This window comes from Mesobacillus stamsii, from assembly GCF_030814065.1.
Classification (GTDB): Bacteria; Bacillota; Bacilli; order Bacillales; family Cytobacillaceae; genus Mesobacillus; species Mesobacillus stamsii.
The window spans coordinates 1-83,919 of sequence record NZ_JAUSUN010000014.1; the positions used below are offsets into that span (position 1 = coordinate 1).

The following is an 83,919-nucleotide window of genomic DNA, read 5'->3' on the forward strand; positions in this document are numbered from 1 at the left end:
GGAGGATTTTCATTATTTGTCCGCCTTCCCATAGGTTTTATTTACCTATAATAATTGGACGAATATTCCTAAAATCCTTTAATTCCATTTATATAGTTAGTACCTTAATGGCCATAATCAAACCGGCTTCATCATCAATATATCCTTTAGACTGTATTTCCTCTTCCCAAAGTAACAGTTGTTCCTCTAAAGCTATTTGTTTTTTGTGTTGTTCCATCCGCTCACTTCTTTATCAAAAAATTTAACAGAATATCTTTATACTTCGTATAATATCATATTTTCCTGTAAACGAAAAAAAGCGCCGCCTTTACGACGGAGCTTTTTCATTAATGTTGTTTATGCGCTTCATCCTTAATTTCTGCTCTGAAAGCATCAATACTTTCGCGGCGGCGTTCATTTTTTTCCTGGATCCTTTGCTGGTCCTCAGGACTCGAATTATTCATTGCAGCCTCCGCATCTTCCATATTGGCAATGGTATGATGGACCATGGACTGCAGCTTTTCTACATTATCACTACGATCGTCAGGCTTTGGTGTATGGTTTGTCATTTATGTCCCTCCCTTACTACCAATAGTATGTGAGGAAAGCAAAAGCAATATTCATTGCGGTCTGAATGCATTTATGGCATTAAAAAGTGTTTAGAAACCTCCTCCAGCCCATTGGAAAATGAAAAGCCCACCATCGGATTGGCGGGCATGATTCTATCATTTATTCCCCTTTTGTCTGGATTACCTGTGCATGTTTTCCTGATTTATCGTTCATCTTCTTGCCATTGTTGCCGCTGAAACCGCGCGGCTGGGTTCCAAGATGGCTCGGAACATAGTGTTTGCTGTCCCTTTTTGGATTGCTCATGATCATCCCTCCTCTAGTTTAGTTTTACCAAATCATCGGGAAATCATGAGTGGGGACTGTATTACTCTGCTTTGCCTAAGTGTTTTTGCTCCAATTTTGCCTCGATTTTTTCAATCGCTTCACGATCATTCAGAAGTTGAAGTTTATTTTCCGTTACAAGCTCTTGAAAGGAACGTTTTCTAGGTTTCCTCATCCTGCTCACCATCCTTTATTATCATTCTAACAGTTAGAATGCCCGAAAACGGTTGCAATTATTACAACTTTTCGAAATTTTACTTTTATTTTATTCTGACATGAAATTTTTGTGTTTGTCGACAGGATGGCAGCCGAAAAACCCCCCATTCCACTTATGGATCAGGGGGGTCTGTTTTAATTATGCTTTCAATTTGTCGCGAAGCACCATTTGCAGAATGCCGCCGTGACGATAGTAGTCAATTTCAACCTCAGAATCAAAGCGTACAAGAGCTTCGAAGGTTTTCCTGTTGCCGTCTTCGTCAGTAGCTGTGACAGTTATCATGTCACGCGGACAGACTTTTTCATCAATTTGGACATCAAATGATTCTTTTCCTGTCAAACCAAGAGTTTCAGCATTTTCACCAGCTTTGAATTGAAGTGGCAGTACGCCCATCAATACAAGGTTAGAACGGTGGATACGCTCGAAGCTTTCTGCGATAACAGTCTTGATTCCTAATAGATTTGTACCCTTTGCAGCCCAGTCACGGGATGAACCCATGCCATAATCCTTGCCTGCAATAACCATTAGGCCAGTGCCCTGCTCTTTGTACTTCATGCAAGCATCAAAGATGGACATGACTTCGTTTGTTGGCCAGTAAGTGGTAAAGCCGCCTTCTGTGCCAGGAGCGACCTGGTTGCGGATACGGATGTTTGCGAATGTTCCGCGCATCATGACTTCGTGGTTGCCACGACGTGAACCGTACGAGTTGAAGTCGCGTGGTTCCACACCCTTTTCGCGAAGGTATTTTCCAGCTGGTGTATCTTTTCCAATTGCACCTGCAGGAGAAATATGGTCCGTAGTGACAGAATCCCCGAACTTGCCAACAACACGAAGGCTGATCAATGGAACAACTTCTCCGGCTTCTGGAGTCAACCCTTCAAAGAAAGGAGGATTTGCAATATAAGTTGAATCCTGATCAAAAGTATATAGCGGATCGCTATTTGTTTGAATTTCATTCCACTTTTCGTTATCTGTGAAGACAGTCTCATATTCTCTGCGGAATAGTTCTGGTGTTATAACGCGGTGAACAACTTCGTTTACCTCTGCTGTTGATGGCCAGATATCCTTGAAGTATATATTATTGCCATCTTTATCTTTTCCAATAGGATCATTTTGAAGATCGATGTCCACTGTACCAGCAAGTGCGTAAGCGACTACTAGCGGCGGTGAAGCTAGGTAGTTTGCTTTTACCAGCGGGTGGATTCGACCCTCGAAATTACGGTTTCCGGAAAGAACGGAAGTCACCAGCAGATCGTTTTCAGCTACAGCTTTTTCAATCTCCGGTTTTAATGGACCAGAGTTCCCGATACAAGTTGTACAACCATACCCAACAAGGTTAAAGCCAAGCGTTTCAAGGTAAGGGAGCAATGCTGAATCACGAAGGTAACCAGTAACAACCTTAGATCCAGGAGCCAATGAAGTTTTAACAAACTTAGGAACTTCCATTCCGAGTTCCACTGCTTTCTTGGCAACAAGCCCTGCTCCTACCATTACGTAAGGGTTCGATGTATTCGTACAGCTAGTGATCGCTGCAATGGCGATAGCACCAGTCTTCATAGTTGTTGTGTCTCCATTAGCAAATTCAACAACTGCTTCTTTTTCGATTTCCTTCTTGCCCAACCCAAATCCCTGGTTTCCTGCAGGTGAAGTAAGAGCTTCTTTAAAGGACTTTTGCATAGCTGAAAGCGGGATCAAGTCCTGTGGACGCTTAGGACCAGAAAGATTCGCTTCGATTTCGGATAAGTTGATTTCTACAATATCAGTATAAACTGGTTCTAAGGAAGGATCGAAGAACAATCCGTTTTCCTTGCAGTATGCTTCCACCACTTTAATATGTTCTTCTGAACGTCCAGTTAAGCGCATGTAGCTCAAAGCTTCATTATCTACCGGAAAAAATCCGCATGTAGCACCGTATTCTGGTGCCATGTTGGCAACCGTTGCACGGTCAGCAAGTGGCAGTGTTACAACTCCTGGTCCGAAGAACTCGACAAATTTTCCAACAACGCCTTTGTTTCGAAGTACCTGTGTTACTTTAAGCGCAAGGTCGGTTGCAGTAGCGCCGTTCGGCATATCCCCTATTAATTTCACGCCTACTACTTCTGGTACTGGGAAGTAGGATGGCTGGCCAAGCATTCCTGCTTCTGCTTCGATCCCGCCGACGCCCCACCCAAGAACGCCAATTCCGTTGATCATTGTAGTATGTGAGTCGGTACCTACCAATGAATCAGGGAATGTTTCGAATTCACCATCTTCATTTTCCACAGCATGGACAACGCTTGCAAGAAACTCCAGATTCACCTGGTGAACGATACCTGTTGCCGGCGGAACAGCGCGGTAATTGTCAAATGCCTTTTGTGCCCAGCTCAAAAATTGGTAACGTTCCGCATTACGTTCGAATTCAAGCTCCATATTGACATTAAGTGAGTCAGGTGTTCCATACTTATCAACCTGGACCGAGTGGTCAATGACAAGATCAACAGGCTTTTCTGGATTGATTTTCTGTGGGTCTCCCCCCATGTCAGCCATTGCCTTCCTAAGGGAAGCAAGGTCAACTACTGCCGGTACACCAGTGAAATCCTGAAGAATGACGCGTGATGGCTTAAAAGGAACATCCACTTCCTTCACTTCGCTGGTTCCCCATTTTGCTAAGTTTTCCACATGCTCTTTTGTGATCACAAAGCCATCATGCTGACGAAGCACGGATTCAAGCAACACCTTAACAGAGTAAGGCAGTTTAGAAATATTGCCGATTCCATCCTTTTCCAAGGCGGCTAAGCTATAATAATGATAGCGTTTCCCGTCCACCTCAAATGATTTTCGGGCGTTAAAAATATCTTGGTTTGACATATGTTTACCTCCTTCTTCTACGTAAACATCATAAACAAAATAAAAGAAATTGTCGAAAAGTTTGAATCTTGTATTCCAACATAACTTTTCTCATAATTTCATATTAATATAACCTTGTATATAAGTAAATAACAAGTATGTTATTGCGATTGATAAGTTTCACTTATATTAAAAACAGTACACCTGTTAAAATAAAGCGAATCGCTCCTATTCTCAGGATAAAAAATGATCTTATTAGGAAACAAGATCAATCAAAAGCTATTTCACAAAAGAAAAAAGCGGAATGCCCTTCCGCTTTTTTCTTATTCCATATTTACTTCATTTACGATGCTCCTGAGATCTTGTTGGAATTTTTCTAACTGTCCTCTTTGATGCTCAGAAGCGTTTTCGAGAGCGTTTTCAATTTGTTGAAAGGCTTCATTCACTTCGTTTTTAAGATGCTTTAATTGGTGTCCATAGCTTTCTGAATCGCGAATGATTTCCGTATATAGCCCTTGTGCATCTTCAAACCCTTGCTGTGCTGCTTGAAACGCTTGTTGTTTGTTTTTATTGTAAGGCATATGTTTTCCTCCTGATGTAGTAAAATCTATACCGTTAAATTGCGCATTTAAAAGTTATTTATTCAGTATAAATTCAAGCGCAAATCAAATCCTAAAATCAGGAGGGATGAGCAAATGAACAAAAACGATTCCAAGGATATGCGCAAAAATGCTCCCAAGGGTGACCAAACCAGCCAGCCTGCTCCACTAAGCGGCTCAAAAAAGGTTAAAAACCGCAACCATACTCGCCAAAAGCACAATTCTGGTCACGATATGTAAGAAAAACAGCGGTGAAGTCGCGCTTTGACTCATTGAAAAAAACGGCTGCCAAATCATTTGGCAGCCAAGTTATTTCCTATATTAATTTGAGTGCCTCTAAAAGTTGCTGTTCTTGTTCCACAGCTACTGTTCGAAGATCGATGTGCACCTCTTCTTTCTGTATTCTTACGATGATAGCTGGTGAATATTCTGTCCGAAGCTTTTTGGCAATATGTTCGGCACTCACTTCGGGGTGGCTGATAGTAGCTAGGTAAGTAGGCAGATCGACATCAGGCATTGTTCCCCCGCCAACCTTGCTAGTTCCTTCCGTGATTCTTACAGTTAATTTACCGCCAAAAGAACGGATAGATTGGACGAATTTCTCCGTTCTTTCCTTTAGTTCACTTATTGGTACTAGTAAATCCCGAAGAGTTGGAATTTGTACCAATCCCTTTTCCCCTTTAAGATAATCCATCAAGGTTGCTTCCAGTGCTGCCAAAGTCATTTTATCAACTCTAACTACTCTAGCGAGCTGATGCTTCTTCAATTGATCGATGAGCTCTTTTCTTCCAGCAATAATCCCTGCCTGAGGACCGCCAAGCAATTTATCCCCGCTAAACGATACGATATCTGTGCCCAGCTTAAGTACTTCACTTACAACAGGCTCTTCTCCAATCCCATGTTTTTGAAAGTCATATAAAACGCCACTTCCAAGATCTTCGTAAAAGATAATCTGATCGTGCTTATTTGACAGTTGCACTAACTCTTTGGTCTCTACAGTTTTTGAAAAACCATATATTTTAAAATTACTTGTATGTACCTTCATGATCATCGATGTTTCAGCTGAAATCGCATTTTCATAATCGAGTAAGTGGGTTTTATTTGTTGTCCCTACTTCCACTAACCTTGCACCGCTTTCTTCCATTATCGAAGAAATTCGGAATGAACCACCAATTTCGACAAGTTGGCCGCGAGAAACGATGACATCTTTCCCTCTGGCAAGCGCACTAAGGATGATATAGACAGCAGCAGCATTATTGTTGACTACCATCGCCGCTTCTGCTCCTGTCATTTCTTTGACCAAATCTTCCACATGACTGTGACGAGAACCGCGTTTGCCTTCATCCAGCTTATATTCAAGATTCGAATAATTCATCGCTGTTTCAACTACATGCTTGATCGCATTTTCGCTCAACCTAGCCCTCCCTAAATTCGTATGCAAAATCGTTCCGGTAGCATTGATTACTGTTGTGAGTGTATATTGCCTTTTTTTTGCTACCAATCGACCAACAGACATAAATAATTCATCCATAAATTCTTCCGTTCCTGGTTCGTGCCCTTTCCAATTTCCTGTAAGCAGCTCTTTCCTTATCCTATCTATTTCAAATTTCAATGAATCAGTCAGAAAGCTTTCACTTAGATCAACCTGTTCTATCAATTCCATAAACCTTATATCCTTTTGCAGTTCATGAACTGCAGGCAAGGCTCTTACTAAATCTTTCATGCTTGCATGCCCCCATAACCAAATCTCATTGTTCTATTATATATCATTAATGTCCAACCGACGATTTTTTCAAATCCTGATCAAGCAAAAAATTCAAACTAATTCTATATATAATAAATTCCATCAGCGTGTAAAGTCTAAAAAACAGTAGCTGAAGGATGATTTTAAAAACAAGAAAGAGTATACTTGCTTTTGAGGTGATAAGGTTGAGTGAACATGAAAAAATCCGTTTAACTTCGTTGTCAACAAAAGCTGGTTGAGGCTGTAAAATCAGTCCTGAGGACTTGACGCAGGTTCTGCGTCTATTACCCAAACAGGAACCCGTTCCTGAATTGCTAGTCGGACATGAAACATCCGATGATGCAGGAGTATATAAACTAACAGATGATATCGCTCTGATTCAGACGATTGATTACTTCACGCCGATTGTCGATGATCCATATATGTTCGGCCAGATTGCTGCAGCAAATGCACTTAGCGATGTGTATGCAATGGGCGGAGAGCCAAAGACAGTCCTTAATATTGTCGGCTATCCAATCAAAAAACTTGGTCCTGATATCTTGGCCGATATATTAAGAGGTTCAAGTGACAAGGTGAGGGAATCTGGTGCTATTTTGATTGGCGGGCATTCAATTGATGACCAGGAGCCAAAATTCGGCTTATCCGTTACAGGTCTCGCACACCCTAAATCCATTTGGAAAAATGTCGGCGCAAAACCAGGTGACGTGCTCGTCATTTCGAAACCAATCGGGGTTGGGATTCTGACGACCGGAATTAAACGCGGGGTTGTAACGGCCGAACAAGAACAGGCTGTGACCGAAAATATGGCATTATTGAACAAATCCGCTGCAGAAGCGCTAAAAAAATTCACTCCTCATGCTGTAACCGATGTAACTGGATTTGGCTTGCTCGGTCACGGCAGTGAAATTGCACGGGGAAGCAATGTCAGCTTTGAAATTGAATTATCAAAGGTGCCAGTCCTTGAAGGTACATTTGATTTGGCAGCAAAAGGCGTTGTGCCTGGCGGTTCAAGATCAAACCATAAGTGGCTGGAAAACGATGTTCTATATAGGGATATTTCCCCAGATGAACAAATCGTCCTGTGTGATGCAATCACCTCAGGCGGCCTTCTCGTCTCCCTGTCTGAGGATGAGGCGATTCCATATGTAAAAGCACTGAAGGATCAAGGATTGAATCATGCTGCGATCATCGGAAAAGTAACAGAACAACAGGATAAACTGATTTACGTAAAAAGGTGAAATCAAATTTGATTTCACCTTTTTTTCATTTTTCTATGATAGTCTAATTTCCGATGGTATTAATGATGAAAGTAGCACAAAGCATGCGTAAGCCAGGCTAGGAGTAAACAGGGCAGGTATGATATAATCAGAGCAGTAAATACACAACAACAGAAGGCGGTAATATGGGGAGAATGGCTAAAAGGGAACATAAAAGAAGTAGCAAATGGAAAAAATACGCCCTTGTTATTATGGGGGTTTTTATCATTGGAATAGGAGCATATTTTTATTCCATATACGCAGATATCAAAAACACAATTAATGGAAATGTTCATGAGACGGTAACGTCCATCGATAACAATGTAACCAAACAGAAAATCGATAATAAAAAACCGCTAAACATTCTTCTGCTAGGTGTCGATGAGCGTGAAAATGATAATGGTCGTTCCGATACGATGATCGTCATGACACTTGACCCCAATAATGACAGAATGCAAATGGTCAGTATCCCCCGCGATACGCGTACAGATATTGTTGGTCATGGTACAGTTGATAAAATTAACCACGCCTATGCCTTTGGTGGAAGTAATATGGCAGTTGATACGGTTGAACATTTTTTAGACATCGAATTGGATTACTATGTGAAAGTTAATATGGAAGGATTCCAACAGGTTGTTGATGCAGTAGGTGGGGTGACAGTTGAGAACAACCTAGCTTTTAAAAGTGGGAATTTTGACTTCCCACAAGGAAAATTGGAGTTAGATGGAAGAGAAGCCCTGGCTTTTGTTCGAATGAGAAAAGAGGATCCACAAGGAGATCTTGGCCGTAATGAAAGGCAGCGCCAAGTCATTGAAGGGATTATCCAAAAGGGAGCCAGTTTCAGCGGAGTCAATAAAGTCAGTGAAGTGCTCGATGTCTTAGGAAAGAATGTAAGTACCAATATGGATTTTGCCCACATGGCAACATTAATGACTGATTATAGAACGGCGAGAAATAATACGAGTACGTATCAAATACAAGGAGAAGGAAGCTTTATCGGCGATATCTGGTACCTTATCGTGTCAGAAAATGAGGTTCAAAAAGTACATGAGCTGATTACCAGTTTCAAATCCTAAATTTCCACACGCCTCTTAAAAAGCACCCTAATTCATAAATTAGGGTGCTTAAAAATTATTTCATCTTATCCTTTACCTTTTCCAGCATATCGCAAGTCATACTGGCGAGGTCATACTTTGCCTTGAATCCCCATTCGTCAGCGGCAGCAGAAGCATCTATTGAATTTGGCCAACTATCTGCAATTGCTTGTCTGACAGGATCCACTTCATATGATAGTTCAAAACTAGGAATGTGCTTCCTGATTTCAGCCGCCAACTGTTCTGGGTCAAAACTCATCGCTGTTACGTTGAAAGCATTTCGATGGATAAGCTTAGAGGGGTCTGCTTCCATTAAATCAATAATCGCTTCAAGCGCGTCCGGCATATACATCATATCCATGAACGTTCCCTTTTGGATATAGGAACTGTATTTGTTATTTTTGATGGCTTGATAATAAATTTCCACTGCATAATCAGTAGTTCCGCCTCCAGGAGGGGTGACATAGGAAATCAATCCCGGGAACCTTACTCCTCTTGTATCGACTCCGAAACGGTGGAAATAATAATCCGCAAGCAATTCTCCAGCCACTTTATTTACACCATACATTGTCGTAGGTCGTTGAATAGTATCCTGAGGTGTATTGACTTTAGGAGTGTTAGGGCCAAAAGCACCAATTGAGCTGGGTGTAAAAAACTTCAAATTCAATTCCCTGGCCGTTTCTAGCGCGTTCATTAAACCACCCATATTCAAGTTCCATGCAAAAACCGGCTTCGTCTCCGCTGTTGCCGAAAGCAGAGCTGCCATATGTATAATGGTATCTACCTTGTATTTCTTGGCCAATTCGAACATTCTTTTGGCATCCACGACATCAAGAATCTCGAACGGGCCGTTGACCGCAACCTCTGTATTCGTTTGTCTGATGTCCGTTGCAATGACATTGGCATTGCCATAAATGTCTCGCAATTTATTTGTCAATTCTGAACCAATCTGGCCAAGTGCACCAGTAATTAACATTTTTTTCATCCTATGTATTCCTCCTGGATATCCTATGCTCTTTTCGTAAAAATTGCCCCATTTAAACCCATTTTGGTTTTTCATTCCATAGCATCTTAAAAACCAAATAAATAAATGATTCAAACAGCAACATTTTATGCGAAGTGAGTCTTTTCTAAAAAGTGAGCCGGCTCACTAAGGAACCGGCATCCACCATTAAATAATCCCTAGTTCTTTTCCGGCTTTTTCATAAATGGATAATGCCTGATCAAGCATTTCCTTCGTATGCGCAGCAGAAGGCATATTCCTTACCCGTCCTGTTCCCTGTGGGACTGTTGGGAATACGATTGATTTTGCGTATACCCCTTCTTCATACAAACGCTTGCTGAATTCCTGAGTTTTCACTTCATCTCCAATGATGCATGGAGTAATCGGCGTCTCAGAATGGCCAATGTCAAAACCAAGCCTTTCCAGTCCAGCCTTCAGATAATTTGCATTTTCCCACAGTCGCTCATTCAATTCGGTGCTATCCATCAGGATTTCAATCGCTTTTGTGCTGGCAGCAACGTCAGCAGGAGGGAGGGATGTTGAGAATAGAAATGGACGGCTTCTCACTTTCAGCCAATCAATCAGGTTTTGCTTTCCAGCGACATAACCTCCGACAACCCCAATAGCCTTCGATAAAGTACCGATTTGGAAATCGATTTTATCTGAAAGTCCGAAATGCTTGACAGTGCCAGCACCTCCCCCAAGAACTCCAGAACCGTGAGCATCATCCACATAAGTAAATAAGTCAAATTCTTCGGCAATTTTAACGATTTCTGGCAATTTTGCAATATCCCCATCCATGGAGAATACACCATCCGTAATAACCATGATTTTATTGAATTGTCCGGATTCCTTCGCTTTTTTAGCTTTTGCCCGCAGATCTTCCATGTCCGAATGGTTGAAACGGATGATTTTTGCCCGAGACAGACGGCAGCCGTCAATAATCGAAGCGTGGTTCAATTCGTCAGAAAGAATAGCATCCTTGTTATCCATGACTGCTGAAATTGCTGCCATATTGCACATGAAACCCGATTGATAAGCAATTGCAGCTTCTGTCTGCTTAAACTCAGCTAACTTTTCTTCCAGTTCAACATGAAGTTTCAGTGTGCCATTAATGGTCCTGACAGCACCTGCCCCCACTCCAAATTGAGAAATTGCTTCTTCGGCAGCCTTTTTCAATCTGTCATCTGTAGCAAGTCCTAAATAGTTATTAGAAGAAAGATTGATCAATTCTTTTCCATTGATTTTGATAACTGGTCCATTAGCGCTTTCTAACGGGTCAATTATATTGTATAGGCCCTTCCCCTTTAATTCCTCCAGATTCACATTCAAAAATTGATCCAATGTTTTGCTAGACATCAAAATCTCCTTTCTGCTGAACAGTCAGCATGTCATTATTACGAAAACAATTGTATTTTTGGAGAGGACAGTATTTCGGTCCATCATACCAGATTATATCCGTATTTATACAATATACTTTATCACATTTCTTTTAGATGTACATCTATGAAGGACAGAAAAAGCTCCCTATTTCTTTTAGCCGAGAAAAAGGAAGCAGTCCTTGATTTTAGGACTGCTTTTACAAGACAATTTTAGGAGGTAGCAAGGTAGTCTTGCAATTCTTTCACCAATTGTTCGGCTCCTTCTTTACTTAAGATAATCTTCCCGCCAGCAAGCAACATATTGTCATTGCTGATGATGCCCGTTACAACGCATGTCATGTCCGGCTGATATTGTTTTAGGATGATCTTATCTTCATCGACAAAGATCTCCAGCGGATCATTTTCTCCAATGCTCATCTTCTTTCTAATCTCCATCGGAATGACCACCCTGCCCAGCTGATCTGTCTTCCTTACAATTCCCGTAGCCTTCATAATGCATCCTCCCTTTCTTTGTGGGATTTTGGATGACTGTACTGTGAAATAATTCTACCCAATACAATTATAGCAAAACAAGGCATAATTTTACATAGTATAATAATTCTTTTAAAGAAAAAACTCTGGTGGAAACCAATAGATTTTAGTATGATTAGGGAATGTGATTGTTAATTTATTGTCTTAAAATTGCTTAAAGCGAGGATTTTAACATGAGTTTATTAAATGTAGAAAACTTGAGCCATACATTTGGGGGTCGGACACTTTTTAAAGATGTATCATTCCGCTTGCTAGCAGAAGACCATGTCGGCCTGGTTGGCGCAAACGGTGTCGGGAAGTCTACCATCATGAACATCATTACCGGGCAGCTGATCCACGATTCCGGAAAAGTAGAATGGACTCCTGGATTGGAATACGGATATTTGGACCAACATACGGTTTTAACTCCTGGAAAAACGATTCGCGATGTATTACGCGATGCCTTCCTTCCGCTCTTTAAAAAGGAAGAAATGCTTAACGAAGTCACTAGTAAAATGGCGGAAGCTACACCGGAAGAACTTGAAAAACTGCTCGAAGAAATGGCGGAAATCCAGGATGCGCTTGATGCTGGCGGTTTTTACTCTCTAGATATAGAAGTGGAGGAGTCAGCAAGGGGGCTTGGCCTTGATGCAATTGGCATAGACCGCGATGTATCTGCCTTAAGCGGCGGACAGCGCACGAAGGTATTACTAGCAAAACTATTGCTCGAAAAACCAAAGGTGCTTCTGCTTGATGAGCCAACAAATTATCTTGATGTGGAGCATATTCAGTGGTTGACCAGATATTTGAAAGAGTATCCTTACGCTTTCATTTTAATTTCGCATGACACTGAGTTCATGAACCAGGTTTCCAATGTCATTTTTCAGTTGGAATTTTCAAAGCTGACTCGATACACTGCTACGTATGAAAAGTTTCTGGAATTAGCTGAAATCAATAAAAATCAGCATCTAAATGCATATGAGAAACAACAAGAATTCATTAAGAAACAAGAAGATTTCATCGCAAAAAATAAAGCACGCTATTCGACAACCGGCCGTGCGAAAAGCCGTCAAAAACAATTGGATCGCATAGAACGGATCGATAGACCTGAGACCGCTTTAAAGCCTTCATTTGAGTTCAAGGAATCACGAGCAAGTAGCAGATATGTATTCGAAGGCATTGATTTCGAAATTGGCTACACCCACGCCCTGCTTCCAAAACTGTCTGTGACAATCGAACGTGGGGAAAAGATTGCGCTCGTCGGTATGAATGGAGTCGGGAAATCAACATTGCTTAAAACCATGCTTGGAAAAATACCGCCATTGAGCGGCAAAATCGAGCGAGGGGACTTCCTCTTCCCTTCTTATTTTGAACAGGAAGTTAAAGTGGGGAACATCACCCCCATTGATGATCTATGGAGTGAATTCCCTGGAATGGACCAGCATCAAGTAAGGGCTGCGTTGGCAAGAAGCGGGCTGAAGAACGAACATATTTCACGTCCTCTCAATCAACTAAGCGGTGGCGAACAGGCCAAGGTGCGCCTGACCAAACTGCTTATGAATGAAAGCAACTGGCTGTTATTTGACGAGCCGACAAACCACTTGGATATCACCGCAAAAGAAGAATTAAAACGGGCGTTAAAAGCCTATAAAGGAACCATCGTTTTAGTCAGCCATGAACCTGATTTCTATGAAGATTGGGTTACGAAAGTTTGGAACGTGGAAGAATGGGCTGAAAATACAACTAACTAAGGAAGAAAAACCGGGTAAACTAGCCCGGTCCTTTTTTGGTTTGGCTGATATTCAGCGCTGTTGATTGGAACGTATGACACTCTCTTTCCGCTCTATACCTCCAAACCTGTCAAAATAACGAGGGTTTCTTGACAACTTTCTGCTCTACACACTCAAACCTGTCAAAATAAATAACTCGGTTTCTTGTCCAGCACCAGTACATAGGCAAACGCAAAGGAAAGTCGATTGCCAATAACATGGCGGGTCTAGCATGTCCTGGCATCGCCCACCTAGAGCGTCACGTCCTGTGGCTGGCGGGTCTAGCACGTCCTGTGCATCGGAGGGCCGACCGGTGAAGGAGTTCTTTGACTTCGCTGGCGGGAGCCGACGTGTCTCAAGTGGCTAGAAGTCTGTCCAATAAAAATTTTTTAGTGTATAATTATTCATACATACTTCATATTCATCCGTTTTATTGTATAAAAACATTCATTTTGAATAAAAATACGTGGATTTCACTCCGTCGGACAGACTCCTAGGCGCTGCAGCTTTGCAATTTTCAAAGAATTTATATTCTTTAAACAAGAAACCCGCTGAATTTTTTTGTTTTAATAAAGTTACGAAAATGTATTGAGTTATCCTCTTATTATTGATAAATTTTATAGTGGTTATAAAATTTATTTATAAAAAGGGTGAGAAAATGAACAAAATGCTTGGTGCAACAATTCTGCTACTGCTTTCTCTTCTTACTGGCTGTACAGGAGATAATGGAGATGCAGCTAAAAAAGAAACAATCAAAATTGGCGCGATTCCTGACCAAAATGTCGCAGATTTGAACAGGAGCATGGAAGATTTCGCAAACAATCTTGGCAAAAAAACTGGAATGAATATTGAGTATGTCCCTTCGGTGGATTATGCAGCTTTGGTCACCGCTTTTCAACGCGGAGAGATTCAGCTTGCATGGTTCGGAGGTTTAACGGGTGTCCAGGCGAGAAATTTAGTACCAGAGGCCGAAGCATTTGCTCAAAGGCCAATTGATGAAAAATTTAAATCTGTTTTTATAGCTCATGAAAATAGCGAGATAAATAGTCTTGAAGATTTACAAGGGAAATCTTTTACCTTTGGCAGTGAAAGTTCCACTTCGGGGCACCTCATGCCGCGCTATTTCATGATGCAGGCAGGTATCGACGCTGACCAAGCTCTTGATGGGAAGCCTAACTACTCGGGCTCCCACGATAAAACCTACAAGCTAGTTGAATCAGGCGCTTACGAGGCAGGAGCATTGAATATTTCTGTTTGGGAAGCAGCGGTAAAAGAAGGCAAGGTGGACGATTCAAAGGTGAAGGTTTTCTACACAACACCTGAGTATTTTGACTATAACTGGACTGTCAACATCGCTGATGAAGAATCAAAAAAGAAAATCAAAGATGCGATCCTAACAATGTCAAAAGAAGACAGCGAGATTATGGATTTACTACAAACCGATCGATTCATCGAAACAAATAATCAGAATTACCAAGCAATAGAAGAAGTCGCCAAACAACTAAAGATCATCAAGTAGGGGAAATCTCATGAGCGAATTCATCGATATAAAAAAGATAGGAAAAGTTTACGAGCGGAAGATAGCCTTATCTTCCCTTTCTTTGTCGGTAAAAAAAGGGGAATTCATCGCGTTGATTGGTCCCAGTGGCGCAGGAAAGACTACTTTGCTAAATCTGCTTGCCGCTACCTTACCACCCGATCAAGGAGAAATTACGATTGACGGCCAGCTGTTGGCTGAAATGACCGACCAGAAGAAACGGGCCAAAAAGATCGGAATCATCCGTCAACAATTTGACCTTATCGGAGAATTACCTGTGATTCATAATGTACTTGCTGGAAAATTATCAGAATGGGGAATTATGAAATCTCTCCTATCTATGTTTTTTCCTCAGGATAAGCAAGATGCCATACTAGCTCTTACTCGCGTGGGTCTTAGAGATAAATTATATGAACGAACGTCCGCACTTTCAGGCGGAGAGCAGCAGCGCGTTGCCCTTGCCCGCCTGCTTATTCAGAACCCTGAAATTGTTTTGGCGGATGAGCCTGTCGCTTCCCTTGATCCTGCACGTGCTGAAGACATCCTGGCACTTCTCGTTAAAATTGCATCGGAGGGAAATCAAACTTTGATTGCCAGTCTGCATTCTGTTGAGTACGCAAAAAAATATTTTGATCGCTTGATTGCATTAAAGGATGGTTATCTATTCTTCGACCTGCCTGCCTCATCAGTCACTGACGCCCATATTGCGAGCTTGTACAAACTGAAGGAGCAAGCGTAGCATGGAGAGAAGCTGGTGGAATTATGAACTTCATAAAAGAAAAATCGTGAGTTTTTCCCTCCTCCTTGTCTTTTTATGGAGTCTTACATCGATAAATTGGAATAAGGACTTGTTTCATAGCGGGGGACTGAACACCGCCAAACAGATAGGAGCAGCAATTTTTAGTCCAGATTTATCGAACGACATACTTTTGCTTGCTCTGGAATCAAGCTTGACTACACTAAGCTATGCAGTAGCAGGAATGAGTTTAGCTCTTGTTATCGCTTTTTTCTGGGGAATTCTTGCTTCCGGAGTTCTATTCTCTATTTCAAAAAATAACCGTTATGTAAAAAGATTCTTCCGAGGTCATCTAGGTTTTATGCGAGCAATTCATGAGTTAGTTTGGGCATGGCTGTTCGTTGCCTCTATCGGTCTTTCCCCGTTTGCCGCTATTTTTGCACTGGCCATTCCATATGGAGGGATTTTAGGCAAGATCTTTGCAGACATGCTTGAAGACGTGCGAACTGAACCAATCAAGGCTTTGGAAGCTGCTGGGGCTGGCAAATGGCAGACGTTGATGTACGGATACCTTCCTATGGTCAGAGCGAGTATAGTCAGCTATGCCATGTATCGCTTTGAATGTGCAGTTCGTTCATCAGCCATCATGAGTTTCGTAGGAATCGGCGGTCTTGGCTACCAAATTCAATTAAGCCTGGATGATTTACAGTATAATCAGGTCTGGACCTTTGTGTTCTTCCTGATATTTCTTGTCTTACTCATCGATATGTGGAGCAATTTTTTAAGGAATCAGCTTACTTCAGTGAACAGAGCAATAAAACAGCTGAAGACATCTGTCTTTTTGATGATTCTTCTCCTCATTGGATCCTGGTTATCCATTTTCACGATAGAAAACGCAAATCTGTCAGCAGTATTTACAAAAGAAAATCTCCATTACACCATTCAGTTTTTCAAAGGACTGATTGGGATCGGAGAAGATCAACCTGCATTTCTGAGTAGCGAAAGCTGGGCTAATGCTTTAAGCCTTACCTGGGAAACTTTATTGATGAGCATAATCGCCACAGGCTTCGCAACCATTGCCGCCATTTTCACCATGGTTCCTGCAGCCCGGAATGTCGCAGACGGGTCACTCACCCTTGCAAAAAAATGGCATGGATGGCTGTCATTCGGAATGGTGAGGAGTGGCTATATTTTTACAAGGGCCGTTCCTGAATTAATTTGGGCAATGATTATCATCTTTGTGTTTAAACCTGGGATTTTGCCTGGGGCAATTGCCCTTGCCCTTCATAACTATGGGATTCTAGGAAAGCTATTAGCTGAGGTAATCGAGGATTTAGATTCGCGCCCAATAAGGAATCTGGCATCCTGCGGGGCAAATAAGATCCAAATTTTATTGCTAGGGGTCCTTCCGGCAACACTTCCCCGCTTCCTTACGTATATCCTTTATCGCTGGGAGGTCATCATGCGGACCACTATAGTTGTCGGCTTTGTTGGAGCTGGAGGACTTGGACAGCAATTCAAACTGAGCATGAGCTTCTTCCATTATACAGATATCACACTTTTCTTGTTTTTCTATCTTGTTCTAGTCTATGCTGCCGACTTCATTTCCGAAAAAGTAAGATTAGTCATCAAATAAACCCGGCCTGTAAAAGGCCGGGTTTTATCTTGTCATAATCGCTTCCCCTATTAACTGGATGTCTTTATAAATCTCTTTTTTTAGTTCTCTGTCTTCACAAAGTGCATATTCATCAAACAATCGACCCAATTCCTTCATAAACAAAAGCTGTTCTTCCACAGCAACCATTCCTAGACCCCTTTACACATAAGATGACCATTGGCAAATGCTGTCAAACAATTTTCATAGATCTGAATATTTACCCGTAATATAAACAACCAAACTGGCAATTTTTTATAAAGATATGTTGCAGCTGTCCTATATATGACAACCTTTGTTTAACAAATCGTCCTTTAAGGTATGTAAATAGGAGATAACCGATAACAGGGGGTAAAGAAATGTGGGTTCAACGGCCTTTTTTTAAGCATGCGACAGGGATAATTCTGATTCTTCTTATCATCTTTCTTTTTGGTAAAATTGATTACTTTGTCTCCCCTCTGCAAAATTTTATCATCGCTATATTCTTTCCGGTGCTGATCTCAGGCCTAATGTATTATTTATTTCGCAAGCCGATTCAATGGATTAGCCGCTATGTGCCTAAAATCATCAGTATCTTCATTGTGTTCGCTCTAGTGGCAGGATTAATGTCAGGATTGGCTTATTTTGCGGGCTCCTTATTGGGAGATGAAATCAGCGACTTGAGTAAAAATTTTCCTGAAAAAATGGATGAGATCACCGATGAATCTCAAAAAGTCATCGATGATAACAACATAGGTATTATTAAAACAGAGGAAATCAAACAGAGGGCTCTGAATTATTTAAGCAAGATTTCTCAAAATCTAGGGGAAAATCTGATGACATTATTCTCCTTGATTACAAGTATTGCAACCGTACTTGTAGTAGTCCCTTTTCTGGCATTCTTTTTCTTGAAGGATGATGAAAAGCTCCGACCTTACATTTTAAAGCATTTACCTCGTGAACATGTACAGGAAGGAAACAAAATTTTAACGGATATCGATAAAACGTTGTTCACCTATGTAACAGGGCAATTTATCATCGCAGTTGTTGACGGAATTTTAATGTTCATTGGTTATTTGATCATCGGTTTAGACTACGCTCTGTTGCTTGCGATCTTCGCAATGTTTTTAACAATCGTTCCCTTTTTAGGCCCGCTTTTGGGGATTATCCCTGCACTGTTCATTGGTTTAACGAACAGTCCGCTTATGGCATTGAAGGTATTGCTTGTACTGGTAATCGTGCAGCAGTTGGAGGGCAATCTAGTCACCCCGCAGGTCATGGGGAAGAAGCTAAGCATCCATCCGATTTCCGTCATCCTGATTTTGATTGCAGCCGGCTCATTGTATGGTTTCATTGGAATCCTGATCGCCATACCGCTTTATTCAGTGGTAAAAATCATTATCAAGGATGTTTGGAGGTTTTATAAGCTTCGGAAACCCTCTGCTTTATAATTAAATGAAAGGGCATCGGAGCAGATCCGGTGCCCTTCCCTATTTTTAATTAGACGGGTTGGTGTTCCCTTCGTCCGCCCGTTTCGATAATTCCTCGTCAATCATTTTGTCAAGCCGGATTATACTTTTTTGTGCCCGGTTATGATCTATTATACGGTAATGATGTGTACCCCCTTCTTCTTCATCTTTTTCATCCGCCCATTTTACAACTTTTTGCAGTGGTGTACGGACTATGTCATTTGAAGGCAAAAAAGAATCTGTGTGGAAAAGGATAGCAAGTGAAGTGGCTTTCGCTTGTACGGGGTTTTCACCCAGTCTAATCAGGAGCTTATGGGCTCGTTCTGCCCCCTTTATCGGATGGATATCATTCTTACGGTATAATTCGTAGTCCCACTTTCCGTTCCTGTACCAGGTGAAATGGCCAATATCGTGGAGAAATCCGGCTTTGGCAGCAATATCAACATCCACTTTATGCTCCTTTGCAAGCTGGAATGCATGATAGGCAACCGCGATCGCATGCGCCATTCCAGAACGTTTCAAATACTTTTGGGCAATATGGTGTTCATATATATCCAAAAGAGTGACATCTCTCATAAGCTGACCTCCTTCTTATGTGATTTGTTTATTTTTATGAATGGTAACAGAATTCATGAAAAAATGCACATGTTAAATCTTCTGTGGCAATGTAACCAAAAAACCGCCGGCAAAGAGGTCCCTTTGCCGGCAGCTGTCCTTAATTCCAGTTCTTCCACTTCTTTTGAATACTCTCTTTCATTTTCACAAATATCGTTTACATGATTTTTCGACAAACTCTGTTCCTTTCATAACGAAGTCCATTTATAATAGCTAAGTGGCATAGGATAATTAAATTAAAATCACAAAAAACTAGTAAATTGGATTAAATGGCTTCCGAGTTATCTCAAGGCTTATTTGCCGATTTCACTTTGCGAGTTTAGATTCTACTACATAAAGAGGGATAATATGTTCAATACTTTAAAAACAGAAAAGGGGTATCGAAAGCTTTTCCTTGCCGGGGTTATAAATGGTATTGGAGACCGCTTCAGCCAGGTTGCCCTGCTGACATTAATACTTCAGATGACAGGGTCAGGTCTCGCTGTCGGGATAACGATGGCCCTCAGAATGATTCCTTTTTTGCTGTTCAGTCCAATCAGCAGCAGCCTCTCAAGAAAAATGGGCCGAAAAAGCGTGATGGTCATAACAGATATCGCAAGAGCATTTATTGCTTTATCTTTTCTGGCAATCAACAGTGCAGATGATATGTGGATTGTGTATACAGCGTCCTTCTTCCTCGCTTCCGGGGAGGCTATCTATTCACCGATCAGGAAATCTAGTATTCCGGTCCTCGTGTCCGCTAAAAACTTAAAGGAAGTGAATGCATGGGAACAGGTATTGATAGGATTAGTATTAGTAATCGGAGCTTTCAGCGGCGGGATTGTTTCATATTTCCTCGGGGCAAAAGCTGCCTTTCTTATCAACATTGCATCATTTCTAGGCGCCGGCTGGATTATTTCGACTTTGCCTAAAACAGGGCAGGAGACAATGCCACAGTTTATTAAGACAGAAAAACGGGAAAGTTACCTGGACCTGTTACCGGTTATCGCCACTTCTTCTTTCCTTATCATGCTTATGCTGTTTGAAATGATCATACCACTGATTAACGGCATAGAAAACGTATTGTTAAGCGTATATGCTGTAGAAACATTTGGCATGCAAGATTTAGGAGTCGGCATTTTGTATAGTATTCTTGGATTAGGCCTGATTATCAGTCCAATGTTAACCAGGTTAATAAAAACCCGTTATTTGCTTTTTGTATTCCTGTGCATGATCGGTGAAGGATTCATTCTTTCTGCCATAAGCCAGAGCAAATTTTTCTGGGTAGCAGCTTTGCTTTTTGGAATCACAGCTATATTCAGCGGAATTGGAAACACACTCGTTGATACGGTAGCAATGGAAACTATACCTTCAAAGTGGCACGGAATGTATTTTGGGTTAACGTCCATGATCTCGAACACTTTCATAAGGATCTCCATGCTTCTTACTGGAACAGCATTAGAATGGTACAGCCCTCGATTGGTTGGTTTTTTTGGCGGAATGCTATATATTTTCGCCGGAATAATTTTCATATTGTGGGCCATTAAATACAGCTTGCAAGAAGAAAAAGCAAAATTACTTCAAAAGGCTACATGACTAAGAAAGGATAAGAAGTCATGAAAAAAAGAACGGGAGTGAATCCTCGTTCTTTTTTCATCTCGAGAGAATTTTATTCTCCTTGGTTAAACCCAGTGCGGTACCATATCCATTACATCTGCTTGTGCTTTCTAACTCACACGCATTTCTGTAACAATCATAGCCATATCAAAAAGCTAGCAGTTTCTATCATATCAATATCCAGTGCTATCAATATGTGGAGTTTCCTGTCATAACACATGATATACATGCTTTGATAAGCTTTCCAACTTATCGGATCATCGTTTTTCCTGTCTTATTATCTTCTAGACCATCAATCAAGACAGCCGGCTGTCTCTATATGTAATGACAGCAAAATCGTGTTCCATACCAACCCATTCTCCAGTCTTGTTTCCAATGCGATTGATTCATAAAAGCAGGCTAAACCCTTACCTGAAATTTATTAGCATTTCCTTATTCCCATCATTGGTTACTTCCACATTATATAAATGACAAGCTACAAAATGATCCTTATCGATTTCCTGCCAGACCGGTTTTTTCACGGCGCAGACTTCCATTGCGTGTTTGCATCTTGTCCTAAAAACACATCCGCTTGGCGGGTCCATCGGACTAGGCAGCTCTCCCTCAAGAATGATGCGTTCTCTCTGGTCTTCCACATCAGGGTCCGGAATTGGGATGGCTGATAATAATGCCTGGGTATATGGGTGAAGCGGTTTTTTATACAACTGGCTACTCGCGGTTAGTTCAACGATATGGCCAAGATACATGACACCAATCCTGTTGCTTATTTGCTTAACCATAGAAAGGTCGTGAGCAATGAATAAATAGGTCAACCCTTTTTCCTCTTGCAATCGTTTCAGAAGATTCACTACTTGCGCTTGTACAGATACATCCAGGGCGGAAATCGGTTCATCAGCAATGATAAACTCTGGGTCGAGCGCAAGTGCTCTTGCGATTCCTATCCTTTGACGCTGTCCGCCACTGAACTCATGAGGATAACGATTGGCATGATCCCGATTCAAGCCAACATCCTCGAGCAGTTGATAGATACGTTCAAGACGTTCCTTTCTATTTGGAAATAATCCATGGACTTCCATTGGTTCAGCTATAATTTCTTTGACTGTGGCTCTCGGGTTTAAAGAAGCGTACGGATCCTGAAAAATCATTTGCATCTGCTTGTAAAAATGGAATTTCTCTTTTTCAAATAATGAATGGACATTCTTTCCATTAAAAATGACTTCTCCATCTGTGCGGTCATACAGGCCAATCATGGTCCTTCCAGCAGTGGATTTGCCACAGCCGGATTCTCCAACAAGCCCAAATGTCTCCCCTTTATAAATATCAAAGGATATACCATCCACAGCTTTCAGAACTCCACTTTTCTCCATGGCAAAATACTTTTTTAAATTTCTGACACTTAATAGAATTTCTTTATTCATCATTATGCCTCCGTATTCATCCAGTAGCGTCTAGCTGCACAGAGTTCTTTTTCATAGATTGTACCTTCGAGTGGAATAATTTCAATTTTTTTGCCGGTTTTTGGAGAATGTAGAAGTTTTCCATCTCCATAATAAATGCCTACATGATGAATTTGTCCTTTCCCTTCTTCATATGCGAAGAAAAGCAAGTCCCCTGGCAGGATATCCTGAATTTCGATGTTTACGCCGGATGCTGCCTGTTCATGCGCGTCCCTTGGAATACTATATCCATTGGCCCGGCACATATTGTAGCTGAATCCGGAGCAATCATATCCATAGCTGCTCATGCCTCCCCATAGATACGGCAGTCCAAGAAATTGTTGACCTGCCGCTACGATCGAATCGCCATTCTTTTTTGGAATTTCCTTTTCAGATGGATGGATTTCAACATCCTCTGTACGCAAAATCCCAATTCCTGTCGGCGTCTTGACTCGGATGCGGTTGGCAACATCCTCCACGACAGGCAGCATTGTCTGATAGCTTAATTCCAATAATTTTTCATTTTGTTCTGAATATAGCAAGGCTTTCTTGGATGTAACGACAGCGATTTGCCCTTTTTTACTATACCAATCAGACTGTTGAATCAACTGAGTCTTTGGGATCCAGCCTGGATAACCTCTTTTGTCTTTGTTTGAAGGCTGGTCCGGGATAACGACATAAGCCCAATCTTCCTTTTCATCAAGGATCAATACCTCTTGGCCAAATAAAACTTGAGATTGAACGAGATGATTATCACATAACTGCAGCCTCGATTCATACGTGAGTTTTTCTAGCCACTCTTCAAGATTAACTGTAGCTGATATTGCATTTTCATCCATGTCCCTTGGAGAATCATACGAAGTCCAAAGAGTTGCTACCGGGACATTGACGAGCCAAATTTTATTGCTTTCCATTGATCATTCCTCCTTCAAAAGGACTTGTTCAATCCCGAGACCTGTTCGTTCGGGTAGTGTTATCTCTCTGCCGTTATACTGAATGCCGCCAAATATTGATTCTTTTGCTAGCATTAACGGTGCATCAAAATCAAAGCGGGTGATGTTTTTCTTGCTAGCAGCAAAATGGGCAGCAGCCGTAATACCAAGCTTGGTTTCGATCATGCTTCCTACCATGCATTCCATCCCGGCCGTTTCAGCCATCTGGTTGATGATTTGAGCCTGATAAATTCCGCCTGATTTCATTAACTTTATGTTAATCAGATCAGCACTTCTCCTTCTGATCACCTCAAATGCCTGTTTGGGTGAGAAGACACTTTCGTCGGCCATAATCAATGTATCAACTGAATCGGTGACCTGTTTCAGGCCGTCGAGGTCCTCGGCTTTTACGGGTTGTTCTACCAGTTCGATGTCCAGGCCTGCATCCTCCATCCTTCGAATTGCCCTGACTGCATCTTTTGGTTTCCACCCCTGGTTCGCATCAAGTCGAATTTTGATCTCTTTGCCGACCCTGCTGCGGATTTCCTTGATCCTCGCAATGTCTGTAGCTATTTCGCCAATACCTACCTTAACCTTAAGGACATTGAACCCATTTTTTACGTATTCAACTGCATCCTCACCCATCTCTACAGGACTATTCACGCTGACAGTGAAATCCGTTTCAATTTTATTCCTGAAGCCGCCAAGAAATTGATAGAGCGGAAGTCCGCTATGTTGAGATAGGCAGTCGTACAATGCCATATCTACAGCTGCCTTCGCACTAGTGTTATTAACAAGAATCGTTTTTAATCCCTGAAAAATAGCTTCATAGTCAAGGAGATTTTGTTTTACTAAGAAAGGGCGGATTGCATCATTGATTCCCGCCTCAATGCCAGCAAGACTGTCTCCTGTAATCACCAGGGTCGGTGGTGCCTCACCCCAGCCGACAATCCCATTATCGCAGGTGATTTTTACAAAAATTGCTTCAGCAACCGTAACTGTACGAAGAGCTGTTTTGAAGGGCTTATTCAGAGGGACCGTTGTTCGGAATGTTTCCATTTTTTCCATAATCATTTTCTTGTCTCCTTCGGTACTAGTTGATGCCACTCTCGACAATTAACCTTTTTTCAACAGTATCCATTTTCGCAATCGTTCCGAACGGAACTCCGATATGCGGCGAACAATGCCCCATTTTAAATCCCTTTAGTGTAGGTCTGCCCGCGAGTTTTACATAGTGTTCAATGACTTCCTCAAGGGATAACGACAGCTCTCTTTCCGGAACACAATCATGAAAGTCACCTACAATAATTCCCGATGTCTCTTGAAGTTTCCCTGCCATATGCAACTGATTAAGCATCTGGTCAACAGCCCTTGGTTCTTCATTAATTTCTTCGATCAACAGAATCTTGCCTTTTGTATCAATTTCAAACGGCGTTCCCATCGAGCTTGAAAGGAGTGACAAATTGCCGCCGACTAATGGGCCTTCTGCAGAACCCTTTACTAGCTCTTCTATTTGCGAAAAATCTTGATCATATTGCAATTCTGTCGGCTGGAATAACTGTCGGAATGTCTCTTTGGACAGTGGATGGGCACCTTCTTTTCCAATATCGGAGGCAAGCATGGGACCATGGAAGGTGACAAGACCTGTCTGCTGCCGAATGGCTGTGTGTAAAAAAGTAATATCGCTGTAACCCCAGAATATCTTTGGATGGTTTTCCATTAGTTTATAATCAATAGCTGAGGCGATTCGAGCCGTGCCATAACCGCCTCCTGCACAGATAATCGCTTTTACCTCGTCATCAAGGAACATTTCATGCAAATCTTCCAACCTCGCATGATCATTACCTGCAAGATAACCGTATACTTCATACAAGGACTTACCTAATTTATAGTTCAGACCTAGATCTTCAAGAAAGTCCAGGCCCCGCTTTAAATTTCCCTTATTAGGTGGGCTTGCTGGCGCAATGACTGCAACAGTATCCCCTTTCTTTAGGCGCTCGGGTTTAATTGCCATGTCCATCAACTCCCTTTGATCATTGAATTATTTTGGACAAATCTGGTGAAAACACTCTTTTTTTCCTGGAAAACAGAGAGTCATATGTTAAGTATGTACAAGTAAAAAAGAGAGGTGTTCCAAGACGAACACCCCTTTCTTAGAAAAGTTACTTCTTATCGGCCCACTTCAATTCCAGATATCCTACCGGGTGACGAACAACATCTGTTACAGCTTCATTCTGAAGATATACCTGATTATAGAAGTGAACAGTGAAGAAAGGTGCTTCTTCAAAAAGAATCTTTTCAGCTTCGTACATTAATTCAAATCGTTTCGTTTCATCCGATTCGTTTTTCGCTTTTTGAATCAGATCATCATACTTCGGATTTCCCCAGCCTGTACGGTTCATGGAATGTCCCGTCTGGAAGTTTTCTAGGAAGTTTATTGGATCTGCGTAATCAGCAAGGAAAGAACTTCGAGAAAGTTGATGCTTTAATGCCTTCTGTTCTTCTGCGAATACATTCCATTCCATGTTCGCTAGCTTGACTTCTACTCCAAGGTTTTCTTTGAACATTTGCTGCAATGCTTCTGCGATCTTCTTATGCACATCACTTGTGCTGTAAGTCAGGGTAACTTCAGGGAGCTCGGTATATCCTTCTTCTTTCATTCCCTTTTCTAGCAATGCTTTAGCTTCTTCAACGTTTGTTTTGTTAAAGTCCCCATTTACTTCACGGAAATCTTTACCAGATGGATCTTTGAATCCCGGCGATACAAATCCATAAGCAGCTTTTTCTTTGTTCTTTGTGACAAAGTCAACGATCTTTTGCTGGTCAACAGCAAGAGCAAACGCTTTCCGGATATTAACGTTTTGGAATGGTTCCTTCGTAACGTTAAAACGGTAAAAGTAATCTCCTGCCTGGTCTTCAACCTGCACTTTTCCTTCTTTAAACAGCTTTTCACTCAGTTCTGCAGGAACGTCTGAAACGTCAAGATCCCCTGCCTGATACATTTGATATTCCGTATTGGTATCATCCACAATCGCCCATTCAATGCGGTCAAGTTTAACATTTTTCGCATCCCAGTACTGGTCGTTCTTTTTCATGACGAATTTTGTGTCATGCTCCCAGCTTGCCAGATTGAAAGGCCCGTTTCCTACAAATGAATCCGCTTCGGCGAACCATTTTGGATTTTCCTTCGCAACTTTTTCATTGATCGGGAAGAAAGCCGGATTGGCAATCACACTGAGAAAGTATGCTTGTGGACTTGTTAAAGTAACTTCGAACGTTTTATCATCAACAGCCTTTACTTTAACATCTTCAGCAGAACCCTTTTCACTGTTAAATTCCTCTCCGCCTTCGATAAAATAGCCGAGGAAAGCAGCTGCTGATCCAGTTGCAGGATCCAATAGTCGCTTCCATGCAAATACGAAATCATTTGCTGTTACATCATCACCATTAGACCACTTTGCATCTTTACGAATATGGAATGTGTAAGTCTTACCATCTTCAGATACATCCCACTTTTCTGCAGTTGCAGCTTCCGGCTGATGATCTTTGCCAAGTCTCGTCAAGCCTTCCATCAAGTTGTTCAAAGAATTCCATGATGCGGAATCAAAACCGATTGGCGGGTCAAAAGATGTAGGCTCCTGGCCGTTATTCAGGTAAAGTACCTTTTCTTCGCCTTTGTCCCCACTGTCTTTTCCATCCGTCTCTTTGCCAGCGTCATTATTTGCCGTACATGCGGCCATCGTGAACACAAGAAATGCTGCCATTAACATCGTTAAAATTTTCTTCACTCTGTTTCCCCCTCGTATGTTACTTTTTTATCAAAAGGCATAAGCCTATTTGACCACTATTTGGTTGCCAGCAACTTCTTGGCCCGCACGTCCTGAAGCCAGCAATCTACTCCGTGGCTATCCGATAGGCAGGTCTGATCCGGATATACTCTGTCACATACCGCCATCGCATACGGGCATCTTGCTGTAAACGGACATCCCACAGGCGGAGAAAACAAATCTGGCGGCGTGCCTCCAATTGGAATCAATTCCTCTTCTTCTATATCTAAACGCGGCACAGAATTCAATAATCCTTTTGTATATGGGTGCTGCGGATTATAAAAGATTTCTCTTCTCGTACCTGTTTCGACGATCTTGCCGGCATACATAACGGCAATCCGATCAGCAACTTGGGCAACTACTCCGAGATCATGGGTAATTAAAATAATCGATACGCCTGTCTTTTTCTGAATATCTCTGAATAGTTCCAGAATTTGTGCTTGGATGGTCACATCAAGTGCAGTTGTCGGCTCATCGGCAAGCAAAACTTCCGGCTGGCACACTAGCGCCATCGCAATAACGATTCTTTGCCTCATACCTCCACTGAACTGATGCGGATATTGTTTTAGCCGGACATGAGGACTGGAGATCCCGACAAGGGACAGCATATCAACCGCTACTTTTTTCGCCTGCTCTTTGGTCAGCTTCATATGCTGCAGGATTCCTTCAGTAAGCTGGTCACCGATCGTCAAAGTTGGATTCAGTGCGGTCATCGGATCTTGAAAAATCATTGAAATAGCGGACCCGCGAATTTTTCGCATTTCTGGATCTTTCAATTTTGTCAGGTCTTTCCCTTTATAAAGAATCGAGCCTCCGTCAAACTTCCCTGGCGGTTCTGGAATCAGTCTCATGATGCTTTGCGAAGTTACACTTTTTCCGCATCCAGATTCTCCAACGATAGCCAAGGTTTCTCCTTTATGTAAATCAAAAGTGACACCGCGGACGGCTTTTACTTCGCCGCCGTATGTCTTGAATGAAACATGAAGATCTTTTACTTCGAGTACTTTTTCCATGGTGCTTACCTCCTTAGCTTCGGATCAAGCGCATCCTGAAGCCCATCACCTAACACATTAAATGAGAACATCGTCAAAGAGATGAAGAATGCCGGAAAAAACAGCCTCCACCAATCACCCGATAATATTACTGGCAAAGCATCGCTAGCCATTGAACCCCAGCTCGCAAGTGGGGCCTGGATTCCAAGACCAAGGAAGCTAAGGAATGCTTCAGCAAAGATTGCTGATGGAACGGAAAGGGTAATTTGTACGATGATCGGGCCCATCGTATTGGGAAGAAGATTTTTACGGATAATCCTCCCTGTTTTAGTACCGAATGTCTTAGACGCCAACACATATTCATAATTTTTGATTTGCAGGACCTGTCCGCGGACAATCCTAGCCATTCCTATCCACCCTGTTATCGTCAACGCAAATATGATCGTTGCGAGACTCGGTCCCATCACGACGCTGATTAGAATGACCACAAGCAAATACGGCAGTCCATAAAGAACCTCAATGACCCTCATCATGTAATGGTCTGTCCTGCCACCCTTGTAGCCTGCAATACCGCCATAAATGACGCCAATGAGAAAATCAATCAAGGCCGCTGCAATCCCCACGAACAAGGATATCCGTGCTCCGTACCACGTACGCGTGAATACATCGCGCCCAAGTTCATCGGTCCCAAACCAATTTTTACTTGATGGCGAGAGGTTCTGGTTGATTAAATCCTGATGGTCGACTGTATGTGGTGAAATGAGTGGTCCGAAAACAGCCATGAATGTCAAACCGGACAAGAAAAACAATCCCATCATGGCCAGTTTATTTTTCAGGAGGCGTCTCCAGGCATCCTGCCAATAAGACAGACTGGGCCTGACAATGGCTTCTGCTTCTGAGTCACTCTTTTCAATAGGAACAAACCAGTCATCGGGAATCGACGAATTTGCCTGATGTTCCTGATGTTTTCGCAGAGCCATCATTTTTCCTCCTTTTTATGCAGTTTGATTCTTGGATCCAGGATTCCATACGCCAGGTCAACCAGGAACAGCATTACGACCAGTACTGTACTGTAAAAAATCGTGGTTCCCATAATGACAGGATAGTCCCGCTGGTTGATGCTCTCGACAAAATACTTGCCCATGCCCGGAATTGCAAAAATTTTTTCGATTACGAAGGTTCCTGTCAAAATGCTTGCCGCCAGAGATCCCAAAATCGTCACTACTGGAAGCAAAGCATTTTTCAATGCATGCTTGAAGACAATTTTTACAGGAGAAAGCCCTTTTGCTTTCGCTGTCCTGATATAATCCTGGGTCAAAACCTCCAGCATACTCGCCCTCGTTAAACGGGCAATGATCGCCATGGGTCCGGTCGCAAGTGCCAGTGTAGGCAGGACCATATGCTTCGGACTTGTCCAGGTGGCAACGGGCAAGATCTGCCAGGTCACAGCAAGCTGCTGAATCAAAAGCGTGGCCATGACAAAGTTAGGAACGGAAATCCCGACCACCGCAATGGTCATAGCAAGATAATCAATAATGCCGTTATGCCGCAGGGCAGCGATGATCCCCAACAAAATACCTGAGAAGATGGCCACCATGAGCGTGACCATTCCCAGTTCAAACGAAACCGGAAACCCTCTGCCCAGCATTTCATTCACGGTTTGAGAAGATTTTTTAATAGATGGTCCAAAATCGAATGCAACAACCGATTGTAAATACAAGAAATATTGGACATAAAGCGGTTCATCCAAATGATAAAAACTTTCGAGGTTTTTTTGTACAGCTTCGCTTGTCGCCCGCTCCTCATTAAAGGGTGAACCAGGTATGGAATGCATCAAGAAAAAGGTCAATGTAATGATAACCAATAGAGTCAACGCCATCGAGCCTAGCCGTTTGATTATGTATGGCAGCATTATCTCACTTCCTTATTATGTTTTCATGTCAGCAGAAGACTTTGACGGTCTAAGCAAATGCTCAACCAGCACGGATAGCGAAAATACTGCTTACGAAAAAGTTGTTCTCATGGCTAATTCTGTCATCACAAGCATAGCTTGATAAGCTTCTAGAATATCCTTCGCCTGGAATCGGACAATGGTCGTACCGACTTCTATTTCGGTTCCTGGCATCAAATTAGCCCACTCTGCTTGCCCATAGTTAGCGAATTCGATGCGCAAAATCGGATTTTTCGGCGGAGTGAGCGGTTTCATATTGTCGATATTTTGAATAGCTTCTTCTGTCTTCTTGGCAAGCAGTTCCCCTGCTTTTAGAGGTGTCAACGATATTGCCGCCGATCTCGAAATCGATTCCTTTACAACGGCAGTGGTAATATTAGGAATCAAAGCTTCCGCTTCCCTTGCTGCTCCATCATCACCCGCAACCATAATAACCGGAACCCCAAAATAACCTGCTACATACGCATTAAATCCCAGTTCCCCAATTTGAACATCGTTGATCCACATATGGCGGACACCAAATATCATGGAATGTGACATTACACCGCTCATGGAAGCTCTGGCGTGATAGCCGACAAACATCGCTCCATTAAAACTGTCATTCAACCCCTGAACCATCGAGAACGGTTTCACATCACCAGTAATCAATTGGGTTTCAGGGTGAAGGTCCTCAATCAATAAATTATTCATTTTGGAATGACTATCATTGACGATGACTTCCTCGCATCCGGTTTCAAAAGCCTTTGTGATCACATAGTTCGCTTCCTGTGTCATGATTTTTCGGCCGCGTTCATAATTAAGTTTAGATGAATCCACATGAGTATGGTCAACCAATCCAGTGATCCCTTCCATGTCCACAGATATGTATATTTTCATTTTCAACCAACCTTCTAAAATATTTAATTATCTTAAAATTATAAATAATAAATCTATTAATCGCAACCTTTTCTCCCATTAATTGCTCGAATAGTATTTTTATAAATCTTGAATATGGTTGCTGAACTGCTTTTTCAAAATAATGGTATTTTAAAAAAAGAAGCACCAGAAATTGGCACTCCTCCATTCAAATATCTTCTTGTTCCACCAATTCAATGAAATGAGTCAGCACCCGTGCTGTCAATCCCCAGATTACCTTGCCATTTGCCCGATAAAAGTATTCGTCCATTGACCTGTTCTGCCAGTTGTAATTTTCTCCTCCGATAATCAAGTCAAATGGAAAGCCATCTTCAGGTTTGACCTGGTAATGAATCTTATAAGTAGCTGGCTGATTCTTTTTAAAAAAAGCTAGGGGAACTGTGAAGACCTCTCCTACCTCGGCTTGATTCGGCCTAATCGCTTCTGCGTTTTTAATCGTACCAACAAATGGGTAGATGATGGTACCAAAAGCTGACACCATAAAATCCAATGGAATCATATTGGTAATTTCGCTCTCTTTGATGCCCAGTTCCTCTGAAGTTTCCCTAGTAGCAGCTTTTTCAGGTTCCTCTCCTTTTTCAATCCTGCCACCTGGAAAACAAACCTCACCAGGCTGCCTTCTAAGTGTAAGTGCCCGTACTTCAAATAGGATATGAACCTCATTATTGATCTCCACCAACGGAAGCAGCACGGCGAATTTCATAAATTGTTCATGTCCCAATATGGAGGGTGTACGCCCCAATAAAGCATCTGAAATTTGTTGAATTTTCATTATTGGACAGCCTCTCTCCCCGAATAAGTATGTGCCTTTATTGTATTATGAAGAACCATTGAAAATAAAGGAAACGGCTCTTGTTATTTTGCATAGTAGGATCATGATTAGAAATTTGTACATTGGTTCGGTGAGTTTGAAAAATTCGGAAGCTGGTTAGCAAGATAGGTGAACTGGATTTTTAAAACTAGAAAAACAGGTAACAAATAACTCTGATAGGTGACCTTGGTGACCAAATACTGAAAAAATGCGGCCGCAATAACCCCTATTTTTTGAATAAATTTCCACATAATTGAAAAACAGGCTCCAAGAAGCCTCATTGGTGACCTCTATCTCCACACACTGGTAAAATGGTGCTCCAATAAGCTCTATTGGTGCTCTGAATCTCCACATACTGGTAAATCATAGTCCCAATAAGCCCTATTGGTGTTCCTAATCTCCACATATTGGATAATCGTAGTCCCAATAAGCTCTTTTGGTGCTCTGAATCTCCACATACTGGTAAATCTTAGTCCCAATCAGCCCTATTGGTGTTACGAATCTCCACATATTGGATAATCGTAGTCCCAATCAGCTCTTTTGGTGCTCCGAATCTCCATATACTGGTAAATCATAGTCCCAATAAGCCCTATTGGTGCTCCGAATCTCCACATATTGGATAATCGCAGTCCCAATAAGCTCTATTGGTGCTCCGAATCTCCACATACTGGTAAATCGTAGTCCCAATCAGCTCTTTTGGTGCTCCAAACTCTACATACTGGTAAATCCCAGCTCCATTAAGCCCTATTGGTGCTCCGAATCTCCACATATTGGATAATCGCAGTCCCAATAAGCTCTATTGGTGCTCCAAATCTCCACATACTGGAAAATCTTAGTCTCAATCAGCCCTATTGGTGCTCCGAATCTCCACATACTGGTAAATCGTAGTCCCAATCAGCCCTATTGGTGCTCTGAATCTCCACATACTGGAAAATCATAGTCCCAATCAGCCCTATTGGTGCTCAAAATCTCCATATATTGGATAATCGTTGTCCCAATCAGCTCTTTTGGTGTTCCTAATCTCCACATACTGGAAAAACAAGTTCCCAATAATCCAAATCCACCATATCCCCATGCAAATGAAAAGACAGCGACAATTTGCCGCTGCCCTTTAGTCGATGATCAACCTGTCGATCTTCCTTTGATTGCTTTATATGCAATCAGTATGATGCCGATTACGAGAAGGATGTGAATGATTCCTCCGGCTACTTTGAAAATCAGTCCCAGCACCCAGAGAACAAGTAAAATTCCGGCAATTGTCCATAACATTGGCAAGCATCTCCTTCCAAACTAATGTCTTTGTTAAAGTTTACCCACCTCGTATTTTTATTAAACTTTGACAAATATTTGCTAACACCGGTGTCCTTGTGTAAAACTTAAACTATTCATTTTAAAGATAGGAGAAATTCACATGGGACCATACAAAATTTTATTTCTAGACATAGACGGAACTGTTTTAAGGCCTGATCACACCATTGAGGAGACTACCAGGGTTGCCATTAAGGAAATGAAGAAACAAAATATGGAGGTTGTGTTGGCCACAGGACGTCCGCTCCATGAACTATCGGACCTTGCAGAGGAGCTTCAAATTACCTCTTTTATCGGATATAACGGTGCACTAGGCATCTATGAAGGCGATATTATTTTTGCCGAACCTATGAAACCCGAGGATGTAAGTTACATCTTAAACGTTTCCAGTGCTTATGGCCATGAAGTAGTGTGTTATACGAATTCAAAAAATTACTTTACTAGCCTGGAACCGGAAGCGGTACAAGCATTTCAAAAACAATTCCATTTGCGCCAGAACGATCTTTTAACAGAGGATGTCATGGAAGAAGTTCTTGGAATGACAATCATCACTGCCGGAAACAACGGTGACTCACTTTACCAGATCAATGGAGGAATCCATTTATCACAAGTGAACGTGGAGGGTATGCAACATTGTTTCGACGTCATACGTGATCATGTGAACAAGGGCATTGGTGTGAAATTTCTTCTTAACAAGCTCGGGATAAAAAGCGAGGAATCCATTGCTTTTGGAGACGGGATGAATGACAAGGAAATGCTGTCCTATGTAGGAGAGGGATTTGCGATGGGCAACGCACATCCGGACCTGTTTCCACATGCAAAACATAAAACGACTTCAGTTACCAATTCTGGAATATATAATGGTTTAAAATCCCTTGGGTTGATTGAATCTTAACCTAAAAACAAAACGGAACCTCTAGGTTAGAGGTTCCGTTTTGTTTACCTTACAGCCTTTTTCTTCGCGCTTGCTTTTGAAAATTGATCTTCGCTCTGTTCCGCTTGCTTTATAATGGCATCTTTATAGCTTATCCAATAAATCAAAGCCACAAAAACGCCTCCACCTACTGCGTTGCCTAAGTACACCGGGACAAAGTTGGTGAAGTATTCACTCCAGCTATAATAACCAGCAAAAATGGCTGCCGGAATGACGAACATGTTTGCAACCACATGCTGAAATCCTATGGCAACGAAGCCCATAATTGGGAACCAAATCGCCAAAATCTTTCCTGTCATGTCGGATGCACCATAGGATAGCCATACCGCCAGACCAACAAGCCAGTTACAACCAATTCCTGAAATAAATGCCACCCAAAAACTCGAATCCAGTTTTGCACCTGCTACAGCGACCGTCTTATCAAGATAAGCACCTGTTTCGGTCAAACCGACAATATGACCAAAAAAATAGGCTACAAACAGGGCCCCTACGAAATTGCTTAACGTAATCCAGAACCAATTTTTCAAAAGCATCTTTACCTTTACTTTCTTCGCGAGACTGGCCATTGAAACAGCTGTCATATTTCCCGTTAACAATTCTCCCCCGGCAAGAAGGATCAAGATCAACCCTAAGGGGAAAACCGAAGCACCTAGAAATGTACCGAATGACCCCCATTCATGCGGAAGGTTCGCAATCACCCTGATGTCCAAAAGATAGCCAATTGCGATAAACGCTCCTCCGAGAAATCCTAATGCAAGCATGTTCTTTACCGGCATTGCAGCCTTAAATATGCCAGAGTCAATAGTCACTTGTGCAATTTCCTGTGGTTTACGAAATGCCAATTTCATTCCTCCTGTTCTTTAGATGCATTCATTGAACATTCTTTTAATCGATTAATTCCCCTTTATCCAACAAAAAAACAGTGATTCCTTATTTTTTGACATTTTTTATAATTAAACATATCATATTGATATATCATATTGATACATTTAATAATAAAGGAGCGTGGAACATGTCCATTGAACATTCCATCCTTGCAGTCATCAGCTTCCGTCCAAGTACCGGTTATGACATCAAGTCTGAATTTGAGCATAAAGCAGCAGGTCTATTCTGGGGCATAAGTTACGGCAGTCTTTATCCTAAACTAAAAAAGCTTGAAAAAGAGGGATTCATCACCACGATCGAATTAGAGACAGGAGGGCGAAAGAAAAAGCTATATGAACTTACTGGCAAAGGCTGGGTTGAATTGGAAGGCTGGCTTGCCAGAAAGCCTGAACCTCCTGCAATAAGGGATGAGTTATTCATGAAGATGGCTGCCTGGCACAATGAAATGGATGTCAAAATCTTGGCTGAACATCTGAAAGACAGGGCAAAGGAGTCACAGGAGATCCTGAATTTCGTTAATGAATGGAAGCAAAACAACACATCGTATATTAATAGTGTCGGAATGCTTGCAATGAGGTTTGCCGAGTTAAAACTAGAGGCTGAGCTTACTTGGATAAAAGAATCCCTCTTCCTCCTGGAGCATAATGAGCTTCCTGAAGGCCAGGATCCGAAGAAGCTTGGAGAGAAACAAATGGCACGTAGAAAAGCCGCACTTAAAAGCGACAGTTAGGAGGCTGGAATATGGAGACTGGTATCTTTAAACCTCTGAAGAACAAAGCATATCGTTCACTTTTTGGGGCACAGGTGTTTTCTGATTTAGGAAACTGGCTTGATTTTATTGCGGTCCAAGTGATCATTGCCTATCATTGGGAACTTGGAGAAGCAGCAATCGCTTCAGTAATCATCATCACGGGAATTCCCTGGGTGGTTATCGGTCCTCTAGCTAGTGTTTTTGTTGACAGACTTCCTCAGAAGACATTGATGATCACCTGCTTATTATTTAGAATCTTGTTTGTTGCTGGTATGTTTTTCGCGCCAAATCTTTATGTAATGCTGTTGTTTGTATTTCTTAAGGCCACGGTCGCAGCACTCTATGATCCTGCGAGACAGAGTGCGATCAGGCATACAGTCACTGATGATGAACTGTCCGAAGCTGTGACTTTAAGCCAGCTTTCAGTCAATACGATGAAAATTATCGGCCCAGCCATGGGTGGTGGATTGATCGCGCTTTTCGGGGTCAGAAGCCCCTTTATCTTTGAAGCGGCAGGCTTTCTGATTGCCGTTCTTATATTGATGGCCATGCCAAAAATCGAAACAGAACCTTCCGAAAAAAAACAAGAAAAATCTTATTTGGAAGATTTCAAAGAAGGCATCAGTCACATCTTCTCTGCAAGGATTTTAAAGGCAGCAATCACCCTCTCCTCCCTTGGTTTCTTTCTTATTTTTCTCTATGATGGTTTGTTTGTTTTTGTCGCACAAAATCTTGGTTTTGCTGGTGAGGAATTCGGCTTGCTGATCAGTTCTGTTGGTTTCGGAAGTGTAGTGGGCGCCCTTCTCCTTGGCCGATTTACAAGCTGGAAAAAACAGCCCATCCAGCTGATGGCTTTAGCTTCTGTGATAAGTGGCCTTCTCATCCTCCTTATTGGAGTAAGTGTGTACGGTGTTTTCGAACTTCCGAAGATTTTATGGATTGCTGGTGTATTTCTGCTTGGAATCCTGGCTTCTGCAGAAGGTGTTCCATTTGGATATGTCCTGCAATCAGAAACGCCAAAGAATATCATGGGCAGGGTTTCTTCTGCAGCAGCTTCCCTGCAAACATTCTCCATGCTCGTCGCTCCTGCTGCAGGTGCAATGCTTGCTAAATGGATTGGTGTTTCAGGGGTACTAATAGGTGCTGGCATAGCAACCTTTTTCCTTGGTACAATTGCATTAGCAATCAATATGAAAAAAAATGTTGAAGCAAAGAGTATAGGAGCATAGACAAACCAAGCCGTTGGAAACATACCAACGGCTTATTAAAAATCAATCTTTATTCAGCAGCTCTTCTCCAGCTATGCCAGGATTGGTCATTTCATATGGATTAAGAATAAGATCGAGTTCTTCCTCTGTCAAAACATCGTATGCCAGGCATAGCTCTCTTACCGATTTTCCGGTGAGGATGGCTTCCCTGGCGATTCGTGAAACTGCTTCATACCCGAGATGGGGATTAACAGCAGTGATTATCCCTACGCTTCTTTCTACATCCTTTTCCAGTTTTTCCTTATTTGCTTCGATTCCGACAAGGCAATGGTCTGTAAATACCTTAAAACCGTTGTTCATGATGCTGATCGATTGAATGAGATTGAAAACGAGAACCGGTTCCATGACATTCAGTTCAAGCTGGCCTGCTTCTGAAGCTAGGCAGATGGTATGGTCATTCCCAATAACCTGGAATGCGACTTGATTAATGACTTCTGGGATGACCGGGTTCACTTTACCCGGCATGATAGAAGAACCCGGCTGCCTGGAGGGCAAGGAAATTTCATTAAAACCAACCCTAGGTCCGGAAGCCATCAATCGTAAATCATTGGCAATTTTCGACATATTCATCATACATACCTTCAATGCCGCCGATACCGTAGTATATGCATCTGTATTCTGAGTGGCATCGACGAGGTGATCTGCACTTTTCAATGGATAGCCGCTGATTGCAGAGAGGTGGCGGACAACATTTTTGATATAATTCGGATTGGCATTAAGGCCTGTTCCAACCGCTGTCGCACCCATGTTTACCTCGAATAGGTGACCGCGGGTATGTTTGATTCTTTCAATATCCCTTTCCACAACTCGGGTATAAGCTTCGAATTCCTGACCGAGACGAATTGGTACAGCATCCTGCAGATGGGTCCTTCCCATCTTGATTATTCCATCAAATTCCCTTGATTTCTGCGAAAAAACTTCGCGCATGATGATCATCGTTTCCAAAAGCTTGTCCAACAGGGACAAAACAGATAAATGAATAGCCGTAGGAAATGCATCATTTGTGGATTGCGCCATGTTAACATGAGAGTTCGGACTCAGGGTAAAATAGTCTCCTTTTTTCTCGCCCAGCAATTCCAGGGCTCGATTTGCGATGACTTCATTCGTATTCATATTGATAGAAGTTCCTGCTCCCCCCTGAATTGGATCAACGATGAACTGGTCATGCCATTGACCCTGGATGATTTCATCGGCGGCTTTTATGATTACCTCACCTAATCCTCCATACAGCCTGCCTGTTTCCATATTGGCTAACGCCGCTGCTTTTTTTACCATTGCCATCGCTTTTATTAATTCACTATGTATCCTATACCCGGTAATCGGAAAATTTTCAACTGCCCTTAATGTCTGGATGCCATAATACGCCTCCGCTAATACTTCCTTTGTTCCCAGGAAATCTTTTTCTATCCGGACTTTTACTTGACTCATTTCCTACCCCTCCAAAAAATGCTTCAATTTTAAATTAAGTATCGAGGTAACATCAGATTCCTTTCCTGAATTGTGAGCTTACATAAGTATTGTAAATCAAATTCAGAAAATCATCAGCACAAACCAAAATTTTTCTAAAAAAGCAATGGCGAACTTTGTACCTGTTCAGGAAATTATGCTGAAATGCCACTAGTTTTGATAGCTTTTGTCATCAGGCAGGAAAATAGGAATCTGTATGCTGAATTATATGTATGAATTCGTTTTTTTATAAAACAAAACAGAAAGGAATGTGCGTGATGATTGATGCTCCATTCATAAAAGCATATACCATTAAAGAAGTCTCCAAGAAAATTAATGTTCCGACTGGTACCATCAGACAGTGGGAAAAGGACCTGTCTGGACTGCTTGTAGTACCGAGAACAAAGCAGGGAGCAAGATTTTATACGGATTTTGAAATAGATCAGCTGGTGAAAATTAAACAGATGAGGGATAAAAACCTCAGCAAAGATATGATTAAAGACCTATTGCAGCATCATATGAAATCAAACCAGGCTGCTGACGAGGAATACAATCCCACCAACACCAGCCTTTCCCTTCCATCTGAATCGTCTGGGACCTCCCTCGCAGACAGTCAAAATGAATATGAAGCCTTCCTGAAGGCTATGGATCAATATAAAGATATCTTAATCGACGAAGTCAAAGCAGAAATCAGAAATAGCATTAGAAAAGAAGTTCTGGAAGAGGTGAAAAAGGAAATCTCCAAAGGATCTCTCACAACAGTAAAATCGCTGTCGGACTCCATTTATAAGACTGGCGAACGAACCAATGAGCATATTATGGAGCTTTCAGAAATAGTGAACAGGAATTCCAAAGAAAATTCCAATATGACTAAAACGTATAAGGGAGCGAATGAGAAAATTATAAAGTTGACGAGTAAGGTAGATCAGCTTTCCTCTGGAACAAATAGGGATTTATCCATTCTAGCGAAACGTTTGGATGAAACAACTGAAACGGTTTCCGAGGAATTTAAGATACTTGCTGATTATGTTTCCAACAGTCGGGAAACGACAAATCAGGAGTTGACGAATCTGAATCAAGTTATTAGTCAAGAGCGTGAATATTTTGTTCATACCCTTCAAAATGAACGAGAAGAATTAACACGAGAAATCAGACGACGCGAGGAAATGTTCAAGGATATGGTAGATAACTTCAGGGAAACTGCCGTTTCCAAACAGGCAAAGCGAAATTGGTGGAAGATTTGGAAATAGATTCAGCAAATGATTGGTAGATTTTCATGGATTCTCTTTCAAACAAAAGGGTATAGTAAGGAATAGTTGGAGGTGTAAACATGAACCGTTTTTTTGAAAAAGCAAAAGAGACTTTGAATCAAGCGTATGGCCAGGCAAAGACAGCCTTCTATTCCATTACTTCTACGCCATCAGCTTCTGTAGAGCAGATTGCACAATACGTGATGGAACATCCTGACAATAAAGTGACAAGGAAGAACTATTTGGGGGTTACGTTATCATTCTATGAGCTTGTACAAGGACAAATGAAATACTACCTAGAAACAAATGGTTCTAAAATATTACAGCTGGATGTTCATTCAAACTATCACAGTGTTATTGCTTACCGCTCCTATAAGGACCATCTGTCTTTAAATACACCAGTCAAATTTCCGGATCTGAACCAAACTCAATAATTCAAAGATTCTGTATTAAGTAATTGCCTGGTGAGTTTGTCCTCCCTTTAAACGGGTATAAAAGAATAGACAACATGAAAGGAGGCCAAAATCATGAATAATGATCAATCAAAAGGTGCTTTCGATCAGGTAAAGGGGGAAGCGAAAAAGCAATTTGGCAAACTGACCAATAATGAATCCATGGAATCAGAAGGCCGTCTTGATAAAGGGAAAGGCAAATTAAAAGAAACTGCCGGGGATTTAAAAGAAGATGTATCCCGTGCATTTAACCATTCATCAAGAGACTAATGAACAGGAAAAAGCCTTCCAACTAGCGAAGGCTTTTTCCTGTTCTATTCTATATGGTTCTTATTTTTCCCTTTTACAAATCGGTATGCAAGATACGCTATATATAATGGGGTGGCGATATAAATGAGATATGGAAATTGATCATAAGTTCCTTTCCAGATGACAAACAGCAATGACCCGAGAAAAATGGTTACAATGGTTCCATACTTTGGAAGAGGCACTTCTTTAAAGCTTGGAATCCTCACCCTGCTGACCATGAGGAAGCTAAGAGCAGTGAAGACAAACGTCGTTACAATATTGGGAATCAAGTTCCCGAATAATGTTAGGATTGCCATGATTCCGCCTGCAGCAGTGATTGGAACGCCAATAAAGTAATTAAGTGAGGATTTATCCGTGCTAATATTGAACCTTGCCAAGCGGAAAGCACCGAAAAGCGGAAATAGACCGGCAACCATCATCCCCAATATGCCGAATTGATAGAAATAAGTATAATAGACAAGGAATGACGGTGCTACCCCGAAGGTAACAATGTCTGCGAGAGAATCGAGCTCTTTGCCGAGCTGGCTGTCCACCTTGAGCATTCGTGCAAGTCTTCCGTCCATACTATCGAGCATCATGCCGATCAATATTAAAATAGCTGCATTATTAAATTGGCCATTAGCCGCAAATCCAATCGAAAGAAAACCACTATACAGATTCCCAAGCGTAAACATATTGGGAATCATTTTTGTAAACCGCATTCATTGTCACCACTCTCAGAACATTGTAGGCTTCAGCATTTCAACTCGAAAGCCTACCTAGTTAATGATCTTTTTATTTGCTGAATAGATAGTTTCACTATATTACCTCATATCCAAAAGATATACAATCGCTTCATATGGTCTCAATTGGATGGTTGACGAGTATTCTTGTGCTGGTTCATAATTTGATATCAAAACTTTGCTTTTCATTTCATGAAGATCTGGTGGCACAGGGAAGCTTTGCTCATCTTCGGTAAAATTTAAGATAACAAGAAGCTTTTGTGCATCCAATGTTCTAGTATAAACATAGATGTTTTCATCTTCTGGAAGCAGAATATCATAGCGGCCATGAACAATAATCGGCTGCTCTTTCCTTAATTTGATTAACTTTCGATAATAATGAAAAATAGAACCCTCATCCAAAACTGCCTGACTAGCATTAATCTCTGGATAATTTGAATTCACTTGAATCCAAGGAGTACCAGTAGTAAAACCACCGTGCTCGCTATCATCCCATTGAAAAGGTGTACGCGCATTGTCGCGCCCTTTTACGTAAATGGATTCCATTACTTTTTTAGGATCTTCTCCATTCTGATTGACTTTTTCATCGTACATATTCAAGGTCTCAATATCCTTATAATCCTCGATCGAATCAAAGCGGACATTGGTCATCCCAATTTCCTCCCCTTGATAAATATAAGGGGTTCCTTTTAGCATATGGAGGAAGGTGGCAAGCATCTTCGCGGATTCCACACGATATTGTTTGTCATTACCAAATCTTGAAACCATGCGCGGCTGGTCATGATTATTCAGGTAGAGGCTGTTCCATCCGATTTCCTGAAGGCCTGTTTGCCATTTAGTAAAGTTTTGCTTTAAGTCTGTCAGCTTTAGTGGTTTAAGGTCCCACTTTCCACCTGGTCCTGAATCGAGGTCAACATGCTCAAATTGAAAGACCATATTGACTTCGTCCCGGGTCTCATCCGTGTAAAGCTTGGCTTGTTCCACATTGACACCTGGCATCTCGCCGACAGTCATTACATTATATTCAGCAAGTGCTTCTTTATGCATTTCCTGGAGGTAGTCATGAATTCTCGGTCCATTCATGAAAAATCTGCTGCCAGAAACATATTTTTTTTCGTCAGGATTTGGAGCATCAGGAAGTCCATCTACTTTAGAAATGAAATTGATCACATCCATTCGGAAGCCGTCGATCCCTTTCTCCAGCCAGAATTTCATCATGTCATACACTTCTTGGCGAAGTTTTGGGTTTTCCCAATTTAAATCAGGCTGTTTCTTACTGAAGATATGTAGGTAATACTCTTCCGTAGTTTCATCGTACTGCCATGCAGAGCCGCTGAAAGTGGATTGCCAATTATTTGGTTCTTTTCCTTCTTTCCCTGGTCTCCAAATATAATAATCTCGATAAGGATTATCCTTCGACTTTTTTGATTCCATAAACCATTGATGCTCATCAGAACTATGGTTTACAACCAGGTCCATGATCAACTTAAGTCCTCTTCCATGCATCTCTTTTAATAGAAGCTCCCAATCCTCCATTGTTCCAAAATCATCCATAATGTTTCGGTAATCACTGATATCATATCCATTATCATCATTCGGAGATTGGTAGACAGGAGAAAGCCATACTACGTCTATCCCTAATTCTTTTAAATAATCAAGCTTAGAAATAATGCCAGGAATATCACCAATGCCATCACCGTTGGAATCCTTGAAACTCCGGGGATATATTTGGTATATAACTGATTCCTTCCACCATTGTTTTTCCACACAAGTCACTCCTTAATTATTGTGAGGCTGTATTGCAGGTAATCTTCTTTATTGTATATTTAAAACCCTATACATAAACGTTTGCGTTTCTGTGATAATCATAATATTCTTTCCCTCTTATATCAACCATTTCATAAGAAAAGCGCAAGCGCCTTGGTCAGCCCCGACAAGCGCTGGAGGGCCGACCAGTGAAGTCGTTCTTTGACTTCATTGGGCGGACCGAAGCGACTCGAGGGGCTAGGCGCTGGAGCTAGACAATTCTCAGGGAAATTTTATACTTTCTTATCTTTGAAAGAAAAGCGCAAGCGCCTTGGTCAGCCCCGACTTTTTATGAAAAAGATGAACAAGCAAATGAATGAACCCGCTCCGTAATGGAAAAAGTAACGACTAGTCTGTTGCAGAAGGAGGTACAGAAATGGAGAACACGCATGAATTTGTTGAAAAACTGCATGATAAGCAGCGGAAAGATGAACAAAATAGAAAGAGCCAAGGAAAAGAAAATCCAAGTAATAAACTTCCTAATAAACAACATTAAGCTAAAAGGAAAATAGACCGCGTAAAGGCGGTCTATTTTCCCTTTTATCTATTTCGGCGGTTTCTGGAACTGCCGGCGAATTTTTTTTCAACCATTTTGTCACCACGATGGGGCCTTTCCAGTTTTTGGTCATTCCCACGGCTGAAGCTGGAATTCTTCCTGCTAAAGTTGCCAGCTTTAGGAGGTTTCGGAGCTTTATTTCCTTCTAATAGATCTCTCTTGCCACCATTTTCACTATTTTTCTTTTCGATCTTTACGTTGAGTTCCGATTCAATCTGTTCAAGCAATGATTGATCCTTGGCTGTATAAAAGGTTAACGCAAGTCCGTCATTGCCGGCTCTTCCTGTCCGGCCAATCCGGTGAATATAGCTTTCTGTATCAAGCGGAATGTCATAATTAAAAACATGGGTGACTCCTTCCACATCGAGTCCCCTCGCAGCAACATCCGTAGCAACAAGATACTGAATTTTTGCTTCACGGAACTTCTTCATGACCTGCTCCCTTTTCGCTTGTGACATGTCTCCGTGCAGCTCATCACAATTGAAATGATTTGCTTTTAATGCGTCGTTCAGCTTGCTTACCCTTCTTTTTGTCCGGCAAAAAATCACTGCCAAAAATGGCTGATACGATCCGAGAGCTTCCATCAAATCACCTTGTTTGGACCGATCGGTTGAACGAATAGCCATTTGTTTAATGTTTGCTAGCGGAGCCTGCGTTTTCTCTACCTGAATGTATTCAGGTTTGAACATATGCTGTTTAGCCAGTTTTTTAATCTCATCTGGCATTGTCGCTGAAAATAGCAAGGTTTGTCTTGTTTTTGGTGTTTGCTGAATGATTGTTTCCACCTCATCCAAGAAACCAATATGAAGCATTTGATCCGCTTCATCTAATACAAGAAACGCTGCTTTGGAAAAATCAATCGTCTCCCTGCGGATGTGGTCAAGCAATCTACCTGGCGTACCAATGACAATATGGATGTTTTTCTTGAGTTTTTTCAGTTGAGACTCGACATCCTGTCCGCCATATACAGCAAGAACATTGATTCCCTCCAATCCTTCCGTAAGCTTCTTGATTTCATTGGTAATCTGTAAAGCAAGTTCTCTTGTAGGTGTAACAATCAATGCCTGTATATTTGGATTATACCTATCGATTTTTTCTATAATTGGCAGCACAAAAGCGAAAGTTTTACCGGTACCTGTCTGAGATTGGGCAATCACGTCCTTGCCATCAAGCAATAATGGGATTGCTTTTTCCTGAATAGACGTTGGCTCCGTTATTCCATTCCGGTTTAACGTTTCTGCAATATAGTCTGAAATACCTAATGATTTAAAATGATTCAATCCCGATCCCTGCTTTCTTTACTCGGCTGGATTTTTTCCAGCGATCCTTCTCATTATTGCTGATTATGGTTGAAAATATCAAGAAGATGTTCTACTTAATTTTTTTTACTGAGCTAATGTGGTCTAGCTGTCTATTGGGTAAAATAATAATATCTGGATTTTAGATAATGCCTGTGGTACGATTTACTAATTGAAGAATAGGAAGTGATTATAAGTGATTAAAATTGAACTGCCAACACCAGACGTGGTCATCACAAGAAGCAATCAGGTAGGAGAAAAAGTCGAAGCTGCGATCAGCAGTGAATATGGTTTTACTGACTACCACCGAATTCCAAGGGATAAAGGCGGCATCATCATGTTTTTCGACGCTGACGATGAATTGATGTTCGTCGGAAAAGCTCGTAAGTTGAGACCTCGCGTTAAAAAGCACTTCGAGGACAATGTTTCTCCCATTAAAAACCATCGTCATGAAGTGAACAAAATTGCGGTGATTTCTGTGGTAGATCCGGTTGACAGAGAAATCTATGAAACCTATGCTATCAACGTGTTGAAAGCCAAGTATAATATTGATAAAGTCTTTTATAAATAAGAAGAGCTGCATGCAAGCTCTTCTTATTACTTAAACCAGCCCTTTTCCTTTGACTGAGTAATCGCTTCGATTCTGTTTGTTACCTGGAGCTTGTCAAGGATCGTTGAAATGTAATTTCTGACTGTACCTGTAGTGATGCTGAGCTGACCGGCAATTTCCTTCGTATTTTTCCCATCAGCAACAAGCTCAAGAACCTCCATCTCACGTTCTGTCAACGGGTTCTCCTCGCTGTAAACATCGTCCATAAGTTCGGGGGCAAACACACGCCTTCCTTCCATCACACTTCGGATGGTGCTCGCCAGTTCCTCTGATGGGCTATCCTTCAATAAATACCCGCTTACACCAGCTTTCAACGCTCGCTGAAAATACCCGGAACGTGCAAATGTGGTTAAAATAATGATCTTGCAGCCTTGGCCTTTCAATTCTTCTGCCGCTTCCAGGCCTGTTTTTCCCGGCATTTCAATGTCCATCACACAAACATCTGGCTTTATCTCTTTTGCAAGTAGGACTGCTTCTTTTCCGTTGCTCGCTTTTCCGACAACCTCCATATCATCCTCTAGGCTCAACAGCGACCCTAATGCCCCTAAAAGCATACGCTGGTCCTCGGCAATGACAATACGTATCATGGCTGGTCCTCCGTATTGGTTTGTTTTACTATTTTTGGTATACTGATTTTAAGAATAGTTCCGTTATTTGAATCGATATCCAATGTACCATTCACGAATTCAAGCCGTTCCCTCATGCCTTGAAGTCCGCTTCCTTTGTAAATATCATCTTCGGTAATCTTTCCTTCCCCATTATCGCATACTTCAGCTGAAAGCTCATTTTCTGTTTGCTGGATGGAAACACTGCATTCTGTTGCTGAACTATGTTTAACCACATTTGTTACGGCTTCTTTAAGGCACATGCTGAGGATATTTTCTGAAAGCAAAGACACGTTGTTGATTTGAAAATCTTCTTCCTTTCCGATAAACGTGATCTCAGCGGCTTTTAAGATCTGTTTGATATGAGTCAGCTCGTCACGGACACGGATACCTCTCATTTCCGCCACCATTTTCCTCACTTCATTTAAAGCTGTCCTTGCTGTTTGCTGAACATCCTTTAATTCTTCTTTTGCCAACTCGGCATCTTTATTGATCAACTTGCGAGCCAAGTCACTTTTCAATCCGATCAGTGATAATTTTTGGCCAAGCGTATCATGCAAATCCCTGGCGATTCTTTGTCGTTCTTCCAGCTTTACCAGTTCCGAAATTCGCTTATTGGCGTCCTCCAGCTTTTCTTCGAGCTCCCCACGTTCATTTTTGTTATGAATGCTAAATGGAAGCAATATGACACTGATCCACACAATCACGATGATGGGAAGCTGTTTTATGAAAAATTCTTCCTGGAGAACGATTTCAAAATTGATGATAATCGAAGTCCCTACTAGGTGAATAAAGTATAAAACTAAAAAAGGAATACGGTCTTTTATATTGCCAATAAAATAGACAATAAAAAAAGCAAAGTAAACATAGCTGAAAAGACTGGTAGAAGCAATAGAGATTGCGATCAGAATACAAGTCCATAGGTAGACTGACCATCCTTTTGAGACAAAAGCGAACCAGTACACGAGGAAAAATAGCAGTGTCAGAATGACCCCTGCCACTTTCCCCGCCATCGTTGGCATCTGCCAAATAAAGTAAAAAGGCAAAATACCGAGAATCGTCCAGATATATGGGGAAATCCCTGTACTTTTAAGAGAATGAATAAACCTAGTTAACATATAAAAAACCTCTGCTTTATAATTGCTGATTCTATTCTATTATAATGGAAATCGGGATCAATACAAAAAATTACTCCCCTGATTCCAGATGTGATCATCCATCCAGAATAAGGGGAGCAACTATTAAAGCTCCGGTTTTGTCATAGCCTTCAGCTTCTTGTTCTGATGGAATGCTTTCATTTCACTGAAGCTTATGAATTGCTTCTGTTTTTCATCCCAAAGACGGAAGCGCAAGGAAGTTAGGCTAGTTGAAAGAGTGATGGTCGGTACATTTTGCAAAGGCTTTGTATTATTATGAGCCTCTTCCAGCTTATAGTTTGGAACTCTCGGGCTTAAGTGATGAACGTGGTGGTATCCGATATTCCCAGTAATCCACTGCAGTAGTTTCGGAAGCTTGTAATAAGAGCTGCCTTCTACCGCAGCTTTTACATACTCCCAGTCTTTATCGCCTTCAAAATAAGCATCTTCAAAAGTATGTTGGACATAGAATAGCCAGATGCCAAGCATTCCCGCAATAAAGAAAACTGGTCCTTCCACCATTAAAAATGCTTTCCAGCCGATGGTCCAAATTAGGAGCCCTGAGATTCCAAAAATCAATATATTCGTTAAATAAGTGTTAAGGCGCTCCTTCTTTCTGGCACCTTTGCGGTTAAAACGGTTTTTAAGCAAAACAACGTAAATTGGACCCAATACAAACATCACGAATGGATTCCGGTACAGTCTGTAGGCAAGCTTCTGCCAGGCTGGTGCAGCCAAATATTCATCAACTGTTAAAACCCAAATGTCGCCTGTTCCACGTTTGTCTAGATTGCTGCTCGTTGCATGGTGGACAGCATGCTCGTGACCCCACTGGCTATAAGGGAACAAGGTTACGACTCCGGCGATGGTACCTACCACTTTGTTTGCGGTACGATTCTTGAAAAAAGAATGGTGCGTGCAATCATGGAAGATGATGAAAATTCTAACCATGAAACCAGCTGCAGCTGCAGCAAGCAAGAGAGTCAATCCATAAGAAATTGTTAGACTTTGATAGGCGAAATACCATAACGCCAAAAATGGAATAACTGTGTTGACGATTTGGAGGATGCTCGTTTTTGTGTTCGAATTTTCATAAGGGGCAACCTGTTTTCTAAGTTCTTTTGCGTTGTGAGTTGTCATAGTGTTCAATAATTCCCCTTTCCGTTTTTCTTAATTTCTCTAAGTATATATAAGGGAAATGGTTTTGTGCAGTAGCAGGTGTCATATATCACACATGACAAATGTCATGTTTCCAATCTTTTTTTGTAAAAAAAGGCTGCTACCTCAAGGATTATCGATCATTACCAGGTTATAGGATTTACTGATAATTTTTTATGAAATAAATTTTCCCCTTATATTTTTAACCAAATGAACAAATGTGAAACTTACTTTTTCTAAAAAATAAATAGTCCTACTTATTTTGCCTTTTCAAATCCTCTAATTCCCAAATACCATTTTTTCCATGCTGACCGTAAATCATGCATACTAATTCTTCCGTTTTCGTGATAAAGGGTCAAAGTTGTTGTAGATCTTTTAAGTCCATTATTTGTTTTAACTTATTCACTAAGTGGTATTCAATAATGGTAGAAGTGGAATTAGGAGGATGGAGCTTATGGCCGTGTCAATTAATAAGTGGCTGCTGCCAGTTGGATTGGCAATAATGCTTGTCGCTGGATGTAGCAACGAAGAGGCAAAACAAGGTGCAAATCAAATGGAAGAGGAAACCGAAAATGCTGCGAACACAACGGAGACAAAAACGAAGGATGTCGTTGATCAAGTAAAGCAAAAGTCTCCAGAGATCATTCAAAACATGAAGGATACGTACAACGAAAGCGAACAAGCAGTGAAGGATAACACTCTTCAAGCTGGAGATACGGCTACGGTCCAAAAGGATTCCTTGCTGGCACTTTCTCAAGATTCGTATGACGAGCTTTATGAATTGATTGAATTGAATGATGCTGATGGAGTGGACAATATCATGAAAGATCAAGATGTCAAAGAAATCAAGCAAGGTAGTGAAGCGAAAATCATCGAAAGAGATCTCAGAAGAACAAAGGTGAAAATGGTGAATTCAGGCTTAGAGGGTTATCTGCCGACGAATATGCTTGAACCCATAAAATAAACAAATATTAAGACCCTGTGAGACATCAGGGTCTATTTCCACGCGTTATTTTTCTAAAAAGGTAGCTGGCATGACAACTGCCACAACTTCCCCTTTAGCACATAATGTTTCTCCAGCATATACTTCTGTTTCCACACGATATTTTTTAGGATGGATTTCGTACACGGTTCCAATTGCCTTCAATTCGATCCCATTAGGTGTTGGCTTCAGAAAATCAACATGAAGCGAGGCAGTTACAAATCTAGGTGCTTCTACCCCATCCCCTGGTTCGTTCCCGTTTTTGCGATGCAGGTAGAGGGCGGCCGAACCGGTACCATGGCAATCCACAAACGAACCGATTACTCCACCATAAACGAAACCTGGTAATGCCGTATATTCTTTTTTAGGTTTAAAAAGGGTGATTGTTTTTTCGCCTTGCCAACCTGTTCGGAAATGATAACCATGTTCATTCTTTCTTCCGCAGCCATAACACCAAGCAAAATCATCAGGATAGTCATCCTGGATTGCTTTGAATACCTTCTCTTCCAATTCGGCTCCTCCTTCATACACTTTAGTCAGTTATACTTTCTCTATTTGAAAGAGAAATTCCTTTAAAAAATAAAAAATTCAACCACTTTAAAGTTATTAGCATAAATTCCCAAGTAAAAAAAGACCATTTACGATTGGAGATGTGTTAGGCTTAAAAGAGAAAGAACGTTTATGCTTTCCGTTTTTCTTAGCTACCCCACTTCAGAAAGGAGTGCTAGAAATGGAGAAAATAAGTGTATTTATGGATGACTATCGCCAACCGCCGGCAGGATATATTTTAGCTGAGACAATTGATGAATGTCTGTATCTTCTTAAAAATTACGATATTGACCATCTTTCCTTGGACCATGACCTGACCAGCCACATTAGGAACGGCTTAATGCTTGTGAATTTAATGATTAGCAACCAACTATACGCAAACAGAATAACCATTCATTCCGCTAACTATACCGGCGGAAAAGCAATGTACAATAGTTTAAAAAAAGCCCAAAATGACAGTTTGATGCCTAGCTCGATTCATATATATTTACGTCCCATGCCTCTCCATTACTGATCATAATTTTTGAGAAGAATACAAAAAGCTGCTCCATATGGAGCAGCTTTCTTATTCTTTTAAGGATTAACATGATTATATGTATGTATCAAAAATATGTTGATTTTTTCATAAATGACATATGTCTAAAATAATGTATAATTAGAAGTAAGTGATATAGGTCGATAAATAAGAAAAGAAGTCCGTAATAAAACAAAAATTTCCACATACCAATTGGAGGAATGAACATGAAAATTGCAGTAGCAAGTGAACGAGAGATGGTTACAAAGCATTTAGGTCATTGTGAGAGCTTTATCATTTATGAAACAGAGAATAATCAAATTATTACCAGTAACTCCATCCCAAATCCTAGACATCGACCTGGATTTTTACCAAAATTCTTGAATGAATTGGGGGTAAATGTCATTATTTCAGGAGGTATCGGGGAAGGTGCAATAAATATTTTTAATGAAAAAGGCATAAAAGTGATCGTTGGTGCTGATGGTCCGGCAACATCTAATGTAAAACTATATTTACAGAATCATTCTCCCTCAAATTAGGGATAAAGTGGGACTTCTGACTATATATCATTCGATTTCCATAGAACAATTTATGATAATATAAGTAGGTAGCACAATAACCGATTTTAAATCGTAAAAATAATTTTAAGCCTTGGAGGATAAAAGCAATGCCAAGACCGATAAAATGGAGGAGAGTCTGTCGCATGCCAAAAAGTAACAGATTTGGCCCGATGGATGCCCGATCAAAGCAAGATTGTATAATAACGATGACAATTGAGGAATACGAAACGATACGCCTCATTGACTTAGAAGGATTTACTCAGGAAGAATGTGCTGCTCAAATGAGTATTGCGCGTACTACTGTTCAAGGAATTTACAATGCAGCAAGAAAAAAACTCTCTGAATCATTAGTCAATGGAAAAACACTTCACATTGAGGGCGGGAACTACAAGCTTTGTGATAGCTTTGAGAAGCCCTGTCTTCAGGATGGATGCTGCCGGAGACGAAGATGTGAAAGTGATACTCCAAAAGTGGAAAATGGAGAAGTTCAATAATTACTTAAAAGCGCCGTTGATATTGTTCAAATCCTTGTGGATAAAAAGTCCCCCAGCTTATCATTGAGAGTAATCTGGGGGACAATAAATGAATTTAATTATCGCTATGATTCCGCTCCTTACATAAATCACATATTCCGTTCATCACAATCGTAACGTCTTCAATATCATCATGAAAGACCTCTTCAATATAATCTCTCTGTTCAATCATATCCCTGAAAATTTTACTATCTAAATATTCTTTAATTTGCCCACATTGATTACAACTAAAATGAATATGAAGCTTTTTACGACTAAACATATTGAGTTCATAATACCGTTCTTTTTGTATAACAATTTCTTTAATGACACCAATCCTCTTTAATAAATCAATATTTCTATATACTGTAGGAAGGCTAACACCTTGGGCTTTCGTCAGCATATATATTTCTTCTGGTCGGAGATGCCTTTTCGTTTCTACAAATAGTCGAATAAGCGTATCCCTTGGGGCTGTGCACTTGTAACCACTTGCTTTAATCCATTCCTCGATTTTAAAGATCTTGTTCTCCACTTCCACTTCCATTATCTTCACCTTTTTTCATTCTTTTCTTTCTTTAGCCAGATAAAAAATATCACAAGGATTTATTATTGACATATGTCACTTAAAGAATATAATGGTTAATAGCATATGTCAATAATAAAGGTTAATAACAAGGTGACCTATGACTTACAGTATTTGGGGGAACAATACAATGGAACATGAACGCGGGATTCAATATTTTCCGATATCCTTATTTGCTAGTGTAATGGGCTTTTCAGGTTTTACGATTGTGATTAAACAAATCGAAGTGGTATATGCAAGAAGCCATACTCTATCTTTTATTTTTCTAGTAATTGCTTCTTTTTTATTTTTGTTGAATATTAGCATTTTACTTTATCGTTTAGCACGCTACCCTGAAGAAGTAAATAATGATTTTAATCATCCTGTTAAAATCAATTTTTTCGCTGCTATAACGATTAGTCTATTACTTTTAGCGATCCCTTATTACGATATTAGTGAGAGTCTATCTTTTGCTCTTTGGGGAATAGGGGCTGTTCTGCAGCTTAGTTATACCTTAGTTGTTTTAACAAAGTTAATGAATCAAACATCGTTTCAACTTGATCATTTTAATCCATCCTGGTTTATCCCAATTGTCGGGAATATGGTTGTTCCAATTATCGGGGTTAATCATGTAAGCTCTGATATTTTGTGGATGTATTATAGTATCGGTGTACTGTTTAGTATTATTTATTTCACTATTTTTATTTATCGAGTTTTCTTTCATCCGTCCATATCAACGAAATTATTACCCACTTTCTTTATTTTATTGGCGCCTCCTTCAATAGGTTTATTGTCTTATATAAAGCTAGGAGGGCAAGTAGATGCATTTGCATACATTCTATACGGTATCGCCTTTTTTATTGGACTGCTATTGATTTTTCAATTTAAACAATTTTTGAAATTACCGTTTTTTCTATCCTGGTGGGCGTTTTTATTTCCGACAGCTGCTGTGACTATAGCTACGATACTTATGTATAATGAAACAGGACATATTTACTATAAATGGATTTTTAACGTACAGACAATTGGATTAGTGCTGTTAATCTTTTATTTAACATGGAAAACTCTTCAGCTATCTGTTATGCGTAGCTTATGTGTTAAGGAGTAGTTTTTTTAGATAAGGGGAAAATTCTCTATAAGTTGGCGTTTAGTCTTCTAACATTCACAATATGCCAAATAACCTGAAGCTGACGTGGTTATTTGGCATAAGATTTGAATTTTTTGATGATTGCCCAGCACATCAATCCTAATGACCAGTAAATCGGGAAGGAATAGATATGCTTCCATGTAAATTCTTTATATATTCCAATAAAAACCATAAAAGGCTCTGCGATAAATGCTAGGAAGACAGATAACAGTCCTGATGCGATGAGAAACTTCTTAAATGAGCAGCCGAATTTTTGATATACAAGCATGAAAGGGATAATGACAACTCCCACATCATAAGGGTATATTTGAGGATTTAAATATGGTGAAAGTCTGACTTGGTATGTCCATACCATCGCATTACTGCCGATTGAATCTAGGAGGATGGCTGTAACGCCATAAAAAAGTCCAAATGCTGTATTTTCAATCAGCTTCGTTTTCTCTATCATGATCCACCAAATAATCGCAGGGATAATGGAAAGGGCAACTAGGAACCACCAGTTGAATGTCAAAAAATTATTCTCGTACCAATATGCTCTTAATAACTTATGATAGTTTGCTTCGGCTGCCAATACTTCCTTGACTGAGATCGAGCCTAAAACAGGAACCAAAGCATGAAATGGACCTTTTTGTGCATAAAAAATGGCAGAAAACATCTGATCACATCCTTCTTAATAGATAGAGTGTGATTTCACATCGCTTTGTATGTAAGGATTATTTTTTCTAAAAAACGACGACCCAAAAGGATCGCCGCTTATCATCATTTTATGCTTTTGTTGGCATTGGTCTCTTTATCCATTCCTTATAGAATGTGTCAATATCAGGTTCAAAATCCAGGATAATTGGATACCATGGTGGCACTGCTTCCACTTCTAGCTGGACGGCGCAATTGGGACAATAATATTCACGGATTACCTGCCACTCGGGATCCGGAGACATTAATTTAGGATAAATTTCATTCATTTTCTCCTCTGTGTCCCGAACAAAGATTCTAGCATGCAGCTTCCAATTTTCTTTATAATTACAGAATTCATGTCCACAGTCGCATTTTACGATCCGATCTCCATCTGATTTTTGCACAATATATAGATGCAATCCATATGGAAGCAGAATTGGATCATCCCAGCTCACACGCTCCTGTAAAACTTCCCGATAAATTTCAAACCGTTCTGGATCTTTATGGCTGGACATCATTTCCTTCAGTTGATAGAACTCTAATGTCCCATCAATTAACTCATTCATTCGTTTTTTATCGTATTTTGCCACGCTTATCACCTCTTTGTTTGAATGGTTATTTCTTTTGTTTGAAGCGGTTAATATGTGCTCCTAGTGTTGGCACCCCTAACTCTTCCTCATAAATCATCCATTCTTCCGGAATGTTCCAGAAGCTTTTGAATTCATCCGTGAATTTTTCGCTTAAGGCAAAGCTTTGGGCATACATATGTCTCACTTGAATGGCAGCATCTTTATTCAAAATTTTTGTTCTTTCGCCTTCCATCCATTCTTTCGTTGGCACACTGCGGTCTATCCGTCTTTTGCCAATTTCTTTCCGTTTTTCTTCTGTTGCTTTTAAATCAACAGTATATATGCCTTTTTCTTCGGTAAAAACACAGCCATAAACTTGTTCTGCATAGCGAAGAAGGATATATTTTTCATTTAAATCGCTTTCAACTAGTTTTGGATTTCTTTCTAACGGATCTCCAAATCCTGGGCCCCCGCGAAGATAGTTCATAATCACATCGTAGTCAACAAACTCTTCTTGTGTAGACACCGCCTGTCTGTCCCGATGGATCACTTCAGCTTCCATATTTCCCTCAAAGGTTGGGTAATCTGGATCGACATCTCCTCCTAATGGAATTGGCAGCCTTTTTGCAATCCGTTCTTTGATGTTTGTCTTGTTTGCCTGGAATCGATAACCTGCAGCTGCCGGATAACCGCCCATTAAACCGCAGTCTGTTGCTATAACCCCAGCACCAGCGAGGAACATTGTCCATTCTTGTGCCCCCCATCCTAAACGGAGTGACTGCCAACCATTTCCTCCGCGATATTTTCCGGCACCACCCGATCCTGGTAAAACTTGTCTTCCTAAGAAGATAAGCGGTTCAAGCAGTTCCCAAATTTCCATGTCTCCCATATCACCCTCTGGATTCCATAGCGCGGCAGAATGGTTGATTCCATCCTGAACAGCACTAGCACCAACACCGCAAGCGGAAGTTTCAAAACTATTCATCGCAGATAATTGTCCATATTGGTCATATCCACCGCCCATTAGCCAGTTGGAAGTATGTGCATTTCCAGCATTTACTTCTTCTAAATAACCGCGTCCAAAATAGGAACGACTTAAGCCGCGCCAAAGTGGAGACCATGCCGCCACAAGCGCATGCCATGTGTTCGAATGGGCAGAACGAATATCGTCAGGGTTAAACCACGATCCATAGGGAATGCCAAATTTACTAGCATAATAAGCACCGTCATTGATACGATCATTTGGGACAAGCGTTTGTGAAAGCATGACCCAGATCCCACTTGTAATCGATACTGGTGTGGCATTAAATGGATGCCATCCCCAGCGGTTTGCTCCTTCGAAATCAATTTCTAGCATTGCATCTTTATGAACAGTAATTTCTGAAGGAGTATGAATGATCGTGTTAAGCTTAGCAAAGGAAGGAAGATCCAAATCTTTGAATGGCACATCCACAAACGATGCTTGCCGATATTTTCCTGGAATCAACATAGTTTTTACCTGATTCACAAATCCTCGACGTCCATCCTCAATAATTTCACGCATAAATTGTTTATAAGCGTCGACACCCTCTTCCTTGATGACATCTAATACAAGATCACGGATCATGTGGCAGCCCGCAATACGAGTTTTTTCATCGAGTGTCCAATACTTGACCGCACGTACCGATCTCGTACTTTCAAGCAGCCAGTCTTTGGAAAGGATATCGTTTTGACCGATTTTTCGACAGGTTACTTGGTATCCATCATCATATCTTTGAACTGGACCCATTGGCATACTTCCTGGCGCAGATGCACCTGTGTCAATTACGTGAGTAACACCTCCAGCCCAGCCAATGACTTCTCCTTCCCAAAAAATTGGAATAAGCGTATGAACATCACATGTATGGACATTTCCTACATGGTTATCGTTATTACAGAAGATATCCCTGTCATTTATTCCTGGGTTATCCTCATATTCGTTTTCGATCATAAATTTAATCGCAGCTCCCATCGTTCCAACATGGATGATAATCCCAGTAGATGTAACAATGGAATCTGCCTCTGGAGAGTACAAACTAAAGCAAAGTTCCCCTTCCTGCTCAACGATTGGTGAAGCGGCTACTTTTTTGGCCGTCTCCCTTGCATGCACAACCCCACCGCGAAGTTTGGAATAGATTTTTTCGAAGCGAATGGGATCGGTTTCCTTAAAGGGAAGCGACCTTAAACCGGCATAATAGCCAGTTTCTTTACTAATTTCATCCATTTCCTTTCGCATTTGTTTTAGCGATTTTCCATCCCAGCCAATTGGCTTTTTCTTTTGTTGAACGTCAGTCACTAATTTCGTCAAATTTGGTACCCCCTTAAGATTTTTTTAAAAATAAACATATTACTACAATTCCTTTAAATGGAAGATACGATTTTCATCTAGATAAGCTTCAAACCCAAGCGGAACGACCAAGGTGGTGGCTGTTGATTCAAGAATGGAAAATGCCTGAATACGATTTCCAGGTAATAATTTTTCCATTTCATAAATATTCGCTTGAAGAAACTCACCATTCCAATAAATCTCTCGTTCACCTAGGAAAGCATCTGCAGGTGGTACTTCCCCATATAAAGGCTCCTGCGGAATTTGTGGTTTCGCTACATCAACCACTCCGCGTACAATCGCACCTGTAATCGAGTAGCCAAGCTCCGGTGATAGAGCAGCTTTTGCATAAACCCTTGCATAGCTCTCTTCAAATGTTTTAATAAGGCTTTCCCACTCATCAACGGAATGAAATGCCGAAATCGGTGCCTCAATTTCCAAATCATTTAATTGACCTTGATATTGCATGCGGTAAAGCAGCCGGAAATCCACATCTTCTGGTGAATAATCATTTTTCTTAAATTCCTCTGCCACCTTTTTCTTCAATTCATCCCATGCTGTCTGTAGTTCCCTTCCTGCCATCAAAATATCTGAATATTCTGCTTTTTCAGCGACATTAATGTCTAATGTTTTATCATAACGATATTCGAAATCTGCAGCACCACAGCCAAATGCAGAGAACCCGGCAGCCCATGCAGGAATAAGTACATCTTCAAAGCCAAGACCCTTTGTATAGCCTGCTGTGTGCAACGGACCTCCACCGCCGTAAGAGAAGCAGACATATTGGGAAGGAGAATATCCTTTTCCTAGAATCATGGATTCCAGATAATTGCGAAGCTGTGATTCTAATAGTTGGATTACTCCAAACGCGGCATCCTCTACGCTTAAGCCAAGCGGTTCGGCTACTTGCTTCTTAACCGCTTCATACGCTTTTTCTTTTGAAAGTTTAATGATCCCGCCAATAAAATTATTCGGATTAATCAAACCAAGCACAACATGACAGTCCGAAACGGTTACAGTATCAAGGCCCCCACCTGGGTAACAAACACCCACTCGCGAACCTGCACTGTCAGGTCCCAATGAAATATTTCCATAGTTTGGATCAATCCGGACGAAGCTGCCTGTGCCTGCACCTGTAGTATCCATAGAGACAAGCGGCAATGACAGCACAAGGCGAGCCATATCTGGGCTAGTGTTAATCGCCAATTCTCCCTGAGTTATCAACCCGATATCAAAACTAGTTCCTCCTATGTCGGAACAAGCAACATTTTTCAATCCGAGTTTTTCCGCTAAATATTTGGCCCCAACCATTCCGCCAATTGGCCCAGAAACACAGGTTCTTGCCAATTCATTTGCTTTTATGCTAATTGTTCCGCCATGACTGGCCATTATCCGCAAGTCAAATTCAGTTCCTGCCTCTCTTAAGGCTGAATCAATATTTGCTAATGTTTGGCGTGAAGGTTCCGCAGCATATGCCTCAACAATTGTCGTATTTGTACGGTGCGATTCTTTTCTGACTGGATAATAATCTACTGTTGCAAACACTTTAATGTCCTTATTCGCTTTTTTTATGATCTGTTCGGCGATATCGCGAACTTTTCTTTCATGCGCCGGATACTTATAGGAGTGAAGAAAGCTAATAACAATCGCTTCTACGTCCTCATCAATCAATTTTTGAATGGCTGGTTCAATTTCATGATCATAGAGAGGAATGACAACGCTTCCAAAAAGGTCCACTCTTTCTGTTATGCCCACTGTCCATTTTCTTGGAACAAGCGGTGAATCGAAGTGATGGGTATTAATATGAATCCGGTCAGAATAAGAATAGCCAAGGAAGGATTGAAGCCCGCGGCCCATTCGATGATTATCCTCCATTCCTTTATTTACTACTAATCCAACACGACGCCCTACCCGTGAAACGAGTCGGTTAAGCATTGCAGTTCCTGAATAAACACCTGCTAAAAGCTTTGGAAATTCCTCTTCAATCTTCGTATCCCATTGGCTCAAAGCATCTCTAGCAGAGTTTAATAATCCAATATGTTCATCTAGCGGTGTTGTTTGTGCCTTGCCTACAACAAAATCCCCATTTTCATCAATAATAAACGTGTCTGTCATTGTTCCGCCAGCATCAATGGCAAGAATTTGAGATTTGGCCAAATACACTCTCTCCTTTCAACTGAATTAATTCTTATTACCAACAGCTTCTGGACAAATGATTCGCCTTTATTGCTGTTATTCTTTATATTGCAACTATCGTGCCAAAATTCTAAATATATATTTTTTTCTCAAAATATCATTTGCGAGAACCAGTCTTCTCCTCATTTCCGGGCTTTTTTTCTTGTCATACAATTTCTTTAAATGAAACTAGTAGATCCTTGTGCCAATCTATTTACTTGACGAGATATTGTAGCGATTCGCAACAGTTGTAGCGCTACATATGTTTTTTCTAAAACAATGTTCAAACTATTGATATCTTGGAAAGATTAGGATAGTATTTTGAATAGATGGAATATTTTCAAAATTGTTTTGCTGCTCAAAATCCTGCATCCCAACCTCTTAGTGATCTGAGTCTTGGAAAAAGTGTTCCGAATACATATGGAGGAGGCTAAAAAAGTTGAAAAATCCTTTTCTTTCGATTACTTCTACACAGGATTTATACAGTAAAGCAAAATCCATAAAACATAAATGGGAAAACTTTATGTCCTATTCTTCAAAAAGTGAAAATCTGCTAACTTTGGTTCGGAGTGACATACTAGATTCATGGAATCGCTGTCAATCTGTTGGTCTTAATCCAGAACAAAAACAAGCCAAAACTGCATTTACCTCAGTTGAACTTGCAAATATCCTTTCAGAGTCCGATCTCTATCGTGCTGCCAAACCGGTTATCGATCATATTTATGATAAATTAATAGGTACCGGTTACGTACTTACCTTGAATGACGAAAATGGGAAAATCATTTATTTAAAAGGCGAACCACATATTATTAGGAAAACAGAAAAAATGAATTTTTCGCCTGGAATGGATTGGAGTGAGAGTGCGGCAGGAACCAATGCAATCGGTACAAGCATTGTATCCAGAAAGCCGATTCAAGTTTTTTCAGCCGAGCACTTCTGTGAAGGCTTCCATCCTATGACGTGTTCATCCTCACCGATTATTCATCCTTATTCCAAAAATGTCATTGGCGCAATTGACTTTACTGGATTTTGGCCAAGCACACAACCCCACACATTAGGCTTAGCTGTCTCCCTTGCACAGATGATTGAACAACAGTTTTTGCTGATGTTACGAAAGAAATACAATCAACTGGAAGAATACTATGGTGAATATACTTTAAAATGGAAGGATCATTCTATTTTCGTCATAAGTGACGAATATGTTCTTGTTAATGGGGAACAAGCGTTACTTACTGCCTTGAACTTGAACAAGGAAATGACATTTGATAACCATCTGAAAATTAAGAAGCTTCTCCAATCCCCAAAAAGCATGAATATAGTGGAAGGGTACTCCTTTAAAGAAGTGAACCCTATCCTCATCAATAAAAAACAGATTGGGTATATTGCTATTTTTAAAAACAAAACGGGTGCGTCGGCAAGCGTGCGAACTCCAAATAAAAAAAATCCACAGTTAATTGGTCAGTCCGTGGAAATGAAAACGATTTTGACCAAATGCCAGCGGATTGCAAATGTGGACACACCTGTATTAGTAACTGGTGAAACAGGTACGGGGAAAGAACTTATCGCTAAATACATTCACGAAGAGAGTACTAGAAGGGATAAACCCTTTATTGCCATTAATTGCGGTGCAATCCAAAAGGAACTCATCGGCAGTGAGCTGTTCGGTTATGAAAGCGGTACCTTTACTGGAGGAAAAAAAGAAGGAAAAAGAGGGAAATTTGAGGAAGCAAATGGTGGTACGATTTTTTTAGATGAAATTGGAGAAATGCCCATAGACTTGCAGGTACACTTACTAAGGGTTCTTCAAGAAAAAGAGGTTACCAGATTAGGTTCTTCCAAAATCACTAAGATTGATGTAAAAGTAATTGCGGCAACCAACAAAAATCTGGAGACCTTAATTGAGGAAGGGCAATTTAGAAAAGACTTGTTTTTCAGACTTAACGTTATTTCCTTAACTGTTCCTTCCTTACGGGACAGGAAAGAAGATATCCTTCCCATAAGTGATTACTATTTAAATCTATTTGCAAAAAAATACAATAAACCTTTCCGCATTTCCCTATCAGAAGGAACAAAAGATTTCTTTTTTACCTATACGTGGCCTGGAAATATAAGGGAATTAAGAAATACTTTGGAACATGCTGTAATCTTCAGCAACTCAACTGAAATTGAAAGAGATCATCTTCCGGATTATCTAGCAGATTTACAACAGCAACATGCCCTTGTTGAGCCAGAGCAGTCTGGTTTTTCTGCCATGGAAATAGCAGAAAAGGAACAATTAAGAAAACTGTTAACGCAAACCGATTGGAATATTTCCGCCGTTTCAAAAGCATTGAATATGGCAAGATCTACTTTATATAGAAAACTAAAAAAGTATAATTTAAAGGAAAAATAATGATCCTACTCTTTGGTTCTACAAGAAAAGCGCAAGCCCTTTATGATTGTAGCAACTTCCTAGTGGTAACCACCTTTCTACTCGCCGTTTCCTTCTCCTGCTTGAGACGGAACTTAATCAGAACGGAGATCGTATGTTAGGTGTATTTATGTGAAAAGGCATTTTTTAAAGCGCTCATTGGTATATGCCATTTCAGATGAATTTTTAGCACCAATACAGCTCAATTGGTGACCTCTTTTCCCTTATTCTGGTTTTTGAGTGCGCCAATACGGCTCATTGGTGACTTCTTTTCCCTTTTTCTGGTTTTTTGTGCGCAAATACGGCTCATTGGCGACCTGTTTTCCCTTTTTCTGGTTTTTCAGTGCGCCAATACGGCTCATTGGCGACCTGTTTTCCCTTTTTCTGGTTTTTCAGTGCGCCAATACGGCTCATTGGTGACCCGTTTTCCCTTTTTCTGGTTTTTCAGTGCGCCAATACGGCTCATTGGTGACCTGTTTTCCCTTTTTCTGGTTTTTTTAGGTACCAATACAGCTTATTGGGTTCAAAAGAAATTTTCCATGAAGAAAATGCTGGGAATTTATCAGACTGCCAGCAAATTGGATGGAACTACTTGCCTTTACAGCCGTCGAAAGGCAGTGGAGGCAACCTCTTTGTCCAAACTTGTATACTTCTTGTTCCTTGTCGAACCACATACGACTTTAAAAATAATTATGGAAGGTATCAATGTAGAACCTAAATGGACACAGTTGTATAAGGTTAGTGAAAAGGGCTGTCATTGGGATAAATAGGACCTGGGCAGCTTCTTCTAAAGCAAAAAAATGGTTTGTGTTGGGGCTTCACAAAAAAGGGTAAACATATAAATATAAATTTTGATATTAAAGAAAAGACCCGCCAAGTGGCGGGTCTTTCTGTCATCCTGTATTCCTTAAACCAGCTGCTACACCACTGATTGTTAATAAAACCTGGGTCATTAATTCATCGTCTGGAATTTCATCCTTGCGAAGTTCTTTAATTAATTCCACTTGAATAAAGTTTAGAGGATCGACATATGGATTTCTCCTATGGACAGAATCTTTGATATTCGGCGTATGGTCTAGCAGTTCTTCATCTTCTGAAATTTGGAGAAGAATGTTCTTTGTCCGGTCGTATTCCTCCATAATATTGCTGAAAATACGATCGGCAATCGCTTTATTTTCAACGAGAGAAGTATATTCTTTGGCCGTTGTGATATCTGCCTTCATCAAGGCCATCTGTAAATTATCAATCGTACTGCGGAAAAAAGGCCATTCAGCATACATTTCCTGCAATAGTTCCAGGTTTTCAGGACTCTCTTGCGCAAAACTCTGCAAACCAGTTCCAGCAGCATACCATGCTGGTAATAGCTGTCTGCTCTGCGTCCAGGCGAAAACCCACGGAATGGCACGCAAATTTTCAAAATTGCTGCTATTTTTACGGCTCATTGGTCTTGAGCCAATGTTCAGCTCTGCAAGCTCTTTAAGCGGGGTGGCCTGGTTAAAATATTCAAGAAAATCGGGGTCCTCAAATACCAGGGACTGATATTTTTGCAGCGACACCGCAGAAATCTGTTCAATCGCTTCTACCCATTTTTGATCACGAAGATGTCCTTGTTCCGATTCTTTCAACACATTAGCTGCAGCCTTCATCATCGTTGAAGTAGCCTGTTCTAGACTTCTAAATGCGATGTCTTTCAAAAGGTAACGAGAAGAGAGAACCTCCCCTTGTTCCGTAATTTTCACGCCGTGGCCAAGTGTCTCGACTGGCTGAGAAAGAAGGCTTCTGTGTAAAGTTCCGCCTCCCCTTCCGAGTGATCCACCTCGCCCGTGGAAAAACTTTAGAGTGATTTGATGCCTTTTTGCTATATCATTAATCTCCAACTGGGCTTTGTACAGCTTCCAGTTGGCCGTCAATGTTCCGCCGTCCTTGCTTCCATCTGAGTATCCCAGCATGATTTCCTGCTGATTGCCCATTTTCTTTAAGTGATTCCGGTATAATGGCAATTTGAATAATGTGTCCATAATTTTTGGACCGGCAGTTAAATCATCAATGGTCTCGAGAAGTGGGGCGACATGAATGTCTGATTCGAAAGTTCCATCAGCATGCAGTCTGTAAATACCTGCTTCTTTTGCCAGTAACAGTACCTCCAGCAAGTCACTTGCAGATTGCGTCATACTAACCAAGTAAACAGTAATGGAGCGTTTGCCAAATTCTTTATGCGCCCGCTTGATCATTTGGAATACCTCGATCATTTCCTGTGTCTCCTTGGAGTAGTCTTCGTGAAGCAATAGCAGTGGACGTGGATTTTCTAAAAGTTTTCCAAGTAGCTCCTGCTTTTCTTCTTCGGCTAAAGCGGGATAATCCTCCGTGATTCCCACTTTCTCCAATATTTCCGAGATTGCTGCTTCATGTTCTCCACTATGATTTCGAATATCTAGCGTAGCAAGATGGAATCCAAATAGTTGTACTTGTCTAATTAATTTTTGAAATGTTTTCAGTTCATGATGTACTGGATGATGCTGATAAATGCTTCGTTTGATGATCAGAAGGTCATCAAGTAATTCTTCAGAGGTCTTATAGCCAATGGCTGATTCCCCTGCTTCCTTAAGCCTTTGTACCATGACAGCGAATTTTCGTCTGTATACCTCGCCTTCAACATTCCACTTTTGCTCATTTGCAAGGTATGCTTCTTCATCTCGCTTGACAGATTCCAGTAATTCCTCACTAACGGCAACTCTAGTAGTTGAATGGCTGAATCGCTTCATTAAATCCACTAATACAGCTTTATATTTTTTTAATACAAGCCGCCTTTGTCTTTGTAGGGTTTCCCAAGTGATTTCCGGTGTAACATTCGGATTTCCATCCCTGTCACCGCCAATCCATGATCCAAAACGAAGGAAATGAGGGACTTCCCATTCATGATCCGGATAATGCTCTTTCAAACTGGTTTCCACCTCTTGATGGATTTCAGGCAGGACATCGAACAGTGTTTCATCAAAAAAATACAGTCCATTCCTTACTTCATCAATGACAGTTGGCTTCCGGTCTCGAAGTTCATCTGTCTGCCAGAGGACAGATACCTCATTAAATAAGCTTTCTTCTACCTTCCGACGCTCTTTCTTAGATAACAGAGGATTATCAAGACTTTTAAGAATATCTGCAATCCTTTTTTGAATTTCAAGAATGGAGCGCTTAGTTGCTTCTGTAGGATGGGCAGTAATGACCAATTCCAACGATATGGTATTTATGACATTTTGCATAAGCTCAGAGGATATAAAATTATCTTTCAATGAAAGAATGGCTGCTTCAATTGAGTCGGGTTGCGTACTCGTGTCTGACTGGAGCAGATAGTCACGTCGTCTGCGGATCCGATGATTCTGTTCTGCTGCATTGATTAAGTGAAAATACACGGAAAACGCGCGTATAATATTTCTCCTCATCGGGGCAGACAATTCAGCGATCTCCGTTTTTAAATCAGTGTATGTTTCAGGGTCATTTTCATTCCTGAGCGTTTTGCACATTACCCTGATCTTCTCTACTTTTTCAAATAATTCCATTCCGCCATGATAGACAAGGATGTCTCCAAGGATGTTTCCGAGCATCTTTACATCCCGGCGCAATGGCAAACTGCTATCGTTTACTTCAATTCCTGATGTCATTTTTGTCTCCCCTCTAACTTATGAGAATATTTTAACTATTAATATAGCATAAAAGTACCAACTTTGTGAAATAATAAGCATAAAAACACAATCAGTAGATTACAAAAGAGATTCCTTTTCGTTAAGTTGGTTTTCCTATTGCTACTACCCTCCATTCGCCTCTTTTATTCTTTTTTGGTACTGATCGATCAATTCATCAAGCCTTTTGAGTTGAAAGGAATAATCATACATTGCTGAACCTATAATCGTTAGACGAAGTCTATCATTTCGCTCCATTGTTCTATCCTCTATCACCGATTCAAGGAAAGATCCACTTTCCTGGACGATAGGGTCCACATCAAATTCCTTGATTTTCCCACTATATTTCAGCAAAATTAATTCATGGTACTGGATCAGTTCTTCTAAATGATCATCGAACTCGCGGGTCTCCACCTTGTGTGGGCGGCTTTGAAAGAAATGGTCCTCCACAATATCTAGAAGTCTCAAACCATGATGAAGGCAAGCAAGCATTTGTTTAAAAACGACTAGTTGCCTTATATCAAGGGGTTTGACTTTTGATATTTTCTCCCTCTCCTCGTCCAGAATTTTATACAGTTCTTCTAATTTAGCAATATCCTTTCGTAATTGAATCCACTGTTTTTGAAAAGTTTTTTCGGTGAGTTCATTGGATATCACTGTTCTAACCAGCAAAGATAAAGTTTTAAAGCTGCTATCCATTTTTTCCATGAAAATTTTACTGAAATTAGGTGGGTATACGATAAGATTCACGAGAAATGCCGATCCCATTCCTACAAGAACAATCAAAAACTTGTGAGCAGCAGCCAAGATCCCTTGTAATTCCTGTGAACTCATCATAATCAATACCGTAATTATAGTTAAGGAAATGGAACTTTCCATTTTAAGCTTCAAACTAAGGACAATGATAATCATGGTGATAAGACCGATAACAACAGGGTTGTTGCCGAACAAGTAAATAGAGGCCACAGCGATGATTGCACCGAACAAATTAGCCTGAAACTGTTCTGACACTTGTTTCCAAGAGCGATAAATAGACGGCTGGATTGTGAAGGAAGCTGCAATTGCAGCAAAAACAGGTGGCTCTAATCCAAACCATTTGGATAGGTATAAAGCCAAGGTTACAGCGATTCCTGTTTTGAGCACCCTTGGTCCTAGAGTAATCATGATGAAAACCCACTTTCTTTCTATAACTCATTACCTTAACAACAAGGATTAAAACGCTATACAAAAAGGTTATTCTCCCCTGAATCGGGAATAATACTCTAACAGCTTTTTAAAAAGGTGGAATTAGGATGGTGAACTTAGACAGAAATCATAATCCCAGGAATAATGCAGATATGATTTCACGCTTTTCCGAGAAAAATTTATCAATGGATGAGTTGGTCAATGAAACAAATCGGTTATTGATAGCAGCCAGCAATAATGACAAACAGTTATTTCCTATTAAAAAACGTCCCTCTTTTTTTCCTGATTTTCCGGTGAATGTAAAGAGATTTTTCCAGACTAAATCAGCCTTCGATGATGCTGTTCCATATCACACTGTTGTTGACGTAAATGGCAATGCTGCTCCAAATTGGTTAACGAAATTGAACAAAGAGTATGAACATCTTCTTGAAAAAATTAATCGTACTGTTCATATTGGGGACCTCGGAGCGGTCGGAGATGGCAAAACAGATCATACGGAAACTTTCAAATTAGCACTTGGTCATGGTCATGTAAAAGTATTCGTTCCAGAAGGTATATTTATCGTGAAAGAAATAAAATTGCCTTCCTATACTATCCTTGTCGGTGCCGGAAAAGGAAAAACAGTTATCAAGCTTCATGATTCTGCACCAAAGGGCATGAGACTCATATCGAATAAACATCACCGAACAGGAAATCGTAATATTTATGTAGGCGGAATGACACTCGACTGGAATGTTGAACGGCTCGGATTTGTAGAAAAAACAAGTACTTGGGGAAATCACTCCAGCTGCTTGTTGTTTGCCAATGTAAAGTACGGTTGGGTAAAAGAGGTGGAAGCAAGCAATCCTGGACTTCATTGCTTTGACATTTCCTCTCCTCTGTACAATTACTATGGTGATGGATTCCGAGCTCGCAACGGAAGTGAATTCATTTGGCTAGACAATCTGACAGGTTACGGTTTTGGAGATGATGGGATTACGACTCATCATAGCGATAATATCTTCATTTCAAATTGCCATATGAGTGACCCAAGTGGAAAAGCACATAAAAAAGGTTTTTCTAATTCTAACGGGATTGAAATTGATGATGGTTCAAGAAATGTATGGCTATTGAACAACTCTACTGCCAGGTGTTTTGGCGGAGTGGAAGTTAAGGCCCACGCTACCTCTTCGGCCCCTATGAATATCTTCATCATAGGACATTTATCTGTGAACGATAATCGCTCCTATAATTTTCGTCATATCGGACATCACAAGGACAATGATCCCGAATCGAAAACGGCGATTAACTTAACAGCAGCCAATATCATCTCTTTCCATTCGGTATACAGTGAATTATATGGCCATTCAGCCCCAAGAGCTATGGTTGTATCCGCATATAAAAACGTTGCGGTCCATCATTTTACGGCAATCGGTGATCCATCCTATGACTACAACGGGGAGCCTGTCATAGCAATTCAGTACCGTGCCCGAAATGTAAGGTTAAATAACATAAAGGTAAGCGGATTTTCAAATGCCGGGTCGGACATCAAAGTTTTTGGAGGCAGTAATCATGCTGACAATGTGAAAATTACCAAAGTTGTCTCGAAACATTCTGCACCAAAAACCATTGAGATTGGGAAGGGCGTAACTCAATCATTAGTTGAGAAAGTCTTTGCAGAGGCTATTAATGCCAAAACAGTTGTACAAATAGCTGAAAATCAGTCGGTTATTAAAGAGATTCAATCAATAGGCTTCAAGGAAACTATCTTAAGACTGTCCGATGAAGAAAACACAGTTTGAAAATTGGAACCAAAGAGGGGAAGCCGCATTGCTTCCTCCAGTCAATCAAGCACCCATTTATGAATTGCCTGAGCGACACCACTATCTTGATTCGTGCCTGTAACATCATCCGCAGCTTCCTTGACAACAGCCTGAGCATTCCCCATTGCGATGCCTAGCCCAGCCTCTGTAATCATCGCAATGTCATTCAGGCTGTCACCAATTGCCATCACGTTTTCCATGGTAATTCCCAATAATTCGCATACCTTCTGTAAGCCTTTGGCCTTATTGATCCCTAATGCGTTTACCTCAATGTTTTTGGGACTCGAATTGCTTATTTCAAATAAATCCTTAGCTTTTAGCTCGGTTAACACCCTTCCCCTGATTTCGTCCTCTTCTATCTCAAAACCAAACTTAAGCCATCTTTGGGAGAACAGGTCCTCAGGCAGGTTATTTCTCCAAACTTCCTCTCTGCTCGTGACCCAAAATCCAGCGTTGTGCTTCTTGGACAGCTCATACATCCATTTGATTTGTTCCGTATCGACGGGATTCACTTCAACAAGCTCTCCATTCGGTCCCCATATTTCTCCACCATTGACTGTCACAAGATAGGAAGAAAGCTCTAGGGAAAGAACATAGTCTCGCGCTGTCCTGAGGCTACGCCCGGTACTAAGTACCACATTTATTCCTTTTTGTTCAGCTTGCTTGATCGCCTGTCTATTTTCATTTGTAACCTGATGGTTTTCATTGAGCAAAGTTCCATCCATATCAAGTGCAATTAATTTGATATTCGATCCTTTTTTATTCAAAATATCCTCCTGTCAAACAGTCATTTTCGTTTTTGATTCTTCTAATTTCCTTCGTTCAAATAATAATTCCAGAAAAATAGACTCCACCTTTCACCGCTGATTGTCATATAGGCCTCGAGCGGCAAGCAATTCCACTTCCAATCCAATACGCGAAACATAATATGATTATAATAGAAGTCTATCCCTACTTTCAAATAGAACAAACACACTTTATGTTAATACAACGCAAAAAATGGTAGGATAAAACTACAAAAAAAGAAAGAGAGCTGAAAATCTGATGACGAAAGATGGAAGACATCGAATGGATATTAAGCCTGGTATAAAAGTAAATATTGTCCTTAAGGCAGACCAGAAAACAGGAAAACTCACTCAGGGAGTCGTAAAAGCAATATTGACCAATTCAAGCACACATCCACACGGAATCAAGGTTCGACTAGAGGACGGTCAAGTTGGACGAGTAAAAGAAATACTTTAAGAAAAACTCAGGGCACCCTGTTCAGCCTCGACAAGCGGTGCTGATTTTTACGCCATTTATTGCGACAATTACCCTGTTTTTTCTTTTACTTTGTCTACAATTAAATTCTTCATTCGCGGGGCGAACTGAAATGAGATGGTACCGATAACAGCAATCACTAGAATGTAGGTATTGGAGAAAACCTTTAGATCGCCTGACGCCAGAGCAGCGATGATGACTGAAAACTCCCCTCGCTGAGTTAGTGATAGTCCTGCATTAAGTGAATCTCTTTTGGACAACCCATACCATTGACCTCCAATGAAGCCAACTATTAATTTATGGATCAATGACCATAATATGAGAACGACAAGCAACCCTAAATGGGGAATATCGCTCGTTAAGGTTATATGAAGACCAAAGTTAAGGAAAAAGAATGGGAGAAATATATTTCTAACAGGCAGTGCTGCTTTTTCAATCTTGTCTTTTTTCGTAAACTCAGAAAGCATCACACCTGCTAGAAATGCACCAATTACCTCTGATAGTCCCAGCATGGTCGCCACTCCAGCGTAGGTGAGGGCAATCCCAGTAATCAAAACAATGAAAATATCTTCTTGGTTAATTTCTTGTAGAATTGATTCTGCCTTTTTAAAAACAATCTTTGCAAAAAATACAGCAATCCCAGCGAGAATGCTTATTTTCAATAGAATCAGTAAAAAATCAGTAATGGTCATCCCGTTACCGGAGAGTCCGATAAGCACTGTTACAAGAATGGGAGCAATCAAATCCTCAAAAACGAGGATCAAATGCATGAACTCAGATTCCTTATTCTCACTTCTGTTTTCATCCTCGAGCAGTTTTGCGGTAATCGAAGAGCTAGTAGCATAGACAAACCCTCCGACAATCAAGGATGAGATCCAATCTAAACCAAATAGGGAGCTGATCAGAGCCGTTACAAATACTCCGAGGATTACATCGAGCAAACCGCCCTTCCAAACCCTGGAACTGTTTGAAACCAATCGATTCACTGGGAATTTCATCCCAAGAATAAAAAACAATAAGATTAATCCTATCTCCCCTGCCACTTCAATTACCTTGGATTCTTTAATAACAAATGATAATGCCAGCCCAAGTAAAATATATAATAATATATCTGGAATTTTGATCAATTTGATGCCTACCATACTAATAAAGAAAAGCATTAATAAAAATAAACCAATGATTAAAATCAGATTTACTATAAGACATCACCTTTTCTATTTTAAAATTCTTTCTTATTTACCCATTCCGATCCGCTTCCACACATGGAATTTGAACTATTCACTGATTGAAAAATGATAAAGTAAGTGGAACTAAGCTTACAGACAAGACATTCCAATCCTTTATGCTAAAATTAACTATAAATTCTAACGAATGAATAACTAAGGGGGAACATATGAACAGCAGTCAAGAAATTACTCTTGCCCGGCAGCAGCACAAGAGTATTACGAAATCCAAACTAGCAAAAAGAATCTTTTTTATTATTTTTGGATCTGTCTTGATGGGGGTAGGAATCGAGGAATTTCTCGTACCTAATAGGATTCTTGATGGTGGAATTGTTGGCATATCCATCATCCTCTCTCATATAACAGGCTGGCGCCTCGGACTATTTATTTTTGTATTGAATATCCCTTTCTTTTTTATTGGCTATAAACAAATCGGAAAAACATTCTCATTATCAACCCTGTTAGGAATCACTGTATTGTCATTAAGCACCACCTTTCTTCATGAATTGCCTGTATTCACTGAAGATTTGCTGCTTGCAACCGTTTTTGGTGGAATCGTTCTCGGCGCTGGTGTTGGCATAGTCATCCGTTACGGCGGATCTCTGGATGGCACTGAAATTCTGGCTATTCTAGCGATACGAAGACTGCCATTTTCAGTCGGTGAAGTTATCATGTTTTTTAATATCTTCATTTTTGGAACCGCAGGATTTGTGTTTGGCTGGGATCGTGCGATGTACTCGATTCTCGCTTACTTCATCGCCTTTAAAACTATTGATATTGTGATAGCTGGTCTGGATGAATCAAAAGCAGCATGGATCATCAGTGACTACCATAAGGAAATAGGGGAAGCCATTCTTGCCCGGCTTGGCCGCGGCGTAACCTATTTAAACGGTGAAGGAGCATACACTGGAGATGACAAGAAAGTAATTTTCTGTATCATTACTCGTCTGGAAGAGGCAAAGTTAAAATCAATTGTCGAAGAACTTGATGACACTGCCTTCCTTGCAGTAGGGAATATTGCGGAAGTACGCGGAGGAAGATTCAAGAAGCGAAATATCCATTAGAGATTACTCAGGAACCCGAAAAGCCCAGAAACCCATCTGGGCTTTTCGGGTTCCTGCAAAAAACAAAATCAAAATAATTAAAATAAACTATTAAAACTCGTTTCTTTCTTTTCCCCTATATAATATCCTCACACAAGATTATTTGGAGGTGCCCTTCTTGAAGACAGCTGGAATTATTTTTGGCTCCATCATCGTTTCTTTCGCATTCAACCTATTTCTGATTCCACATGGAATTATGAGCAGTGGGATTAGTGGACTTTCGATCATTTTCTCGATGCTTACTTCCATCAACGCTGGGATTTATAATTTCCTATTGAACTTTCCCTTGCTAATTATTGGTTATCTCAAATTAGGAAGAAAATTCAGCTTTTATACGATCCTTTCCGTCCTCACCATTTCTGTCACCCTTTATATAATTCCAGTTTTCCAATTAGCGGAAGATCCGATTCTTTCTTCGATCTTTGGAGGAGCAATTGTAGGATTGGGAATTGGCATTATTTTTCGTTCATCCGGATCATCAGGCGGATTTGATATTATCGGCATGCTTCTTGCCAGACGGAAAGACTTCCCTATGGGAACACTGTTGTTTGCGATGAATTCAATTGTCATTTTGCTATCTGGCTTTTTATTCAGTTGGGATGCAGCCTTAAACACCCTTGTCTCCATTTTTGTACTCGGGAAAGTGATTGATAAAGTGCATACACACCATGTGAAGCTTACTTTGATGATCATTACTAGAAAAGGGGAAGAAGTGAAGCAACATCTACTTAAAAACGTCTATCGCGGTGTGACCGTTATTCATTCTGTTGGGGGATACTCTAATGAGAACAGCAATGTGATCATTACCGTCATTTCGAGATATGAATTAACAGAAGTCAAATCACTGATAGAGGAAATAGACCCAGAGGCGTTTGTGAATATTACAGAAACACTGGAAGTAATGGGGCTTTTTCATCGAAAACAGCATTAAACACCATCAAGAAACATGCTTCTTGATGGTGTTTTTGAAAATGATCTTGAATTTTTTCTTAAATTGTCATATAATAATTAAGTCGCTGAAATGATATAGGTAGATGACGATCCATTTCATTATGTCCCAGTAGCTCAGTAGGATAGAGCAACAGTTTCCTAAACTGTAGGTCGGGAGTTCGAATCTCTTCTGGGACGCTTAAAAACCTTGATAATAAATCAAGGCTTTTTTTAACGGGCAACGCTTGTTGGATGACCAAGGCGCTTGCGCTTTTCTTATTTAAGTATGCTTTAATTATCATCCGTATTTTCGTCACTTCTAACATCTGGTTTGACTGGCGTTAGCTCTTCTGACGCCTCTGTTTGGTATCGATAATCTGCAGAGTAATCTTGCTCTCCTTCTTCTAAAACATTTCTCGATACATATTTGTGGAAAAAGTATTCAGTAACGGCAAGTCCGGCCGCAGCAATCAACGACGGAAACACTAAGCTTTCTCCATAGGTTAAGCTTTCTCCTACTATCCAAAAAAACATAAAGGCTAGGCCAAAATCTACTGCAGTTGCGATCGTATTATTTGCTTTAGGCAAAACAAGTAAATCTCCTAATACGTATGAACCAATACTAAGCACCAGAGACATCAAAAATACATTATTAAATGACATATTATACATTGCACCAAAGATAACATACAGCAATACAAGGCTGACGATGAATTTTATCCCAATCGCTTTTACATGTTTCAAGGCAATCTCCTCCAATTATCATGATTTGTATTATTTTGCTCCATGTGCTTTATTCCATACTTTTTTTTGCAAAAAAAACGAAATCAATCCAATTAGGAAAACAACAATAATACTAATGAAAAATCCCATTCGTATGCTTTTTTCAGCCAATGTGCCTATTACTGCTGCCAGTATAAGAACGATTCCAATGATAGCAAGAATTTTTCCCCACGCCTTTAATTCCACTAATTTTAGCCCTGAGAGGATAATGAATGCCCAGTTGAATAATATGAGGATTCCTGCTGCAGTTGTAATATATTCATAAATTTTTCCAGGAAGCAAGAGCGCGGTAACAATTGAAGCAATCAACCCTACTATGGCTAGTCCTAGTGACGGTAAAGGTAAACTTTTCCACCTTTTAATTTTTTTAGCAAAGATTTTCGGAGCATCTCCATCTTCAGCCAGCGTCACGAGCAAAGTTGTCACTCCAAATAAAGAAGCCGTCATGGTTGAAAAACCGGCAAGAATAATCGCTGCATTAAAGACATGCGGAAAGAATCCAAGCCTGAATGGACTTAGGGCAGTAACAAACGGACTCTCCTTATCGTTAAAATCTCCGTGTGCAGCCAGAAGGACAGCAAGGCCCAAGGAAAGCACATACAAAATGACCAAAAAAATTAACATGATCATGCCAGCTTTTGGAGCATCTTCCTTCTTCTTTAATCTGAGTGCCATTAATCCAATTACCTCTATGCCTCCATATGCGTAAAAGGCGTAAATTAGCGAAGACCAAAACCCCTTAAAATCGTTAGGGAAAAATTTTTGTGTGGAGTTCGGTATATTCAGCTTCTGTGCTTCAAGGTGGAATAATCCGAAAAGAGCCGCAACCACAATCAGGATAAACATAATAATCGCAGCCGTTTTCATCACTGCAAGGAAATCCTCTACCTTGTCAAAACCTTTATTTCCAGTTAACACCACCACGATTGATAGTACTGCATAACCAGTTGCAAAAATCCATATAGGGATGTTAGGAAACCAGAATTGGGATAAAATTGATAGGGCGGTTAGCTGGCTTCCCATAATCAGGATATTGGAACTCCAATAATTCCAACCGCTGCTAAATCCTGCCCATCTTCCGTAAGCCTTATTGGCATAATAGCAAAAAGAGCCATCCTGCGGGTCCGCTGCTGTCATTTTCGCCAATAGATTATAAACAATGTACGTACCAATAGCCGCCAGGATAAATGAGAGAACGATGGATGGCCCGGTAATTTTGATCCCAATTGCTGATCCTAGAAAAAAACCAGTGCCAATTGTAGAACCCACCCCTATGAGAGACAATTGCCACCATTTTAAATCTCCATCACTTGTGTGATCCTCACTCTTTGACTTTGCAGATGGCAAAAAAAAGTCCATTCCTTCTTTTCCCCCCCTTTTCTCCATAAGTATTATCTTTCTCGAATCGAGATATTATGTGAGTAAATACAAAAAAGCCGTTCCTTTAAGAAACGGCTTTTTTCGAGTTATTTTTTGCTTTTATCCTTTTCTGAGTCCTTGCTAAGTCCAGTTATGGTGCGGTATAACTGTGAATAAATGCTTCCTTGTACAATATTCTCCAGAAAAAATTCACCAATCAGCTCTTTGAACTCTTCATCTTCAAACATTTTCTTGTTTTGAAGTTCCATTTCTGCCAACCCTTCATAGGTAGAAACCAACGCATAGGTATGATCTTCCCCAGATATCGGGGACAAAAGCTCTACTCGATGATCATATTGTTCATTCCGGAAATTTTGAATCAAGCGCAAATTTTTGATTCCATCCTCGAACTTATCTTGTTTCAATTCAAATGTTTGAATAACAATGACAGACATATCCTATCCCCCTGTAAATGGTCGATACAATTAGATTTTCCAAATCCAAAAAATCTATTCGAACGAGGTTTTTCATTTAAGGAAATAGGGATAAAAGCTAAGCTGATTTTTAATAATCAATCCAATTCTAACAATAACAATTCAGGATCTTCCAATAGTTTCTTTATATGATTCAATGCCTTTTGCGCAATCACGCCATCAATGATTCGATGGTCATAACTAAGAGAAAGTGGCATCATCTTTCCAATGATTATCTCTCCATCTTTGACAATTGGTTTTTCTACAATTTCTCCTATTCCAAGAATAGATGTTTCTGGATGGTTAATGATTGGAGTAAACCACTGCCCACCTGCCGATCCAATATTTGAGATAGTACATGTTCCACCTTTCATTTGTTCCGGTGCTAATTTACTGTTTCTGGCTGATGAAGTCAAGAACTCTATCTCCCTGGCTAGTCCGGAGATATTTTTACGGTCGGCATCCTTAATGTTAGGAACTACGAGTCCATTATTTGTTTGGGTAGCAATACCAATGTTATAAAACTTTTTAAAGAGAATAGTCTCTTCGCCTTCATCAATTGCTGCATTTAGTTCCTTGAATTCTTTTAATGCACTTGTTAAGGCTTTGACTACATAAGGCAGATAAGTTAGCTTGATTTGTTTTGCATTGGCAGCCTTTTTTATCCTGTCCCTGTGAGAGACTAATGCTGTTACGTCTGCTTCGGAAAAATGGGTTACATGCGGAATAGTTTGCTTTGAATGGGTCATAGCTCTGGCAATTGCTTTTCGGATTCCTGCCAGCTTGACTCTTTCCATATCATCATCATTACTATTTTGTGCTGATTGCTGTGCTATTGATACTTGTTGCGGATTATAGTCTTTTCCCTCAGCAAATTTTAAAACATCTTCCCGATGGATTCTGCCATTGGTGGACCATGCTTGGACTTCATCAAGGTCAATACCTTTTTCTCTGGCAAGCTTCCGAACGGATGGAGATGCAATCACTCTCGTTTTTTCCTTGGAAAATTCCTCATCAGGTTCTTGTTTTTTTGGAGCATTTGCAGCATTTTGGATATCTTCAACTGTTAGTTCTCCTTTTTTCCCCGTTCCTTTTATAACTGTTAAATCGACACCTAAATCCCTCGCAATTTTCCTGACACGAGGAGAAGCTTTGACAAAATAGCTTTTCTCTGGATCATTGGCTTGCTGGATAGGTTTGGGTGATTCATCAGCCTGGCTGTTTGGAATAGCCGTTTCATCATTTTTTCCTTCATCAGGCCAAATACTTACTAGAACTTCACCGACACTAATTACCTCCCCTCTATTTTTATGAATTTGAGCAATTACGCCATCAATATCTGATTCAATCTCATTAACGGCTTTTTCGGTCTGCACTTCCACAATAACGTCGCCTTTTTTGACTACATCCTGTTCAGATTTATGCCAAAATACAATAAGACTCTCTTCATCTGTTTCTGAGAGCTGTGGTAATTTTAGTTGATGTAAAGTTTTAATATCCTGCATTTTCATTCCTCCCTGGAAAACGAAAGACGGCTATTCCACTTATGAACAGCCGTCTGTTGCTAATACGTCTTTTATTCTTCCATTAATTTAACAACAGCGTCTGCAATTTTCTGTGCATTTGGGATGACGTATTTTTCTAGATCTCGGCTATATGGAATCGGAACATCGGGAATAGCCAATCGTTTGATTGGGGCTTCCAGCTCGTAAAGCGCTTCTTCCGCTACAATTGCGGCAATTTCAGAGGTAAAACCAAATGAAAGATAATCTTCGTCAACGACTACCAGTCGGTGAGTTTTACGCACTGAGGACAATATCGCTTCTTTATCGAGCGGGACGAGTGAACGAATATCGATAACCTCTGCGCTGATCCCCTTCTCTTCTAGTATTTTTGCCGCGGCAGTTGCCTGATGAGTCATCATTTGTATTCCCACAATTGTTACATCTGTGCCTTCTCTTACAACCTTCGCTTTTCCTAAAGGCACCAAATAGGATTCTTCCGGCACTTCCCCTACCGACTCCTCGACCTGATCCATCCAACCCAATCCCTGCAAAGTTTTATGGAACATGAACACTACAGGATTTTCGTCCCGGATTGCCGAAGTCATCATTCCTTTCAAATCATAAGGAGTTGAAGGGGCAACAACCTTCATCCCTGGCAAATGTGCAAACGTTGCATATAATGTTTGAGAATGTTGTGCTGCATCGCTGTATCCGCCGCCAACCCCAGTCATTAGCACCATTGGCAATTTAACAGAGCCGCCAGACATATAAGGAATTTTAGCCATATGGTTATAAATTTGATCCATACAAACACCAAAAAAATCGACAAACATCAGCTCCACAATCGGTTTCATCCCATCTGCTGCAGCACCAATTGCAGCACCAATGAATGCTGTCTCGGAAATAGGTGTGTCTTTTATTCGTTCTTCACCAAATTTCTCGAGAAGGCCTTGAGTTGCTCCAAAAATGCCGCCATATTTCCCAACATCTTCTCCAAGCACGAATACGTTGGGATCGCGTTCCATTTCTTGAGCAATCGCTTCAGCCATTGCTTTATTTCCTGTAAGCATGCGTTTCGTTGTTTGCATCTTATCCAACTCCTATCTTAGTAAATTAGCAAAACACATCTTGTAAAGCTGATTCTGGCAGTGGATATTCACTTTGCCTTGCATATTCAAACGCAACATCAACATCATGTTTTGCTTCATTTTCCAATTGCTCAAGTTCATTTTCGGTTGCTAGTTCCTCGTTTATCAGATGGTTTTTCAATTTTTCAATAGGATCCTTTGTTAGTAAAGCAGGAACCTCATCTTTTTCACGGTATAATTCCGGGTCACCTTGAAAATGTCCTAAAAAACGGTACGTCTCGATTTCAATGATCGACGGACCTTCTCCTCTACGAGCTCTTTCAACAGCTTCCTGGGAAGCCATGTACATCTCCATAGGATCATTATCTTTTACATAGTATCCCTTTGTATTATCATAGGCCGTGGCACGCTTATCATTAGAAAATATCGCAGTGGAAGCTGTCTTCGGTACGGAAATTCCCCATGAGTTGTCTTCAACAACTACGATTAATGGCAGCTTCCAAAGTGCCGCAAGATTCATGGATTCATGGAAGGCACCAGCATTGACTGCACCTTCTCCGATAAAGGCAACGGCAACCCAGTCTTTTCCCTTTTGTTTTGCAGCCAAAGCAGCGCCTGCCGCTTGTGGAATCCCTGCAGCGACAATCCCTCCACAAGAAAATTTCACCGCCGGATCGAACAAATGCATATGACCGCCTTTTCCTTTTCCCAGTCCTGTGACCTTTCCAAAAATTTCGGCAGTCATTCTTTTTAAATCGACACCCTTTGCGATTGCATGGTGGTGAGGGCGATGCGGTGATGCAACTGTGTCGTCTTCAGTTAAATGAGCGCAGATTCCAACTGCTGCGGGTTCTTGTCCATTTGACAGATGCATTTCACCCGGAACAGGTCCTGCACCAATATTAAATACTGGTTTCTTCCCCTCAGAATACGCTTCTACAAGCAATTCTTCATAATAACGGCTTTTCACCATCGTTTGATACATCCAGAGTAATTTCTCCTTAGGAATAGACATTTTGAATCTCCCTTCTATTAATTGTTAACTCATACTATATATTTGCAAGAAGCATGCCAAAATAGTAAACGCTTTCATGAATGGAAAGAAATGATTTCTATTTTAACTTTAAAACTAGTACTTCTCTGGAGATAAAAACTCTTCCCTTTTTTATTTCGTTTTTTTAAGATGCTCTCTGGGATCGTTGGTTTACAAAAAAGTGTCCCATTTTGTATCAAAATGTATCGTTTATTTCGATACAGTGACACAAAATGAGACACTATTTATTTCAAATTAAAACGTTCCATCCATCTGTATAATGTACTCCGCGATATGTTCAACTTTTTTGCTGCTTTACTATAATTATAATTACAATCCAGTAAAACCTGAACGAGCATTTGTTTTTGTATCATGTTTTTTGTACTATTAGAATCATTGTGAGGTGCATTCTGTTCATAAATGGATAGAATTTCCTCGGGAAGAGTATCAATAGATAAAATATCGCTTGTAACTCTATTCAAAGACCTTTCAATTACATTTTGAAGTTCACGTACATTTCCAGGCCAATTATATTTTTTTATCGCCTCCATGTAAGAAGGATGAACTGCTTCAATCTTTCTTGCAATTTTCCTGCTATACAGATCAATAAAATGGGAAGCCAATAGCTGGGAATCATCTCCCCTCTCCCTTATGCTAGGAATTTTGATTGGCAGGACATTTAGTCGGAAATATAAATCATGCCGGAAATTTCCTTTCTGGACCTCTTCCTTTAAATTTTTATTTGTGGCAGCAATGATTCGAACATTTACAGGAAGTACTTTATGTCCACCAACCCTGGTTATTTCCCTATTTTGTAAAACACGTAAAAGAAGTACTTGCATATCCAATGACATTTCTCCAATTTCATCCAGAAAAATTGTCCCACCGTCAGCAAGCTCGAACTTCCCCGAACTTCCGCCCTTCCTCGCTCCTGTAAAGGCGCCGTCGGCATAGCCAAATAATTCACTTCCTAACAAATCTCTTGGTATCGCTCCGCAATTAATCGCAATAAAAGGCATGTTTCGTCGTTTGCTTTCATTATGAATAGCCTGTGCAAACAAATCCTTTCCAGTTCCGCTCTCACCCAACAGCAATACATTAGAAGGTGAATTGGATGCCGCAATGGCTTCATTAATACTCCGAATAAAAAGCGCATTTTCCCCGATGATTTCTTTAAAGGTGATATTGGCTCTGTTTCCGGTAAGTTTGTTGACAAGTTGGCGAACCTTTTGAATTTCCTGAAAGATTAACAAGGAGCCAATTTGAGACTGCCCTTGATACACCGGCTTGCTATTTAGAAGAACATGAATGGGACTTTTTCCTCCTTTAAATCTCAACCTTATATCCCTATCTTTAATAGCTCCAAATATACTTACACCATCCGAAAAAAGTTTATTCTCAAAAACATGCTCTATCTTTTGGTCGATTAGTTCAGCTTCTCCTAACTGAATCATGTCCAGTAATGTTTTGTTTGCCTGAATAATGTCGCCTTGGAGACTGACTAGAATAATTCCGGATGTAAGCGAATTCACCGTTGCCTCTAAATAGCTTTGCATCAACTCATTCCGGCGGATTTTTTCCTTAAGTTCCAAAAGATTTTCTACGGCTCTGGCAATAGATACAACCATCCCGAGAGTATGAGGATGGACTTTTTCATAAGGACCGGAAACATTTAATACGCCAATCATCTCTCTATTGCGGCCATAAATCGGAGATGCTGAACATGTCCATTCCTGACAGATTTTCATATAATGTTCGTCGTGAACTACCTGAAGAGGAACCCTTTCTTTGATGCATGTGCCAATTGCATTCGTTCCGACCGTCTCTTCACTCCAATCAGCACCTTCTACAAAAGAAATCTTATTGGCTTTTTTTAAAATATCTTTGTCGCCAATGGTTTTCAAAAGTAACCCATCTTGATCACAGAGAACAACCATAAATCCAGTACCTTCAACCATTTTGTAAATATCTCTCATTAATGGCAAACTAGTTTCTATCAATTCAGTATTTTTTACTCTACTCTTGTTCAAACTCTCCTTCGAAACCTTTCCCTTTTCCATATCGGGATCAATATTGTTTTCCATGGATCTTAACAAAGATTGATTTATCAGCGCAGAAAAATTTAAATTGACACGCTGGGGTTTAATTAACAAATTATCATTTTTTCCTAACTCAATTATATTCATCAACTCACCCACTCCTGTAAATCTTTCCTTTTCCGAATACTGAAATCCATTGAAAAGAAAGGTGCCTGCTCCCTTTCCATATTAATCTTTAAGAGGATTAGGCACCTAAATACATTTCTAAAGCTTAACTCCGACTGGAGGGACTGCAGTCTTTTCATCTCTGTTAATGACAGGTTTTTTAGCCCAATAAGTGGCAAGGATCGGTCCGGAAATATTGTGCCAGGCAGCTGCAAGAACACTTGGAAGCGCAGCTAGCGGCCCGAAGTGTGCGGTCGCAAGTGCAACGCCTAGTCCTGAGTTCTGCATTCCAACTTCTATCGCAATCGCTCTTCGGTTCACTTCATCCTGACCAAGTACTTTTCCTGTAAAATAACCAAGTAGAAGTCCAAATCCATTGTGAAGCATGACGGAGGTAAAGATCAACAACCCTGATCCGGCAATGGTAGCTGCATTGCCAGAAACGACAGCAGCCACAATTGTAATAATAGCTGCAACTGAAATAAGTGGTAAAACCGCTAAACTTTTTTTCACTGCAACCGGGAAAAATTTCTTAACTACTAGTCCTAAAATAATCGGAACAATAATTACTTGGACAATTGACATGAACATCGCTACAGCATCAACCGGCATCCATTGGTCTGCCAGCAAAAGCAATAGTAGCGGTGTAATGATGGGTGCCAATAGTGTTGAAACGGAAGTCATCGCAATGGACAAAGGTACATTTCCCTTTGCAAGATACACCATAACGTTAGATGAAGTTCCTCCTGGAACAGACCCAAGCAGTACGAGGCCAGCTGCCAATTCTGCGGGCAAATTCATTAGTTTTGCAATGGCAAAAGCAACAAACGGCATGATGACGAACTGTGCACAAACTCCAATAATAACCGGTAGCGGTTTGGTAAAAATGATTTTAAAATCCACCGCCTTCAATGTGAGTCCCATTCCAAACATGACTACGCCAAGCAGAATGGTGATATAGTTTCCCAGCCCCAAAAATGGACCTGGAACCATAAACGCAAACGTCGAAGTTAAAATAACCCAAACTGCAAAATATTTTCCTGCAATAGTACTGATCGCTTCTAATAATTTCATGTGATCACACTCTTTCATTTTTATTCAGAATTTTATTTGGATTAAAAAGGTTATCCGGATCAAGAGCCTTTTTGATTTTCTCCATAACCACTAAGGCAAGTCCATGTTCTTTTTGCTGATATTTTTGCTTACCAACACCTACTCCATGTTCACCTGTGCAAGTTCCACCCTGCTCAAGGGCATAGAGGACAATTTTTTCATTGAGCTGCTCAGCCCTTTTAATCTCTTCAGGATTACTCATATCAATCATTAGGAGAACATGATAGTTTCCATCTCCGACATGACCAAGGATTCCTCCGGTCAGACCGAGTGAATCAACAGCTTCCCTTGCATGGCTTATTGCACCTGATAGCTTTGAAATCGGAAGGCATACATCCGTCACCATCATCTTCTTACCAGGGTGGCCATGGATAAAAGCATAAGCAAGATTATGCCGTGCCTCCCACAACCGATTCCTCGTTGCATTCTCTGTTTCAAATTGAATATCCAAACAAAAATGTTCTTCAACGATTTCTGTTGTGAACTCTATATCTTGCTTCAAACCTGCTTCATTCCCGTGAAACTCCAAAAATAGTGTTGGAGTTTCGCTATAGCTAGTTTCACTATACAGGTTCACCTGCCTTATGGAATTTTCATCGACAAGCTCTACCCTGGCAATCGGCACACCTGACTGTAAAATGGAAACAACCGCTTCAACCGCATCATTCAATGAAGGAAAAGAAGCTCTTGCCGCCATTATGTGCTCAGGTATTCCATATACTCTTAAAGTCAGTTCAGTAAAGATTCCTAGCGTCCCCTCTGAACCTACAAATAAACCATTCAAATGGTATCCTGATGAGGACTTAGCGGCCAAATTTCCAGTATGTATAATCGAACGATCCGCGAGGACTACTTCAAGATCACGCACTTGGTCTCGCATGACCCCATATTTGACAGAAGTCGTTCCGCTTGCATTGGTAGCTGCCATTCCGCCCAATGTCGCATCAGCTCCAGGATCCACAGAGAAAAACAGTCCATATTTTTTTAATTCTTTGTTCAGCTGCGTACGCGTTACACCGGGCTGTACCCTGACAAGGAAGTCCTTTTCACGTACCTCGACGATTTTATTCATACGCGAAAAATCAATTGTAATGCCATGTTCGTATGGTATGACATGGCCCTCTAGACTGGTTCCAAGACCAAAAGGGACCAATGGAACTTTAAATTTGTTTGCAAGGTTTACAATTTCACTAACCTGCTTTGTTGTTTCCGGAAAAACAACAAGATCAGGAAGGCTTTCCCTATGGTATGATTCATCACGGCCATGCAATTCTCTTACTGACTGATTTGCCGATACCTGCTGTTCAGAAAGGACCTTCTTTAAAGCATGTACGATGTTCATACTATCTGTTTCCATCAATTCCCCTTCTTTCTACCACAGTAAATTTGGTCAAACCAAAGATAAAATTGCTCCAACAAGTTAAAGTCAATTATACTAAGTAATCGGAAAAATTCAACAATTCACCCAAAACTTTTTGGTTTGATTATTTACTTATTAAAGCGCTGCTTAAGATTAAAACAGAAAAAACCCACCGATCTTCAAATTGGTGGATTTTTGAAACGTTTCAATTGTTTATTAAATTAATAAAAGAATAATAAATGAAACTCTGGAAATTACTGCTCTAATTTCATACCTTATAAAAGACCCTACTTTCAAAAGGTCTTAACCTATCCATTTTATCTATGTCCGGATAATTTTGAATAATTAATTGCGCATCTTCCACTTCCCTTATAAGTAGCTCATCTTCAATGAACCTATCCTTTTTATTGAAATTACATAAAACAATAAGCTTTTCGTCTAAGCTCCTTCGTTCATAAGCGAAGATGGAATGATCTTCTCGTGAACTACTCCCACCACTTACCACCCTTACAGGTGGCTTGAAGTGGGGGCTTCTCGACTTATCGTTGCTTTTGCTAGCCAACGAAAACTGACCGAGCTAACCCTCTTGTTCCAAGAGTTTTTGTTTCTAT

At 40.6% G+C, this 83,919-nt stretch carries 78 protein-coding genes and 1 tRNA gene; 29 read left to right on the forward strand and 50 right to left on the reverse strand.

The genetic code is table 11. The features are described from left to right. Positions 1 to 88: 88 nt before the first annotated feature. The 6 genes from J2S25_RS11975 to J2S25_RS12000 form a co-directional block, all read right to left on the reverse strand. Complete coding sequence (locus J2S25_RS11975; RefSeq protein ID WP_307192030.1) at positions 89 to 217, reverse strand: hypothetical protein; 129 nt, start codon at positions 215 to 217, stop codon at positions 89 to 91. Positions 218 to 326: 109 nt separating this feature from the next. Further along, positions 327 to 548 carry a small acid-soluble spore protein Tlp gene (gene tlp / locus J2S25_RS11980; protein WP_044396457.1) on the reverse strand — a complete coding sequence of 74 codons (222 nt, stop codon included), beginning with the start codon at positions 546 to 548 and terminating at the stop codon, positions 327 to 329. A 160-nt stretch (positions 549 to 708) separates the two neighbouring features. Beyond that, complete coding sequence (locus J2S25_RS11985; protein ID WP_307192031.1) at positions 709 to 852, reverse strand: acid-soluble spore protein N; 144 nt, start codon at positions 850 to 852, stop codon at positions 709 to 711. A gap of 61 nt (positions 853 to 913) precedes the next feature. Further along, positions 914 to 1,045, reverse strand: a complete 132-nt coding sequence (locus J2S25_RS11990; protein WP_307192032.1) for an FbpB family small basic protein — start codon at positions 1,043 to 1,045, stop codon at positions 914 to 916. Positions 1,046 to 1,225: 180 nt separating this feature from the next. Continuing rightward, positions 1,226 to 3,934: an aconitate hydratase AcnA gene (gene acnA / locus J2S25_RS11995; protein WP_307192033.1), complete on the reverse strand. Its 2,709-nt coding sequence runs from the start codon at positions 3,932 to 3,934 to the stop codon at positions 1,226 to 1,228. A gap of 302 nt (positions 3,935 to 4,236) precedes the next feature. Further along, positions 4,237 to 4,494, reverse strand: a complete 258-nt coding sequence (locus tag J2S25_RS12000) for a hypothetical protein (protein WP_044396463.1) — start codon at positions 4,492 to 4,494, stop codon at positions 4,237 to 4,239. A gap of 114 nt (positions 4,495 to 4,608) precedes the next feature. Here J2S25_RS12000 and J2S25_RS12005 point away from each other — a divergent pair, with 114 nt between their 5' ends. Then, on the forward strand, positions 4,609 to 4,752 hold the full coding sequence (locus J2S25_RS12005) for a small acid-soluble spore protein P (protein ID WP_084221906.1): 144 nt from the start codon (positions 4,609 to 4,611) through the stop codon (positions 4,750 to 4,752). 76 nt (positions 4,753 to 4,828) lie between these two features. Here J2S25_RS12005 and selA read toward each other — a convergent pair whose 3' ends face one another. Continuing rightward, positions 4,829 to 6,235, reverse strand: a complete 1,407-nt coding sequence (selA, locus tag J2S25_RS12010) for an L-seryl-tRNA(Sec) selenium transferase (RefSeq protein ID WP_307192034.1) — start codon at positions 6,233 to 6,235, stop codon at positions 4,829 to 4,831. A gap of 158 nt (positions 6,236 to 6,393) precedes the next feature. Here selA and selD point away from each other — a divergent pair, with 158 nt between their 5' ends. Both selD and J2S25_RS12020 read left to right on the forward strand, forming a co-directional pair. Further along, positions 6,394 to 7,494, forward strand: a complete 1,101-nt coding sequence (gene selD / locus J2S25_RS12015) for a selenide, water dikinase SelD (RefSeq protein WP_439117499.1) — start codon at positions 6,394 to 6,396, stop codon at positions 7,492 to 7,494. 164 nt (positions 7,495 to 7,658) lie between these two features. Then, positions 7,659 to 8,588, forward strand: a complete 930-nt coding sequence (locus tag J2S25_RS12020; RefSeq protein WP_307192035.1) for an LCP family glycopolymer transferase — start codon at positions 7,659 to 7,661, stop codon at positions 8,586 to 8,588. A gap of 55 nt (positions 8,589 to 8,643) precedes the next feature. Here the strand turns inward: J2S25_RS12020 and J2S25_RS12025 are convergent, their stop codons facing one another. From J2S25_RS12025 to J2S25_RS12035, 3 genes are all read right to left on the reverse strand, one after another. Further along, positions 8,644 to 9,591, reverse strand: coding sequence for an L-threonine 3-dehydrogenase (locus tag J2S25_RS12025; RefSeq protein WP_307192036.1), 948 nt, complete (start codon positions 9,589 to 9,591; stop codon positions 8,644 to 8,646). Positions 9,592 to 9,777: 186 nt separating this feature from the next. Next, positions 9,778 to 10,968: a glycine C-acetyltransferase gene (locus tag J2S25_RS12030; RefSeq protein WP_044396472.1), complete on the reverse strand. Its 1,191-nt coding sequence runs from the start codon at positions 10,966 to 10,968 to the stop codon at positions 9,778 to 9,780. A gap of 233 nt (positions 10,969 to 11,201) precedes the next feature. Beyond that, positions 11,202 to 11,483: an AbrB/MazE/SpoVT family DNA-binding domain-containing protein gene (locus J2S25_RS12035; protein ID WP_044396475.1), complete on the reverse strand. Its 282-nt coding sequence runs from the start codon at positions 11,481 to 11,483 to the stop codon at positions 11,202 to 11,204. Between the two features lie 212 nt (positions 11,484 to 11,695). Between J2S25_RS12035 and J2S25_RS12040 the strand changes: the two genes are divergently transcribed. The 4 genes from J2S25_RS12040 to J2S25_RS12055 all read left to right on the forward strand — a co-directional run bounded on the left by J2S25_RS12040 (position 11,696) and on the right by J2S25_RS12055 (position 17,179). Then, entirely contained in the window at positions 11,696 to 13,252 is a 1,557-nt protein-coding gene (locus J2S25_RS12040; protein WP_044396477.1) for an ABC-F family ATP-binding cassette domain-containing protein, read from the forward strand. 676 nt (positions 13,253 to 13,928) lie between these two features. Continuing rightward, the gene (locus J2S25_RS12045; RefSeq protein WP_044394872.1) at positions 13,929 to 14,789 is read left to right on the forward strand and encodes a putative selenate ABC transporter substrate-binding protein; all 861 of its coding nucleotides are present in this window, start codon (positions 13,929 to 13,931) and stop codon (positions 14,787 to 14,789) included. Positions 14,790 to 14,799: 10 nt separating this feature from the next. After that, positions 14,800 to 15,546 (forward strand): phosphonate ABC transporter ATP-binding protein, encoded by a 747-nt coding sequence (locus J2S25_RS12050; RefSeq protein WP_044394870.1) that lies wholly within the window; start codon positions 14,800 to 14,802, stop codon positions 15,544 to 15,546. A 1-nt stretch (position 15,547) separates the two neighbouring features. Then, entirely contained in the window at positions 15,548 to 17,179 is a 1,632-nt protein-coding gene (locus tag J2S25_RS12055) for a PhnE/PtxC family ABC transporter permease (RefSeq protein ID WP_044394868.1), read from the forward strand. Between the two features lie 24 nt (positions 17,180 to 17,203). Here J2S25_RS12055 and J2S25_RS12060 read toward each other — a convergent pair whose 3' ends face one another. Then, on the reverse strand, positions 17,204 to 17,347 hold the full coding sequence (locus tag J2S25_RS12060; protein WP_198528207.1) for a hypothetical protein: 144 nt from the start codon (positions 17,345 to 17,347) through the stop codon (positions 17,204 to 17,206). 209 nt (positions 17,348 to 17,556) lie between these two features. Between J2S25_RS12060 and J2S25_RS12065 the strand changes: the two genes are divergently transcribed. Next, positions 17,557 to 18,627, forward strand: a complete 1,071-nt coding sequence (locus J2S25_RS12065) for an AI-2E family transporter (RefSeq protein WP_044394866.1) — start codon at positions 17,557 to 17,559, stop codon at positions 18,625 to 18,627. A 45-nt stretch (positions 18,628 to 18,672) separates the two neighbouring features. On the opposite strand, the gene J2S25_RS12070 is transcribed toward J2S25_RS12065, so the two are convergent. Continuing rightward, positions 18,673 to 19,221, reverse strand: coding sequence for an HD domain-containing protein (locus J2S25_RS12070; protein ID WP_044394864.1), 549 nt, complete (start codon positions 19,219 to 19,221; stop codon positions 18,673 to 18,675). A 387-nt stretch (positions 19,222 to 19,608) separates the two neighbouring features. Between J2S25_RS12070 and J2S25_RS12075 the strand changes: the two genes are divergently transcribed. Next, complete coding sequence (locus J2S25_RS12075; RefSeq protein WP_307192037.1) at positions 19,609 to 20,835, forward strand: MFS transporter; 1,227 nt, start codon at positions 19,609 to 19,611, stop codon at positions 20,833 to 20,835. 428 nt (positions 20,836 to 21,263) lie between these two features. Here the strand turns inward: J2S25_RS12075 and J2S25_RS12080 are convergent, their stop codons facing one another. The 11 genes from J2S25_RS12080 to J2S25_RS12130 form a co-directional block, all read right to left on the reverse strand. Next, positions 21,264 to 22,274 carry an ABC transporter ATP-binding protein gene (locus tag J2S25_RS12080; protein WP_307192053.1) on the reverse strand — a complete coding sequence of 337 codons (1,011 nt, stop codon included), beginning with the start codon at positions 22,272 to 22,274 and terminating at the stop codon, positions 21,264 to 21,266. A 2-nt stretch (positions 22,275 to 22,276) separates the two neighbouring features. After that, positions 22,277 to 23,206 carry a C40 family peptidase gene (locus J2S25_RS12085; RefSeq protein ID WP_307192038.1) on the reverse strand — a complete coding sequence of 310 codons (930 nt, stop codon included), beginning with the start codon at positions 23,204 to 23,206 and terminating at the stop codon, positions 22,277 to 22,279. A 3-nt stretch (positions 23,207 to 23,209) separates the two neighbouring features. Further along, positions 23,210 to 24,298 (reverse strand): dipeptide epimerase, encoded by a 1,089-nt coding sequence (locus tag J2S25_RS12090; RefSeq protein ID WP_044390477.1) that lies wholly within the window; start codon positions 24,296 to 24,298, stop codon positions 23,210 to 23,212. A gap of 19 nt (positions 24,299 to 24,317) precedes the next feature. Further along, a complete protein-coding gene (locus J2S25_RS12095) occupies positions 24,318 to 25,238 on the reverse strand; it encodes a S66 peptidase family protein (RefSeq protein ID WP_044390478.1) in 921 nt (306 codons plus the stop codon). 148 nt (positions 25,239 to 25,386) lie between these two features. Next, positions 25,387 to 27,012 carry a peptide ABC transporter substrate-binding protein gene (locus J2S25_RS12100; RefSeq protein WP_277813867.1) on the reverse strand — a complete coding sequence of 542 codons (1,626 nt, stop codon included), beginning with the start codon at positions 27,010 to 27,012 and terminating at the stop codon, positions 25,387 to 25,389. A 56-nt stretch (positions 27,013 to 27,068) separates the two neighbouring features. Beyond that, on the reverse strand, positions 27,069 to 28,064 hold the full coding sequence (locus J2S25_RS12105; protein WP_044390482.1) for an ABC transporter ATP-binding protein: 996 nt from the start codon (positions 28,062 to 28,064) through the stop codon (positions 27,069 to 27,071). Between the two features lie 5 nt (positions 28,065 to 28,069). After that, a complete protein-coding gene (locus tag J2S25_RS12110; RefSeq protein ID WP_044390483.1) occupies positions 28,070 to 29,023 on the reverse strand; it encodes an ABC transporter permease in 954 nt (317 codons plus the stop codon). Further along, a complete protein-coding gene (locus J2S25_RS12115; RefSeq protein ID WP_307192039.1) occupies positions 29,023 to 29,955 on the reverse strand; it encodes an ABC transporter permease in 933 nt (310 codons plus the stop codon). Before J2S25_RS12115 ends, J2S25_RS12110 begins: the two co-directional genes overlap by 1 nt. A 90-nt stretch (positions 29,956 to 30,045) precedes the next feature. Continuing rightward, positions 30,046 to 30,870, reverse strand: coding sequence for a D-aminopeptidase DppA (dppA, locus tag J2S25_RS12120; protein ID WP_307192040.1), 825 nt, complete (start codon positions 30,868 to 30,870; stop codon positions 30,046 to 30,048). Between the two features lie 187 nt (positions 30,871 to 31,057). Beyond that, positions 31,058 to 31,681: an NUDIX hydrolase gene (locus J2S25_RS12125; RefSeq protein WP_044395892.1), complete on the reverse strand. Its 624-nt coding sequence runs from the start codon at positions 31,679 to 31,681 to the stop codon at positions 31,058 to 31,060. 1,161 nt (positions 31,682 to 32,842) lie between these two features. After that, the gene (locus J2S25_RS12130) at positions 32,843 to 32,989 is read right to left on the reverse strand and encodes a lmo0937 family membrane protein (RefSeq protein ID WP_128721568.1); all 147 of its coding nucleotides are present in this window, start codon (positions 32,987 to 32,989) and stop codon (positions 32,843 to 32,845) included. 142 nt (positions 32,990 to 33,131) lie between these two features. Between J2S25_RS12130 and J2S25_RS12135 the strand changes: the two genes are divergently transcribed. After that, complete coding sequence (locus J2S25_RS12135; protein ID WP_044395546.1) at positions 33,132 to 33,923, forward strand: HAD family hydrolase; 792 nt, start codon at positions 33,132 to 33,134, stop codon at positions 33,921 to 33,923. 44 nt (positions 33,924 to 33,967) lie between these two features. Here J2S25_RS12135 and J2S25_RS12140 read toward each other — a convergent pair whose 3' ends face one another. Then, positions 33,968 to 34,804, reverse strand: a complete 837-nt coding sequence (locus J2S25_RS12140) for a formate/nitrite transporter family protein (RefSeq protein ID WP_044395548.1) — start codon at positions 34,802 to 34,804, stop codon at positions 33,968 to 33,970. Between the two features lie 170 nt (positions 34,805 to 34,974). Here J2S25_RS12140 and J2S25_RS12145 point away from each other — a divergent pair, with 170 nt between their 5' ends. Together J2S25_RS12145 and J2S25_RS12150 are read left to right on the forward strand one after the other, a co-directional pair. Next, on the forward strand, positions 34,975 to 35,577 hold the full coding sequence (locus tag J2S25_RS12145) for a PadR family transcriptional regulator (RefSeq protein WP_044395550.1): 603 nt from the start codon (positions 34,975 to 34,977) through the stop codon (positions 35,575 to 35,577). 11 nt (positions 35,578 to 35,588) lie between these two features. After that, positions 35,589 to 36,827 (forward strand): MFS transporter, encoded by a 1,239-nt coding sequence (locus J2S25_RS12150; RefSeq protein WP_307192041.1) that lies wholly within the window; start codon positions 35,589 to 35,591, stop codon positions 36,825 to 36,827. A gap of 42 nt (positions 36,828 to 36,869) precedes the next feature. Here J2S25_RS12150 and aspA read toward each other — a convergent pair whose 3' ends face one another. Continuing rightward, a complete protein-coding gene (aspA, locus tag J2S25_RS12155; RefSeq protein ID WP_044395555.1) occupies positions 36,870 to 38,294 on the reverse strand; it encodes an aspartate ammonia-lyase in 1,425 nt (474 codons plus the stop codon). A 296-nt stretch (positions 38,295 to 38,590) separates the two neighbouring features. Between aspA and J2S25_RS12160 the strand changes: the two genes are divergently transcribed. The 3 genes from J2S25_RS12160 (at position 38,591) to J2S25_RS12170 (ending at position 40,284) form a co-directional block, all read left to right on the forward strand. Then, positions 38,591 to 39,562 (forward strand): MerR family transcriptional regulator, encoded by a 972-nt coding sequence (locus J2S25_RS12160; RefSeq protein ID WP_044395557.1) that lies wholly within the window; start codon positions 38,591 to 38,593, stop codon positions 39,560 to 39,562. Between the two features lie 80 nt (positions 39,563 to 39,642). After that, entirely contained in the window at positions 39,643 to 39,996 is a 354-nt protein-coding gene (locus tag J2S25_RS12165) for a hypothetical protein (RefSeq protein ID WP_044395559.1), read from the forward strand. Positions 39,997 to 40,089: 93 nt separating this feature from the next. Further along, on the forward strand, positions 40,090 to 40,284 hold the full coding sequence (locus J2S25_RS12170; RefSeq protein WP_044395561.1) for a CsbD family protein: 195 nt from the start codon (positions 40,090 to 40,092) through the stop codon (positions 40,282 to 40,284). 44 nt (positions 40,285 to 40,328) lie between these two features. Here J2S25_RS12170 and pssA read toward each other — a convergent pair whose 3' ends face one another. Together pssA and J2S25_RS12180 are read right to left on the reverse strand one after the other, a co-directional pair. Continuing rightward, positions 40,329 to 41,024: a CDP-diacylglycerol--serine O-phosphatidyltransferase gene (pssA, locus tag J2S25_RS12175; protein WP_044395564.1), complete on the reverse strand. Its 696-nt coding sequence runs from the start codon at positions 41,022 to 41,024 to the stop codon at positions 40,329 to 40,331. A 102-nt stretch (positions 41,025 to 41,126) separates the two neighbouring features. Then, the gene (locus J2S25_RS12180; RefSeq protein WP_044395566.1) at positions 41,127 to 42,812 is read right to left on the reverse strand and encodes a glycoside hydrolase family 13 protein; all 1,686 of its coding nucleotides are present in this window, start codon (positions 42,810 to 42,812) and stop codon (positions 41,127 to 41,129) included. Positions 42,813 to 43,227: 415 nt separating this feature from the next. Here J2S25_RS12180 and J2S25_RS12185 point away from each other — a divergent pair, with 415 nt between their 5' ends. Continuing rightward, positions 43,228 to 43,347: a DUF4023 domain-containing protein gene (locus J2S25_RS12185; RefSeq protein WP_052806983.1), complete on the forward strand. Its 120-nt coding sequence runs from the start codon at positions 43,228 to 43,230 to the stop codon at positions 43,345 to 43,347. A 44-nt stretch (positions 43,348 to 43,391) separates the two neighbouring features. On the opposite strand, the gene J2S25_RS12190 is transcribed toward J2S25_RS12185, so the two are convergent. Beyond that, a complete protein-coding gene (locus J2S25_RS12190; protein ID WP_044392431.1) occupies positions 43,392 to 44,687 on the reverse strand; it encodes a DEAD/DEAH box helicase in 1,296 nt (431 codons plus the stop codon). Positions 44,688 to 44,901: 214 nt separating this feature from the next. Here J2S25_RS12190 and J2S25_RS12195 point away from each other — a divergent pair, with 214 nt between their 5' ends. Continuing rightward, positions 44,902 to 45,276, forward strand: coding sequence for a nucleotide excision repair endonuclease (locus tag J2S25_RS12195; protein ID WP_044392433.1), 375 nt, complete (start codon positions 44,902 to 44,904; stop codon positions 45,274 to 45,276). Positions 45,277 to 45,302: 26 nt separating this feature from the next. On the opposite strand, the gene J2S25_RS12200 is transcribed toward J2S25_RS12195, so the two are convergent. From J2S25_RS12200 to desA, 3 genes are all read right to left on the reverse strand, one after another. Continuing rightward, entirely contained in the window at positions 45,303 to 45,902 is a 600-nt protein-coding gene (locus J2S25_RS12200) for a response regulator transcription factor (protein ID WP_044392435.1), read from the reverse strand. Then, positions 45,899 to 47,038: a sensor histidine kinase gene (locus J2S25_RS12205; protein ID WP_044392437.1), complete on the reverse strand. Its 1,140-nt coding sequence runs from the start codon at positions 47,036 to 47,038 to the stop codon at positions 45,899 to 45,901. The genes J2S25_RS12200 and J2S25_RS12205 overlap by 4 nt, the downstream gene beginning before the upstream one ends. A gap of 123 nt (positions 47,039 to 47,161) precedes the next feature. After that, positions 47,162 to 48,196: a Delta(5) desaturase DesA gene (desA, locus tag J2S25_RS12210; protein ID WP_044392439.1), complete on the reverse strand. Its 1,035-nt coding sequence runs from the start codon at positions 48,194 to 48,196 to the stop codon at positions 47,162 to 47,164. A gap of 472 nt (positions 48,197 to 48,668) precedes the next feature. On the opposite strand from desA, the gene J2S25_RS12215 reads away from it, so the two are divergent. Further along, complete coding sequence (locus tag J2S25_RS12215) at positions 48,669 to 49,178, forward strand: hypothetical protein (RefSeq protein WP_044392441.1); 510 nt, start codon at positions 48,669 to 48,671, stop codon at positions 49,176 to 49,178. 45 nt (positions 49,179 to 49,223) lie between these two features. Here J2S25_RS12215 and J2S25_RS12220 read toward each other — a convergent pair whose 3' ends face one another. After that, positions 49,224 to 49,706: a PaaI family thioesterase gene (locus tag J2S25_RS12220; protein WP_044392443.1), complete on the reverse strand. Its 483-nt coding sequence runs from the start codon at positions 49,704 to 49,706 to the stop codon at positions 49,224 to 49,226. 220 nt (positions 49,707 to 49,926) lie between these two features. Between J2S25_RS12220 and J2S25_RS12225 the strand changes: the two genes are divergently transcribed. The 3 genes from J2S25_RS12225 (at position 49,927) to J2S25_RS12235 (ending at position 51,313) form a co-directional block, all read left to right on the forward strand. Then, positions 49,927 to 50,259 (forward strand): cyclic-phosphate processing receiver domain-containing protein, encoded by a 333-nt coding sequence (locus tag J2S25_RS12225; RefSeq protein ID WP_044392444.1) that lies wholly within the window; start codon positions 49,927 to 49,929, stop codon positions 50,257 to 50,259. A 227-nt stretch (positions 50,260 to 50,486) separates the two neighbouring features. Next, positions 50,487 to 50,798, forward strand: a complete 312-nt coding sequence (locus J2S25_RS12230; RefSeq protein ID WP_044392445.1) for a NifB/NifX family molybdenum-iron cluster-binding protein — start codon at positions 50,487 to 50,489, stop codon at positions 50,796 to 50,798. Between the two features lie 128 nt (positions 50,799 to 50,926). Beyond that, positions 50,927 to 51,313: a DUF134 domain-containing protein gene (locus tag J2S25_RS12235; protein WP_044392446.1), complete on the forward strand. Its 387-nt coding sequence runs from the start codon at positions 50,927 to 50,929 to the stop codon at positions 51,311 to 51,313. Positions 51,314 to 51,407: 94 nt separating this feature from the next. On the opposite strand, the gene J2S25_RS12240 is transcribed toward J2S25_RS12235, so the two are convergent. Next, on the reverse strand, positions 51,408 to 51,875 hold the full coding sequence (locus J2S25_RS12240) for a Fur family transcriptional regulator (protein ID WP_044392448.1): 468 nt from the start codon (positions 51,873 to 51,875) through the stop codon (positions 51,408 to 51,410). A gap of 169 nt (positions 51,876 to 52,044) precedes the next feature. On the opposite strand from J2S25_RS12240, the gene J2S25_RS12245 reads away from it, so the two are divergent. Then, a complete protein-coding gene (locus J2S25_RS12245; RefSeq protein ID WP_044392450.1) occupies positions 52,045 to 53,001 on the forward strand; it encodes an SLAC1 anion channel family protein in 957 nt (318 codons plus the stop codon). Positions 53,002 to 53,089: 88 nt separating this feature from the next. On the opposite strand, the gene J2S25_RS12250 is transcribed toward J2S25_RS12245, so the two are convergent. The 4 genes from J2S25_RS12250 to J2S25_RS12265 form a co-directional block, all read right to left on the reverse strand. Further along, positions 53,090 to 53,695, reverse strand: a complete 606-nt coding sequence (locus tag J2S25_RS12250; RefSeq protein ID WP_044392451.1) for a CBO0543 family protein — start codon at positions 53,693 to 53,695, stop codon at positions 53,090 to 53,092. A gap of 109 nt (positions 53,696 to 53,804) precedes the next feature. Then, positions 53,805 to 54,305: an acetone carboxylase subunit gamma gene (locus tag J2S25_RS12255; RefSeq protein ID WP_128721508.1), complete on the reverse strand. Its 501-nt coding sequence runs from the start codon at positions 54,303 to 54,305 to the stop codon at positions 53,805 to 53,807. 25 nt (positions 54,306 to 54,330) lie between these two features. After that, positions 54,331 to 56,610 (reverse strand): hydantoinase B/oxoprolinase family protein, encoded by a 2,280-nt coding sequence (locus J2S25_RS12260; protein ID WP_241768447.1) that lies wholly within the window; start codon positions 56,608 to 56,610, stop codon positions 54,331 to 54,333. A gap of 42 nt (positions 56,611 to 56,652) precedes the next feature. Beyond that, the gene (locus J2S25_RS12265) at positions 56,653 to 58,785 is read right to left on the reverse strand and encodes a hydantoinase/oxoprolinase family protein (protein WP_084221757.1); all 2,133 of its coding nucleotides are present in this window, start codon (positions 58,783 to 58,785) and stop codon (positions 56,653 to 56,655) included. Between the two features lie 457 nt (positions 58,786 to 59,242). Between J2S25_RS12265 and J2S25_RS12270 the strand changes: the two genes are divergently transcribed. Both J2S25_RS12270 and J2S25_RS12275 read left to right on the forward strand, forming a co-directional pair. Continuing rightward, positions 59,243 to 61,195, forward strand: a complete 1,953-nt coding sequence (locus tag J2S25_RS12270) for a sigma-54-dependent Fis family transcriptional regulator (protein WP_044392453.1) — start codon at positions 59,243 to 59,245, stop codon at positions 61,193 to 61,195. Positions 61,196 to 61,752: 557 nt separating this feature from the next. After that, positions 61,753 to 61,983 carry a hypothetical protein gene (locus J2S25_RS12275; protein ID WP_307192042.1) on the forward strand — a complete coding sequence of 77 codons (231 nt, stop codon included), beginning with the start codon at positions 61,753 to 61,755 and terminating at the stop codon, positions 61,981 to 61,983. A gap of 123 nt (positions 61,984 to 62,106) precedes the next feature. Here the strand turns inward: J2S25_RS12275 and ppc are convergent, their stop codons facing one another. Together ppc and J2S25_RS12285 are read right to left on the reverse strand one after the other, a co-directional pair. Further along, positions 62,107 to 64,869 (reverse strand): phosphoenolpyruvate carboxylase, encoded by a 2,763-nt coding sequence (ppc, locus tag J2S25_RS12280; RefSeq protein WP_044394045.1) that lies wholly within the window; start codon positions 64,867 to 64,869, stop codon positions 62,107 to 62,109. Between the two features lie 144 nt (positions 64,870 to 65,013). Beyond that, entirely contained in the window at positions 65,014 to 66,051 is a 1,038-nt protein-coding gene (locus tag J2S25_RS12285) for an FUSC family protein (RefSeq protein WP_307192043.1), read from the reverse strand. A gap of 128 nt (positions 66,052 to 66,179) precedes the next feature. Here J2S25_RS12285 and J2S25_RS12290 point away from each other — a divergent pair, with 128 nt between their 5' ends. Continuing rightward, positions 66,180 to 67,853 carry a glycosyl hydrolase family 28-related protein gene (locus J2S25_RS12290; RefSeq protein ID WP_307192044.1) on the forward strand — a complete coding sequence of 558 codons (1,674 nt, stop codon included), beginning with the start codon at positions 66,180 to 66,182 and terminating at the stop codon, positions 67,851 to 67,853. A 41-nt stretch (positions 67,854 to 67,894) separates the two neighbouring features. On the opposite strand, the gene J2S25_RS12295 is transcribed toward J2S25_RS12290, so the two are convergent. Next, positions 67,895 to 68,641, reverse strand: coding sequence for a Cof-type HAD-IIB family hydrolase (locus J2S25_RS12295; protein ID WP_128721537.1), 747 nt, complete (start codon positions 68,639 to 68,641; stop codon positions 67,895 to 67,897). A 277-nt stretch (positions 68,642 to 68,918) separates the two neighbouring features. Here J2S25_RS12295 and J2S25_RS12300 point away from each other — a divergent pair, with 277 nt between their 5' ends. Further along, positions 68,919 to 69,116 carry a YwbE family protein gene (locus J2S25_RS12300; protein ID WP_044394042.1) on the forward strand — a complete coding sequence of 66 codons (198 nt, stop codon included), beginning with the start codon at positions 68,919 to 68,921 and terminating at the stop codon, positions 69,114 to 69,116. Between the two features lie 68 nt (positions 69,117 to 69,184). Here the strand turns inward: J2S25_RS12300 and J2S25_RS12305 are convergent, their stop codons facing one another. Further along, positions 69,185 to 70,294 (reverse strand): cation:proton antiporter, encoded by a 1,110-nt coding sequence (locus J2S25_RS12305; protein ID WP_044394040.1) that lies wholly within the window; start codon positions 70,292 to 70,294, stop codon positions 69,185 to 69,187. Between the two features lie 233 nt (positions 70,295 to 70,527). On the opposite strand from J2S25_RS12305, the gene J2S25_RS12310 reads away from it, so the two are divergent. The 3 genes from J2S25_RS12310 (at position 70,528) to J2S25_RS12320 (ending at position 72,588) form a co-directional block, all read left to right on the forward strand. Next, complete coding sequence (locus tag J2S25_RS12310; RefSeq protein WP_044394037.1) at positions 70,528 to 71,421, forward strand: YitT family protein; 894 nt, start codon at positions 70,528 to 70,530, stop codon at positions 71,419 to 71,421. A gap of 157 nt (positions 71,422 to 71,578) precedes the next feature. Continuing rightward, on the forward strand, positions 71,579 to 72,391 hold the full coding sequence (locus J2S25_RS12315) for a YitT family protein (RefSeq protein WP_044394035.1): 813 nt from the start codon (positions 71,579 to 71,581) through the stop codon (positions 72,389 to 72,391). A gap of 123 nt (positions 72,392 to 72,514) precedes the next feature. Beyond that, positions 72,515 to 72,588, forward strand: a tRNA-Arg gene (locus J2S25_RS12320). 93 nt (positions 72,589 to 72,681) lie between these two features. Here the strand turns inward: J2S25_RS12320 and J2S25_RS12325 are convergent. From J2S25_RS12325 to J2S25_RS12365, 9 genes are all read right to left on the reverse strand, one after another. Continuing rightward, positions 72,682 to 73,134, reverse strand: coding sequence for a YndM family protein (locus tag J2S25_RS12325; RefSeq protein WP_307192045.1), 453 nt, complete (start codon positions 73,132 to 73,134; stop codon positions 72,682 to 72,684). A gap of 30 nt (positions 73,135 to 73,164) precedes the next feature. After that, the gene (locus J2S25_RS12330) at positions 73,165 to 74,532 is read right to left on the reverse strand and encodes an amino acid permease (protein WP_307192046.1); all 1,368 of its coding nucleotides are present in this window, start codon (positions 74,530 to 74,532) and stop codon (positions 73,165 to 73,167) included. Positions 74,533 to 74,639: 107 nt separating this feature from the next. After that, positions 74,640 to 74,987, reverse strand: a complete 348-nt coding sequence (locus tag J2S25_RS12335) for a hypothetical protein (RefSeq protein WP_307192047.1) — start codon at positions 74,985 to 74,987, stop codon at positions 74,640 to 74,642. A 116-nt stretch (positions 74,988 to 75,103) separates the two neighbouring features. Continuing rightward, positions 75,104 to 76,510, reverse strand: a complete 1,407-nt coding sequence (locus J2S25_RS12340; protein WP_307192048.1) for a dihydrolipoamide acetyltransferase family protein — start codon at positions 76,508 to 76,510, stop codon at positions 75,104 to 75,106. Between the two features lie 71 nt (positions 76,511 to 76,581). Next, positions 76,582 to 77,598: an alpha-ketoacid dehydrogenase subunit beta gene (locus tag J2S25_RS12345; protein WP_307192049.1), complete on the reverse strand. Its 1,017-nt coding sequence runs from the start codon at positions 77,596 to 77,598 to the stop codon at positions 76,582 to 76,584. Between the two features lie 25 nt (positions 77,599 to 77,623). After that, positions 77,624 to 78,613, reverse strand: a complete 990-nt coding sequence (locus J2S25_RS12350; protein ID WP_044394026.1) for a thiamine pyrophosphate-dependent dehydrogenase E1 component subunit alpha — start codon at positions 78,611 to 78,613, stop codon at positions 77,624 to 77,626. 263 nt (positions 78,614 to 78,876) lie between these two features. Next, on the reverse strand, positions 78,877 to 80,817 hold the full coding sequence (locus tag J2S25_RS12355; RefSeq protein ID WP_044394024.1) for a sigma-54-dependent Fis family transcriptional regulator: 1,941 nt from the start codon (positions 80,815 to 80,817) through the stop codon (positions 78,877 to 78,879). A gap of 117 nt (positions 80,818 to 80,934) precedes the next feature. After that, on the reverse strand, positions 80,935 to 81,909 hold the full coding sequence (locus tag J2S25_RS12360) for a bile acid:sodium symporter family protein (protein WP_307192050.1): 975 nt from the start codon (positions 81,907 to 81,909) through the stop codon (positions 80,935 to 80,937). A 4-nt stretch (positions 81,910 to 81,913) separates the two neighbouring features. After that, positions 81,914 to 83,305, reverse strand: a complete 1,392-nt coding sequence (locus J2S25_RS12365; protein ID WP_307192051.1) for an FAD-binding oxidoreductase — start codon at positions 83,303 to 83,305, stop codon at positions 81,914 to 81,916. Between the last annotated feature and the right edge of the window lie 614 nt (positions 83,306 to 83,919).

What these genes read in the sequence shown, in the direction of transcription:
- J2S25_RS11975 (WP_307192030.1), bottom strand. Translation starts at nt 217, where the DNA reads ATGGAACAACACAAAAAACAAATAGCTTTAGAGGAACAACTGTTACTT.
- tlp (WP_044396457.1), bottom strand. Translation starts at nt 548, where the DNA reads ATGACAAACCATACACCAAAGCCTGACGATCGTAGTGATAATGTAGAA.
- J2S25_RS11985 (WP_307192031.1), bottom strand. Translation starts at nt 852, where the DNA reads ATGAGCAATCCAAAAAGGGACAGCAAACACTATGTTCCGAGCCATCTT.
- J2S25_RS11990 (WP_307192032.1), bottom strand. Translation starts at nt 1,045, where the DNA reads ATGAGGAAACCTAGAAAACGTTCCTTTCAAGAGCTTGTAACGGAAAAT.
- acnA (WP_307192033.1), bottom strand. Translation starts at nt 3,934, where the DNA reads ATGTCAAACCAAGATATTTTTAACGCCCGAAAATCATTTGAGGTGGAC.
- J2S25_RS12000 (WP_044396463.1), bottom strand. Translation starts at nt 4,494, where the DNA reads ATGCCTTACAATAAAAACAAACAACAAGCGTTTCAAGCAGCACAGCAA.
- J2S25_RS12005 (WP_084221906.1), top strand. Translation starts at nt 4,609, where the DNA reads ATGAACAAAAACGATTCCAAGGATATGCGCAAAAATGCTCCCAAGGGT.
- selA (WP_307192034.1), bottom strand. Translation starts at nt 6,235, where the DNA reads ATGAAAGATTTAGTAAGAGCCTTGCCTGCAGTTCATGAACTGCAAAAG.
- J2S25_RS12020 (WP_307192035.1), top strand. Translation starts at nt 7,659, where the DNA reads ATGGGGAGAATGGCTAAAAGGGAACATAAAAGAAGTAGCAAATGGAAA.
- J2S25_RS12025 (WP_307192036.1), bottom strand. Translation starts at nt 9,591, where the DNA reads ATGAAAAAAATGTTAATTACTGGTGCACTTGGCCAGATTGGTTCAGAA.
- J2S25_RS12030 (WP_044396472.1), bottom strand. Translation starts at nt 10,968, where the DNA reads ATGTCTAGCAAAACATTGGATCAATTTTTGAATGTGAATCTGGAGGAA.
- J2S25_RS12035 (WP_044396475.1), bottom strand. Translation starts at nt 11,483, where the DNA reads ATGAAGGCTACGGGAATTGTAAGGAAGACAGATCAGCTGGGCAGGGTG.
- J2S25_RS12040 (WP_044396477.1), top strand. Translation starts at nt 11,696, where the DNA reads ATGAGTTTATTAAATGTAGAAAACTTGAGCCATACATTTGGGGGTCGG.
- J2S25_RS12045 (WP_044394872.1), top strand. Translation starts at nt 13,929, where the DNA reads ATGAACAAAATGCTTGGTGCAACAATTCTGCTACTGCTTTCTCTTCTT.
- J2S25_RS12050 (WP_044394870.1), top strand. Translation starts at nt 14,800, where the DNA reads ATGAGCGAATTCATCGATATAAAAAAGATAGGAAAAGTTTACGAGCGG.
- J2S25_RS12055 (WP_044394868.1), top strand. Translation starts at nt 15,548, where the DNA reads ATGGAGAGAAGCTGGTGGAATTATGAACTTCATAAAAGAAAAATCGTG.
- J2S25_RS12060 (WP_198528207.1), bottom strand. Translation starts at nt 17,347, where the DNA reads ATGGTTGCTGTGGAAGAACAGCTTTTGTTTATGAAGGAATTGGGTCGA.
- J2S25_RS12065 (WP_044394866.1), top strand. Translation starts at nt 17,557, where the DNA reads ATGTGGGTTCAACGGCCTTTTTTTAAGCATGCGACAGGGATAATTCTG.
- J2S25_RS12070 (WP_044394864.1), bottom strand. Translation starts at nt 19,221, where the DNA reads ATGAGAGATGTCACTCTTTTGGATATATATGAACACCATATTGCCCAA.
- J2S25_RS12075 (WP_307192037.1), top strand. Translation starts at nt 19,609, where the DNA reads ATGTTCAATACTTTAAAAACAGAAAAGGGGTATCGAAAGCTTTTCCTT.
- J2S25_RS12080 (WP_307192053.1), bottom strand. Translation starts at nt 22,274, where the DNA reads ATGAATAAAGAAATTCTATTAAGTGTCAGAAATTTAAAAAAGTATTTT.
- J2S25_RS12085 (WP_307192038.1), bottom strand. Translation starts at nt 23,206, where the DNA reads ATGGAAAGCAATAAAATTTGGCTCGTCAATGTCCCGGTAGCAACTCTT.
- J2S25_RS12090 (WP_044390477.1), bottom strand. Translation starts at nt 24,298, where the DNA reads ATGATTATGGAAAAAATGGAAACATTCCGAACAACGGTCCCTCTGAAT.
- J2S25_RS12095 (WP_044390478.1), bottom strand. Translation starts at nt 25,238, where the DNA reads ATGGCAATTAAACCCGAGCGCCTAAAGAAAGGGGATACTGTTGCAGTC.
- J2S25_RS12105 (WP_044390482.1), bottom strand. Translation starts at nt 28,064, where the DNA reads ATGGAAAAAGTACTCGAAGTAAAAGATCTTCATGTTTCATTCAAGACA.
- J2S25_RS12110 (WP_044390483.1), bottom strand. Translation starts at nt 29,023, where the DNA reads ATGGCTCTGCGAAAACATCAGGAACATCAGGCAAATTCGTCGATTCCC.
- J2S25_RS12115 (WP_307192039.1), bottom strand. Translation starts at nt 29,955, where the DNA reads ATGCTGCCATACATAATCAAACGGCTAGGCTCGATGGCGTTGACTCTA.
- dppA (WP_307192040.1), bottom strand. Translation starts at nt 30,870, where the DNA reads ATGAAAATATACATATCTGTGGACATGGAAGGGATCACTGGATTGGTT.
- J2S25_RS12125 (WP_044395892.1), bottom strand. Translation starts at nt 31,681, where the DNA reads ATGAAAATTCAACAAATTTCAGATGCTTTATTGGGGCGTACACCCTCC.
- J2S25_RS12130 (WP_128721568.1), bottom strand. Translation starts at nt 32,989, where the DNA reads ATGTTATGGACAATTGCCGGAATTTTACTTGTTCTCTGGGTGCTGGGA.
- J2S25_RS12135 (WP_044395546.1), top strand. Translation starts at nt 33,132, where the DNA reads ATGGGACCATACAAAATTTTATTTCTAGACATAGACGGAACTGTTTTA.
- J2S25_RS12145 (WP_044395550.1), top strand. Translation starts at nt 34,975, where the DNA reads ATGTCCATTGAACATTCCATCCTTGCAGTCATCAGCTTCCGTCCAAGT.
- J2S25_RS12150 (WP_307192041.1), top strand. Translation starts at nt 35,589, where the DNA reads ATGGAGACTGGTATCTTTAAACCTCTGAAGAACAAAGCATATCGTTCA.
- aspA (WP_044395555.1), bottom strand. Translation starts at nt 38,294, where the DNA reads ATGAGTCAAGTAAAAGTCCGGATAGAAAAAGATTTCCTGGGAACAAAG.
- J2S25_RS12160 (WP_044395557.1), top strand. Translation starts at nt 38,591, where the DNA reads ATGATTGATGCTCCATTCATAAAAGCATATACCATTAAAGAAGTCTCC.
- J2S25_RS12165 (WP_044395559.1), top strand. Translation starts at nt 39,643, where the DNA reads ATGAACCGTTTTTTTGAAAAAGCAAAAGAGACTTTGAATCAAGCGTAT.
- J2S25_RS12170 (WP_044395561.1), top strand. Translation starts at nt 40,090, where the DNA reads ATGAATAATGATCAATCAAAAGGTGCTTTCGATCAGGTAAAGGGGGAA.
- pssA (WP_044395564.1), bottom strand. Translation starts at nt 41,024, where the DNA reads ATGCGGTTTACAAAAATGATTCCCAATATGTTTACGCTTGGGAATCTG.
- J2S25_RS12185 (WP_052806983.1), top strand. Translation starts at nt 43,228, where the DNA reads ATGGAGAACACGCATGAATTTGTTGAAAAACTGCATGATAAGCAGCGG.
- J2S25_RS12200 (WP_044392435.1), bottom strand. Translation starts at nt 45,902, where the DNA reads ATGATACGTATTGTCATTGCCGAGGACCAGCGTATGCTTTTAGGGGCA.
- J2S25_RS12205 (WP_044392437.1), bottom strand. Translation starts at nt 47,038, where the DNA reads ATGTTAACTAGGTTTATTCATTCTCTTAAAAGTACAGGGATTTCCCCA.
- desA (WP_044392439.1), bottom strand. Translation starts at nt 48,196, where the DNA reads ATGACAACTCACAACGCAAAAGAACTTAGAAAACAGGTTGCCCCTTAT.
- J2S25_RS12215 (WP_044392441.1), top strand. Translation starts at nt 48,669, where the DNA reads ATGGCCGTGTCAATTAATAAGTGGCTGCTGCCAGTTGGATTGGCAATA.
- J2S25_RS12225 (WP_044392444.1), top strand. Translation starts at nt 49,927, where the DNA reads ATGGAGAAAATAAGTGTATTTATGGATGACTATCGCCAACCGCCGGCA.
- J2S25_RS12230 (WP_044392445.1), top strand. Translation starts at nt 50,487, where the DNA reads ATGAAAATTGCAGTAGCAAGTGAACGAGAGATGGTTACAAAGCATTTA.
- J2S25_RS12235 (WP_044392446.1), top strand. Translation starts at nt 50,927, where the DNA reads ATGCCAAGACCGATAAAATGGAGGAGAGTCTGTCGCATGCCAAAAAGT.
- J2S25_RS12240 (WP_044392448.1), bottom strand. Translation starts at nt 51,875, where the DNA reads ATGGAAGTGGAAGTGGAGAACAAGATCTTTAAAATCGAGGAATGGATT.
- J2S25_RS12245 (WP_044392450.1), top strand. Translation starts at nt 52,045, where the DNA reads ATGGAACATGAACGCGGGATTCAATATTTTCCGATATCCTTATTTGCT.
- J2S25_RS12250 (WP_044392451.1), bottom strand. Translation starts at nt 53,695, where the DNA reads ATGTTTTCTGCCATTTTTTATGCACAAAAAGGTCCATTTCATGCTTTG.
- J2S25_RS12275 (WP_307192042.1), top strand. Translation starts at nt 61,753, where the DNA reads ATGAAGAAAATGCTGGGAATTTATCAGACTGCCAGCAAATTGGATGGA.
- ppc (WP_044394045.1), bottom strand. Translation starts at nt 64,869, where the DNA reads ATGACATCAGGAATTGAAGTAAACGATAGCAGTTTGCCATTGCGCCGG.
- J2S25_RS12285 (WP_307192043.1), bottom strand. Translation starts at nt 66,051, where the DNA reads ATGATTACTCTAGGACCAAGGGTGCTCAAAACAGGAATCGCTGTAACC.
- J2S25_RS12290 (WP_307192044.1), top strand. Translation starts at nt 66,180, where the DNA reads ATGGTGAACTTAGACAGAAATCATAATCCCAGGAATAATGCAGATATG.
- J2S25_RS12300 (WP_044394042.1), top strand. Translation starts at nt 68,919, where the DNA reads ATGACGAAAGATGGAAGACATCGAATGGATATTAAGCCTGGTATAAAA.
- J2S25_RS12305 (WP_044394040.1), bottom strand. Translation starts at nt 70,294, where the DNA reads ATGCTTTTCTTTATTAGTATGGTAGGCATCAAATTGATCAAAATTCCA.
- J2S25_RS12310 (WP_044394037.1), top strand. Translation starts at nt 70,528, where the DNA reads ATGAACAGCAGTCAAGAAATTACTCTTGCCCGGCAGCAGCACAAGAGT.
- J2S25_RS12330 (WP_307192046.1), bottom strand. Translation starts at nt 74,532, where the DNA reads ATGGACTTTTTTTTGCCATCTGCAAAGTCAAAGAGTGAGGATCACACA.
- J2S25_RS12335 (WP_307192047.1), bottom strand. Translation starts at nt 74,987, where the DNA reads ATGTCTGTCATTGTTATTCAAACATTTGAATTGAAACAAGATAAGTTC.
- J2S25_RS12340 (WP_307192048.1), bottom strand. Translation starts at nt 76,510, where the DNA reads ATGCAGGATATTAAAACTTTACATCAACTAAAATTACCACAGCTCTCA.
- J2S25_RS12345 (WP_307192049.1), bottom strand. Translation starts at nt 77,598, where the DNA reads ATGCAAACAACGAAACGCATGCTTACAGGAAATAAAGCAATGGCTGAA.
- J2S25_RS12350 (WP_044394026.1), bottom strand. Translation starts at nt 78,613, where the DNA reads ATGTCTATTCCTAAGGAGAAATTACTCTGGATGTATCAAACGATGGTG.
- J2S25_RS12355 (WP_044394024.1), bottom strand. Translation starts at nt 80,817, where the DNA reads ATGAATATAATTGAGTTAGGAAAAAATGATAATTTGTTAATTAAACCC.
- J2S25_RS12360 (WP_307192050.1), bottom strand. Translation starts at nt 81,909, where the DNA reads ATGAAATTATTAGAAGCGATCAGTACTATTGCAGGAAAATATTTTGCA.
- J2S25_RS12365 (WP_307192051.1), bottom strand. Translation starts at nt 83,305, where the DNA reads ATGGAAACAGATAGTATGAACATCGTACATGCTTTAAAGAAGGTCCTT.